100 protein-coding genes, 6 tRNA genes, 3 rRNA genes, 1 other RNA gene, 4 pseudogenes and 1 other annotated feature (2 of these 115 only partly in view) are annotated in these 115,343 nt (G+C 52.3%); of the genes and pseudogenes, 58 read left to right on the top strand and 56 right to left on the bottom strand.

The genetic code is table 11. The annotated features are described in order from the left end of the window. A protein-coding gene (grcA, locus tag IV493_RS03825; protein ID WP_195857759.1) for an autonomous glycyl radical cofactor GrcA crosses the window boundary here: on the bottom strand, nt 1-206 show its 5' portion. Its footprint begins 178 nt before the window's first position; only the first 206 of its 384 coding nucleotides appear in the window; its start codon is at nt 204-206; its stop codon lies off the left edge, out of view. Nucleotides 207-448: 242 nt separating this feature from the next. Here grcA and ung point away from each other — a divergent pair, with 242 nt between their 5' ends. After that, complete coding sequence (gene ung, locus IV493_RS03820; RefSeq protein ID WP_033783913.1) at nt 449-1,129, top strand: uracil-DNA glycosylase; 681 nt, start codon at nt 449-451, stop codon at nt 1,127-1,129. Between the two features lie 57 nt (nt 1,130-1,186). Here the strand turns inward: ung and grpE are convergent, their stop codons facing one another. Then, the gene (gene grpE, locus IV493_RS03815; protein WP_003848585.1) at nt 1,187-1,768 is read right to left on the bottom strand and encodes a nucleotide exchange factor GrpE; all 582 of its coding nucleotides are present in this window, start codon (nt 1,766-1,768) and stop codon (nt 1,187-1,189) included. Nucleotides 1,769-1,890: 122 nt separating this feature from the next. On the opposite strand from grpE, the gene nadK reads away from it, so the two are divergent. The 3 genes from nadK to bamE all read left to right on the top strand — a co-directional run bounded on the left by nadK (nt 1,891) and on the right by bamE (nt 5,049). Next, nucleotides 1,891-2,769, top strand: coding sequence for an NAD(+) kinase (gene nadK, locus IV493_RS03810; protein WP_195857758.1), 879 nt, complete (start codon nt 1,891-1,893; stop codon nt 2,767-2,769). A gap of 84 nt (nt 2,770-2,853) precedes the next feature. Next, the gene (recN, locus tag IV493_RS03805) at nt 2,854-4,515 is read left to right on the top strand and encodes a DNA repair protein RecN (RefSeq protein WP_195857757.1); all 1,662 of its coding nucleotides are present in this window, start codon (nt 2,854-2,856) and stop codon (nt 4,513-4,515) included. A gap of 186 nt (nt 4,516-4,701) precedes the next feature. After that, nucleotides 4,702-5,049, top strand: coding sequence for an outer membrane protein assembly factor BamE (bamE, locus tag IV493_RS03800; RefSeq protein ID WP_013358772.1), 348 nt, complete (start codon nt 4,702-4,704; stop codon nt 5,047-5,049). Between the two features lie 91 nt (nt 5,050-5,140). Here the strand turns inward: bamE and IV493_RS03795 are convergent, their stop codons facing one another. After that, nucleotides 5,141-5,434 carry an RnfH family protein gene (locus IV493_RS03795; protein WP_013358773.1) on the bottom strand — a complete coding sequence of 98 codons (294 nt, stop codon included), beginning with the start codon at nt 5,432-5,434 and terminating at the stop codon, nt 5,141-5,143. Continuing rightward, nucleotides 5,427-5,861, bottom strand: a complete 435-nt coding sequence (locus IV493_RS03790; RefSeq protein ID WP_013358774.1) for a type II toxin-antitoxin system RatA family toxin — start codon at nt 5,859-5,861, stop codon at nt 5,427-5,429. The genes IV493_RS03795 and IV493_RS03790 overlap by 8 nt, the downstream gene beginning before the upstream one ends. Before the next feature lie 158 nt (nt 5,862-6,019). Here IV493_RS03790 and smpB point away from each other — a divergent pair, with 158 nt between their 5' ends. The 10 genes and pseudogenes from smpB to IV493_RS03740 all read left to right on the top strand — a co-directional run bounded on the left by smpB (nt 6,020) and on the right by IV493_RS03740 (nt 15,813). After that, nucleotides 6,020-6,502: an SsrA-binding protein SmpB gene (gene smpB / locus IV493_RS03785; protein ID WP_010257694.1), complete on the top strand. Its 483-nt coding sequence runs from the start codon at nt 6,020-6,022 to the stop codon at nt 6,500-6,502. A 43-nt stretch (nt 6,503-6,545) separates the two neighbouring features. Then, nucleotides 6,546-6,907: a transfer-messenger RNA gene (gene ssrA / locus IV493_RS03780) on the top strand. Nucleotides 6,908-6,989: 82 nt separating this feature from the next. Continuing rightward, nucleotides 6,990-8,690: a site-specific integrase gene (locus IV493_RS03775; protein WP_195857756.1), complete on the top strand. Its 1,701-nt coding sequence runs from the start codon at nt 6,990-6,992 to the stop codon at nt 8,688-8,690. A 2-nt stretch (nt 8,691-8,692) separates the two neighbouring features. After that, on the top strand, nt 8,693-9,772 hold the full coding sequence (locus tag IV493_RS03770; RefSeq protein ID WP_195857755.1) for a hypothetical protein: 1,080 nt from the start codon (nt 8,693-8,695) through the stop codon (nt 9,770-9,772). A gap of 514 nt (nt 9,773-10,286) precedes the next feature. Then, the gene (locus IV493_RS03765) at nt 10,287-10,850 is read left to right on the top strand and encodes a recombinase family protein (protein ID WP_139965856.1); all 564 of its coding nucleotides are present in this window, start codon (nt 10,287-10,289) and stop codon (nt 10,848-10,850) included. 13 nt (nt 10,851-10,863) lie between these two features. After that, entirely contained in the window at nt 10,864-11,220 is a 357-nt protein-coding gene (locus tag IV493_RS03760) for a hypothetical protein (protein WP_195857754.1), read from the top strand. A 132-nt stretch (nt 11,221-11,352) separates the two neighbouring features. Continuing rightward, the gene (locus IV493_RS03755) at nt 11,353-12,363 is read left to right on the top strand and encodes a DNA cytosine methyltransferase (RefSeq protein WP_139965854.1); all 1,011 of its coding nucleotides are present in this window, start codon (nt 11,353-11,355) and stop codon (nt 12,361-12,363) included. 151 nt (nt 12,364-12,514) lie between these two features. Beyond that, a complete protein-coding gene (locus tag IV493_RS03750) occupies nt 12,515-13,198 on the top strand; it encodes an HNH endonuclease (RefSeq protein ID WP_139965853.1) in 684 nt (227 codons plus the stop codon). A 514-nt stretch (nt 13,199-13,712) separates the two neighbouring features. Then, nucleotides 13,713-14,258 carry a hypothetical protein gene (locus tag IV493_RS03745; RefSeq protein WP_195857753.1) on the top strand — a complete coding sequence of 182 codons (546 nt, stop codon included), beginning with the start codon at nt 13,713-13,715 and terminating at the stop codon, nt 14,256-14,258. 304 nt (nt 14,259-14,562) lie between these two features. Then, nucleotides 14,563-15,813: pseudogene (locus tag IV493_RS03740) on the top strand (integrase domain-containing protein). A 73-nt stretch (nt 15,814-15,886) separates the two neighbouring features. Here the strand turns inward: IV493_RS03740 and IV493_RS03735 are convergent. Continuing rightward, entirely contained in the window at nt 15,887-16,336 is a 450-nt protein-coding gene (locus IV493_RS03735) for a hypothetical protein (RefSeq protein WP_195857752.1), read from the bottom strand. Nucleotides 16,337-16,494: 158 nt separating this feature from the next. Here IV493_RS03735 and IV493_RS18515 point away from each other — a divergent pair, with 158 nt between their 5' ends. Both IV493_RS18515 and IV493_RS03725 read left to right on the top strand, forming a co-directional pair. After that, complete coding sequence (locus tag IV493_RS18515; RefSeq protein ID WP_230299983.1) at nt 16,495-16,893, top strand: hypothetical protein; 399 nt, start codon at nt 16,495-16,497, stop codon at nt 16,891-16,893. 11 nt (nt 16,894-16,904) lie between these two features. Then, nucleotides 16,905-18,026, top strand: a complete 1,122-nt coding sequence (locus IV493_RS03725; protein ID WP_195857751.1) for a hypothetical protein — start codon at nt 16,905-16,907, stop codon at nt 18,024-18,026. 281 nt (nt 18,027-18,307) lie between these two features. Here IV493_RS03725 and IV493_RS18510 read toward each other — a convergent pair whose 3' ends face one another. Beyond that, nucleotides 18,308-18,505 (bottom strand): hypothetical protein, encoded by a 198-nt coding sequence (locus tag IV493_RS18510; RefSeq protein WP_230300003.1) that lies wholly within the window; start codon nt 18,503-18,505, stop codon nt 18,308-18,310. Nucleotides 18,506-18,696: 191 nt separating this feature from the next. On the opposite strand from IV493_RS18510, the gene IV493_RS18505 reads away from it, so the two are divergent. Continuing rightward, nucleotides 18,697-19,110: a hypothetical protein gene (locus IV493_RS18505; protein ID WP_230299982.1), complete on the top strand. Its 414-nt coding sequence runs from the start codon at nt 18,697-18,699 to the stop codon at nt 19,108-19,110. A 72-nt stretch (nt 19,111-19,182) separates the two neighbouring features. On the opposite strand, the gene IV493_RS03715 is transcribed toward IV493_RS18505, so the two are convergent. The 4 genes from IV493_RS03715 to IV493_RS03700 are packed head-to-tail and all read right to left on the bottom strand — an operon-like array spanning nt 19,183 to nt 30,921. Beyond that, nucleotides 19,183-25,023, bottom strand: a complete 5,841-nt coding sequence (locus tag IV493_RS03715) for a DEAD/DEAH box helicase (RefSeq protein WP_195857750.1) — start codon at nt 25,021-25,023, stop codon at nt 19,183-19,185. 19 nt (nt 25,024-25,042) lie between these two features. After that, nucleotides 25,043-27,133: a hypothetical protein gene (locus IV493_RS03710; protein ID WP_195857749.1), complete on the bottom strand. Its 2,091-nt coding sequence runs from the start codon at nt 27,131-27,133 to the stop codon at nt 25,043-25,045. A gap of 15 nt (nt 27,134-27,148) precedes the next feature. Continuing rightward, on the bottom strand, nt 27,149-29,707 hold the full coding sequence (locus IV493_RS03705) for a hypothetical protein (RefSeq protein ID WP_195857748.1): 2,559 nt from the start codon (nt 29,705-29,707) through the stop codon (nt 27,149-27,151). Beyond that, complete coding sequence (locus IV493_RS03700) at nt 29,704-30,921, bottom strand: DNA cytosine methyltransferase (RefSeq protein WP_195857747.1); 1,218 nt, start codon at nt 30,919-30,921, stop codon at nt 29,704-29,706. Before IV493_RS03700 ends, IV493_RS03705 begins: the two co-directional genes overlap by 4 nt. 280 nt (nt 30,922-31,201) lie before the next feature. Between IV493_RS03700 and IV493_RS03695 the strand changes: the two genes are divergently transcribed. Further along, nucleotides 31,202-32,209, top strand: a complete 1,008-nt coding sequence (locus IV493_RS03695; RefSeq protein ID WP_195857746.1) for a DUF4917 family protein — start codon at nt 31,202-31,204, stop codon at nt 32,207-32,209. A 107-nt stretch (nt 32,210-32,316) separates the two neighbouring features. Here the strand turns inward: IV493_RS03695 and IV493_RS03690 are convergent. Further along, nucleotides 32,317-32,492, bottom strand: a pseudogene (locus IV493_RS03690) (IS256 family transposase); the annotation flags it as partial. 101 nt (nt 32,493-32,593) lie between these two features. After that, nucleotides 32,594-33,714, bottom strand: a pseudogene (locus tag IV493_RS03685) (IS3 family transposase). A 304-nt stretch (nt 33,715-34,018) separates the two neighbouring features. On the opposite strand from IV493_RS03685, the gene IV493_RS03680 reads away from it, so the two are divergent. From IV493_RS03680 to oxlT, 5 genes are all read left to right on the top strand, one after another. Continuing rightward, nucleotides 34,019-34,741, top strand: a complete 723-nt coding sequence (locus IV493_RS03680; RefSeq protein ID WP_230299981.1) for a hypothetical protein — start codon at nt 34,019-34,021, stop codon at nt 34,739-34,741. Between the two features lie 2 nt (nt 34,742-34,743). Continuing rightward, nucleotides 34,744-35,217: a hypothetical protein gene (locus IV493_RS03675; protein ID WP_095706784.1), complete on the top strand. Its 474-nt coding sequence runs from the start codon at nt 34,744-34,746 to the stop codon at nt 35,215-35,217. 486 nt (nt 35,218-35,703) lie between these two features. Beyond that, nucleotides 35,704-36,525: an RNase A-like domain-containing protein gene (locus IV493_RS03670; RefSeq protein ID WP_147789544.1), complete on the top strand. Its 822-nt coding sequence runs from the start codon at nt 35,704-35,706 to the stop codon at nt 36,523-36,525. 7 nt (nt 36,526-36,532) lie between these two features. Continuing rightward, a complete protein-coding gene (locus IV493_RS03665) occupies nt 36,533-36,829 on the top strand; it encodes a contact-dependent growth inhibition system immunity protein (protein ID WP_095706782.1) in 297 nt (98 codons plus the stop codon). Nucleotides 36,830-37,283: 454 nt separating this feature from the next. Further along, a complete protein-coding gene (oxlT, locus tag IV493_RS03660) occupies nt 37,284-38,558 on the top strand; it encodes an oxalate/formate MFS antiporter (RefSeq protein WP_195857745.1) in 1,275 nt (424 codons plus the stop codon). 461 nt (nt 38,559-39,019) lie between these two features. Here the strand turns inward: oxlT and IV493_RS03655 are convergent, their stop codons facing one another. Next, entirely contained in the window at nt 39,020-39,208 is a 189-nt protein-coding gene (locus IV493_RS03655; protein ID WP_195857744.1) for a hypothetical protein, read from the bottom strand. A gap of 178 nt (nt 39,209-39,386) precedes the next feature. On the opposite strand from IV493_RS03655, the gene IV493_RS03650 reads away from it, so the two are divergent. The 7 genes from IV493_RS03650 (at nt 39,387) to IV493_RS03620 (ending at nt 45,537) form a co-directional block, all read left to right on the top strand. Then, a complete protein-coding gene (locus tag IV493_RS03650) occupies nt 39,387-40,823 on the top strand; it encodes a circularly permuted type 2 ATP-grasp protein (RefSeq protein WP_195858146.1) in 1,437 nt (478 codons plus the stop codon). Continuing rightward, nucleotides 40,817-41,743: an alpha-E domain-containing protein gene (locus IV493_RS03645; RefSeq protein ID WP_195857743.1), complete on the top strand. Its 927-nt coding sequence runs from the start codon at nt 40,817-40,819 to the stop codon at nt 41,741-41,743. The genes IV493_RS03650 and IV493_RS03645 overlap by 7 nt, the downstream gene beginning before the upstream one ends. Further along, nucleotides 41,740-42,522, top strand: a complete 783-nt coding sequence (locus IV493_RS03640; RefSeq protein WP_195857742.1) for a transglutaminase family protein — start codon at nt 41,740-41,742, stop codon at nt 42,520-42,522. The genes IV493_RS03645 and IV493_RS03640 overlap by 4 nt, the downstream gene beginning before the upstream one ends. 73 nt (nt 42,523-42,595) lie before the next feature. After that, nucleotides 42,596-43,324 (top strand): proteasome-type protease, encoded by a 729-nt coding sequence (locus IV493_RS03635; protein ID WP_195857741.1) that lies wholly within the window; start codon nt 42,596-42,598, stop codon nt 43,322-43,324. A 113-nt stretch (nt 43,325-43,437) separates the two neighbouring features. Then, nucleotides 43,438-43,683, top strand: coding sequence for a YmjA family protein (locus IV493_RS03630; protein WP_195857740.1), 246 nt, complete (start codon nt 43,438-43,440; stop codon nt 43,681-43,683). Between the two features lie 194 nt (nt 43,684-43,877). Continuing rightward, nucleotides 43,878-44,366: a cold-shock protein gene (locus tag IV493_RS03625; protein WP_013358783.1), complete on the top strand. Its 489-nt coding sequence runs from the start codon at nt 43,878-43,880 to the stop codon at nt 44,364-44,366. Between the two features lie 316 nt (nt 44,367-44,682). After that, nucleotides 44,683-45,537, top strand: coding sequence for a PA4780 family RIO1-like protein kinase (locus IV493_RS03620; protein WP_013358784.1), 855 nt, complete (start codon nt 44,683-44,685; stop codon nt 45,535-45,537). A 56-nt stretch (nt 45,538-45,593) separates the two neighbouring features. Here IV493_RS03620 and IV493_RS18655 read toward each other — a convergent pair whose 3' ends face one another. Continuing rightward, entirely contained in the window at nt 45,594-45,641 is a 48-nt protein-coding gene (locus IV493_RS18655; RefSeq protein ID WP_370584677.1) for a hypothetical protein, read from the bottom strand. A 49-nt stretch (nt 45,642-45,690) separates the two neighbouring features. Then, nucleotides 45,691-48,393 carry a magnesium-translocating P-type ATPase gene (gene mgtA, locus IV493_RS03615; protein ID WP_195857739.1) on the bottom strand — a complete coding sequence of 901 codons (2,703 nt, stop codon included), beginning with the start codon at nt 48,391-48,393 and terminating at the stop codon, nt 45,691-45,693. Between the two features lie 658 nt (nt 48,394-49,051). Here mgtA and IV493_RS03610 point away from each other — a divergent pair. The 6 genes from IV493_RS03610 to speG all read left to right on the top strand — a co-directional run bounded on the left by IV493_RS03610 (nt 49,052) and on the right by speG (nt 54,774). Further along, nucleotides 49,052-50,620, top strand: a complete 1,569-nt coding sequence (locus tag IV493_RS03610; RefSeq protein WP_061063182.1) for an ABC transporter substrate-binding protein — start codon at nt 49,052-49,054, stop codon at nt 50,618-50,620. Next, entirely contained in the window at nt 50,620-51,672 is a 1,053-nt protein-coding gene (locus tag IV493_RS03605) for an ABC transporter permease (RefSeq protein WP_195857738.1), read from the top strand. The genes IV493_RS03610 and IV493_RS03605 overlap by 1 nt, the downstream gene beginning before the upstream one ends. Further along, nucleotides 51,669-52,526, top strand: a complete 858-nt coding sequence (locus tag IV493_RS03600; RefSeq protein ID WP_033733571.1) for an ABC transporter permease — start codon at nt 51,669-51,671, stop codon at nt 52,524-52,526. Before IV493_RS03605 ends, IV493_RS03600 begins: the two co-directional genes overlap by 4 nt. Then, nucleotides 52,516-53,346, top strand: a complete 831-nt coding sequence (locus IV493_RS03595; protein ID WP_195857737.1) for an ABC transporter ATP-binding protein — start codon at nt 52,516-52,518, stop codon at nt 53,344-53,346. Before IV493_RS03600 ends, IV493_RS03595 begins: the two co-directional genes overlap by 11 nt. Then, the gene (locus IV493_RS03590; RefSeq protein ID WP_195857736.1) at nt 53,339-54,016 is read left to right on the top strand and encodes an ABC transporter ATP-binding protein; all 678 of its coding nucleotides are present in this window, start codon (nt 53,339-53,341) and stop codon (nt 54,014-54,016) included. The genes IV493_RS03595 and IV493_RS03590 overlap by 8 nt, the downstream gene beginning before the upstream one ends. A 212-nt stretch (nt 54,017-54,228) precedes the next feature. Further along, nucleotides 54,229-54,774 carry a spermidine N1-acetyltransferase gene (gene speG, locus IV493_RS03585; protein ID WP_003850356.1) on the top strand — a complete coding sequence of 182 codons (546 nt, stop codon included), beginning with the start codon at nt 54,229-54,231 and terminating at the stop codon, nt 54,772-54,774. On the opposite strand, the gene IV493_RS03580 is transcribed toward speG, so the two are convergent. The 4 genes from IV493_RS03580 to IV493_RS03565 form a co-directional block, all read right to left on the bottom strand. After that, nucleotides 54,775-55,194 (bottom strand): hypothetical protein, encoded by a 420-nt coding sequence (locus IV493_RS03580; RefSeq protein WP_003850357.1) that lies wholly within the window; start codon nt 55,192-55,194, stop codon nt 54,775-54,777. 85 nt (nt 55,195-55,279) lie between these two features. Further along, nucleotides 55,280-56,215 carry a homocysteine S-methyltransferase gene (gene mmuM / locus IV493_RS03575; protein WP_195857735.1) on the bottom strand — a complete coding sequence of 312 codons (936 nt, stop codon included), beginning with the start codon at nt 56,213-56,215 and terminating at the stop codon, nt 55,280-55,282. Further along, nucleotides 56,205-57,614 carry an S-methylmethionine permease gene (mmuP, locus tag IV493_RS03570; RefSeq protein ID WP_033783938.1) on the bottom strand — a complete coding sequence of 470 codons (1,410 nt, stop codon included), beginning with the start codon at nt 57,612-57,614 and terminating at the stop codon, nt 56,205-56,207. Before mmuP ends, mmuM begins: the two co-directional genes overlap by 11 nt. A gap of 136 nt (nt 57,615-57,750) precedes the next feature. Further along, nucleotides 57,751-58,086, bottom strand: coding sequence for a DUF2002 family protein (locus IV493_RS03565; protein WP_003850360.1), 336 nt, complete (start codon nt 58,084-58,086; stop codon nt 57,751-57,753). A 154-nt stretch (nt 58,087-58,240) separates the two neighbouring features. Here IV493_RS03565 and IV493_RS03560 point away from each other — a divergent pair, with 154 nt between their 5' ends. The 9 genes from IV493_RS03560 to emrB all read left to right on the top strand — a co-directional run bounded on the left by IV493_RS03560 (nt 58,241) and on the right by emrB (nt 67,784). Further along, the gene (locus tag IV493_RS03560; RefSeq protein WP_033733577.1) at nt 58,241-58,558 is read left to right on the top strand and encodes a DUF883 family protein; all 318 of its coding nucleotides are present in this window, start codon (nt 58,241-58,243) and stop codon (nt 58,556-58,558) included. Nucleotides 58,559-58,856: 298 nt separating this feature from the next. Next, nucleotides 58,857-59,099, top strand: a complete 243-nt coding sequence (nrdH, locus tag IV493_RS03555) for a glutaredoxin-like protein NrdH (RefSeq protein ID WP_033783939.1) — start codon at nt 58,857-58,859, stop codon at nt 59,097-59,099. A 4-nt stretch (nt 59,100-59,103) separates the two neighbouring features. Beyond that, nucleotides 59,104-59,517, top strand: a complete 414-nt coding sequence (gene nrdI, locus IV493_RS03550) for a class Ib ribonucleoside-diphosphate reductase assembly flavoprotein NrdI (RefSeq protein WP_013358795.1) — start codon at nt 59,104-59,106, stop codon at nt 59,515-59,517. A gap of 26 nt (nt 59,518-59,543) precedes the next feature. Then, nucleotides 59,544-61,625, top strand: coding sequence for a class 1b ribonucleoside-diphosphate reductase subunit alpha (gene nrdE, locus IV493_RS03545; RefSeq protein WP_370584676.1), 2,082 nt, complete (start codon nt 59,544-59,546; stop codon nt 61,623-61,625). An 8-nt stretch (nt 61,626-61,633) separates the two neighbouring features. Next, complete coding sequence (nrdF, locus tag IV493_RS03540; RefSeq protein WP_195857733.1) at nt 61,634-62,593, top strand: class 1b ribonucleoside-diphosphate reductase subunit beta; 960 nt, start codon at nt 61,634-61,636, stop codon at nt 62,591-62,593. A gap of 294 nt (nt 62,594-62,887) precedes the next feature. Continuing rightward, nucleotides 62,888-64,075 carry an MFS transporter gene (locus IV493_RS03535; protein ID WP_041457253.1) on the top strand — a complete coding sequence of 396 codons (1,188 nt, stop codon included), beginning with the start codon at nt 62,888-62,890 and terminating at the stop codon, nt 64,073-64,075. Nucleotides 64,076-64,378: 303 nt separating this feature from the next. Next, nucleotides 64,379-64,909 (top strand): transcriptional repressor MprA, encoded by a 531-nt coding sequence (gene mprA / locus IV493_RS03530; RefSeq protein WP_003850381.1) that lies wholly within the window; start codon nt 64,379-64,381, stop codon nt 64,907-64,909. Nucleotides 64,910-65,059: 150 nt separating this feature from the next. Then, on the top strand, nt 65,060-66,232 hold the full coding sequence (gene emrA / locus IV493_RS03525; RefSeq protein ID WP_195857732.1) for a multidrug efflux MFS transporter periplasmic adaptor subunit EmrA: 1,173 nt from the start codon (nt 65,060-65,062) through the stop codon (nt 66,230-66,232). Nucleotides 66,233-66,248: 16 nt separating this feature from the next. Then, nucleotides 66,249-67,784: a multidrug efflux MFS transporter permease subunit EmrB gene (gene emrB, locus IV493_RS03520; RefSeq protein WP_013358800.1), complete on the top strand. Its 1,536-nt coding sequence runs from the start codon at nt 66,249-66,251 to the stop codon at nt 67,782-67,784. Between the two features lie 165 nt (nt 67,785-67,949). On the opposite strand, the gene IV493_RS03515 is transcribed toward emrB, so the two are convergent. After that, complete coding sequence (locus IV493_RS03515; RefSeq protein WP_013358801.1) at nt 67,950-69,134, bottom strand: tRNA/rRNA methyltransferase; 1,185 nt, start codon at nt 69,132-69,134, stop codon at nt 67,950-67,952. Nucleotides 69,135-69,293: 159 nt separating this feature from the next. On the opposite strand from IV493_RS03515, the gene trxC reads away from it, so the two are divergent. From trxC to IV493_RS18495, 5 genes and pseudogenes are all read left to right on the top strand, one after another. Beyond that, nucleotides 69,294-69,713 (top strand): thioredoxin TrxC, encoded by a 420-nt coding sequence (trxC, locus tag IV493_RS03510; RefSeq protein ID WP_013358802.1) that lies wholly within the window; start codon nt 69,294-69,296, stop codon nt 69,711-69,713. Nucleotides 69,714-69,794: 81 nt separating this feature from the next. Continuing rightward, nucleotides 69,795-70,472: a tRNA-uridine aminocarboxypropyltransferase gene (locus IV493_RS03505; protein ID WP_013358803.1), complete on the top strand. Its 678-nt coding sequence runs from the start codon at nt 69,795-69,797 to the stop codon at nt 70,470-70,472. 139 nt (nt 70,473-70,611) lie between these two features. After that, nucleotides 70,612-73,269, top strand: a complete 2,658-nt coding sequence (locus tag IV493_RS03500; RefSeq protein ID WP_013358804.1) for a bifunctional acetate--CoA ligase family protein/GNAT family N-acetyltransferase — start codon at nt 70,612-70,614, stop codon at nt 73,267-73,269. A gap of 117 nt (nt 73,270-73,386) precedes the next feature. Further along, nucleotides 73,387-74,742 carry a CDP-diacylglycerol--serine O-phosphatidyltransferase gene (gene pssA / locus IV493_RS03495; RefSeq protein ID WP_013358805.1) on the top strand — a complete coding sequence of 452 codons (1,356 nt, stop codon included), beginning with the start codon at nt 73,387-73,389 and terminating at the stop codon, nt 74,740-74,742. Nucleotides 74,743-74,812: 70 nt separating this feature from the next. Then, nucleotides 74,813-75,039: pseudogene (locus IV493_RS18495) on the top strand (YfiM family protein). Between the two features lie 5 nt (nt 75,040-75,044). Here IV493_RS18495 and IV493_RS03490 read toward each other — a convergent pair. The 9 genes from IV493_RS03490 to rluD all read right to left on the bottom strand — a co-directional run bounded on the left by IV493_RS03490 (nt 75,045) and on the right by rluD (nt 86,723). Next, nucleotides 75,045-76,334 carry an MFS family transporter gene (locus IV493_RS03490; protein WP_195857731.1) on the bottom strand — a complete coding sequence of 430 codons (1,290 nt, stop codon included), beginning with the start codon at nt 76,332-76,334 and terminating at the stop codon, nt 75,045-75,047. A 277-nt stretch (nt 76,335-76,611) separates the two neighbouring features. Next, nucleotides 76,612-76,727, bottom strand: a 5S ribosomal RNA gene (gene rrf, locus IV493_RS03485). A gap of 92 nt (nt 76,728-76,819) precedes the next feature. Further along, a 23S ribosomal RNA gene (locus IV493_RS03480) occupies nt 76,820-79,728 on the bottom strand. A 207-nt stretch (nt 79,729-79,935) separates the two neighbouring features. After that, nucleotides 79,936-80,011, bottom strand: a tRNA-Ala gene (locus tag IV493_RS03475). 141 nt (nt 80,012-80,152) lie between these two features. Then, nucleotides 80,153-80,229: transfer RNA gene (locus IV493_RS03470), tRNA-Ile, on the bottom strand. A gap of 73 nt (nt 80,230-80,302) precedes the next feature. Continuing rightward, a 16S ribosomal RNA gene (locus IV493_RS03465) occupies nt 80,303-81,844 on the bottom strand. Together the 16S, 23S and 5S rRNA genes with 2 tRNA genes alongside form the textbook arrangement of a ribosomal RNA operon. Before the next feature lie 473 nt (nt 81,845-82,317). Next, a complete protein-coding gene (gene clpB, locus IV493_RS03460) occupies nt 82,318-84,903 on the bottom strand; it encodes an ATP-dependent chaperone ClpB (RefSeq protein ID WP_179291149.1) in 2,586 nt (861 codons plus the stop codon). Nucleotides 84,904-85,017: 114 nt separating this feature from the next. Beyond that, complete coding sequence (gene yfiH, locus IV493_RS03455; RefSeq protein ID WP_013358809.1) at nt 85,018-85,746, bottom strand: purine nucleoside phosphorylase YfiH; 729 nt, start codon at nt 85,744-85,746, stop codon at nt 85,018-85,020. After that, the gene (rluD, locus tag IV493_RS03450; RefSeq protein ID WP_013358810.1) at nt 85,746-86,723 is read right to left on the bottom strand and encodes a 23S rRNA pseudouridine(1911/1915/1917) synthase RluD; all 978 of its coding nucleotides are present in this window, start codon (nt 86,721-86,723) and stop codon (nt 85,746-85,748) included. Before rluD ends, yfiH begins: the two co-directional genes overlap by 1 nt. A 129-nt stretch (nt 86,724-86,852) precedes the next feature. On the opposite strand from rluD, the gene bamD reads away from it, so the two are divergent. The 4 genes from bamD (at nt 86,853) to pheA (ending at nt 89,600) form a co-directional block, all read left to right on the top strand. Further along, nucleotides 86,853-87,584, top strand: coding sequence for an outer membrane protein assembly factor BamD (bamD, locus tag IV493_RS03445; RefSeq protein ID WP_009086788.1), 732 nt, complete (start codon nt 86,853-86,855; stop codon nt 87,582-87,584). A 281-nt stretch (nt 87,585-87,865) separates the two neighbouring features. Next, the gene (gene raiA / locus IV493_RS03440; protein WP_013358812.1) at nt 87,866-88,201 is read left to right on the top strand and encodes a ribosome-associated translation inhibitor RaiA; all 336 of its coding nucleotides are present in this window, start codon (nt 87,866-87,868) and stop codon (nt 88,199-88,201) included. A gap of 88 nt (nt 88,202-88,289) precedes the next feature. Next, nucleotides 88,290-88,414 (top strand) — a sequence feature (Phe leader region). Beyond that, nucleotides 88,291-88,338 carry a pheA operon leader peptide PheL gene (gene pheL / locus IV493_RS03435; RefSeq protein WP_187507180.1) on the top strand — a complete coding sequence of 16 codons (48 nt, stop codon included), beginning with the start codon at nt 88,291-88,293 and terminating at the stop codon, nt 88,336-88,338. Its footprint overlaps the feature before it by 48 nt. 22 nt (nt 88,415-88,436) lie before the next feature. Further along, a complete protein-coding gene (gene pheA / locus IV493_RS03430; RefSeq protein WP_013358813.1) occupies nt 88,437-89,600 on the top strand; it encodes a bifunctional chorismate mutase/prephenate dehydratase in 1,164 nt (387 codons plus the stop codon). A 41-nt stretch (nt 89,601-89,641) separates the two neighbouring features. Here pheA and tyrA read toward each other — a convergent pair whose 3' ends face one another. After that, entirely contained in the window at nt 89,642-90,763 is a 1,122-nt protein-coding gene (gene tyrA / locus IV493_RS03425; RefSeq protein ID WP_013358814.1) for a bifunctional chorismate mutase/prephenate dehydrogenase, read from the bottom strand. A gap of 5 nt (nt 90,764-90,768) precedes the next feature. After that, complete coding sequence (locus IV493_RS03420) at nt 90,769-91,848, bottom strand: 3-deoxy-7-phosphoheptulonate synthase (protein ID WP_013358815.1); 1,080 nt, start codon at nt 91,846-91,848, stop codon at nt 90,769-90,771. 288 nt (nt 91,849-92,136) lie between these two features. On the opposite strand from IV493_RS03420, the gene IV493_RS03415 reads away from it, so the two are divergent. Then, on the top strand, nt 92,137-92,673 hold the full coding sequence (locus IV493_RS03415) for a GNAT family N-acetyltransferase (protein WP_195857730.1): 537 nt from the start codon (nt 92,137-92,139) through the stop codon (nt 92,671-92,673). Nucleotides 92,674-92,769: 96 nt separating this feature from the next. On the opposite strand, the gene rplS is transcribed toward IV493_RS03415, so the two are convergent. From rplS to ffh, 5 genes are all read right to left on the bottom strand, one after another. Further along, nucleotides 92,770-93,117 carry a 50S ribosomal protein L19 gene (rplS, locus tag IV493_RS03410; RefSeq protein WP_003849035.1) on the bottom strand — a complete coding sequence of 116 codons (348 nt, stop codon included), beginning with the start codon at nt 93,115-93,117 and terminating at the stop codon, nt 92,770-92,772. Between the two features lie 42 nt (nt 93,118-93,159). Beyond that, nucleotides 93,160-93,924: a tRNA (guanosine(37)-N1)-methyltransferase TrmD gene (trmD, locus tag IV493_RS03405; RefSeq protein WP_013358817.1), complete on the bottom strand. Its 765-nt coding sequence runs from the start codon at nt 93,922-93,924 to the stop codon at nt 93,160-93,162. A gap of 35 nt (nt 93,925-93,959) precedes the next feature. Then, nucleotides 93,960-94,508: a ribosome maturation factor RimM gene (rimM, locus tag IV493_RS03400; RefSeq protein ID WP_013358818.1), complete on the bottom strand. Its 549-nt coding sequence runs from the start codon at nt 94,506-94,508 to the stop codon at nt 93,960-93,962. Between the two features lie 18 nt (nt 94,509-94,526). Continuing rightward, nucleotides 94,527-94,775, bottom strand: coding sequence for a 30S ribosomal protein S16 (rpsP, locus tag IV493_RS03395; protein WP_003849041.1), 249 nt, complete (start codon nt 94,773-94,775; stop codon nt 94,527-94,529). A 141-nt stretch (nt 94,776-94,916) separates the two neighbouring features. Further along, a complete protein-coding gene (gene ffh / locus IV493_RS03390) occupies nt 94,917-96,278 on the bottom strand; it encodes a signal recognition particle protein (protein WP_195857729.1) in 1,362 nt (453 codons plus the stop codon). Nucleotides 96,279-96,443: 165 nt separating this feature from the next. Between ffh and IV493_RS03385 the strand changes: the two genes are divergently transcribed. Both IV493_RS03385 and IV493_RS03380 read left to right on the top strand, forming a co-directional pair. Beyond that, nucleotides 96,444-97,244 carry an inner membrane protein YpjD gene (locus IV493_RS03385; protein ID WP_013358820.1) on the top strand — a complete coding sequence of 267 codons (801 nt, stop codon included), beginning with the start codon at nt 96,444-96,446 and terminating at the stop codon, nt 97,242-97,244. 15 nt (nt 97,245-97,259) lie between these two features. Next, on the top strand, nt 97,260-98,546 hold the full coding sequence (locus IV493_RS03380; RefSeq protein WP_013358821.1) for an HlyC/CorC family transporter: 1,287 nt from the start codon (nt 97,260-97,262) through the stop codon (nt 98,544-98,546). Between the two features lie 61 nt (nt 98,547-98,607). On the opposite strand, the gene luxS is transcribed toward IV493_RS03380, so the two are convergent. From luxS to tam, 14 genes are all read right to left on the bottom strand, one after another. Beyond that, on the bottom strand, nt 98,608-99,123 hold the full coding sequence (gene luxS, locus IV493_RS03375; RefSeq protein ID WP_195857728.1) for an S-ribosylhomocysteine lyase: 516 nt from the start codon (nt 99,121-99,123) through the stop codon (nt 98,608-98,610). Between the two features lie 150 nt (nt 99,124-99,273). Then, entirely contained in the window at nt 99,274-100,881 is a 1,608-nt protein-coding gene (gshA, locus tag IV493_RS03370) for a glutamate--cysteine ligase (protein ID WP_033783951.1), read from the bottom strand. A 31-nt stretch (nt 100,882-100,912) separates the two neighbouring features. Continuing rightward, nucleotides 100,913-101,341 carry a YqaA family protein gene (locus IV493_RS03365; protein ID WP_033783952.1) on the bottom strand — a complete coding sequence of 143 codons (429 nt, stop codon included), beginning with the start codon at nt 101,339-101,341 and terminating at the stop codon, nt 100,913-100,915. Beyond that, nucleotides 101,338-101,904: a fructose-1-phosphate/6-phosphogluconate phosphatase gene (gene yqaB, locus IV493_RS03360; protein WP_013358824.1), complete on the bottom strand. Its 567-nt coding sequence runs from the start codon at nt 101,902-101,904 to the stop codon at nt 101,338-101,340. The genes IV493_RS03365 and yqaB overlap by 4 nt, the downstream gene beginning before the upstream one ends. Before the next feature lie 457 nt (nt 101,905-102,361). Then, nucleotides 102,362-102,438 (bottom strand) — tRNA-Arg (locus tag IV493_RS03355). A gap of 85 nt (nt 102,439-102,523) precedes the next feature. Then, nucleotides 102,524-102,600, bottom strand: a tRNA-Arg gene (locus IV493_RS03350). A gap of 211 nt (nt 102,601-102,811) precedes the next feature. After that, a tRNA-Arg gene (locus IV493_RS03345) sits at nt 102,812-102,888 on the bottom strand. 8 nt (nt 102,889-102,896) lie between these two features. Continuing rightward, nucleotides 102,897-102,989: transfer RNA gene (locus IV493_RS03340), tRNA-Ser, on the bottom strand. A gap of 282 nt (nt 102,990-103,271) precedes the next feature. Continuing rightward, nucleotides 103,272-103,457, bottom strand: a complete 186-nt coding sequence (gene csrA, locus IV493_RS03335) for a carbon storage regulator CsrA (protein WP_008927091.1) — start codon at nt 103,455-103,457, stop codon at nt 103,272-103,274. A gap of 250 nt (nt 103,458-103,707) precedes the next feature. After that, nucleotides 103,708-106,335: an alanine--tRNA ligase gene (alaS, locus tag IV493_RS03330; RefSeq protein ID WP_095706760.1), complete on the bottom strand. Its 2,628-nt coding sequence runs from the start codon at nt 106,333-106,335 to the stop codon at nt 103,708-103,710. Nucleotides 106,336-106,468: 133 nt separating this feature from the next. Beyond that, nucleotides 106,469-106,987, bottom strand: coding sequence for a regulatory protein RecX (locus IV493_RS03325; RefSeq protein ID WP_013358827.1), 519 nt, complete (start codon nt 106,985-106,987; stop codon nt 106,469-106,471). 121 nt (nt 106,988-107,108) lie between these two features. Beyond that, complete coding sequence (gene recA / locus IV493_RS03320; RefSeq protein ID WP_013358828.1) at nt 107,109-108,179, bottom strand: recombinase RecA; 1,071 nt, start codon at nt 108,177-108,179, stop codon at nt 107,109-107,111. Nucleotides 108,180-108,274: 95 nt separating this feature from the next. After that, complete coding sequence (gene pncC / locus IV493_RS03315) at nt 108,275-108,769, bottom strand: nicotinamide-nucleotide amidase (protein ID WP_095706759.1); 495 nt, start codon at nt 108,767-108,769, stop codon at nt 108,275-108,277. Nucleotides 108,770-108,874: 105 nt separating this feature from the next. Next, the gene (tam, locus tag IV493_RS03310; protein WP_095707694.1) at nt 108,875-109,651 is read right to left on the bottom strand and encodes a trans-aconitate 2-methyltransferase; all 777 of its coding nucleotides are present in this window, start codon (nt 109,649-109,651) and stop codon (nt 108,875-108,877) included. Nucleotides 109,652-109,816: 165 nt separating this feature from the next. Here tam and IV493_RS03305 point away from each other — a divergent pair, with 165 nt between their 5' ends. Then, nucleotides 109,817-110,704, top strand: coding sequence for a dihydrodipicolinate synthase family protein (locus tag IV493_RS03305; protein ID WP_195857727.1), 888 nt, complete (start codon nt 109,817-109,819; stop codon nt 110,702-110,704). 33 nt (nt 110,705-110,737) lie between these two features. Here the strand turns inward: IV493_RS03305 and IV493_RS03300 are convergent, their stop codons facing one another. The 6 genes from IV493_RS03300 to IV493_RS03275 all read right to left on the bottom strand — a co-directional run. Next, nucleotides 110,738-111,073, bottom strand: a complete 336-nt coding sequence (locus tag IV493_RS03300) for a zinc ribbon domain-containing protein YjdM (protein ID WP_013358832.1) — start codon at nt 111,071-111,073, stop codon at nt 110,738-110,740. A gap of 80 nt (nt 111,074-111,153) precedes the next feature. After that, nucleotides 111,154-112,236, bottom strand: a complete 1,083-nt coding sequence (mltB, locus tag IV493_RS03295) for a lytic murein transglycosylase B (RefSeq protein ID WP_033733598.1) — start codon at nt 112,234-112,236, stop codon at nt 111,154-111,156. A gap of 150 nt (nt 112,237-112,386) precedes the next feature. Next, entirely contained in the window at nt 112,387-113,064 is a 678-nt protein-coding gene (gene narI, locus IV493_RS03290) for a respiratory nitrate reductase subunit gamma (protein ID WP_013358834.1), read from the bottom strand. Further along, nucleotides 113,061-113,789, bottom strand: a complete 729-nt coding sequence (gene narJ / locus IV493_RS03285) for a nitrate reductase molybdenum cofactor assembly chaperone (RefSeq protein ID WP_195857726.1) — start codon at nt 113,787-113,789, stop codon at nt 113,061-113,063. The genes narI and narJ overlap by 4 nt, the downstream gene beginning before the upstream one ends. Further along, the gene (narH, locus tag IV493_RS03280) at nt 113,786-115,330 is read right to left on the bottom strand and encodes a nitrate reductase subunit beta (protein ID WP_013358836.1); all 1,545 of its coding nucleotides are present in this window, start codon (nt 115,328-115,330) and stop codon (nt 113,786-113,788) included. Before narH ends, narJ begins: the two co-directional genes overlap by 4 nt. Further along, a protein-coding gene (locus IV493_RS03275; RefSeq protein ID WP_095706756.1) for a nitrate reductase subunit alpha crosses the window boundary here: on the bottom strand, nt 115,327-115,343 show its final stretch. The gene runs 3,745 nt beyond the window's last position; 17 of the gene's 3,762 nt are visible here — the last part of the coding sequence; its start codon lies off the right edge, out of view; the stop codon is at nt 115,327-115,329. The genes narH and IV493_RS03275 overlap by 4 nt, the downstream gene beginning before the upstream one ends.

Below are 115,343 nucleotides of genomic sequence, written 5' to 3'. Positions count from 1 at the left end.
CCTTCAACGCGGACCTGAGGTTTGATTTCAACCGGCACTTCACGGTAAGCGAATTCGCCCAGTTCGCTGATGGCGACAACCTGATCTTCTTCATAGCCCGCTTTTGCACACAGGCAACGCGCTTCAGTTTTCTCTTCATCCAGCAGCCAGAAAGAGTTCAGAAGTTGTGAATTGTTAGTTTGAGTGATCTGGATACCAGTGATCATGATTGCGTCTCCCAGATAATACGTGAATAAATCAAATTTGAGGCCCCGGTATACCATCGTTCATTCGACACAGCCTTGACCTGTATCAATATTAATCAGCCATTCAGCGCGCTTTTTAGCTAACCCATTGATCTCAAAATGCCTGCCAGCTAAAAATAATTTTTATTTTTCAAATTATTTTTGCCTTCAGGTCATCGGCAGGAACGGCTAAGCTTACTCCACTAACGTTAAGGGAGTTAAACATGGCTGAAAAGCTGACCTGGCACGACGTGCTGGCTGAAGAGAAAGAGAAACCCTATTTTATTGAGACGCTGAAGCAGGTCGCCGATGAACGTGCCGCGGGCATAACCGTCTATCCACCGCAGAAAGATGTGTTCAATGCGTTTCGCCTGACGGAACTGGGTGACGTCAACGTCGTGATTCTGGGGCAGGATCCCTATCACGGTCCAAATCAGGCGCACGGGCTGGCTTTCTCGGTGCTGCCGGGCGTTCAGGTACCGCCCTCACTGCAGAATATCTATAAAGAGCTGATGCAGGATATTCCCGGCTTCCAAAAACCCGATCACGGCTTTCTTGAGAGCTGGGCAAAACAGGGGGTGATGTTGCTGAACACGGTGTTAACGGTTGAGGCGGGTAAAGCCCATTCCCATGCTCGTTTTGGCTGGGAGACCTTTACGGACAACGTGATTGCGGCGATTAACCAGCACTGTGAAGGGGTGATTTTCCTGCTATGGGGCTCACATGCGCAGAAGAAAGGCAGCATTATCGATCGCAAGCGCCATCATGTGCTGCAGGCGCCGCACCCCTCGCCGCTCTCCGCGCACCGTGGATTTTTCGGCAGCAAACACTTCTCAACGACCAATGAACTGCTGAGCGCTGCCGGTAAAAAGCCGGTGGACTGGACACCGGTCTTACCTGAATAGCGCCCAAACGCACACGGCCGCGTCAGTGCGCGGCCGTGTAACAGGATTCAGGTTGAATCAGCTTTTAGCTTTAGAAACCGCAACCATCGCCGGGCGCAGCAGGCGGCCATTCAGCGTATAGCCACGCTGCATCACCAGCATGACATGGTTTGGTTCAAATTCTTCAGACTCCATCATCGACATCGCCTGATGGACTTCAGGGTTGAATGGCACGCCGGTTTCGCCGACCACTTCGACACCGAACTTACGCACGGCACCGAGCAGGCCCTTCAGTGTCAGTTCAATCCCTTCGATCATGGATGCCAGCTGTGGATCCTCTTTATTGGCCACTTCCAGCGCACGTTCCAGGCTGTCGATGACCGGGAGCAGTTCGTTGGCAAACTTCTCCAGCGCAAACTTGTGCGCCTTCTCAACGTCCATCTCAGCACGACGACGAATGTTCTCTACCTCAGCCTGCGCACGCAATTGGGCATCGCGTACACCGGTCTGCGACTGCGCTAATTCAGCTTCGAGCTGAGCAATACGCTCATCACGCGGATCCACCTCTGCTGCTGTCTCCGCTTCCTGAGGTTGCTGCTGATCCTGCTGAATTTCGTCTGAGACTTGCTCGTTTGGGGTGTTCTGTTCTTTACTACTCATGAATTTCTCCGCGTTTTGCACATTCATTTCGCTGGTTGGCTTATTATGGGGATTGGTATGACGGATTCAAGGGAACCTATCACATTGCCTTGCCGTTTTGGCTTATAAGGAACACCGACCAGATGAACAAACACTTTAACTGCATTGGTATCGTGGGTCATCCGCGCCATCCCACCGCGTTAACCACGCATGAGATGCTCTGGCGCTGGCTGACAGCCAAAGGTTATCAAGTGATCGTTGAGAAGCAGATTGCGCAGGAGCTGTCGCTTCACGACGTGCAGACCGGCACGCTGGCGGAGATTGGTCAGCAGGCTGATTTAGCTGTCGTCGTGGGCGGTGACGGTAACATGCTGGGCGCAGCGCGAGTGCTGGCGCGCTATGATATCAAAGTGATTGGCATTAACCGCGGTAACCTCGGTTTTCTCACCGACCTTGACCCGGACAATGCGCAGCAACAGCTGGATGAGGTGCTTCAGGGTAACTATTTCGTCGAGAGCCGCTTTCTGCTGGAAGCGCAGGTGTGCAAATCTGACTGCTCACCACGCATTGGCTCCGCCATCAACGAAGTGGTGCTGCATCCCGGTAAAGTCGCGCACATGATCGAATTTGAAGTCTACATTGATGAAGTGTTCGCCTTTTCCCAGCGCTCTGATGGGCTGATTATTTCGACCCCCACCGGCTCTACCGCCTATTCCCTCTCTGCGGGTGGACCGATTCTGACGCCATCACTCGAAGCGATTGTGCTGGTGCCAATGTTCCCGCATACGCTGTCAGCGCGGCCACTGGTCATTAACAGCAGCAGTACCATTCGTCTGCGCTTTTCTTCACGTCGTAGCGACCTGGAAATCAGCTGTGACAGCCAGATTGCGCTGCCAATTCAGGAAGGTGAGGATGTACTGATTCGGCGCAGTGCCGGTCATCTTGATTTAATTCACCCTAAAAACTACAACTATTTCAATACGCTGAGTTCAAAACTGGGCTGGTCAAAAAAATTGTTCTGAAAACCGGCCTCACCTCTTTACTGGATAAAAAACCAGTTTATACTGTATGAAAAACCATATGTGTTTATTCGTACAGGTGAACCTATGCTGGCCCAACTGACCATCAGTAATTTCGCTATCGTTCGTGAGCTCGACATTGATTTCCAACGCGGCATGACGGCAATCACTGGTGAAACCGGTGCCGGTAAGTCTATCGCGATTGATGCACTGGGATTATGTCTGGGCGGTCGTGCCGATGCCGACATGGTGCGTCAGGGTGCCAGCCGGGCCGACCTCTGCGCCCGCTTCCAGCTTAAGTCCTCCCCTTCTGCTCAGCGCTGGCTGATGGATAATCAACTCGACGACGGCAATGAGTGCCTGCTGCGCCGGGTGATCAGTGCTGATGGTCGTTCCCGTGGTTTTATCAATGGCACGGCGGTACCACTTTCTCAGTTGCGCGATCTCGGCCAGCTGCTGATCCAGATCCACGGTCAGCATGCCCACCAGCTTCTGCTCAAACCCGATCATCAGAAGCATCTGCTGGATGCCTATGCCGGTCACGACGATCTCCTGCAGCAAATGCGCGGCAGTTATCACACCTGGCACCAGAGCTGTCGCACACTCGCGCTGCATCAGCAGCAAGCGCAGGAGCGCGAATCACGTCGCGAGCTGTTGCAGTATCAACTGAAAGAGCTGAACGAGTTCGCGCCGCAGCAGGGCGAATATGAGCAGATTGACGAAGAGTACAAGCGCCTGGCCAACAGCGGACAGCTGCTGTCGACCAGCCAGCAGGCGCTGCAGCTGTTAGCAGACAGCGATGACAATAATCTCAACAGTCTGCTCTACACCGCGCGTGAGATGATTTCCGAACTGACCTCGCTGGATGAGAAACTGAACGGCGTTCATAACCTGCTGGAAGAGGCGGCGATTCAGCTGAGCGAAGCCAGCGACGAACTGCGTCACTACTGCGACAGCCTTGATCTGGACCCCAATCGCCTGTACGAACTGGAAAAGCGTATTTCTCGCCAGATTGCGCTGGCGCGTAAGCATCACGTCACGCCAGAAGCGCTGCCTGAACTGCATCAGCAGCTGCTGGCGGAAGCAGAGCTACTCTCACAGCACGAAAGCGATCAGGAAAGCCTGCAATCGCTGGTGGGTGAACATTACCAGGCGGCACTGCAAAGTGCAGAGCAGCTGCATCAGCAGCGCAGCCACTTTGCTGATGAACTGCAGCAGCTGATTACGCAGAGTATGCATCTGCTCTCAATGCCACACGGCCAGTTTAAAATCGCGCTGACCTTTAATCCGGATCAGCTGACGGCAGATGGCGCGAGCCGCGTCGATTTCCAGGTGACCACCAACCCAGGTCAGCCACTGCAGCCGTTAGGCAAAGTCGCTTCGGGCGGTGAACTGTCTCGTATCGCGCTGGCGATTCAGGTGATCACCGCGAAGAAAATGGAAACGCCGGCGATGATTTTCGATGAAGTCGATGTCGGGATCAGCGGCCCGACCGCTGCCGTCGTCGGTAAACTGCTGCGTCAGTTGGGTGAATCGACCCAGGTCATGTGTGTCACCCACCTGCCGCAGGTTGCCGGTTGCGGACATCAGCACTTCTATGTCAGCAAAGAGACCGATGGCGCGATGACCGAAACCCATATGCAGCCGCTGGACAAGCGAGCGCGTCTGCAGGAACTGGCGCGACTGCTGGGCGGCAGCGAGGTGACACGCAATACCCTGGCCAACGCAAAAGAACTTTTAGCCGCATAGCAGCGCACTTTTTTAACGTACCGTGGTCATATGCTTGCTCTGTAGAGGTTTCCAACGGCGAAAAGGTTTATTATCATCGGCACTTATGTTGTCAGAGTAATAAAGTCTGCCGCAGGCAGAGTTCAGATTTTGATGGCAAGAAAGCCGCCTGTTAAAGGCGTTTGGCCCCGGAAAAGGAATGTATAGATGCGCTGTAAAACGCTGACTGCCGCGGCAGTGGTAATGTTGATGATGACCGCCGGATGTTCCACCTTAGAGCGCGTGGTCTATCGTCCTGATATCAACCAGGGTAACTATCTGGTTGCCAACGATGTGGCCAAGATCCATACCGGTATGACACAGCAGCAGGTGGCTTACACGCTCGGTACGCCGATGATGAAAGATCCGTTTGGCAGCAACGTCTGGTATTACGTTTTCCGTCAGGAGCCAGGCCATGAGAGCGTGAAGCAGCAGACGCTGACGCTGACCTTTGATGGCAACGGTGTTCTGACCAACATCGATAACAAGCAGAATCTGTCTAAGAACAACGACTGATTTAACGACAGACCGTTTTAAAGACAGCAAAAAAGGCGCATTGAGCGCCTTTTTTATGCCTGTTATCCGCTGATTCCGGCGATATAACGACTTATTTTTTGCTTTCTGCCGCTCGCTCTGCGCGCTGACGACGCAGCTCTTTTGGATCGGCAATCAGCGGACGATAGATCTCGATACGATCGCCCTCCTGAACCACATCATCCAGCTTCACTGGTCGACTGTAGACGCCGACTTTGTTGCTGGCGAGATCAATTTCCCGACGCAGTTCCAGCAGGCCTGACTTCAGGATGGCCTGCTCTACCGTGCTGCCCTGCTCCACTTTCACGTAAAGCTGATACTGCTTTTCAGGCAAGGCATAGACCACCTCGACGGAGATATCAGGCACGATAAACCTCTTTGGCACGCTGAGTGAAGGCCTGCACCATGCTGTTGGCCAGCTCTTTGAAGATACGTCCAAAGGCCATCTCTACCAGCATGTTGGTGAATTCGAACTCCAGGCTTAATTCAACCTTGCAGGCATCATCGCCCAGCGAGACGAACGTCCAGCCGCCAGTCAGTTTGCGGAACGGCCCATCAACCAGTTGCATATGGATGCTCTGGTTATCCGTCAGGGTATTGCGGGTGGTAAACGTTTTGCTGATGCCCGCTTTCGACACATCCACGGATGCCGTCATTTGATTATCAGACGCATCCAGCACGCGGCTTCCGGTACAACCCGGCAGGAATTGCGGATAGGCATCCACGTCATTTACAAGTTGGTACATCTGCCCGGCACTAAACGGGACCAGCGCCGAACGACTAATCTGAGCCATAATGGTTCCTGTTCATCACAAAACCGCTGAATAATAGCATTTTCAGCGATTAAACAAAAATGTCCCCGAGGGAGGGTGTGCTAGAATATCCCGTTTCCTGCTGCCCCGCTGGACTGGGGATGCGATAACCGACTAAGTGATGTAAAATACGCCGCACTATGACAAAGAAAAAAGCACACAAACCCGGTTCTGCCACTGTTGCCATGAACAAACGCGCCCGCCACGAGTACTTCATTGAAGAGGAGTATGAAGCGGGATTGTCGTTACAAGGATGGGAAGTTAAGTCACTTCGTGCCGGTAAAGCCAACATCAGCGACAGCTATATTCTGCTGCGCGATGGCGAAGCCTTTCTGTTCGGTTCAACCTTTCAACCCTTAGCCGTTGCCTCCAGCCACGTAGTCTGTGACCCGACGCGCAGCCGTAAGCTGCTGCTGAAGCAACGTGAACTCGACTCCCTGTATGGCCGCGTTAACCGCGAAGGCTACACCATCGTGGCACTGTCGCTGTACTGGAAGAATGCCTGGTGCAAACTGAAGATTGGTGTTGCACGCGGTAAGAAAGAGCACGACAAGCGCGACGATATCAAAGACCGCGAATGGCAGTTAGACAAAGCACGTATCATGAAGAATTCAAAGCGTTAAGCACTGGATTTTCATTTGATTTGTTGCTAGTATTTGAAGTTCTGGGGCTGATTCTGGACTCGACGGGATTGTGAAGCCTTAGGAGCATGCCGAGGGGCGGTTTGCCTCGTAAAAAGCCGCAAAAAAATAGTCGCAAACGACGAAAACTACGCTTTAGCAGCTTAATAACCTGCTCTTAGCCTTCTCTCCCTAGCTTCCGCTCTTAAGACGGGGATCAAGAGAAGTCAAACCCAAAAGAGATCGCGTGGATGCCTTGCCTGGGGTTGAAGCGTTAAATCCAATCAGGATAGTCTGTTAGTGGCGTGTCTGTTCGCAGCTAACCGGCGAATGTAAAAACTGACTAAGCATGTAGTGCCGACGGTGTAGTAATTTCGGACGCGGGTTCAACTCCCGCCAGCTCCACCAAACCTAACGGTCTGACTCTCTTAGAGATTCAGGCCGTTTTTCTTTGGGCGTGTGGCACAACTGTGACTCAGGAGTGTACCATATGCCATCTAGCAGCATCCCTAACTACCTCTACAAGAGAAACCACGTCTGGTGGTTCAGGAAGCGTTTCGTCGCCAACGGCAACGTTATTGAATACAGGCTCAGTCTTCAGACATCAAGGCTCGATCAAGCCCGTGTATTCGCCCTGCGTTTACAGACACTTTGTCTGCAAATGGTCGATTCTTTGCGGGGTCCAAAGAACGAGAAAAATTCAACTATGGATAAGACTGTTCAGGAACAGATCAAAGCGAGTCTAAGGGCAAAAGTTGCTGAATGGACTGCTGAAGAGACTGAGCGATGGTTTTCAGGCACCAAACGCAGCGAGGGCGACCTAAATCGCTATATTGAAACGCTTGATATGCTTCTTTCTGATTTGAAAGAGCGAATTGCTTACGATGACAAGCCATTCCAACATCAGGCTGAAGCAAACACGATTTTGGATGAACTACCACATCTAAAAGCTTCATTAAATCAATCAGATTTGCAGTTTATCGCTCGCCAGGTTTCTCAAGCGAAAGTTAAATCTCTCCAGGAAACCCGAGCTATTATCTTAGGCGGTGTGAGTGAAATGACTGCACCTTTCCTATCAACTGATATTGCTCCATATAGTGTTCAGGAAGATTCGCCTACCTTATCGGAACTATTCGAAAAGTACAACGAAGAGAATATCGCGAAAAAACTAGCCAGACGAACCGAGAAAAAGTACGACTGGTACAGAGCTCTTATTATCAGCTTTTTTGGCGATGTACCCGTTCACACCATCACAGGAGCAATGGGACGGCAATTCTATGAAAGCTTGTCAAAGCTACCAAAAGGCTTACAGAAAAACTTACTTCTTCCAGCGATGTTGAGTGAGTTAATCGCTAAAAACCATTCTGAATCTATTTGTCTTGCTACAGCCAGCGGACATCACGGGAAAATCAATCAATTTTTTGATTGGGTTGTAGACAAAAAATATATCTCTGTAAGTCCGTTCCCCAGTAAAGGCATTCCTATGCCAAAGAAAAATCATAAAGATGACAGACAAGCCATTACGGAAGCCGAAGCCAAGCGAGTTTTCAGCCATCCTTTGTTTGTTAGCCACAAAGGTGTAAAAACCAAGTTAGTCCAACACCCTCACCACTACTTTTTACCTCTCATCTGTCTTTTCACAGGAATGCGGGCTGGAGAGGTAGCCCAGCTGTATATTGACGATATTGAATATGCTGGAAACGTTGCATGTATTCATGTTGGTAAGCGACACAATGACCAGTGGCTTAAAACGCCTAATGCCAAACGTTATATCCCTGTGCATGACGATCTCATTCAGTTAGGTTTTCTGAAGTTTATCGCAGATCTGAAGGAGCGAGTAGGAGAAGGCTCTCGCCTTTTTCCAAACATTCCTTTAATTACAGACAGTTATTCAGCAAAACCCAGTGAGTGGTTTATCAGTAACTTCAGAGATAAACAAAATGAGCCTACGCATGTAACTCTCCATGGATTCAGGCATATGTTTAGGGACAAGTTAGTCAATTTAACTGATTCAGATGAAAGAATTTGCAGACTGATGGGCCACAAGACAAGCAACTATGGTAGTTCGCTCCTTGCTGACCAGCAGGTAATGCAAGCTCTAGTGAACTCTGTTGATGTAAAGAGTATTGTCTCTATGGTTAAACCTTACACATCGCTTGCAATGTTTCACCAGTTAAACGGGAGGGCGTAATTATGAGTTACACGCTCTCAGGAATCAGCCCTCCAGTAGACAGATCGCTCCCCCGCCACGGCATGTTTCGCCAAACGGATGATGTTAAATGGAAAGTTAATCTTTATATGCTCTTTAAAAACCTTCCTGATACCAAAGGCAGGAGGTCTCATTGGTATACAACAAGTCAAAGCATGGTGCAGAAGCTTCCTGATGAGTATCGCAAGGAAATTCGAGAAATCTGTTCGATAGATGCGTCTGAGATTGGGCCTTACACTTGGATTTCCATTGAAGCAGCACTTGTATTACTGACATATGGCTCCAGAATGACGAAACACAGTGCAGTCCTAGAGTGGGTCGAGCGTTACACTGGCGTCAAACTGCCAAAAGATGTAGGTCGAAGCCGCCGAGAGGCTGTATTTGCTCATTTGCTACGCATTTTTCTCGAAAAAGAGCTTTCTGAGACAACAAATGGGGAATACAAGCTTGAATATCAGTACAGGCTCTGCGGCGGTAAGTACTTTGCTGATTTTTCCGTTAAGCATTACTGGGATGGAGAAGCTAACTCAGAGAAATTTGATTGGTATATCATTGAGTTTGATGAAGAAGAGCACGAACTTCCAGCAAGCAAGCTGAGAGATCAAAAACGCGACATGGAAATTCGGGATACCTACCCTCTGGCAACATTAATCAGGGTAAAACACGATCAAGTGGAAAATTGGTTCAAACTTGTCTCACTAAGCCATCGGTTGATCGGTTTTGAATCTGCCTGTTTGGCGGGGATCGTCACTGCTTGCTCAACCATAAAAGACCAAGAAGTATGCATTGACAGCACTACTGCAAAATCTGCCTTCGACTTCCACGAAAATGAATTTGCTGATGTGTTACTTTTTCCAAATCAGCCGCTAAGAGGGTTAAAGTTGGCTCTGGAACGATGCGCCATCGATTGCAGGTACGTCAGAACTAACAAAAGCAGGCAACTCAGAGTTTCACTGGCATCGCTCATCGCCGTTATGCATCGCTGGTGGCCTACTAAAGCTGTTGATTCAGCTATGCGTAACATCTGTAGCACTGAAACGTATTGTGACGTATCACATATTTGATTGATATATATGGGGTTACAGCTAGTTGATACGTTGTAACCCCTTAAACGACCCTACATACTCCCTTTATAGCATTAGTATAACTACCACCTTTCAGTTTCTGATTGGAAGAATTACCTTCAAGATCCTCGCAGCGCTAACCTTTTTGGCATTTCCATTCGCTCATAAAAAGTGTCACTCCTATTCACCATTAAAGATGGTATGCCTTGGTATAAGCAAGGTGTCACCAACACAGGAGAACGCTATGTTTATGCTTAAAGTACTAACGGCTGCGATGACTACAGCACTGGTTGCATTCGCAACATCACTGTTGCAAGCCATCATCAGTAAATTCACCCCACCGGATTATTCCGGCCTTTAATTTCTACCTATACCCCTACCAATAACCATGCTCTAAAGATCTGCCAATACCGCAACGGTAGGAAGCCCCATTCGGCCCTACCACAGGGTCGTTATGGGCTTTTGGCAGCTGATTGCAGCATAGCATGGTCTATTGGCAGGGTAAGGAGTTCTCATGGCTACAGTCGGTTACGCCCGCGTATCTACTACCGGACAAAGTCTTGATACACAACTCGAAGCCCTCGTTGGCTGCGAAAAGATATTCAGGGAAAAAATCAGTGGTGCTAAAGATGATCGTCCAGAGCTCCAAGCGCTGCTTGAGTTTGTACGCGAGGGTGATTCCGTTCAGGTGACCAAACTGGATAGGCTCGCACGCAACACACGCCACCTCTTGGAGGTCTCTGAATACCTTCAAAGGAAAAATGTTGCTTTGAATATCCTTAACATAGGCATTAATACAGCTACGCCTACGGGTAAATTGATGCTCACCATGATTGGAGCTATCGCCACCTTTGAAAGAGAAATGATGCTAGAACGTCAGGCAGAAGGGATCGCCTTAGCTAAACAGAAAGGTAAATACAAGGGTCGTAAGGCAACCGCATTAGCTAAGAGCAACGACGTTATTGAGCTTTTAACGCAAGGAGTTAGTAAACCCGAAGTATCTCGGCAGCTAGGGATAGGCATCACAAGCATCTACCGGATAGTCCGAAAGCTTCGTCCTGACTTGCTGAACATTTGATAAGGATATGATTTTGAAAAATAAAAACTTCTTAATATTCGCGATGCTATTGCTAGTATCCGAAACAAAAGCCCAGGACCTTCCTAAAGAAGTAAATCTCAGGTGTGACGATAAAGAGGAGGTAATGATCCATTTTGGTAATGAAGGAGACAAAGGGTGGGTTTATATGCGTATCGGGCAGCCGGGCTCCAAAACGGTGATTCTTCCAATGGTGCATTACGACTTTCCAAAAGAAAGACTTGTGCGGATGTTATTTGATGATAGAGAAGGTATATCACGAAAGATGCTTATTGCTGAAGGTGCCTACTACAAAGCAGACAGCATTACGAACAAACTAATGAGCTGTAACGTGATGAAAGCAAGCTACTAATTCCGCTATCAAGGCTTCAGAAAAACCTGTGGCCTTCCCCTCACAAAACCACTGTCTATATATCCATATAAATATACTTGCCATATCATTCGTGACTGGTATTCTTCTGCCTATCGAAATGAGGATCAACATATGTACACATCTTTAGAGCTTTGTGCTGGCGCTGGCGGGCAAGCTCTCGGTTTGCATCAAGCCGGATTCAAGCATCTTGTCTTAATTGACAATGACGCACCTGCATGTGCAACACTTCGTCTTAATAATCAAGATCATGGCTTGGGCTGGGGAGAGGTCATTGAAGCTGATCTTCAAGATTTTGCTCAAACTGAAGCCTCTAAATTTGCAGGCAAAATTGACTTAGTTGCCGGTGGAGTGCCATGCCCCCCCTTCTCCAAAGCAGGTAAACAACTCGGAAAGGATGATGAACGTGACCTCTTCCCGATTGCAATCGACATCGTAGCTAAAACAAGACCTAAAGCGGTACTGATAGAGAACGTGGCTGGATTGCTGGACTCAAAGTTTGCTGAGTATAGAAACTTTATCGATGAGCAGTTCTCAAAACTCGGTTACCAGACCACTTGGAATTTACTTCATGCTAGCAACTACGGTGTACCGCAGCTCAGACCTCGCGTCAATTTAGTTGCTATGCTCCCTGAATATTTTCAACATTTCCAATGGCCGACGCCGCTACCAAGTTCCGCACCAACTGTTGGCGAAGCCTTGTATGATCTAATGGCTATGAATGGTTGGAAAGGGGTTGATGAATGGAAGAGTAAAGCTAACAGTATTGCTCCGACATTGGTTGGTGGCTCTAAAAAACATGGGGGACCAGATCTAGGTCCCACTCGTGCTAAGCGTCAGTGGCAAGCACTTCATGTTAATGGCCATAGGATAGGAGATACACCGCCGGAAAAAGACTACAGTGGTGTAAGGGAAGGATATGAAAATATGCCACTCTTGACGGTCAGAATGGCAGCTAGAATCCAAGGATTTCCAGACTGGTGGCAATTCTTCGGAAAGAAAACAACAACTTACCGTCAGGTAGGGAATGCTTTTCCTCCACCAGTAGCTAAAGCTGTTGGTGAGCAAATTCACAAAGCACTATCGATTGCGGATCAAAATAACCATAAGGCGAAAGTTGCTTAGTGTGGCATGTGAAGCCGAACAAGTATCACTGTAAGAAAAGAAATCAGCATTTTGCATAAGCCTCTAATGATAGAGGAGATCGTAGTTTCATACTAAGGTAGCTTAAAGCTGCCTTTTTTTATATTGTTATCCACAAAAAGAGGATGGTGATATGAACTTTAGCGATTTTGTAGCAATTATTAACATACGGCAAGCTGAGCTAAGGGCTAAAGGCCTTAAGTCGAATATAACCGCAGCACAATGGAAGATGCTTGAATACCTTTTTAGTCAAGGAAATGATTTTCCTCGCGATTGGGTTCCTCGTGATGTGCTCCATGACTTAGTCAAGCAAAGTGATTATAGAAGGAGAATCACTGAATTAGGGGATGAAATCGGGGTTGATATACAACGTCAGGCAGGGACAAATGCTTACCGCTTGAACTCAGTGAACCTAAATCCAGCCAATCCGCGAACGTACCTTACTAAAACTCAAAAAAACATACTGCTTTTAAGACAAAACTTCACATGTCAAGTCTGCTCTATCCATGATGAAAATAACAGCACTGGTACTTTACAAGCGGACCATAAGATCCCTTTAGCTAGAGGCGGCGGTCATACCCTTGAAAACTGGCAGACGCTTTGCCACGTATGTAATGTTGGAAAACGAAATGCATGTCAGGATTGCACTAGAAGTTGCCATGACTGTGCATGGGCATTCCCTGAGGTTCATGGCATTAGGATTATGACTCCCTTGAGCCCTAATGATATTCAAAAGATTATTGCTCTCGGTGTCCCAAAGCATGACATAGCAGACTGGCTCGTAAAATTAGCCAAACAAGAAATTAACAATAATTAGCTTATAATGTAGCCTTTTTAAGGTATGAATTCAGCTTCCACATTGGAAGTTGAATTCAATAAACAGCAAATAATATAGTGACGATGATCACAACTTTTATAAATACAGAAAAATCCCCTATTCAAATCATCTAAAGTAGCAAACTCAACCGAGCACTCATTAGCATTAGTTATTAATCGTGAGGTTCTTTATGGCTACTTGCCAAGATACACACCGCTACAACTCTCTTTTCAGCGCCCTTCCAGAAGACCAAAGTTATCCTTTTCGCCATAAGTGTGCAGGTTGTGCATATGAGCTAGGGTTTAGTGCTGGCATAACCAACCGATCGCCAAACGAGTCCGCTGCAATTAATTCGATCCTAAAGAGCCAAGCAGCTGAAGTTCGTCATAGAAGCCCAAGGGTTGCTTATTATCAAGGTTTCACTGATGGATTGAATGAGTATTACAACCAAAATCCACGCGGCTAAAACCATGCTGGATAAATATTATAATTATCAGTTATTAAGGAGTTTTGAATGATTGTTTATGCTTCTGAATTCTCTGAAATACCTCAGGCACTTCGCAGTAATCCAGCTATTAAAGAACGTATGTTAGCGCTCATTTCCGGCAACAAAGTTTCAGGCAAAGTTACAGAAGGTGGTGACCGTTTAATGAAGTTGAGACTGACCTTATCTCGACTTACTAATGATCAACTTTCACTCGATGAAGCAATAAGAGAAGTCGAGCATCAACTACCACGACACACGTCGATCCATTCAGACAGCAATCAAGTATTCTCTAGTAACTGGGCTGAACGACTAATTAGAACTCAATATAGCCGCTTTTATAATCAAGCTGTACTCGAAGACCAGATAGCTAAAGGTAAGAGCGAGTGCTATGTACCCCTATCCTCACAAGAGGATGCAGTATCTCAATGCTCGCAAACTCTAGCTGGACGTTCTCACGACATAAGCTATTTACTGAAGCTTCTAGTCACTTCTTATGAAGAAGGCAAGTGGGACAAAACTCCTAAAATTCCAGATCACCCTCACTGCACTCACGTTGTTAAGCCTATATCTTGATTAAGAATTTAGAAATGTGCCATACTGCTGTGACAATGATTTCCGCTACATAGCTCAAAGAATCAGTCAGTTAGTATTTGGTGTAGCTCTCAGCCAGCTCCACCAAATTCTTGGTCGATTGGTTACCAGACCCATTCGATGAAGTCCTAAAAGCCCGCAAGGCGTAAGCCCTGCGGGCTTTTTTGTGCCCTCAATTTGTCCCTCGAAGTCCGAACTCAACTAATTAAATCCGAACCTTTTAGGCCCTTGATAGGCCCAACAAAACTATCTATTGTCTTTGTTGGGCCCAAAAGCGTGGAAGCTAATAAGGGCAAGAAAAACCAAGCCTCTAACCGATACCGAAATCAAAGCAGCTAAATCCAAAGATGCCGATGACCTTCTTTATGATGGTGACGGCCTAACGTTATTGGTTAAGCACAGCGGCAGCAAACTTTAGCAGTTTCGCTACTACCGCCCTTTTACGAAACAACGGACAAAACAGAGCTTTGGCTCCTATCCGTCAGTCACACTTTCTGATGCTCGTAAGCTCAGGGCTGAGTCATGGGCATTACTAGCCAAGGATATTGATCCTCAAGAACACCAAGAGGAAAAAGTACGAAATTCCTTAGAAGCTAAAGCGAATACCTTCATGATGGTTGCGGAACGTTGGCTAGGTGTGAAAAAGAACAGCGTGACAGAAGACTATGCGAAAGATATCTGGCGCTCTCTTAAGAGGGATATTTTCCCGGCAATTGGAGATGTCAGTGTTACAGATATAAAAGCTCATACTCTGGTTAAGGCCGTTCAACCAGTTCAGGCAAGAGGGGCACTAGAAACCGCCCGCCGCCTATGTCAGCGTATTAATGAAGTCATGATTTTTGCCCAGAATACGGGCCTGATAGATGCTGTTCCCAGCATTAACATTGGCAAAGCGTTCGAGAAGCCTCAGAAAAAGAACATGCCCAGCATTCGACCAAATCACTTACCTCAGCTGATGCAGACGATGCGCACCGCCAGCATTAGCCTTCCAACACGATGTCTGTTCATGTGGCAACTTCTCACCATAACCAGCCCTGCCGAAGCGGCTGAAGCCCGTTGAGAAGAGGTAGACATGGAAGCGCGAGAGTGGAAAATCCCTGCGTCACGGATGAAAATGAACCTTGACCATACCGTCCCACTGTCAGATGAAGCAATTGCTGTTTTAGAGATGATGAAACCGATAAGTGACAACCGGGAATTCATTTTTCCAAGTCGTTTGAAGCCTACTCAGTCAATGAATAGCCAAACGGTAAATGCTTCGCTTAAAAGAGCGGGATTCGGCGGTATCCTTGTATCACATGGGTTGCGTTCAATTGCCAGCATCGCGCTCAATGAGCAAGGTTTCCCTCCTGATATCATTGAGGCAGCACTTGCTCATGTGGACAAAAATGAAGTACGTCGCGCGTACAACCGAAGCGATTATCTCGAGCAACGTCGTCCGATGATGCAGTGGTGGGCAAATTTCGTGACTGCGGCAGACCGAGGAGGTATTATTGAAGGCGGGTATAAAGGCGTCAAACTAATTGCTATGGCCTAATTACATCGTGTCCAAACGTTGGGCACGATGCAGGCTCATCGGCCGCTACGTGCCAAGAGCGGACTCCAGCCATTTATTCTCTTACTTTTGACAAGATTGCTCTGTACTGTTCAATGGCTCTCCAGATGTCATCCTGTGTATCTCCATCCCAATCAGGAACTGTAGACAACTCGGATTTGAACTGCATAATTAAGATATGCGCATCTGCGACTTCACCCTTTCGACATTTTAATGCGATACGAGATATCGACTCAGAAGATAGACTTGAGTAGGGCGAAAAAGCGGTACGCTCAGCGGCAATTAGTTTTTGTAATTTTCTCATGTAATCTATACATCCTAGACAGTTGGAAGGTGATGCATGGTAATTTTTACTGACCATAGAAACCAATGAAATAGCCGACTTTAATATGTACGGTCCTCGCTCAAAGCTGCCTTTATGCACGCCTGCTACAGCTGAGTGCCAAAAACGGAAATAGCTAACAACAGCCTGTGTGAAGCAACTGGGAGCAGGTCCGTAGGCCATACTGCTAACCTGACTCTTGGCACGGCCTACAGAATAACACATCCTCTATTCTGCTCCCGAACGATACGGTTCTCGCTGCCGACTTACACTAAAAAAATGATAGTCAGGAATGAAAAAGGTGTATTATTAAATGAATACTCTAAAAGGACTTATCCAACATGCTCCAGCCTAAGCCAGTATATACATACAAAAACGACCATAGAATTCCTAAATGGAATCCGCAAAAAAAGAGTAAGTGGCTTGTCAGTATTGTAGAGGAAGAGGCTATTTTCAAATTTGGATATGATGCTAAATGGTTTCATGGCAATGATGTATGGTCTTTGAAATATGTAAGTGGTGACTTATGTGTGATAGGTGAAGATCACAGACACTTTCATAAAGAAAAAGGAAAAATTTATAAACTGATTGTGGCCAAATTCGTTGTAGATCAGAACTGTTGGCATGGTTATCCAGTCAATACCCTTACTGACCCACCTGACTCTTCGTTGTTAACGGTATGGGCACAGACCCCCGGAATACCTAAAAAAAAGATAATGAAATTAAATACGATTAAGTGAAGGAATTAAAGATGGCTGACCTAAAAGTAAATATAGCTGGAGACTTCATTGAGTCCTATATCTATTCCGGAGTTCTTTTTACCGTGGACACCAATGGAATACTGTGCTCTTATAGTTGGAAACACTTAATCGAAAAATATTTTCACAGATATCCTGAGCACATTCAATGGAAAAAAAAGATTTTAGACTCTAGGGAAGGGAAGAATTATTTTCTAAATGAAGATATAACCATAACTATAGATAAAAATTTCTTAGAAAATAATCAAAAAGGAACATGTACAAATTTGCAGGCCTGGTGTACAGATTTGGATGTCAAAGATAATATAATGTATATATCATCTGAAAAAGGATTAGAAACAATTCCTTTCATGAACGAATGGAACAATGGCGCTGTGGAGAATTTGGTACGAATGAAGACAGTGTGGAGTGGTTCCAAGGTTTTCGGCATCAGCACAGGGAGTTGGGGTAGAACTATATTAGCCACCGGTGTTAAAGGTGCACTAGAAATAGTAAATAAAGAAGTTGAGCAAGTAAAAAATATCGGAATTTTTAAAAATATCGAAAAGATAATTAATGAAGATATTATTTTAGATTGTGAATGGAATTCAAATTCAACATTAGCCATCCTCGATGGTCTATCAAAAAAAATAGCTTATAAGTATCATGACATAGGTAGTGATAGTTTCTTTAAAGATAACGAAAAGGCTGAGGAAAAATTAAGGAACTTGAGTTTACAATCAAAAGAGAAAAAAATAAAAAACGCAATGGAAGCATTGCAAAAAAATAGCACCGAAGATATATCATGTGATTTTATACAGACTTGGTTTGAGTCAGGAAACTTGTATGCTATAGACAGAAATAAACATAAACACGTTTTTAATGGGTATAAGTGGGTTGAAGAAAGTGCTGATAGTCTCTTTAACGAAACTTCAATAGCTAAGTTAAAAAATATTGCTGCGGGTAGTTTCTTTGAAACCGAAGATGACGAACTCTTTAAAATTTATAAAGGCAAAAAATTGACTCTACCAGAAAACTTCACTTCGTGGAGAGTATTCCCTAGATCTAAAAATTATCAGGATAGAGTTCATATAGTTTATGATGATTTTCTACAAATAAGAATATTCGATTTGTAAAATCATTATTAGTTTCACTAGGTAGTCTAGTGAAACTAATAGCTATAGAGCATATTTTTCGTATGTTAGATATCCTAGTGTGTAATTGGATTTTTTAGAATTCCGGCGCAGTACATTGATTTAACAGTCTTCTTGGATTTTATGAACGGCTGGTTAACCTGCTCCTTGTTAATTCGCACAGAACGCTGTTAACAATCAACAATGTCCGTTGATCGCTCATAGCTGACGTTGAAACATCAGAGTCAGCTCTGTGCCAGGAGCGGACATTTGTGACCAGTTAATCATGCCAGCAAGATCTTAACGAAGGCATCCCAGCGGCCTTCGATGTTATCTTTGTTGATAGGGAGCAGCGTTTTGCGCATCGTTATCCCATCAATGGCCGCGAGATCTGCGTCTTTTTTTACCAGATCTGGCGCGAACCAGAGTTTAAGTGTATGCGGATCGATGGCGCACAGTCCCGCGTCAAAGAGCTTGTGGATATCAGTGCGCAGCAGCAGACCGTTTTTAAAACTAGCGCCACCTTACGAGCGTGGGACTTAAGATGCGCGGCTTCGCAGCGTAACGCAATGGCATTCGTGTAGACGCAACGGCCACCGCAGTTAAGCATCACATCTTCACGGAATTTCCCCTGATCACCACGGCGGCGGCCATAGAATGGTACATCTTCTCTGTGTTCGCGTTCTTCAGCCAGCGACCGTTCGGCTGGCGGTTCTTCGACCACCACGGGTTCAGGGGCGACCGCTTTCGGTTCTTCCCAGGTTCCCAGGAACATGGCAACGCGCTGGGGCATTTTGACACGATTCAAAATCCCAAGGTGTGCTTTTTCCCAGGCAAGGAATTCTTCCAAGCGACTCGCTGGGCAACCATGTTTAAGCGCCGGATGGGGGGATTCATTTTTGACTGGAGCGGGCGCGAGAGAAGATATAGTCGTGCTGCAACTGCCTGTGCTGTAGCTGCTACGGCCACCCACATGGCGTTTAACCGAATTTCCTTCAACCAGGATTTGCTTGTCCTGGTCGATCTGGCGCTGGAAGTGACCTGCTCCCCGTTGATTAAAAACCTGCGATGCCATGTGATTATATAAATGCGCTTTCGTATCGAAAGCGCATCTAATAAAACCACATCAATCAACAACTGTCAGAACTATTGCTGTATTTTAACTAAGCTTAAGATTAGCAAGCGTACGCAATGGTCGTCTTTCCAGCTCGAATGTATCAATAAACTTAAGTGAAGATCCCCCCTTAGCTAGCCCCATGAAATCAATCAGAGCATCTCGCTCAGGTTCCTTCGAATTCCATAGGGGATGCGTAACGACTGCACGCCAGAGTTCTTTTCCATCCTGAATCTCGATAAGAACAGGTAACGAATACTCTTTTAACAATTTGATTGTTGCTGGTCGTAGAGCCTCGACGTCTTCCGCTAACTGAAATGCTCTTTCTCGCCATCCTGTCATCTCCGGCTGGTTCCAGTCTGCGGCATTCAAACCACATGCGAATTCGGGCATAACCATCGCCCGTAAATAGGCCAAACCTAACCGCCAGTCCAGTAAACCGTGATACTGGCGATTACCATAGCGCTGTATGCACTTGTAGCACGCGGTTTGGCATTGAATCGAGTGATCTTTGTTTAAAAAATCAACCATCGGCCATTTGTCATTCTCTTCGAGAATCTCATGTAATAGTTTGACTATCAGAGGGAAGTCGTTAGCAGTAGCTGGTTCGGCAAGCCGCCTGCATAGTCCTGAACCGTTGATTAACGCATCGGCGATTTGCAGTCTAGGTTTGCCAAGGTGCAGCCGGGGTTCAAGCATTTCAAATTCATCTGGCGAAACATCTAGATAGAGCGCTGCCTTATGCGTCAAGATCTGGGTCGCGCTAATAGCCGCGGCGCGCGAAGGCAAATTCATGTACCCGCCGTATCTGGCAACCATATTTAGATTAAGGCGAGTATCGAATTTCGTTATTTCAAGATGAAGTGACTCTGTCTCTTTGCTAGATACAAGCCCAAAACTTTTTTTCTCGCCGCGATACTGCCAGCGTGGGTTATCGTGCGATTTTAGCCAGTCTGAATCGATAGCCTGCTCGCCGTTAACTGACGGGCAATATGTAGAAAAGGGCATTGGCGCTTTTTGGTCGTTTACCAAGTCAACATTAAATCGTTCGCCTTCCTTTTCTCCATTAATAGGACCATCATTGAGACGTAGAATGGTCACTTCGCCGCGTTGCACCGTGAAGGAACCGCATTTTGTCGGAACGCCTTCATGCAATACTGTTGCTGTGGTTTTCAACGACATGCGGATAAAGCTATCCATATCGTCCTTAGGTTTGAAATCCGTACGAAAAGCAGCTGGTGTGATATAAAGCTTGAATTCGTTAGGGCTAATCGGCGTGCAGCAATCCTCGCAATTAATGTCGTTGTCAGGTTTATGTAGCTCTAGCTTGGCTGAACCACATGCCGGGCAAACTGCTACATGGCTGCATGACTCCTGCCACGAACCTACCGTCGAAAGATCCGATATTCGGTTATTCTGGACCTGCGGTTCTTGGTAATTACCGGTGAAGCCTATTACCTCATGCTTTTTCTTATCCTTGATCAATACTGAGCCAGGGGCATACTCGAAAACTGCGAGATCAAGATCGCGATCCATCGTCGACCATTCGTATTCTTCTTGCGCGTTTAGACCTTTTGTTTTCCGCAATCCCAAATAAAGGTTGCGCACCCGAGTCGGCATTCCGTACATTGGCAATTTTCCATGCTCGGCTAGGAAGCGTGCAAGCCCCATATCCTCTTCAGGGACATAAATTTTCAGTTCAGAGATTTCATCAATTATGTTCTCCGCATTTAATATTAAATTAAGACGTTTTTTTTGTTCTGGATCGAACGTTGCTGCTTTAATAAAGCGATTATGAATATTCTGAGTTTCTTTCAACGCTCCTAGCAATCGCTCAGCCCAATTAGTTTCATCGCCATGATAGTAATCATGAGTAGAAATATATTCGCCATGAATATCAGGCGGAACGAGTTTATCTCCGGGGAAATTTATTCCCTTTTTATGATCCTCTTCACGTAAAAGATTAAATGCAGCTCTAAGCCATACTTTCCGCATAAGTCTTAATGGAATGGCATCGTGATCTACTGCCAAAAAAGGCGGCGGTGGTGGATCTCCGGTGATCGCATGAGGATGAGCGAAATAGTAAGCATCATGAGTTCGTCCGCGGCAAAATGTGATAACGAAAGAAAAAGCCTGACCACGTCGCCCAGCGCGGCCGACGCGCTGCTGGTAGTTAAACCGCTGAGGAGGCATGTTGGCTTGATAAACCGACTGAAGTGAACCGATATCAATTCCAACTTCCATTGTCGTGGTAACGGCAAGCATATCGATTTCCGCATCTAATTTTTCGAGTTCACTCATTTCATCAACAAAAATGCCCTTAAATTTACGTAGGCGATCGGAGAAATCATCTGTCTGCCCCGTCAATTCCTCGACGTTCAACCTGAAACGTTTAACTCCGTCTTGCTCACCACGAACAATGCGTTTACCAAGAAAATTTTCCTTCCATAGCTTTTCGACAACTCCGCTGGGTTCAACTTCAAGTAGGGTTAAGCAGCGAGTACAATTATTAAAACCCAAATGTAAGTGAATTCGCCCACATTTTCTACATTGCCAATAACTATCGCCTGGCTTACTAACTTTGAGGAACAATTTACCTATCTTAATTCGCCCAGCCTTATGCTCAAGCTGAGAGAATTGATTTAAAATACGCGTCAAACCTTCTTGATACCCTCTATCACCGAATAATACTCTGGCAACGCGCTTAACTTTTTCTTTTTCAACATGACTGCCTTCATACCAATCACGGGTACGTGTAGAGTCAAAATATTTATTATCTGTAACGCGATATGCCCCTGAAAACACCCTTAACCATGCATCTAACTCTGGTAAGTCATCTTTATCTGATATACATGGATATGCTAGACCTGTTTCCTCTAGCGCGAAGAAGGTATTAGCAAAAATAACATCATCTATCAGCTCAAATTGATCGCCGGCGACTTTTGTTTTTATCTTCATTTTTTCATGAGAAGATAGTCCATCGCTATATTTAACGACCGCATCTTCTTTAGTAAAATTAGCATACCAAACATTGCTATCCTCATCATCTGAACTGGAACGATACTTATATGGTGATATTCCCAACCCAACCAGCTCAGATGTAATCCTTCCGATTGAATCACCTTCAGACTCTAATAGCCTATCTATTTTTATGCGTTTATACTTACAAAGATTAGCAATGCCTTCTTGATTTTTTTTTATAGCATATAGTCGGCCGTACTCATTATCATCATTAGCCAGCATGGCTTTGGTCATCTTATCTTTAAGAATATCTTCTGATATATAATTCTTTTCTGCTTCTTTAAGCATCGTTCTGGCCGCTGCGACCAATATTTCCCTGCGTAGATCGCGCAAGTGCAATCGTTCAATTTCTAGCGCCATAGATGCCGCATCCTGCCGACTATCTGAAAAAACAATACTCTTTGCTTCCGCACCGATTGCATGTAGCAATTCAAATAATTCTGTCGCCACAAGCTGGGATGACTTAGTCACACCAGTACGAAATGCGCGAATGGGCGTTCTGGTACGATTGCTGGCAGGCCGGCTGGAGTAGTCAATGCCACAGTTAGGACAGCAAAAAGGCTGCGCGGAGGGTCTCTTTGTCGGCTCGCCTTTTTTACCCGGAATTGTTTTTTGGAAATACAGATATCCGTGAACCGCGTCAGTATTTGTCTGAAATATTTCCTGCCCGATCGTCACAATGCCTGTAACAGGATTAAGTACCGCCTTATCCCAGACATCCCAACCTTTTTCGCAGCCTAGCGGGCTTAAATGAGTAGTATCGACAGGCCAGAAAACCGCAAATTCATCCAACGTCATATCGTCGTAATATTCAGCGCCGGGACGTTCTGGAAGATTTTCCAGATTAGTCGCCGAAGGTAATAATTCGATTGTCTTACCGCCCTTCTGTCCCTTCTGACCGCCGATCAGTAATTCTCCACATGCCTCGCAGTACAACATCTCGAATAAACGGCGGCCTCGTTTCTCCCCTAGGCCTGCTGGAGCGTGCGACAAACCACGCTCCAAACAAAAATCGGAGAATTTCGCCTTTTGCTCTCCCGGCAATACGGAGGCGAAGAAACCCTCAATATTTCTGACGAATGTATGCACGCGAAAAGCTGGTGTGACGTTGGCAGGTTTATCGCATTCTATCTCCGATTCTGGCAGCGCACGCACCAGCATTAATCCGCGTAATGCTAATTCCAATTCACCTTGATTACTTGGGTCTTCCTTCAGAAAAACCTTATCAATGATTATTCCCGGCGGCATCGCTCGCGGCAACTCGCTGCCATCTTCTATACAAGCATTGGTCAGCAACGCTGCTGCTTTCTCGGCTGCTTGTTTAATGCCTTGCATGCTATTTTGCGCTTTCACGTCTAGAGCTATGAAGACATTAGACAAAGCCTGACTAAGCGCGTCCGTCATTTTCAGATTGCGTACGACATTTTCCTGCCCCTCGAGGGCAACACGCATCAATGCAGCGAAAGGCCGCACAGCGATTTTTCCTTCTGGTTTCAATGGTACATAAGGTATTCCCTTAATGACGCAGTTACGCCAGAAATCAGGGTCATCACGACCGGGATCGATAGAATCGCGGCAAGTACCGAAGGGCGAAAATAGATCGCGTAGGTATTTACGAGATTGCTCTCCATCCACGCCATCCATCGGCAGCGATGCTGAAGACGCGAGTAAACGCAGTTTGTAGCGATGTTTCGGGTCGTCAAGCCCGAGTCTTACAATTAGCGACTTAATCAACATCGCGGTTTCAGTTCCAGCAGAACCACGTAATAAATGCAACTCGTCAAATACCAGATAGAAGTATGCGTCGTTGTTATTCATTAACCATTCGCGCGTAGCGTCAAATATACCGTCTTCGACTTCGCGCGAAAGCATTGCCCCGAGCATTGAGGCGTTAGTGACGAGGAGGTCAGGCGGAGCAGCCTGCATATCCCAGCGAGACATCATTTCCCCGCCGTCTGTCGAAGGAAATATATATCGAGTCTTTTCCACAGTGTTTTCTTTTTCATCGAACGCGCGTGCAGCCTGCTGATCGCTATCAATCTGTTTCAATGCCTTACGTAACTTTTCAAGATTACGAGCACGGCGACTTTTTTCCGATTTGACTCCGGAAAGACGTGGATGGCTGGCATAACCTGTAATCGGTGTTGCGCTGGTATATTGCCCAAAGAATATCTTGTTTCCTGAGAAATGCTGCTCCATAACCTCACGCGCCCCTTCGGAATCCAGCGTTTTACGCAAACGCGCCATTTGATCTTCAACCAGAGCGTTCATCGGGTAAAGCACCATCGCCCTGAGGGCCGCCGGGCGTTTTTCTCCTTCTCGACGAGAAGTCCAGTTTGTTTTTTCGCCAGTCCACCACCGATTTTGCAGATAGCCTTCGCGAGGCGTGGCCCAGCTGACAGCCTCATTCGATAATGCAGCCAATATAGGCAACATAAAACTTTCGGTTTTTCCCGAACCTGTACCAGATGTCACGATGCCGGGTCTACCGGGAAGAATACCGCGCTCCAGCATTTGCGTCTGGTGGCTATACGGTGCATGGACTGAACGACGCGACCAGACTTCGTCACCTAGTTTCGAATCAAATAGACCGGATAACGCTAGTTCAACGAACGCCTTACGGCCTTTGGGAGACAAGCTATTGAGCGGTCCACCGTCCATCTCGGCCAGAGTTTCAAGCGTTTTATCAGAAGACTCATATCGCAAAACAGGTTCAATGTAAGGCTCCGCTGCAAATTCTCCGCTTCTATTCAAAAGATTGCGTCTTGAGGCCGCGACTGAAGGATCGGCAATTCGAAAGCTAGTTTCTATATATGAAATGAAGAAGTCCTGAATACGGCGAAAACCGCCAATAGGGTCTAACATGATTTCCTTCTCCTATAATTTATTGGGCACACATCTCGTCATTATTTAAATTTGCATATAAATCGACTAAATATTTTTGATGCATCGCTTTGTTTTCAGTATCAAGCGGCACCACTTCATGTGCCGTTCTCATCGCCCGTAGCGTATTTGCTAGATCCAAACGTCCGGCTGACATTTCATCCGCGATAGCGAGCTTGTCAGGGAAAGAACCTTGCGATTTTGGACCGGGGTCCAGTTCGCTATGATTTTCTGAAGAAAGATATAAAGGAGATAGCGCAATCGCATTCCGAATGACGACATCTTCCATTCGTAGGCGAAGATGTTGTTCCTTAATTTCCTCCGTTTCTTCACAATCTTCGTTTTCAATGGTGCCGCAAATCAGAAAGCGTCGGTGCAAATCACCTCGGTACAATCGATCTTTCAGCGCTGGCAACCAGAAACGCGCGGCGGAACATTCGACACGTTCAATCACGGCGAGGATCGTTCGGGGACAAGATGCCTCACTCAACAATAACCCTTGGTAAAGCGGTGTCGCCATATTATTTCCCGCACGAACCCATAGATCCTCGCAGGAAATTATCGTTGGATCGGCGATCTGTCGAATTGAGCGGCCTGAAGAAATCAGCGATTCAGCAATAGCAAGGAAGTCTTGTGTTTCCGGACCAAATAACAACGGACATTCACCGGCCAACATCAACGCAAGAAATTGCGTCATCAATACTTTTCCGCTGAGTGTCAGCAATTTGTTCTCTCTAACGAGCTGACCGAATTCTTCGCATGATACTACTTTCGCTTGCGTCGGAAGACATACTTTGGGGAATACTGAATAAGCCATATGACGAAACTTTTCAGCAATCGCAATATCCATCTTTTCGAGTTCAATTTTTGCCTGAGCAGTACGTTCCTCGGTCTCTCTTAAAGATGTTAAACATGCTTCATGATCGTAGGTTAAGGAAGCCAATATATGATGCTGATTTTCGTTCTGGGCGCATAACTCATTGTTGGCGTCTTTCAGACGGCTAATTTCGCTTTCGAGATACTCTTTTTCCTGATTGAGCGTTTTTTCTATATCCGCTTTATTTTCTGCAAAATCAGTCTGTAATTTTTCTTTTTGGAACTGCCATAATTGTGCAATCTCCTCCTCGATTTCGCTTTTCCTTGCCTTATCAAATACGGCCATTTCCATTTCAATAACTTCACGACGTCGCAGCCGTTCAGCCGAAAATTCATTTTCGAGCGCCTTTTGCTGTTGGGCGCGCAACGTGACTCGCTCTTCTTCCGCGATGCTTTGTATCTGATGCTCGAGAAGGCGGGTGATGTGCTGGTCCTTCAATACAGCTTCGGTAAATTGACGAGTCAGAGAATCCTCCTCTTCCAGTTTCTTAGCCAACTCTCCTGCCCGAAGCATTTGAGCAGCAGCCAGAAGAGCATCGACGCCGGAAGATAATTTTCCGTTTTGCTCGTCTGTATGCACTCGAAGCCATGAAGAGATCTCGACCGTCAAATCAGCGCAGGAAAGAAGTTGAATGACGTATTCGATGTACTGCTTATCCGGAGTCCAGTCATGGATCTGGGTAGGCAACGCATCGACATCGGGCATATAAAACAATTTTCCGTTATCAGATATGCCTGATACGGAAATCACGCCACCTTCACGGAAATCATATTCATAGACGTTCTGACTCTTGGAAATGATCAGACAGCCTGTTTTCGACTCAGCCAGATTTGCCAGAATCAAGCCATCCAGCCCAAAACGAATAGCCCACATCCCCTGTTCACCATCTGTAGCTATGCCATCAAAGCTCAATTGGCGACGCGCTTCCAGCAGCGATTGGCCGGAAGATAAATCATAATAAGGATAAATACGGCGAGCACGTTTCGCCTGCGCTCTGTTGCGAGTACCTGGCCCAACATGAAAAGCGGCCCATTCGCCCTTACGGAGCGGCAAAGCATCAGAGTCGTTAAACTCAACCTCACCCGTACGAGGAAATAGTTTCTTAGGGTTCTCGATCGTACGCCAGCCATCAGGTGTTTCCTGCGCAATAGCTGTAAGGTAAGACTGATAATTTCTGCGATCATATTGACCCAGATACCAAGGAATGTTGCTCATTTTTAATTTTCCTTATTATCCCAGCGTCAGTGTTAACCGACCGTTTCTCCATATCGGACGTATTCTTCCGCCAGAATGGCGACTAACTGAAACTACTCGGCTTGAATCGTCCTCGCCATTTGACGAGAGAGAATAAAAACATCCCGGAAGTATCGACTCTAGCCAGAGGAAAGATATGTCATCGACAGGATAGGTGTAACCGGAGTCCATCGGACCTCCGTTTCTGAGCGCGTGACGCCGTATTCCCGTAGCCAATACGTCGGGCAGGCCACAATCATCGATAAGACACTGCAGATAATTTTTAGCGACGCGTTCAAACATGGGTTCCCTGTTATATGCGCCAGCGGCGATAATAGCTGCGGTTCGGGAAAGATAATGTGTTGTTTTTCTTCCGGAAACAACCCGATAGATATCATGATCTCGCCCTCCGGGATGAGTATGCAGTGACAGCGACACAGATTCTTTATCCTGGATACCATGTTGCTGAAATCGCCCTGAATGCCAGTCCCAGACCGCAGCTAGATCATGTAATTCAGCAGCGCGTTCTGTCGTGGCTAGTGAAAGCGGTATTGTATCGGATGACGATGAGGCTTCGATTAGCGGCCATCCTAGACGCTGAGATAACGCAACAGGATCAGCAAGTACAGCGCAAAACACAGGGGGCGACCAAAGGCTAACGCCGCAACGACGAAAACTTTTTCCGCCCAACCCAGCGACCACTTTTTGAAAATCATCCACCAGTCTGGCGCAGACTGCGCCTTCCACAACAATTAGAGAATTTTCTCCGTTACGAATATGAAGCAATGAAGATTTAACCAGCGTCCATGCCCGGCCTTTCCATCCGGGACGCAGGCGTGGCTCGATCAGACCCGCATTTTGTAAACAACGAATCAAATGCCATACGTTGATCTTCCCATCTACATGCCTTAGAAGCGCTATTAACTCGGCCTCTTCCCAGCCGCTTGCTCCGCTGGCGTATATCGCCTCCAGAAGATGATCGCAACATACTTCGCTATCTTCCCATTGAAACTGCTCTTCGAAATTAAATGTCGGCGCCTTTAGTGAAGACGTCGACCAGTCGCAATACGGCTCAAACCGGTATCTTGCACTTTCGCCTAAAGTCGGGTGCGGTACAGCGTAGGTGAAAAATCGCGCGCGACGCCGCCACGGCGGAGTTTTTTCTCCCGTCTCAAGCGCTGGCTCGATGGAAAGTTCACAGTTAAGAGGTACAGAAGAAATCAAACGGCCATCAATTACAGAAACGTTGATTCCTGCTTCATCATTCCCGGATGAATATATTTTGTAGCGTAGCGTATCTGACTCAATAAAAGGCAAAAATGCGGGTAATCCCAGCCATCCGCCGGGGAGGCGTATTCCACCGTATAGCTGAGGGCGCGTGACGTCATCACCCTGAGTGCCCCATGAGGGTCTTAGTAAGCGAAATATATCCATCGCCGAAACCAGGTTCACAGGCTGGACCGTTAAAATCCAATCGTCCTCTACAATATAACCGTTGAGACGCTTACTTATCTGTACGGAATATTTACTGGATAAGGCAATATGAAACCGTTGCGAGTTTACGTCAGGAGACGGTTTCGCTCTCCAGCGCCCGTGCCCGATCTCATCAAAAAATAGTAAGCCGGCCTGCGACGCCTTCCCCAGATTTTCGCTGCTACTGGCACCACGGTCTTTAAGAGCTTTGGATAACACAGGATGAAAAACGGTTTCGCCTGTATCGCCCACACTACTGAAATAACATCGTGAACCGTCAAAGTCGACATACATATCAATAATGATTTGATGATTCGGTGCGCCGGATGATATTTCGAACGCCCGTTGACGCAGGCGCCAGAAAGGCATATCGAATAGTGCGCGGTGCCCTAGTAACCACGCGTCTCTGAATTCGGCGTAAGCCTCCTTCAGCGCATAAGAAACGCCAGGTCTTTGAATAACAATCTGAAAATACTTGATTAACTGGCGCGGATCAGCGGCCGCTTGCGGATAACGTTCCAGGCACTCGCTCATCAGGCGTAGATCGGCTTTATTAGGGAATGCCAACCGCAAGGTGTGACCGATTTGAACCCAACCATCCCGCGGCGGCAGGACAAGATGCCTGTAAGACTCACCTTCCTGAATTCGTTGGTTAAGCCATTCGGCTAATGCCTCCCACATCTGGTTGACGCCAGATAAATTCTGAAAACTATGCGAGGTCTGCAGCCAGTTCTGTAGCTTCAGACGAAAGTCATTGCGCTCTTCCTGTGCGTCGAATTGGCTGCTAATAAGCAACGTCATGACCAGATAAGTAAAAAATCCGGGCGTATCACGAGTCGACTTTTCTATCATGCCGTATTCAAGGCGCTGTGGCAGATCCCGTATTTTTGACATACAGGTTCGAAACGCTTCTTCAATTTCATTCGCATTAGCACTGCTGTCGGCGAATGCTGCCGCAAGCGTCGACGGCGTAACTTCAAACCAGCGAATATCCTGCGCGTCGCCGCCGGCACCGAACCGGAGAAAATAGTCAATCAGTTTACTTTCCCAACCATCGGGCGTAACGAGAGACGTCCAGTTCATTCAGGTATATCCTCCGTCCGCTGACTATTGATTCGGACTGCCATCACCAGTGGCTCTAGAAGACGTTCTGCCAGAAAACGAACGGGAGGAACGGCAAGGCCGTCACCTATCACTTTGAATGCTGACTGATACGCAGCCGGGAGGATGAAATCATCCGGCAACCCCATTAACGCCGCCGCTTCTTTGACCGACAACAAACGCGTTTTCACTTGGCTGCCTTTTACAACGATAATACGAGGACGAGAAGCTCCGCCTTTTGGCGTTCTCAGGCAACCAAGAACTGTCGAGAACGTTATTTCGGTCCGTTGCCGGTTGACGCCTTTTTCTTTGCGCATGCGTAAATAAAGGCTGCCTGCAATTGTCTCGCCGGATGCCTGCGCGTTCGCCAGACGCGCCAGATTAGCCGGTGCCATCATACTGATAAGCCGTTGTGTTTCCTCGGCAGAATGCCATAGCGCGTTTTCATGCTCAAAATCGATTAAGTCGTCCAGTTCCCTCATTCTGGCGTTTGGTAAATCGCCAGGCGACCACCAGATCCAGTCATTGCGAGCTTCCTTCGCCAGCGCATCGCAGGCGCGTAGGAGCGAAGGTGAATGCCATTGCAACAAAGGTTCTTCTGAAACCAAATATTCAGGAATGGAAACATGACGACTAATCGCAACAACAAATACGCGGGGGCGGGACTGCGGTAGAAAGTGCTTTGCATCGATGATTATTGCGCCATACCGATAGCCAGTTTTGCTTAGCTGATGGCATATCGCGGCGAAATGGCTCCCCTTATCCAGCGTCAGCAATCCAAGAACATTTTCAAGAACAAGAATCGGCGGCTTACGGTTTTCCTCCCCGAGCCTGCTTATTAAATCGAGGAATGGCCATATTGCACCGGAACGCGTGGTTTCATCGGCACTGGAATCTCTTTCGCCAATTCCCAAGCCATTACCGGCCAAAGACAAATCTTGGCAAGGAAATGACGCCCAGCTTAAATCAGCGTGGAGCGGCAATTCATAGGAGGTAACCTCTCGAACATCACGCATGTCGAGATGTTCGTCCCCCCAGTTATCGATGTAAGTCGATGCTTTTATCGGGTCCATGTCGTTGGCAAAAAGGCATCGCCACTGTTTTCCCAGCCCAGCCCTAGCCATACCGCCGCCCGCGAAAAACTCATAGAAAGTAAACCCTGCCTCGTGAGGTTCTGTTAAATGATTGTCACTCATGACCTGACCATAAAATAGTATTGCTGAATCGGGGCATCGTTCAATTTCCTGAAGGGGGTATTCTTAACTAGATAGTTTATAAAATCAGGAAGATAATATCTATATGGATAATTGTATCGGTCATGCGAAAACGCATTCAAGCAACTGAAAAATAAAATATTTTCTTAAAACCATCAAGCAAGACTGTTGAACCGGCAATGTTGAAAATGGAAACAGTCAGCATCTGTGCTGTAAATTGTTTTTTATTTAGAAAAATTCACTATTGGAGCAGATAACTAAGATGTCGTTTACCATTCTCCCCTGGTCTGAGCTGGCGCCACGATATGATGGGACAATTTTGCTGGGTAACGGCGCAAGCATCGCCGTCAGTCCTCGTTTTGCATATGGCTCTCTTCTTGAACACGTCACCCAAAAAGAGAGTCTGGAGGCAGATGTACGAAAACTTTTTGACTTTTTCCAAACTAAAGATTTCGAACTCATTCTGCGTATTATTTGGCAGGCGTCAAACGTCAACAAATCATTAGAAATTGAAGATGCCCGCACTCATGAGGCCTACCTCAGAATACGTGAATGCCTTATTCAAGCTGTGCGAGATGTGCATCCTGAGCATGATGAAGTTGACGAACAGCTGCCATATATTTACGAGTTTCTGAAAAGATTTAACACAGTCATTTCGCTTAACTACGATCTGATAGTCTATTGGACAATGACATATGGTCTGGGTCTCAACGATCATCATCGGTTTAAGGACTGCTTTCTTGCCAGAGGCCTTTTTGAGCAGGACTGGCAACGGTTAAGAGGAATGCTTGGAAATGAACAATCTAATACACTTGTTTTTTATCCACATGGCAGCCTCATATTGTGCCGTAATCGTATTGAACAAGAGAGTAAAATTCATATTAAGAATGCAGGTTTACTTGAATCAATTCTGAGGCGGTGGCAAAGCGAGGAAGTTGTTCCGCTGTTTGTTAGTGAAGGAACGCATGAACAAAAAGTAAACTCGATTCAGAGCAGTTTTTATCTTTCAACGGTTTACCGGGAAGTACTTACCGAACAGCGTGAAAATCTTGTGATTCTAGGCTGGGGAATGGGAGAGCATGATGTGCATCTACTAAAACGAATGGCAGGTGCAGGCATAAAAAAAGTCGCAGTATCTGTATTCAGAAGAGACCAAGCGTATTGCAATAGAGCCAACCAATTAATCAAAGATAATCTTGGGAAAAACATTTTGATAGAGTTTTTTGACAGTGAAAGTCCCGGATGCTGGAATCAGCAACCAGAAGTTTGATGCAGGGACTGTAATTGATAATAGTATAGAGGCATGGCTAAGATGGCGCGTTACAAGGCTGCTTTTTAAGCGGCCCCTGTAAATTACTCTATGCAATAGCCACCATATTAAAGGTGAGCACTCAGGCGATCACCGAACTCGATAATAAACGATTCATTGCCAGCCGCCAGTTGTGGATCGACATAATCCATTTCTTCGACTCATCCTTGATAGCCAGATAAATCACCTCATAGATCGAGTAGTCTACAGGGAACATCTTGCGCTTTTTAATAGCTGCATGTAATCACCAACACAGTGAGCTAAGGTTCGCGTTAACTCATACAGCTAACCTGCCAGCAACTCCACATATTTGCAGTGACCTGCCCTCAGTATTAGATACAACCTTCAGTTAGTAATGTCGGTTGGTTTTTCTTCTTGTTTCCCATTTCGCCAGCATGCTGCAAATTCAGACGGCGTCTGGTAATTCAGCGATGAATGCGGTCTGGACTCGTTATAGTCCTGCCGCCAGTCATTAATGATTTTCCGGGCATGTAGAATATCGCTGAACCAGTGCTCATTCAGGCATTCATCCCGGAAGCGGCCATTGAAACTCTCAATAAATCCGTTCTGCGTTGGCTTGCCCGGCTGGATTAAGCGCAACTCAACACCATGTTCAAAGGCCCATTGATCTAGCGCACGGCAGGTAAACTCCGGGCCCTGATCGGTTCTTATCGTTGCCGGATAGCCACGAAACAGCGCTATGCCGTCCAGAATACGCACGACCTGAACGCCTGAAATACCGAAAGCGGCGGTGATCGTCAGGCACTCCTTCGTGAAATCATCCACGCAGGTCAGACACTTAATCCGGCGGCCGCTGGCAAGTGCATCCATGACAAAATCCATCGACCATGTCAGGTTCGGCGCATCCGGGCGGAGAAGCGGAAGCCGCTCAGTCGCCAGACCCTTACGACGTCGCCTGCGTTTTACACCCAGACCGTTAAGGTGATAGATGCGGAAAACCCGCTTGTGATTGACGTGAAGGCCCTCCCGACGCAACAACTGCCAGATGCGCCGGTAACCAAACCGGCGACGTTCAAGTGCCAGCTCTGTGATGCGTAGAGACAGCTGCGCGTCAGCAGCCGGACGCTGAGCCGAGTAACGGCAGGTCGACAGGGGCCAGCCTGCCAGCCTGCAGGCTCGACGTTGCGACAGACCTTCGGCCTCACACATGACTTCTACGGCTTCCCGCTTCTGGTCTGTCGTCAGAACTTTCGGCCAAGAGCCACCTGAAGCGCCTCCTAAGCCAGCATGGCTTCTGCAAGCAGCTTCTTGAGGCGGGCGTTCTCTTCCTCAAGCGACTTCAGGCGCTTAACCTCGGGCACCTCCATACCGCCATACTTCTTGCGCCAGGTGTAAAAGGTGGAGTCAGAAATGACGTGCTTACGGCAGAGTTAACGGGCAGAAACCCCGGCTTCAGCCTCGCGAAGAATACTGATGATCTGTTCGTCGGAAAAACGCTTCTTCATGGGGATGTCCTTATGTGGCTTATGAAGACATTACTAACATCGCGGTGTATTAATCAACGGGGAGCAGGTCAGCAGGGTAACCCTGCACATGTCGGAGCCAGATGAACTCTATATGGGGAATGTCAATATCAGTCCGCATCAGGCCAGACGTTACCTCTACTACGACAGACTGCCTGAATGGATGCCAGCAGCCTCAAGAATCCGCTCAGCATGTAAAGTCGGCGGATAGCATAATGAGGCAATTTTCAATTTCATTAACACATTTTTTATATTCATGGAGTTACTCATCTGACAGGGACTGAAAGTGGATACGGCCTTACTTGGTGCTCTGGACTCAGACGGCAAAACGAAATTTGAAAGTGCGGTGAACGCACTACAAGGCGATGTTTCTGCGGCAGCGGCAAGGCTCTCTGTCGATCCCAGACTGCGTCCTGAGTACTCTAAGCACATTAAAGAAATGGCCGAGGATCTCAGAGCAAAAGCGAATAGTGGCATTATCAGCTGGGACAAAGCTGCAATGGAGGCACAGGAAACCAGAAATCTGATAATGGATATGATGCGCACCCGGAGTACGCCACCTGGCAGGGCAATGGCAGAAAGGATCAAGACTTCAGGCGTAACGCTTAATGAATTAGTCGCCAAAAAAACTGCCGCTATGTTCGGGCCAAAGGCTAATTTTTACAGCTTATCTGAAACGCAAAAAAATCAGGTTTATGCCGGGATTGTAGAGTCAGCGGGTAAATCAAATCCTCAGTTCAACCTGAGAATGATGAAATTATCACGTGCAGCTAAAGGCTTGATAGTTCTTTCTATCGGGATATCAATGTATGAAATATATATGTCAGACAACAAAGCCTCAGAAACCGGCAGGCAGGTTGCTATTAACGGAGCTGGTATTGCGGGCGGTTGGGCTGGCGGTGCCGTTGCTGGTTTAATGTGTGGACCTGGCGCCCCCGTATGCGTGCTATCAGGCGGATTCGTCGGCGGTGCTTTAGCGGCGTGGGAAATGGGCAACTGGTGGAAATAGAAATGGAAGAAGTCACTACACTATCGCTGTCGGAAGTTAATGAGGCAACAGATACCGCCCAGGCTCGTTCCGAAGTTTTGATTGACGGCATCTCAACGGGAATTATCATCCCTGGAAAAGTGCTTGAGGGTGCGATAATAATTGATGAGCGCCGCTATCTTTTATTCATAACAGATGACGTTCTTTTTGAAGAAATGCTGACGCTCCTGCTGTTAGATCTCTCTCAGGGAATTTTAGAGAAACTGACTATTGGGGGTATCTATACTTCAGGTCATTTCGAGGCTTTGAAAGTTTCACCTCATTCTGCGAGCTTCCGCTTCATCGGTGATACCACGTGGACAGTAAAAGTATCAGCATCTCCAACGTTTAAACTCCCCTTTTCCGATCCTCCCGGAGTAAGCCGCACAATGGGATTGAGAAAATACATTGATATCAATGCTAACCCTGCACCAGCCAAAGCAGATGGTAGTCGATAGGGCAACCTGAAGACCCTTTTCCCTATTAGTTGATCAGGCGATAAGGCAGCGAACAAAACGGCATAAATGTAAGCTTAGGAATATTAGTTAAATGTGCGAATGCTGCCCGCATTATTGCTTAGCCAGTTAATCTCGCTACGTACTTAACCCGGTTAAGGACAACACTGTCAAACGTCGGAGAAAGCTTTTCACGACATATACGCAAGTTAATGAAACATAGCAGCTACGGGCTCACTTTTCGCAGGGCTGACTGCCAATTAGGATCTGCAAGTTCGGTAAACGCCGCACCGTGTGATCCAATTTACTTTTTGCCGCTGCCACATCATTTCAGCATTTTCTCCTGTTTATCCAGCGCCAGCTCCTTTCAACCACCTGTGAGAAATGAATAGCTTTCACTAACTTAATTTATGGCACTGAAATGGTTGGCTGCACCTGAAAAAAGCATACAATTATGCTGTTTGCCTTTTAAACACATAAGGTCACATTATGGATGATGGCATAAAGATCGCGATGTCCCCTGTTCAGCTTGCTGCCGCACTCTCTGATAAGACAGTGACAGAGGCGGAAACGATGAGTAACCGCCTTCTCGGAGGGCTAGGGCTTGTCATGGGTTCACTTGAGCTTGCAGGCGCCACCGCTCTGTGTATCGCACCTGAACCTACCGGATTAACAAAAGCAGGATGTGTAGTTGTCGGCGCACATAGTCTCGATAGCATTCACGCAGCTGCAAATCAGCTCATTGTGGGTAGAGACACTCGCACAGCAACATACGAGGCAGCAACAGCAATTGCTAAATCCTTTGGAGCAGATGAAGATACGGCGATGAAAATCGGCCTGACTGTCGATATCGCTGTTCCACTAGGATTTGCACTTGGCATCGGCGCAAGTCGTGTAGCAGCAGTAAGAGCTGGCCGTATTAAACTTACTGAGCATGAGTCAGTAACAGGTTTGAAACCCGGCGGGCATACGCTTTCCACACATGTTGGCAAAAGCGATGCAGAACTATTATCCCGCTTTGAAGCCAATAAGCGTTTGCAGTATTCCACTACCTTTACCAACGTGCAGATAGCCGAAGAAGCCATATCGAAAGCGATTTTTGCTAATCGGGACGTTATAAAATCGGTCCTTGGCGGAGGCAGACAGGGAGCCAGGTTAACTATTCGAAATGCATCTGGCAAAGCAATTGGCTACGGTTTCCGGCGCGGGAGTAACCAGCGAATAGTCATGACAAATGTGAGAATTGTTATCGAGTTTCAGCAATATAACGGCAAACCCTATTACATTCTCACAGCATTCCCGGATCTATAGGTACAAAATGCAAAAATTCCACTTCCTTGACCAACTTATTTTCGGTTATTTCAACCAGGACGCGGACATCATCAATGATGGCGAGGATACGGTCGAAGGCATAGTACGGCTATTCAAAAAGTCAGTACCAGACTGGATGCTCAAAGATCTCGCCGAAGAAGTTGATGATTTTATCTCCGCCTATGGTGACGGTGTCGAAGAGGAGTTCAGGAAACGATACGGGTTTGATTTTTCGCCTGAACTTTGGGAAACCACTGCTCATGAATTCCTGATGACAGTACGTCAGGTCTCGTCAGAGAAATGAGGTTTCCGGGAGGATATTTTCCTGGTTGATAGTTACCAGAACCATCATCGAAGTCCTGAGAGCCCGCAAGGTGAAAGCTTTGCGGGCTTTTTTGTGTCCTCAATTCGAACATTTCAAACGCCTGGTCATCTTTTTCCAATAACGCCTTTCGCTGCATCACCTCGAATATCAGAATGTACCCGATGGCCTTTCTGACTGGCAATCAACCATCTCCTACGCACCATCTCAGCGCACTCATTTTTTACACCTCATCACATTTATTCCGCCCGTAATTCCATTAATAATTGAATTTAATCATTTTTTTAAATTGGCACACATCCTGCTTTATCGCTTTACGTACATATCCGCGTATCGGGATGGTTTCGGAGAAGGAGCATTTGAAGGCAATGGTTTGAATAGGTGCGACGACAAAAAAGTGGTTAAGCAGAGCAAAGCGTAATTATGGAGACAGACAATGGCCTTAATGAGCGAACCGGTAGTAATAGCGAAACACAGCAAGTGGGTACAGCTTCTGCTTGGATTACTTTGCATGGCAGCCATTTCCAGCCCGCAATATGTCTGGACGCTGTTAACCAAACCGATGATTGCCAAACTCGGCGTCGGGCTGGCGGAACTGCAGGTCACATTCTCGCTGCTGATTATTCTGCAGACCTTTTTCTCACCTTTTCAGGGTCGGCTGGTCGAGCGCTTTGGACCACGTCTGCTGATCTCCATCGGTACACTGATGGCGGGTTTCAGCTGGGTGATCGCCGCCCGGGTCAACAGCCTCACCTCACTGTATCTGGCCTACGGCTGCCTTGGCGGACTGGGGACGGGTATTGTTTACATCGGCGTGGTGGGGCTGGTGATGAAGTGGTTTCCACAGCAGCGCGGCTTTGCCGCCGGAACCGTGGCGGCGGGCTACGGCATGGGGGCAATTTTCACCACCTTCCCGATTTCTATTTCTCTTAATAGCTACGGGCTGGAACAGACGATGACGACATTTGGCCTCATCTTCGCCGCTGTGGGTCTTCTCGCCAGCCAGAACCTGAGACTGCCAGAAACCAGCAGGATGATCCCGGCCAGCAAAACACCGTCTCCCGTGCTGAGCCAGTACCAGTTTAAATCCGGGGAAATGCTGCGCCAGCCGTTGTTCTGGCTGATGTTCATGATGATGACCATGATGTCGACTTCAGGGCTGATGGTGACTTCGCAGATGGCGATTTTTGCCGAAGACTTCGGCATCAGCAAGGCGGTGATTTTCGGCATGGCCGCCCTGCCGCTGGCGCTGACTATCGACCGTTTCACTAACGGATTAACGCGTCCCCTATTTGGTTTTATTTCTGACCGCTACGGCCGTGAAAATACCATGTTTATTGCCTTCGCGCTGGAAGGCGTAGCGATGACGCTGTGGCTTGCCTGCCGCGAAGATCCGTTGCTCTTCGTACTGCTTTCAGGCGTCGTGTTCTTTGGCTGGGGCGAAATCTTCTCGCTGTTCCCCTCCACACTGACTGACACCTTTGGCAGTGAAAATGCTTCAGCGAACTATGGCTGGCTCTATATCTCGCAGGGTATCGGCGCAATCTTTGGCGGTCCGCTGGCGGCGCTGATGTATCAGCACACTCATAACTGGCACCTGGTCTTTGGCTGCGCGATTACCTTCGACTTCATCACCGCCGGTCTGGCGTTGTGGGTTCTCAAGCCCTGGCGTGCGCGATTTATGCAGGCGCAAGATACTCTTTCACGCTGATTATCCGGTAGTGAATAAAGCGCTTAAAACAGCGTCCCCCGACTGCGTGTATTGCCATTGAAAATACTTCGCCTGTCAGAACTCCGGGCGCATCGTTAAGACCCTGTTCGATAGCGGAGACAGTGGTCACCAGCTGATCTTCATTCTCTTCTCTCCGTGAATTAAAACGCCCCGGCAGTCGGGGCAAAGTCCTTTTGACTCGATCCAGTAAGTGCCGGTCGGTTCGACGGCGAGGAACGGGTTATAGTTTTTTTGCGTTTGCTACGCATCGGGAGCGGCAAACTTCTGCGGATAAAACCCCCTGGCGAAGAACTGCACGGCCAGCACGTTACAGGAGGAATGGAACCAGATGCCAAAACTGCGATCGGCTTCAACCGCTTTCAGCGTGCTGATGCCTTTACGCGCCAGTGCGGCTTCAGGCTGGCACTCGCCTGTTCTGCAGTAGTCTGCGCGCCCAGCACTTAACCGGCGGGTAGCGGATCGCCCGCTTTCGGCGTCCTGGCGCCGCTGACCAGATAGACATCCGGCTGCGCGTCGATAACTTTGTCCAGATTCACCAGCCCGAGCACGCCCGGCAGATCGATTAAATCCCGCATATTAACGTTACCGTCTGAGCGACAGCATTCATGGGCTAAAGACGCCTTAGCCATGACCGTTTTTTCACCACGCCACACTAAGCGCCATATTAAGACATTGCTGCTCTGCGCCTGCACCAAAAAAGTGCTTTAACCCTTGCACTATCACGGCTTTGCACCGTTCCGCTTCTTCTGAGGCTGGCACACTTTATGCTTGGATAGATTGACAGCCTTTAACGTCTGCGAGGTGACGATGCTGAATATCAATCTCTCCGCTTCACCCTTTTTTGATGAGATGCTTCTGGCTGAAGGTGAACACCGTGACCACTACGCCGCCTACTGGCAATGGCTGCAGCAGGCCGATCACCAGGCGGTACAGCGCAAGCGGGAAGAAGCCGCCCTTTTGTTTCACCGGGTAGGAATTACCTTCAATGTCTACGATGACGACAATGGCGCTGAACGGTTGATCCCGTTCGACAGCGTGCCACGTATTATTCCGGCCGCCGAATGGGCCATGCTTGATGCCGGCATTCGCCAGCGTGTGCAGGCGCTCAATGCCTTTCTCTACGATATCTACCATGAACAACATATTCTGAAAGCGGGCGTCATTCCGGCAGAACAGGTTCTGGCTAACGAACAGTATCAGCCCTGTATGCAGGGTGTTGATCTCCACCGTAACATCTATGCACACATTATCGGCGTGGATATGGTGCGCAACAGTGATGGCGAATATTACGTCCTGGAAGATAACCTGCGTACCCCCTCCGGCGTCTCCTATATGCTGGAGAACCGTAAGATGATGATGCGGCTCTATCCGGAACTGTTTGCCCAGCAACGCATTGCGCCCGTAGAACGCTATCCGTCACATCTGCTGCAAACGCTGCGCGAAAGCTCACCCGTCAACGATCCCACCGTGGTGGTATTAACCCCAGGCCGCTTTAACAGCGCTTACTTCGAACACAGTTTTCTGGCCCAGCAAATGGGCGTTGAGCTGGTGGAAAGCGCCGATCTGTTCGTGAAGGATGGCATGCTGTTTATGCGCACGACCGCCGGGCCATGCAGAGTGCATGTGATCTATCGTCGGGTTGACGACGCCTTCCTCGACCCGCTGGCGTTCCGCCCGGACTCCATGCTCGGCGTACCGGGACTGCTATCGGTTTACCGGGCTGGCAATGTTGTCCTGGCCAATGCCATCGGCACGGGTGTGGCTGATGACAAATCTATCTACCCCTACGTACCGGATATGGTGCGCTTTTATTTGCAGGAAGAACCGATCCTCAACAACGTCCCAACCTGGCAGTGCAGGCATAAAAATGAGCTGACGTATGTGCTGGCCAACCTCGAAAAAATGGTGGTGAAGGAAGTTCACGGCGCTGGGGGTTACGGCATGTTGATTGGCCCCGCCGCGAGCAAAGCTGAGCTCGCCCACTTCCGTGATCTGTTGCTGGCGCGTCCGCAGAATTACATCGCGCAAAACACGCTGGCGTTGTCCACCTGCCCCACGTTTGTCAACGACGGCCTGGCACCACGTCACATCGATCTCCGGCCCTTTGCGCTCAGTGGCGCGGAGATCCGACTGGTTCCCGGCGGGCTTACCCGCGTCGCGTTGACGGAAGGATCGCTGGTCGTCAATTCATCTCAGGGCGGCGGAACCAAGGACACCTGGGTACTGGAGGATGATCTATGCTGAGCCGGACAGCCAGTGAACTCTATTGGATGGCCCGCTATCTGGAGCGGGCAGAAAATATCGCCCGGGTGCTGGACGTCACCAACAAGCTGTCGATGATGCCAATCCGTAACGGGGGTACGCATGATCTGCTGGTACCGCTCAACCTGACCAGCACCAGCGGGCTGTATGCTGAAACCTACCCGACACTGACGATGCCCAATCTGGTCAGTTTTTTCGCCCTGGATAACCGGAATCACAGCAGCATTTTCAGTTGCCTGCAGATGGGCTGGAACAACGCGCATGCGGTGCGTGGCAGCCTGTCATCCGAAGTCTGGGAGTGTATCAATGCCACCTGGCTCGGGATGAAATCGATACGCCGTCAGGGCATCGGCTCAGACGGTGCCGACGCCTTCTTTGACTGGGTGAAAGAGCGCTCTCATCTGTTCCGCGGTGCCATGTTCGGTACCCTGCTCCGCAGCGATGCGATGCACTTTATCCGCCTGGGGACGCTGCTGGAACGGGCTGATGGCACCGCCCGTCTGCTGGAGGTGAAGAACCGACTGATGGACATTGATGACGACCCGGTGCGCGAATATTACCGCATGGACACACTGCTGCAGGCAGTAAGTGCGCGCGAAGCCTACCATAGTATTTATAAGCAGCCCCTGAGCCGGGAGACCATCGCCGAACTGATGATCCTGCGTAACGAGCTGCCGCGTTCGTTGCTGGCGTGTATCAACGATATGGTTCAGCAACTGGAGCTGATTGGTGGCCGTGCAAACCCGCCACGCCGCCTCGCGCACATCCTGCACGCCGAGCTGCGCTTCAGTTCCATGAAAGACCTGAACAGAATCGGGCTGAACAACTGGCTGGAAGCCTTTCTCGCCCAGGTCAACGAGATCGCCGAAAGTATTCATCACACGTATCTGGAGGCGCAATGAAACTTAGCATTGAGCACAACACGCACTATCGCTACGACCAGGCAGTGCAACGGAGTATCCAGTACCTGCGTCTGACGCCTCAGGAATCGCCTCATCAACGCATACTTTCCTGGCAACTGACCTTGCCGGAGAAGGCGGTCTGCACCACGGATGCCTTCGGCAACATCATGCATGTTCTGACACTCGATGAACCGCATGAGTCCATCACCATTCAGGCACATGGCGTGGTAGAGATTGAACACGGCATTGAAGATCAGGCTCAGGGACATCTGTCGCCGCTGGTTTTCCTGCGCCACAGTCCGCTGACCCAGCCCGATGCGGCGATTCAGGCGTTTGCCCTGCGTTATCATCAGCCTCAGGCGATACTGGCCGCCCTGGAAAACCTGATGGGAGACCTGCTGCTCAGGATGCCTTACACCCCAGGTTCTACCCTTGTGACCGACAGTGCCGCGGAGGCTTTCGCCGCCAGTACCGGCGTCTGCCAGGATCATACGCATGTCTTTCTGAGCTGCTGTCGTAGCCTGAATATACCGGCCCGCTACGTCAGCGGTTACCTGCACAGCAAAGATTCTACCCATGTCGCGACCCATGCCTGGGCCGAAGTCTGGGTGGAAGACCGCTGGCACTGCTTTGACGTCACCAACAATACTCGCATGCCTGATCAACATCTTAAGCTTGCCGTCGGCATTGATTACCTGGATGCCTGTCCGGTACGTGGTTTACGCATTGGTGGGGGCTACGAGGATATGTGCGCGATTGCTGCCGTACAAATGATGTAAATCGCGACTTGCTGATGGTGAAAACTTCATGCACGCTGATGGCGTGCAAATCTTTTTTTGAAGGAAGTGTGGTATGACCTATTGTGTGGCCATGCGCCTGTCATCCGGGCTGGTCTTTGCATCCGATTCACGTACCAATGCTGGCGTGGATCATATTTCCACCTTCCGTAAACTGCACGTGTTTCATCAGGACGGCGATCGTACGCTGGTGCTTCAGACTGCCGGTAATCTGGCGACCACGCAAAGTATCATCAGCTTGCTGCGACACCGCAGCAGGAATGCCGATTGTCCCAATCTGCTGAATGTCTCCAGCCTCTATGAGGCCGCGTCGCTGATAGGTGAAACGGTTCGTGAGGTGATCCAGCGTGACAGTGAGGCGCAACAGAATGGCAGCACGACAGACTTCAGTTGCAACCTGCTGCTCGGCGGGCAAATCAACGGGGATGATATTGGCCTGTTCCATATTTATCCTCAGGGTAATTTCATCGAAGCCACCCGCGATACGCCCTATTTCCAGATTGGTGAAAGCAAGTACGGCAAACCGATTATTGACCGGGTGCTGCACTACGACATGTCTCTGGAGCAGGCGATGCAATGCGCGCTGATTTCACTGGATTCGACCCTGCGCAGCAATCTGTCCGTTGGTCTGCCGATCGACGTGATGATCTACCCGTGTGACAGCTACAGCGATGCCCGGCAATACCGCATTACCGAAGACCATCCGTACTTCAGTACTATCCGTAAAGGCTGGGGTGAGGGATTAGTCAACACCTTCAGACAGCTTCCGCCGCTGGTTCTCTAGTCAGAACCGGGCATCCTGTTCCCCTTTACAGCCCCAACCCAAACACGAAATAATACCTCCACAAGCCGGGTCAGAATCCGGTCGCTACTTACTCTCAACTCTGCGGACCCCTTATGAATAACGAAATTTCTCTCAAATATTATGATGTCGCAGACGAGTACGCGACGGAGGCGGCTAAGCCGGTCAGCGAAGCAGAGCGTACTCCGCTGGCGCATTACTTCCAGCTGCTGATTACCCGTCTGATGAACAACGAAGAGATCAGTGAAGAGTCTCAGCAGGATATGGCGCGCGAAGCGGGTATCGATGAGCACCGTATTGATGATATCGCTGAGTTCCTGAACCGCTGGGGCAACGAGTAAGAGATACGCACCGGCAGACGAGCGTTGCGCCGTCGGCCGGTTAACCTTTCTGACTACCGCATTCACCTCCGCGTCGGGCATCCGCCCCAGCCTCTTGCCCGGCCGTAAATTATCATCCAGACTTATATAGTCTGCGCAGGCATTGTGTTTTACACTGCGCGCTGTAAAAAACTGAGTAGATTAAGCAGGCAAAAATGGCGATGAACGGAACGATCACAACCTGGTTTGAAGATAAAGGTTTTGGCTTTATCAAAGATGAAAACGGTGATAACCGCTATTTTCATGTGATTAAAGTCGCCAATCCTGATCTGATTAAGAAAGATGCGGCGGTGACATTTGAACCCACCACCAACAACAAAGGCTTATCCGCCTATGCGGTGAAGGTCGCGCCGACCAGCAAATATATCTATATCGCAGGTGAGCGGCTGAAGATCACTTCGATTAAGTCTTACCTGGTTTACAACGAAGACGTCCCGGTTGATGCTGGTGTCGATAAAGAGAACGCGGTGCTTTCAGTGGGCCTGTTGCTGAATAATATCCGTCCGAAGTCTGACCCGAACGCCAGTGAGATGCGCTCGCTGAAAAAGCTGGCGGTGACCACTTTCCAGGGAACGACGCTGATCTTCTCCGAAGATGAGATCGACATCGAAAGCACGGTTAAAGTGCTTAAAGGTCTGAAGTAATCCCGCAGGCAGGCCGGGATTCTGTGAGCAGGATTTCGGCCTTTATGCCCGCATCCGCCTGCCATTCAGGCACATCTCTCTGACATGATGCTGCCCGGTGCCGTGAAAAAGCGAATCTCTGGCAGATAAAACCGCCCTGCTCTCCCGCCTAATCCGTTGTTTATGATAAAACAAAGGTCAAAAGCGCAACGCATCAAGGTTCATCCCCACAACGCATCTTTCCAGGGTAGAATCAGATACTTTGTTCAGTCATTGCCAATGTTTTCCATCATCGCAAAGTGATACGAAAAGCGGGTGAAATAAGGTATAAAGCCGCATGAAAATCCCAAACAGAATCCAGCCCCTGGTCGATGACGGCCTCATTGACGATGTGCTGCAGCGGCTGAAAAGCGGCAAAGAAGCAGACGTCTATACCGTGCTTTGCGGCGGTAAAGTGCAGTGCGCCAAAGTTTATAAAGAAGCGACCCAGCGTAGCTTCAAGCAGGCGGTGCAGTATCAGGAAGGACGTAAAACCCGCAACAGCCGTAACGCCCGCGCCATGCAGAAAGGCACGAAGTTTGGCCGTAAGCAGCAGGAGGAGTCCTGGCAGACTGCCGAAGTAGACGCCCTGTTCCGCCTGGCTAATGCCGGTGTTCGCGTGCCCCAGCCTTATCTTTGCATTGACGGCGTGTTACTGATGGAGCTGGTGACCGACGCCAATGGCTCTGTCGCGCCGCGCCTCAGCGACGTCACGCTCTCCGAAGAGGAGGCGATTACCGACTTCCACACCATGATTCGCAACATCGTGCGTATGCTCTGTGCCGGTATCGTCCATGGTGACTTATCCGAGTTCAACGTGCTGCTGGACGATCAGGGCCCGGTGATTATTGACCTGCCACAGGCGGTCGATGCGGCAGCCAATAACCATGCTGAGTCGATGTTCGAACGTGACGTCGACAACATTACCTCCTACTACGGTCAGTTCGCTCCGGCGCTGCTGAAGACGCGCTATGCCAAAGAGATCTGGCAGCTTTATGAAGATGGCAAGCTGACCCCGGAAACACCGCTGACCGGACAGTTTGTTGAAGAGGAGCGCGTGGTGGATATGGATTCGCTGATGGATGAGATCATCACCGCAGAAGATGAATACTACGAGCGCCAGCGCGCCAGCCGTGAGCGCGACGAAGATTAGAAAAAAGGCAGCGAGTTACCTCGCTGCCTCTGTACTATCGCACCATCACAATCCTTTCATCTAACGATGACCGTCAGCGCAATCAGAGTTAAGCCGATGATCATCACGCCGACAAATACCGTATCAAGCCTGCCTTTTTTCATCTTTGCCTCCCTAGAACCACTGACCAAACCGACGGATATAGAAACGTTTCATGCCCTGCGCCACCAGACAGTAGCTGAACAGCGTCAGCACCAGCCACGGGAAATATTGCCATGGCAGCGGCACCAGACCGACCATCGCACCCAGCGGAGAGAATGGAATCAGGATGCCCAGCGCCATTACCGCCAGCGTGGTCAGCATCACCGGTAAGGTGGCACGACTCTGGATAAACGGAATCCTCCGGGTACGCAGCATATGTACCACCAGCGTCTGTGACAGCAGTCCCTCGATAAACCAGCCAGACTGGAACAGCGATTGCACGCCTGCATGGTTAGCGCTGAAAACGAACCACATCAGCGCAAAGGTGGTCACGTCAAAAATTGATGACGTCGGACCCATCCAAAGCATGAAGCGTTTAATGTTGCCGGCATCCCATTTACGCGGCTTATTCAGAAACTCACGGTCAACCTTATCCCACGGCAGCGCCAGCTGGGAGACGTCATACATCAGGTTCTGAATCAGCAGATGAATCGACAGCATCGGCAGAAACGGAATAAAGGCACTGGCCACCAGCAGCGAGAACACGTTGCCGAAGTTGGAGCTGGCTGTCATGTTGAGATACTTGATGATGTTGCCAAAGGTCTCACGTCCTTTGAGTACCCCCTCATTCAGCACCTGAAGATCTTTCTCCAGCAGGATGATGTCCGATGAGGCTTTCGCCACATCCGCCGCGCTGTCCACAGAAATACCGGTGTCAGCCGCCCGCAGGGCAGGCGCGTCATTGATACCATCGCCGAGGAATCCGACAGTGTGACCGTTCTGCTGCATCAGCCGCACCAGACGTGATTTCTGCAACGGCGTCAGCTGGGCAAACAGGGTGCAGCGCTCCGCTTCCAGTGCCAGTTCATCGTCGTTCATTGCCTCAATCTGATCGCCGGTCAGCATGGCCGGATCGGTCAGCCCGACATCGGCACAGACCCGCAGCGTCACCAGCGGATTGTCACCGGTTAGCACTTTCACCGTTACACCACTGTCGCGCAGGGCTTTAATCGCCTTACCGGCACTGGCTTTTGGTGGATCGCGGAAGGTCAGCATGCCCTGAATAACCAAATCGCGCTCATCACTGTCGCTGAGCGGCGCGTGCAGCTCGCCATCACGGGTTGCCACCAGCAGCACGCGATAACCCTGCTGATGATAGCGTTCGGTCTGCGCCAGCAACGCCGCACGCTGTGCCGCATCCAGTGCAACGACCGCATCACCCTGCCGCACGGCAACGCTGACTGCCAGCATCTCTTCAACTGCGCCTTTGCAGATCAGATGCGAGCGATGCTGAGTCAGATCTTCCACCAGCACCGACACCCGACGGCGGGTAAAATCAAACGGCAGCTCATCAACCAGCTGATACTGGCTGCGCTGAGTCTGTGAAATGACTTTATCGCCTGCGCAGAGCACGGCGCGATCCATCAGGTTTTTTGCGCCACTCTGGCTGCCACTGTTAAGCCAGGCCAGCAGCAGGACCTGCTCATCTTCACTGCCCTGCGCATCCAGATGATGCGCCAGCAGGATAGTGTCCTGGGTCAGCGTGCCGGTTTTATCGGTGCAGAGCACATCCATCGCGCCAAGGTTCTGAATGGCATTGAGCTTTTTGACGATCACTTTGCGCCGGGACATCGCAATGGCGCCTTTGGCCAGATTAGCGCTGACAATCATCGGCAGCATTTCCGGGGTCAGCCCGACCGCGACCGCCAGAGCAAACAGCGTGGCATCCATCCAGTCCCCTTTGGTGAAGCCGTTAATCAGCAGCACCACCGGAACCATCACCAGCATAAAGCGGATCAGCAGTTTACTGACGCTGTTCACCCCACGGTCAAACGCAGTCTGTGGACGACTTCCGGTCAGCGATGAGGCCAGTGAACCAAACCAGGTTTCGCCTCCGGTCGCAACGACGACGGCGCTGGCTGTGCCGCTGGCCACGCTGGTGCCCATCAGGCAGATGTTCGGTGACGCCAGCAGCTCCTGGGCAGTCTGCTCTTCAGCATCAATACCCGCATCGCTGCTGTGTTTTTCAACCGGCAGCGACTCGCCAGTCAGCACCGCTTCACTGATAAACAGATTACGTGAGCTCAGCAGGCGCACATCGGCAGGCACCTGATCGCCGGTGCTGAGCAGAATAATGTCGCCCGGCACCAGCTCACTCATATCCACATCCTGACGCTGCGCGGTTTCACTGCCCGATTCCCGCCGCAGCACGGTGACCTGGCTGCGAACCAGTGACTGCAGCGCCTGCGCGGCACGGTTGGTCCGAAACTCCTGCCAGAAGCGCAGCAGCCCGCTCAGCATCACCATGGTGCAGATGATGATGACGCCGGAGAGATCGGTCTCCTGACCGGCGCGCAGCGGCAATATATAGTCGGTAAAGAAGCTCACCAGCGCCAGGACCAGCAGGACGTAGATAAACGGGTTATTAAACGCCATCAGCAGCTGAATCAGCGCCGGTGGTGCTTTCTCATGTGCCACTTCATTACGGCCATACAGAGCCAGTCGTTTTGCCGCTTCAGCCTGAGTCAGACCCTGACGCTGACTGCGCAGGTTTGCCAGCGTCATCTCAACGTGCTGGCCTGCCTGCTGTGCGACAGCAAATATTTTTTTACTTTTTTTATCGTTACGGTTGCCGGATGAGGTGATCTCAACCTGTTCCAGTTTCATGTCGCTCATTTCGACATCTCCCTGATTTAAAGCAATAGTTGTCCTGCACGCAAAATAAGGTGCATGGATAAAACCTGGCGTGGCCGGGTTATTTAATAAGGTGACCTTTGGGAATAATGACGTTATTCCGCCTGCGTGAAAAATAATGACGCGCGCAGGGTGACGTAACGCCTGTTAAGCGCTGCGTTTTAAAGGTCTGATATCGGCGTTCGGGCGCAGCCTGAGCTACGCCAGTCGGGGTGGAGGAAAAAGGGCTAAGATAAACAGCAGCATAACGTGCACTCCTGTAGCTGACAGGATTAAAAACAAGGAGCGCGATCGTTAATTAAAGCGGGGATCGCTGCTCGCCGGTTGGCAAGCAGCAGAGAAAATTCAGCTTGCCAGAATTAAAATTAATCTAGGGTGACTGTCCAACTGAATTCTCCTGAAGTTATTTGCCGCTATTATAGAGAGAGGAATATTGGGGTAAAGCGATTCAGAAATAAATAACCGCTTCGTTGAGGATTTGTTTCTGCTCAGGTTGCCGCTTCGGTAACAACATGGCGATCTTCTTATAACCACAACCTAACACTTATAACCTTTTGGCATATGTTTAGCCTATATTAGACTATTCTTCGCATCGGCCCTTTCGTAAACTCGCGTAACTTTTTAGAGGCAAGGAAATTTCATGAAAACTATAATTCCATCACTGCTGGCGCTGACGCTGGCTGCCGCCTTCACAGCACAGGCCGCAACACCAAAAGATACGCTGGTGATTGCCCAATCTACCGACGACGCCGACAGCTTCGACCCGGCCAAGGGGTTTGAACTGACCAGCGTTCAGGCTTTTACGAATATCTATCAGCGTCTGGTACAGTCTGACCCGCAGAATCCGGTGGACCTGAAACCGACACTGGCCACTTCGTGGCAGCCCGGCAGTGATAACCGCAGCCTGACCTTTGAACTGCGCAAAGATGCGAAATTCTCCACCGGTAACCCGCTGCGTCCGGAAGATGTGATCTTCTCGCTGGGCCGCGTGGTGAAACTGAACCTCGATCCCTCTTTCATCCTGACGCAGCTCGGCTGGACCAAAGATAACGTCGATGGCTTCCTGAAGAAAGTTGACGACAATCATGTGCAGATCAGCTGGACCGCCAACGTCAGCCCGACTTACGTACTGAGCCTGCTCTCTGCGCCGGTATCGTCCATTGTCGATGAAAAAACCGCGATGGCGAATGCGAAGAACGGCGACTTCGGTAACGCCTGGCTGGCAACCCACTCGGCGGGCAGCGGTCCGTATCAGATCCGCAAAGTGGTGATGCATCAGGTGGTGCTGCTCAGCGCCAACCCGACCTCACCGGCGGGCGCGCCAAAAATGAAGAACATCCTGATCAAGAACGTACCGGAACCGGCGGCGCGTCGTCTGCTACTGGAACAGGGTGATGCCGATATCGCCCGTAACCTGGGTGCCGATCAGATTGCTGCGCTAAACGGCAAACCTGGCGTGAAGACAGAAGCGATTCCAATGGCGTCGCTCTACTACATCCAGTTCAACATCGGCGCGAACGACACGATGAAGAACCCGGCCTTCTGGGAAGCGGCACGCTACCTGTGGGATTACAAAGGTATTGCTAATGAGCTGCTGAAAGGTCAGTTCGACGTGCATCAGAGCTTCCTGCCAAAGGGCTTCCTGGGCGCAATCAACGACACGCCATACAGCTACGACCCGGAAAAAGCCAAAGCGATTCTGAAGAAAGCGGGCCTGAACAACGTCACCTTCAAGCTTTCCACCAGCAACCAGCCGCCTTATCTGGATATTGCGCAGGCGCTGCAGGGCAGTTTCGCCAAAGCGGGCGTGAAAGTGGAAGTGGTGCCGGGCCTGAGCTCCGAAGTCTCAACCAACGTGAAAGCGCATAAATATGAAGCGACGCTGAATGCCTGGGGCTCCGACTACTTCGATCCCAACACTAACGCCGCCTCATTTGCTTACAACCCGGAAGATGGCAGTAAAACCATCGCTTACCGTTCAGACTGGCATATTCCTGAGCTGAACAAGCAGGTGATTGCGGCGACGGCGGAAAGCGATCCGAAGAAACGCATCGCGCTGTATGAAGCGATGCAGCGTGAAGTGATGAAGAACTCCCCTTACGTGATTGGCATGCAGGCGAAGAACCTTATTGCTCTGCGCGACAACCTGAAAGGCTATGTCCAGGGCATTAACCCTGACATGGTGTATTACTCGCAGGTCACTAAGTAATGGCACAGTATGTTTCTTCAGCCGGGTTCGCCCGGCTTTTTTGGCAGCGTGGCGGACGGCTGATCGGTAGCGTGTTGTCGCTGCTGGTCACGCTGCTTGGCCTGCTCGCCTTCACCTTTATGCTGTCGCATCTCTCGCCGATTGATCCGGTGCAGCAGATCGCTGGCGATCACGCCAGTGAAGCAACCTATCAACAGGTGCGTCACGACCTGGGGCTCGACCAGCCGGTACTGATGCAGTTCTGGCGCTACATCGAACATCTGGCGCAGGGCGATCTGGGCGTCTCCCGTCTGACCAATCAGTCAGTGAGTGGCGACCTGATGACCACCTTCCCCGCCACCATTGAGCTGGCGACCTGCGCGATGATCTTCGCGGTGGTGTTCGGCGTCACGCTGGCACTGCTGGCCGCCTGGAAACCGGGCAGCTGGATCGACAACCTCGCCCGCTTTATCTCGCTGCTGGGCTACTCGGTGCCGGTGTTCTGGCTCGGCCTGCTGGGCCTGCTGCTCTTTTATGCGGTGCTGCACTGGTCCGCCGGACCGGGACGGCTGGATGATATCTGGGTTTATACCCTGGAGCCGAAGACCGGCTTTGTGCTGATCGACAGCTGGCTGTCCGGTGAACCTGAGATGTTCCGCAACGCGATTGCGCACCTCTGGCTGCCGGTGGTGATCCTCGGCCTGCTGGCGATGGCGGGCATTACCCGCCTGCTGCGTGCTGCGCTGCTGGAAGAGAGCAGCAAAGAGTATGTGGTGCTGGCGCGTGCCAAAGGCGCGGGTCGGGTGCGCATCCTGCTGCGCCATATCTTCCCTAACGTGCTGGGCACGCTGGTTACGGTGATCGCCCTCTCCTACGCTACCCTGCTGGAAGGTTCGGTGCTGACCGAAACCGTCTTCGCCTGGCCGGGTGTGGGTCGCTACATGACCAATGCGCTGTTCTCCGGCGATGTGCCGGCGATTCTGGGCTCCACCCTGTTGATCGGCAGCTGCTTTATTCTGATTAACGCCCTGGCGGATGTTTTAACCTGGTTAACCGATCCGAGAACCCGATGACGCAACAACTTTCTGAACTCGAAACGCTGCGACCACGCCGTCGCCGTCAACGCGTGACCTCGTTAACCGTTGGGCTGACGCTGGTGGCGATTCTTATCCTGATGGCGCTGCTGGCACCGCTGATTGCGCCATTCGATCCGAATATGCAGACCATGTCGAGCCGCCTGCTGGCACCGTCGGCGCAGCACTGGTTTGGCACCGACGGCTTTGGCCGCGATCTGCTGTCGCGCGTGATTTACGGCGCACGTCCTACGCTGCTGCTGGTGTCGCTGATTCTGGTGCTGACCATTCCGGCCGGGCTGCTGATCGGCATCACCGCCGGTTACGTTGGCGGCTGGACTGAACGCCTGCTGATGCGCATTACCGATATCTTCCTGTCGCTGCCGAACCTGGTGATCGCACTGGCGCTGGTGGCGATTCTCGGCCCTGGCCTGATGAATGGGGCGCTGGCACTGGCGCTGACCAGCTGGCCGCCGTTTGCCCGTCAGGCGCGCGCTGAAACGCTGGCACTGCGCCGCAGCGACTACCTTGCCGCTGCGCGGATGCAGGGGATTACGGGCTTTCGCCTGATGTTTGGTCATATCCTGCCGCTCTGTATGCCGACAGCGGTCGTCCGCGCCGCGCTGAGCCTGGGCGGGATTATCCTGGCCGCGGCCGGTCTTGGCTTCCTCGGCATGGGCGTTCAGCCGCCGACGGCGGAATGGGGTTCAATGGTCGCCGAAGGCAGTAAAGTGATCTTCGATCAGTGGTGGGTTGCTGCCGCACCGGGCGCAGCTATTCTGTTTGCCAGCCTGGCCTTTAACCTGACAGGCGATGGCCTGCGCGACCGACTGGATACCCGTCATGCAAAATAATCTGCTCCATGCCGAAGGGCTGACCATTCGCAGCGATGATACGCTGCTGGTCGATAACATCAGTTTTTCCGTGGGCCGCGAGCGTGTGGCGCTGGTCGGTGAGTCCGGTTCCGGCAAGTCACTCACTGCCCGCAGCCTGATGGGCTTGCTCTCGCCCGCGCTGCATCTGCAGGCCAGCCAGCTGCAGGTGGCCGGTGAGAATGTGTTGACGCTGAGTGAGCGCCACTGGAACCAGCTGCGCGGTAACCGTGTGGCGATGGTAATGCAGGACCCAAAGTATGCCCTTAATCCGACGCGTACGATTGGCTGGCAGGTAGAAGAGCCGCTGATCCTGCATCGCCGTCTGAGTCGTGCCGAGCGCAAAGAGAAGGTGTGCGAAATGCTGGATGCGGTCGGCCTGCCCGATCCGCGTCGTCTGATGCAGCAGTATCCGCATCAGCTCTCTGGCGGTATGGGCCAGCGTGTGATGCTGGCGATCGCGCTGATCACCGATCCGGACTTCCTGATCGCCGATGAACCGACCTCCGCGCTGGATCACGCCATGCGCGATCAGGTGCTGGCGCTGATCCGCGGCCTGGTGGAGGCGCGCAACATGGGTCTGCTCCTGATCAGCCATGATTTGCAGCAGGTCTCGGAACATTGCGAGCGGGTGATGGTGATGTACAAAGGCCGGTTGCTGGATACGCTGCCCGCCGCCGATCTGCCGCGCGCGACCCATCCCTATACCCGCACGCTGTGGGCCTGCCGCCCGGGCAAAGCGACTCACGGACAGGCTTTACCGGTGCTGGATCGCGCCGCGCTGGAGGCGAATTATGATTGAGTTACACAATCTCAGCGTCGCCCACAAACAGGGTTACGAACTGCGCACCGTGGTGCATGAGGTCAACCTGAAGGTTAACGCTGGCGAGTGTTTTGGTCTGGTAGGACCTTCAGGCTGCGGCAAGTCGTCGCTGCTGTGGGTGCTGGCAGGTCTCAATCCACACTGGCAGGGCCAGATGCAGCTTGCCGGTCACGAGGTTCAGCCGGGCAAAGCCTTTACCGGCGCACTGCGTCAGGAAGTGCAGATGGTGTTTCAGGATCCTTATGCCTCACTGCATCCGCGTCACCGCCTGCGTCGCACGCTGGCGGAGCCGCTGAAGCTGCTGAAACGCGACAATATTAACGATCGTATCGATCAGGGCTTCCGTCACGTCGGACTCGATCCTGCGCTGGCAGATCGCTATCCGCATCAGCTCTCCGGCGGTCAGCGTCAGCGCGTCGCTATCGTGCGTGCCCTGCTGCTGCAGCCGAAGATCCTGCTGCTGGATGAGCCGACGTCGGCGCTGGATATGTCAGTGCAGGCCGAGATCCTTAATCTGCTCAACGATCTGAAACGACAGGATGGTCTGACGATGGTGCTGGTCAGCCACGATCCCGACGTTATTGATCACATGTGCGATCGCGCCGTGCGCATGGCGCAGGGTAGCATCATCGAACAGATCTCTGCCTGAACTCAGGCCGGACGGCATTCATCTGCCGTCCGGCGCTATTGTTTTCTCCCGCCTGTCTTAACACGCCTCTATGCCCGCCGTTAACCTCTCTTCTCCCCTGCCGGAACGGCGCACTGTTCGCTAAAACCAGCAACCGTATGCGACTGCGCAAATCGCAGCACCAGGCTGATGCGGTATACTCGCCGCAGTTTCTTTAAAAAAGGAGTCAGGTAATGACGGTAAAACTGCGTCCGCTGGAGCGGGAAGATCTGCACTTTGTCCATCAGCTGGATAACAACGCCAGCGTGATGCGCTACTGGTTCGAGGAGCCTTATGAGGCGTTTGTAGAGCTGTCCGATCTCTATAACAAGCACATTCACGATCAGACCGAACGCCGCTTTGTGGTGGAGCACAGCGGGCAGAAAGCGGGATTAGTGGAACTGGTCGAGATTAACCATGTGCACCGCCGCGCTGAGTTTCAGATCATTATCGATCCGGCCCATCAGGGCAAAGGGCTGGCCACGCAGGCGGCAAAGCTGGCGATGGATTACGGCTTTTCGGTGCTGAATCTTTATAAGCTCTACCTGATTGTCGATCAGGAGAACGAAAAAGCGATCCACATCTACACCAAGCTCGGCTTCGAGATCGAAGGCGTGCTTAAGCATGAGTTTTTCATTAATGGGGAGTACCGCAACACCATCCGCATGTGCATTTTCCAGCATCAGTATCTGGAACGCCATAAAACGCCAGGCGGAATGGTGAAGCCGACCGCACAGTAATCAGCCGCGCGCGCCAACCGGGTTCATAAAGGGACGCGGATGCTCCGGCTTGAGGTCGTACATGCCGCCATAGAAGGGATCGACCAGCAGCCAGCCGGGGAATCCACCCAGCGGAATGTTGCCCAGCAGATACCAGAGGTTAGCGCGCGCCTCAATCGGCACCGTGACCGGCACGTAGCCCGGGCTTTCCAGCATCAGCAGGTAGTGCTTTTTGCCGAAGTAGCGACCGGTCGATTTAGCCAGCTCAACGGTCTGCGGCGTGAAACCCTGCGCCACTGCATAGCCACGCTCATCCTGCACGGTAAAGCGCGCGCCCTGCGGCAGAGAGTCGATGCGCACCATCTGGGTTTCAGTGCCGACAATGGTGGCACAGCCGCTAAGCAGCAGCGCGGCGGCCAGAGCCAGAATTCGCTGTTTCATGAAGGGGTCCACAGAGTGATCAATGATCAGAGTGTAGACCGCCCTTTCAGACTCAATCGGGCTATCATCGCCCGATTCAGCCAGCTTATTGCGGTTGACAAGCGCGGGCGATAGCCGCGATGTCGTTGGGAGAGGTACGGCAGCAGCCGCCAATCAGCTTCGCGCCCGCCTGTTGCCACTCGTCCAGCTTGTCATGCAGCGTGCAGCCCGAGGGCGCTGAATGCCAGGTTTTGCTGTCGGCATCATACTGTTCGCCGGAGTTGGGATAGACCACCAGCGGTTTGTCGGTCAGCTTCTGCAACTGGTGTAGCGCAGGCGTCACGCTCTCAAGTGCCACGCAGTTGATTCCAATGGCCACCACCTGTGGCTGCTGATTCAGCCAGCTCACCACCTCTGACAGCGGCGTGCCGTCGCTGATGTGTCCGGCATCACGCAGGGTAAACGTAAGCCAGGCGCGGCTTTCAGGAAATTCAGCCAGCAGCTTCACCAGCGCCTGCGCTTCAGCAAAGGAAGGCAGGGTTTCACAGGCCAGCAGATCGGCACCCGCCGCCAGCAGCGCCTGCACGCGCGGGCGGTGAAACGCCATCATCTCCGCTTCAGGCAACGCGTAGTCGCCGCGATATTCCGAACCATCCGCCAGGAAGGCACCATACGGCCCCACCGATCCCGCCACCAGCAGCGTTTTCGCATCGGGCCGTACCGCCAGATAATCGTGACGGGCGCGGCGCGCCAGTTCGACGCTCTGGGCGATCAACGCCAGTGACTGCGCCTCATCGAGACCGCGTGTGGCAAAGCCCTGCGGCGTCGCCTGGTAGCTGGCAGTGATGGCACAGCGCGCCCCGGCAACAAAATAGTCGTAGTGAACCTGGTAGATCAGCTCAGGATTTTCCATCAGCACTTTTGCTGACCAGAGCGCATCGGCCAGATGGCAGCCGCGGGCTTCCAGCTCGGTGGCCAGCGCGCCATCCAGAATCAGCAATGGCGACTCCGTTAAAGCCTGCGCGACAGGGTTATGCGACATCTTTGGCCTCCTCAGGCTTCGGGGATGATTTGTGGGTCAGATGGTAAGCGGCATAGCAGAACAGCACAAACGGGATGCCACACCACAGCGCGATACGCTGGGTCGGATCAAACGCCAGCCCGAGACAGGCCAGCAGGCAGAGCAGAAAGCCCAGAACCGGCGTCAGCGGATAGAGCGGCGCACGGTAGCCCAGCTCTGCCAGCGATTTGCCCTGCTGAAGATGACGGCGACGGAAAACAAAATGCGAGGCGCAGATACTGAGCCAGACCGCGACCACCGCAAAGCCGGAGATGGCCGACAGCGCCACAAATACCGTGTCCGGTGCGACCACGCTGGAGACCAGCGCCAGTAAGCCACCGATCATGCTGACGGTGATGGCCAGCAGAGGCACGCCGCGCTTGTTGACGCTGGCAAAGGCGCGCGGCAGTGTATTTTCATTAGCCAGCGACCAGAGCATGCGCCCGGAGGCATACAGGCCCGAGTTGGCCGCAGAGAGGATAGCGGTCAGGATCACAAAGTTAATGATGTCAGCCGCATAAGGAATGCCGATCTTTTCAAACACCAGCACAAACGGGCTTTTCACAATCCCCGCCTGATCCATCGGGATCAGCGCCGCCAGCACAAATACGGTGCCGATAAAGAAAATAATCAGTCGGGCCACCGTCGTGCGGATCGCCAGCGGCAACACTTTCTCCGGCTGCTGAGTTTCACCGGCAGCAATCCCGATCAGCTCGGTGCCGGAAAAGGCGAAGTTCACCGCTACCATCGTCATCAGAATCGGCAGTACGCCATTCGGCAGCCAGCCGTGCGCGGTGAGATTACTCAGGCCCGGCGCGGGCGTGCCATCTTTCATCGGGATAAAGCCAAACATCGCCGCGCCGCCCAGCACGATAAAGGCGACAATCGTGACGACTTTTATCAGTGAGAACCAGAACTCTCCTTCCGCGAAGAAGCGGGTTGAGATGACGTTGAGCAGATAGATGGCGCAGCAGAAGACCAGGCACCAGATCCACACCGGGATCTGCGGGAACCAGTACTGCATACAGAAACCCGCCGCCGTCAGGCTGGAGCCAAGCGCCACCGTCCAGGTCAGCCAGTAGAGCCAGGCCACGGTGTAGCCGGTTGCCGGGCTGAGATAACGCGCGGCGTAGACGTGGAACGCGCCGGTTTCCGGCATCGCTACGGAGAGTTCGCCCAGGCAGACCATCACCAGCCAGACCACCAGCGCGCCAATCAGATAGGCGAGCAGCGTTCCCGCCGCGCCGGTGGTTGAAATGATATAGCCGGTGTTAAAAAACAGGCCGGTGCCGATCACGCCGCCCAGCGATAACATCACCAGATGGCGCACTTTCATGGTGCGTTTAAATTGTTCCTGCGAGGGAGTTGGCTGTTCGCTCATCACTTTTATCCGTATGGACGTCTAAACATCTATAAGGGACAAATTTATACGCGTCACAGCCGGTAATTGCAACGGCAGGGTAAACAGGGAGGATGGTCAGGTGGTTCAGTGCCCCGTCGCGGCGGGGCCTGATGCGTTAGCCGAAAACGCTTTGAATATAGCGTTCCAGCGCCATGCGGGAACTGAATCCGTGCGGGATGCCGTAATGTTCCTGTGAATCACCCGCCAGGTAGAGAGGGAATTGGGTGTAGTGATCGCAGGTCTTCATTTCTGAAGCAGGTTCAGCGAACGGCTGGCTTTTCTCTTTCAGCGTCGGGTGAATCACTAAAGCCATGCGCCCCATGCGCGCTTCGCGATTCACATAAACGTAGTTTTCACCACGGCGATAGCCATAGGCCCGTGGGGTAATTTCATCGACTTCGAAACCCGCTTTTTCCAGTACGCGCGCTACCTCATCTGGTCGTAAATACATGCTCGATCCTCTCCTCTTTCAAAAGCTTCGCAACCTTACATCAGCATGACAGAGTGGGCATTCGGAATTTTCCCTAAAGAACACTCCCGCGTCTCGTTTATCAAAAAGGTCGTCTACACTAGTATTACGTTTTTAAATCAAAGGGAGCTAAAAAATGTTTAATCGCACTGTAAAAAACGATGACATTGATATCAATCAGGATGTGAATGAGCTGGCCGATTCACTGGAAGCGCTGTTGAAATCTTATGGCAGTGACGCCAAAGACGAAGTGGATTCTGCCCGCAGCCAGGCAGAAAAACTGCTGAAGCAGACCCGCTCTAAACTGAACGGTGGCAGCAACCGCGTATCTCAGGTTGCACGTGATGCCGGTGCACAGGTTGATACCTACGTGCATGACAAACCATGGCACGGTGTCGGTGTCGGTGCCGCGTTTGGTATCGTAGTGGGTATACTGCTGGCTTCACGCCGCTAAGTACAAAAAAATCCCCTGAGCCCTGCCCCGTGCGGGGCTTTTTTTTGCCCTTTTTCCGGCCTGTGACATTTACAAAAGAATTTTCCCGGCGGCAGGGCGCATCCCTGCTGGCTTTGCCTCTGTTGCGCAAATGCAAATCATAAAACCCTATATCTGGCGGGCTTGACCCCCCAAACCACTACATCTAGTATTTACCTCATCAGCACGACACCAGATGCCCGCCCGAATGAAGCCCGCAACAGGCTGCATCAGCTTTATTTCCGGTCATCAGAACCGCATACAGAGGGAAATACGAATCATGCGCATTATTATTTACACCAAAGATAACTGTGTCCAGTGTACGGCGACCAAAAATGCGATGGACCGTCAGGGTCTCGCCTATCAGCTGATCAATCTCGACAGCCAGCCGGATGCTATCGATAACCTGAAAACACTGGGTTACCGCCAGGTACCGGTCGTGATGGCAGATAACGATCACTGGAGCGGCTTCCGCCCGGACAAGATCGCCACTCTGCGCCAGCTTGCCGCTGTCGGAGGCTAACCGCATGTTCCCGCTGGTCTATTTTTCCAGCCAGTCGGAAAACACCCACCGGTTTGTGACACGCCTCGGCCTGCCCGCCCGGCGCATCCCGCTGGATGCCCGGGAGGCGCTGCATATCGACCAGCCCTATATTCTGGTGGTGCCCAGCTATGGCGGTGGCAGCAGTCGCGGTGCGGTGCCCCGTCAGGTGATTCAATTTCTTAATGATGAAGCGAACCGGCGCGGTATTCGTGGCGTGATCGCGGCCGGCAACCGTAACTTCGGTGCCGGTTACTGCCTGGCGGGCAGCATCATTGCAAAAAAATGTCAGGTTCCCTGCCTCTACCGCTTCGAGCTGATGGGTACGCCTGACGATATTGCGAAAGTTAAAGCGGGAGTAACCCAATTTTGGCAACAACAGATACCCTCAACGGCGTGACGCTCGATTATCACGCCCTTAATGCCATGCTGAACCTCTATGACGCGGATGGCCGCATCCAGTTCGACAAGGATCGCGAAGCGACACGTCAGTTTTATCTGCAGCATGTGCAGCCCAATACGGTTTCCTTCGCCAGCAACGCTGAGCGTTTACGCTATCTGGTGGCAGAGAACTATTACGAAGCGGACATGCTGAACCAGTACGATTTTGATTTCCTGCTTGCGCTGCATGAGGTGGCGGAGAACCGGGGATTTGAGTTCAAAACCTTTCTCGGTGCCTGGAAGTACTACACCAGCTATACGCTGAAGACCTTTGATGGCAAACGCTATCTGGAAACCTTCGAGCAGCGCGCCTGTATGGTGGCGCTGACGCTGGCCCAGGGCGATGAAACGCTGGCGCGGGCGCTGCTGGAGGAGATCCTCAGCGGCCGTTTCCAGCCTGCCACACCCACCTTTCTGAACTGCGGCAAACAGCAGCGCGGTGAGCTGGTCTCCTGCTTCCTGCTGCGTATCGAAGACAACATGGAATCGATTGGTCGCGCCGTGAACTCGGCACTGCAGCTGTCAAAACGGGGCGGCGGCGTCGCCTTTTTACTGTCCAATCTGCGAGAGTCCGGCGCGCCGATCAAGCGCATAGAAAATCAGTCGTCGGGCGTGATTCCGGTGATGAAAATGCTGGAAGATGCCTTCTCTTATGCGAATCAGCTTGGCGCACGTCAGGGCGCTGGCGCGGTGTGGCTCAATGCGCACCATCCCGATATTTTCCGCTTTCTGGATACCAAACGCGAAAACGCCGACGAAAAGATCCGCATCAAAACCCTGTCGCTGGGCGTGGTGATACCCGATATCACTTTCCAGCTGGCGAAAGAGAACAAACCGATGGCGCTGTTCTCGCCCTACGACGTGGAGCGGATCTACGGCCAAGCCTTTGGTGATATCAGCATCAGTGAGAAGTATGACGAGATGCTGGCGGACGATCGCATCCGCAAAACCTATATTCAGCCGCGTGATTTTTTCCAGACGCTGGCCGAAATTCAGTTTGAGTCGGGCTATCCCTACATCATGTATGAGGACAGTGTGAACCGCAGCAACCCGATTGCCGGTCGCATCAATATGAGCAACCTCTGCTCTGAGATCCTGCAGGTCAACAGCGCCAGCGAGTACAACGACGATCTCAGCTATCGCCGCGTCGGCAAAGATATCTCGTGTAATCTCGGCTCACTGAATATTGCGCACGCCATGGATTCGCGCGATCTGGCGCGCACCGTGGATGTGGCCGTTCGCGCCCTGACGTCGGTGTCGATGATGAGCGAGATCGGCTCGGTGCCTTCCATCGCCGAAGGCAATCGCCGCTCGCACGCCATTGGCCTGGGTCAGATGAACCTGCACGGCTATCTGGCGCGTGAAGGCATCGCCTACGGTTCGCCGGAAGCGCTGGATTTCACCAATCTCTACTTCTATTGCATCACCTACTATGCGCTGCGTACCTCTAATCAGCTGGCGCAGGAGCATCAGCAGACTTTCGACGGCTTTGCGGATTCGGACTACGCCAGCGGCGTTTATTTCGATAAGTATCTGCAGCGCGCGTGGCTGCCGCGTACTGAACGGGCAGCTCAACTGTTTGCCGATGCCGGACTGACGCTGCCCACGCAGGCAGACTGGCAGGCGCTGCGTGATGCGGTGATGCAGCACGGGTTGTTTAATCAGAACCTGCAGGCGATCCCGCCGACCGGTTCGATCTCCTACATCAACCACGCCACCTCCAGCATCCATCCGATTGTCTCCCCTATCGAGATCCGCAAAGAGGGCAAAACCGGCCGCGTCTACTATCCCGCGCCATTTATGACCAATGAGAATCTTCACCTCTATCAGGATGCGTATCAGATTGGGCCGGAAGCAATTATTGATACCTACGCAGAAGCAACGCAGCACGTCGATCAGGGACTGTCGCTGACGCTGTTCTTCCGCGATGACGTCACCACCCGTGACATCAACAAAGCGCAGATTTACGCGTGGAAAAAAGGCATCAAAACGCTCTATTACATTCGACTGCGTCAGATGGCGCTTCAGGGCACGGAGGTTCAGGGCTGCGTTTCCTGCTCCCTGTAATGAACACGATGAAACTCAAACAGATTCAGGCCATTAACTGGAACCGCATTCAGGATGATAAAGATCTTGAGGTGTGGAATCGTCTCACCAGCAACTTCTGGCTGCCGGAAAAGGTGCCACTCTCCAACGATCTGCCCGGCTGGCAGACGCTGGATAAACAGCAGCAGCAACTGACCATCCGGGTCTTTACCGGCCTGACGCTGCTCGACACCATCCAGAATGTGATCGGCGCGCCGGGACTGATGGAGGATGCGATTACCCCACACGAAGAGGCTGTGCTGTCGAATATCAGCTTTATGGAAGCGGTACATGCCCGCTCCTACAGTTCGATCTTCTCAACCCTGTGCAACACGCAGGATGTGGATGCCGCCTACCAGTGGAGCGAAGAGAATGGGCCGCTGCAGAACAAGGCTCGCATTATCCTGGAGCACTACCGGGCAGATGATCCGCTGAAGAAGAAGATCGCCAGCGTCTTCCTGGAGTCGTTCCTGTTCTATTCCGGCTTCTGGCTGCCGATGTACTGGTCAAGCCGGGGCAAGCTGACCAACACTGCAGACCTGATTCGCCTGATTATCCGCGATGAAGCGGTGCACGGTTACTATATCGGCTACAAATATCAACAGGCGCTGGCCAGCGCTGACGATCTGCGTCGCGAAGAGCTGCAGCAGTTTGCCTATGATCTGCTGCTGGCGCTGTATGAGAATGAAGTAGCCTATACCGAAGCGCTCTATGGTGATGTCGGCTGGGTGGAAGAGGTAAAAACCTTCCTGCACTACAACGCCAACAAAGCATTAATGAATCTGGGCTATGAGGCGCTGTTCCCGGCAGAGCTGACAGCCGTGAATCCGGCCATTCTGTCGGCACTGTCGCCCAACGCCGACGAGAACCACGACTTCTTCTCCGGTTCAGGCTCCTCCTATGTGATGGGGAAAGCAGTCGAGACCGAAGACGAAGACTGGAATTTCTGATAGTCGGGCAGGTCGTCCTGATCTGAAAGCGTTTCTTCATTCAGACGGCACCAAAACTCAAAGCGACGGGAGCATACGCCTGTAGCAAAGCATAGCGGGCCATGGATGGCATCTTTTGCGTCTTTGCGAAAGGCGTATGCTTCCTGAGCCTGTTCGCATAACGTCACCCGTAAATCCTCTACCGTGGTTTAAACCTCTTGTTATGACTGGTATGGCCTGTTAATAAACATGCGTGTGAAATAGTTTTTTGAGTTATTATTAACCTCAAATGATTATTAGCGACCGATGCTGTTTATGAATGCGACTCGCCAGGGTCTGACGCCTGCTTTAGTAATGCTGATGTCAGTAGCTACCGGCCTCTGTGTAGCCAGTAATTACTACGTTCAGCCACTGCTCAATACCATCGCCCAACAGTTTGATCTCTCTGTGAGCCTTGCCGGGTTTATTGTCACCACGGCGCAACTCGGCTACGCCTGCGGTCTGCTGTTGCTGGTGCCGCTGGGCGATCGCTTTGAACGACGCAGCCTGATTGTGACGATGATCCTGCTGGCTGCGACGGGCATGGTGATTATCGCCCTGTCGCACACGTTCCTCTTTTTACTGCTGGGCACGGTCATGACCGGCCTGTTTTCGGTCGCCGCACAAATTCTGGTGCCGCTGGCCGCCACGCTGGCTGAGCCGGAGCGACGCGGTAAAATTGTCGGAACGGTAATGAGCGGTCTGCTGCTGGGAATTCTGCTGGCGCGTACCGTGGCAGGCGGCCTGGCACAGCTTGGCGGCTGGCGCACCGTCTACTGGACCGCCAGCCTGCTGATGGTGATTATGGCGCTGGCACTGTGGCGCTCGCTGCCACGCGTGAAACAATCCGTGCCCATGAGCTATCCGCAACTGCTGGCGTCCATCTTTCGGCTGTATGCAGGTAATCGGGTGATCCGCACTCGTGCCTGGACCGGCTGTCTCTCCTTTGCCAATTTCAGCCTGCTCTGGACCTCGATGGCGTTTCTGCTCTCCGGCGCGCCCTATCACTTCTCAGAAGGCAAAATTGGCTTGCTGGGTCTGGTCGGTGCCGCGGGTGCGCTGGCCGCACGCCAGGCGGGCTCCCTGGCGGATAAAGGCAAAGCGAAACTGACGACCCGACTGGGCCTGCTGCTGATGCTGCTGTCGTGGGCCGCCATTGCGTGGGGTGCAGAGCAGCTTGTGCCGCTGATCGTCGGCATCCTGCTGCTGGATCTGGCAGTACAGGCTGTTCATATCACCAATCAGAGCGTGATTTATGCGCAGATGCCGGAGGCGCGTAATCGTCTGAATGCCGGTTACATGACCAGCTACTTTATCGGTGGTGCGGCGGGCTCGCTGCTCTCCGCTACCGCTTACCATCTTGCGGGCTGGTATGGTGTCTGTATCGCTGGTGCGTTACTGACTTTAGTGAATCTGCTGATCTGGGCGGGCGGATCGCGCTTTGAGCCGGAAAAAATTAACTGAAGGCTGTCCGGACAGTGCATTGGTCTGGTCACAAATGGTTAGGTTTGTTATGGTTAGTAACAAACCTATTCACTTCAGTTATTTTTCCTCGCGATATTATTAAATTTGCCCCCTTTTTGATAACGTCCCGGCACTGCGGCTGCCGCCGGGCGTACGGGTTTTTGACCCAGGGCCAGGGAATGGCCTGGAATACCTTTGATGGTGCAGCGTGCGAGTCTGTCAGCGACCACCTGCCAAAAAGTGACTACGCTTAGCCTGTCACCATAGTTATTATACAAGTTGCAATTAGTGAGGTTTTTTTTAATGGAAAGTTCGTTTACTCCCATTGAGCAGATGCTAAACATCCGTGCCAATCGCCATAAGGATTTTCCGTTGCAGGAAATTATTCTGACGCGTCTCTGTATGCATATGCAGGGTAAACTGCTGGACAACCGCAATAAGATGCTGAAAGCACAGGGTATTAATGAGACCCTGTTTATGGCGTTGATTACACTGGATGCGCAGGAAAATCACAGCATTCAGCCTTCTGAGCTCAGCTCTGCCCTTGGCTCTTCACGCACCAATGCCACGCGCATTGCTGATGAGCTGGAAAAGCGCGGCTGGATTGAGCGTCGCGAAAGCGATCACGATCGTCGTTGTCTGCACCTGCATCTGACCGATAAAGGGATGGAGTTCCTGCGTCAGTTGCTGCCACCTCAGCATCAGAGCCTGCAGTACCTCTGGTCGTCGCTGTCAGTCGATGAGAAGTCTCAGCTCGAAGGCATTACCCGTAAGTTGCTTAATCGTCTTGATAAAATGGATGAAGATCAGCTGATCGCCTCGCTGTCCCGCTAATAGCAATAAGTGCGACACAATCACCTGTCGAAATCGTTATTTTAATTTCCTTTTTTATCTGGCCAGCGCTCAGTCGCTGGCTTTTTCGACTCGGGCGCTGGCAGAAAAGGATTTCTGCCGCCCGACTAAATGGAAAACGTGGAGAAAGTCATGAGTGCAACGGCAGAAGCACAAAGCCCGCAACCGTCAGCCAGCAAAAAGAAGAAGCGCAAAAGCGTGCTCATTGTGCTGGCGCTGATCTTTGTGCTGATTGGTATTGCCTGGGGCGTTTACTGGTTCCTGGTGCTGCGCCATTTTCAGGAAACCGATGACGCCTACGTTGCAGGTAATCAGGTGCAGGTGATGGCCCAGGTCTCCGGTAGCGTGAATAAAGTCTGGTTTGAAGATACCGATTTCGTCAAAAAAGGCGATGTGCTGGTGTCACTCGATAAGACCGATTCCGAGCAGGCGTTTGAAAAAGCGCAGACGGCACTGGCCACCAGCGTGCGTCAGACGCATCAGCTGATGATTAATGGCAAACAGTATCAGGCCAGCATTACGCTGCAGCAGACCGCGCTGGCGCAGGCAGAAGCCGACCTGAAACGTCGTGAGCCATTAGGTGCGGCTAACCTGATTGGCCGTGAAGAGTTGCAGCACGCCCGTGACGCCGTGGCAACGGCCAAAGCGCAGTTGGACGTAGCCATTCAGCAATACAATGCGAATCAGGCGATGATCCTCAACACCTCGCTGGAGAATCAGCCTGCCGTGCAACAGAGCGCGGCTGAGCTGCGTGACGCCTGGCTGGCGCTGCAGCGCACCGAAATTCGCAGCCCGATGGATGGCTTTGTCTCCCGTCGCAGCGTACAGGTCGGTTCGCAAATCTCTACCAGCACCCCGCTGCTGGCTGTCGTACCTGCCACCAATCTGTGGGTCGATGCGAATTTCAAAGAGACGCAGCTGGCAGGCGTTCGTATCGGTCAGCCTGCCACCGTGGTCGCCGACATCTACGGTGACGAAGTGGTTTATCAGGGTAAAGTCGTGGGGCTGGATATGGGCACCGGCAGCGCCTTCTCTCTGCTGCCCGCACAGAATGCCACCGGTAACTGGATTAAGGTGGTGCAGCGTCTGCCGGTTCGTATCGAACTGAATCAGGACGATATCGCCAGGCATCCGCTGCGCATCGGCCTCTCCACGCTGGTTAAAATCGATACCACCAGCAAAGAGGGTAGCGCGCTCGCCACCAGCGCCCGTCAGCAGGCCGCTTACAGCAGCAACGCGCTGGCGATTGACCTTGCGCCGGTCAATCAGCTGATCACCGATATCGTCCGCGCCAACGCCGGATGAGAACGCGGAGTCTGTAATGGCACAAAAACCGCTTGAAGGGATGCCGCTGGTCCTGATGACCATTGCGCTGTCGCTGGCGACGTTCATGCAGGTTCTGGACTCGACCATCGCCAACGTGGCTATCCCTACCATTGCCGGGAACCTGGGGGCGTCGAACTCTCAGGGCACCTGGGTGATCACTTCGTTTGGCGTCGCCAATGCGATCTCGATCCCCCTGACCGGCTGGCTGGCAAAACGCATCGGTGAAGTGAAGCTCTTCACCTGGTCGACCATTCTGTTTGCTATCGCCTCATGGGCATGTGGCATGTCAGATAGTCTGGAGATGCTGATCTTTTTCCGCATCATTCAGGGGATCGTCGCGGGTCCGTTGATTCCGCTGTCGCAAAGTCTTCTGCTCAACAACTATCCTCCGGCCAAGCGGAGTGTTGCGCTGTCGCTGTGGGCGATGACGGTGATTGTTGCGCCGATCTGTGGCCCGATACTGGGTGGCTGGATCAGCGATAACTACCACTGGGGCTGGATCTTCTTTATCAACGTGCCCATTGGTGTGGCAGTAGTCATACTGACGCTGCAGACCCTGCGTGGCCGGGAAACCAAAACAGAAATCCGGCCGATCGATATGGTCGGTCTGGTGCTGCTGGTGGTGGGGATCGGCTGTCTGCAGGTGATGCTGGACCGTGGAAAGGAGCTTGACTGGTTTAACTCGTCCGAGATTATCGTGCTCGGGGTCGTGGCGGTTATTGCGCTGTCAGTGCTGCTGGTGTGGGAGCTGACGGACGATCACCCTATCATCGACCTGTCGCTGTTTAAATCGCGCAACTTCACCATTGGCTGCCTGTCGATCAGTCTGGCTTATATGCTTTACTTCGGCTCGATAGTCCTGTTGCCGCAACTGCTGCAGGAGGTCTACGGCTACACCGCAACCTGGGCGGGTCTGGCATCTGCGCCGGTGGGGATTTTGCCGGTAATCCTGTCGCCGATTATTGGTCGCTTTGCGCATAAGCTCGACATGCGACGGCTGGTCACGTTCAGCTTCATTATGTATGCCGTCTGCTTCTACTGGCGCGCGTATACGTTTGAACCGGGCATGGACTTTGGTGCCTCAGCCTGGCCGCAGTTTATCCAGGGCTTTGCCGTAGCCTGCTTCTTTATGCCGCTGACCACCATTACGCTGTCGGGACTGCCGCCGGAGCGCATGGCCGCCGCCTCCAGCCTGTCGAACTTTATGCGAACCTTTGCCGGTTCAGTGGGAACATCGATTACCACCACCATGTGGACGAATCGCGAGTCGATGCATCATAGCTATCTGACGGAGTCGATTACCCCGTATAACGTCAATTCACAGCAGATGTATAGCCAGCTGGAGAGCATGGGGATGACGCAGCAGCAGGCGTCAGCTTATATCGCGCAGCAGATTACCAATCAGGGACTGATTATTTCAGCGAATGAGATCTTCTGGGCATCGGCGGGAGTATTTTTGATCCTGCTGGTGCTGATCTGGTTTGCCCGTCCGCCGTTTGGGGCAGGCGGTGGTGGTGGTGGCGCGCACTGATGTCACACAGCAAAACGGGCCTTTCGGCCCGTTTTTCATTTCTGACATGTTCACAGAGGGATGGCGTTTTTTGCGTCTTTCCGAGCTGACCCTGTTCCCTGCGCAGGCTCGATCTTAACGCTGACCCGTACCTGCCAAAAAAAACGGGCCTTTCGGCCCGTTTTTTTATGCGTTCTGACGCCACCATTCGGCGAGCAGTACGCCGGTTGCGACAGAGACGTTGAGGCTTTCCACGTTACCGGTGCCGCCAATCGACAGGCTCATATCACCCTGTTTGAACGCGGTGTCAGAAAGACCTTCACGCTCCTGGCCTAACACCAGCACCATTTTCTCCGGCAGCTGAGCCTGCGCCAGCGGCGTGCCCTGATGGCTGGAGGTGGTCACGATGGTGTAACCTGCTTTACGGAACGCTTCCAGACCTTCGCTGAAGGTTGCGCCGCTGATCGCCTGCACATGCTCAGCGCCGCCTTCTGCGGTACGCACGGCTGCACCTGACTCCAGCAGTGAAGCGTCATTCACCAGCAAACCTTTTACGCCAAAGTGCGCGCAGCTGCGCATAATTGCGCCGAGGTTATGCGGGTTGCTGACATCTTCCAGTGCCAGTACGCAATCTTTCGTATTTGCCTGGCTCAGCCATTCAGACACCGCCATGCCCATACGCTTTTTGATCAGGAAGCAGACGCCGCCATGATGCTCTGTACCTGATGCTTTGGTGATCTCAGCATCTTCTACCACGTGATAGGCTTTGCGGTTAGCCGCCAGCCAGCGCAGTGCTTCGCGGAAACGCGGTGTGACTTCCTGCACGAACCAGGCGCGAACAATCGCTTCCGGACGGCTCTGGAACAGCGCCTGACAGGCGTTCTCGCCATAGACGCGGGTCTCTTCATTACGCTGACGGCGGATCTGCTCAGGATCGACGAAGCTCTTGCCGCTGATGCCGCCGTGATCCGGCTTATCGCTCTCAGGCGATGACGCACGATCGGCGGATGGTGCGCGTGACACGGTGCGCCACGGGGAATCGCTGCTGCCATAGGCGCCGCGGCTGTCATCATCACGATCGTTGCGGCGACCTGCGCCATCGTCTGAACGGCGTGGTGCGCCACGTCCGCCTTCATCACGACGCGGTGAACTGCTGCGACCGGTGTCATCACTACGACGACCAGCGGAGCGACCGCCTTCCTGAGTGCGTTCAGTGCGGGGGCCAGATGAACGACGATTATCATCCTGGCGGGCAGCAGAGTGACCACCTTTGCCTGTACGAGGATTCGGCGCGCGCGCGCTTTTATCGTCCTCGCCACGCACGTACATCACCTTAACTTTGCCGCTCTTGCCTTTATATTCGTCGTTCATGTCTTCCTCCTGCATTTAGAGCGCGCAGATTACCTGATGTGCTGGCGCTTAGCTATCAACTATTGAACCTATAGAGCAATCCAGATTGAGCGAAAAACCGCCCCCTTTCATAATGGACAACTATTACCAGACTGACACTTTTCAACATCAGAGGTTCCTATGAATACGGTATGCGCTTCATGTCAGGCAACCAATCGCGTTCCTGACGAACGCCTTGCCGACGTGGCGAAATGTGGTCGCTGCGGAAATGAGCTGTTCGATGGCGAAGTGGTGAATGCCACCAGCGCCAACTTTGACAAATATCTGCAGGATGATCTGCCGGTAGTGATCGATTTCTGGGCGCCCTGGTGCGGCCCCTGCGTCAATTTTGCGCCGGTGTTCAAGGATGTTGCCAGTGAACGCAGCGGCAAGGTCCGCTTTATTAAAGTGAATACCGAAGCGGAGCCCGCCCTGAGCGCCCGTTTCAACATTCGCAGCATCCCGACCATCATGCTGTTTAAAAATGGCGAGCGGGTCGACATGCTGAACGGTGCTATGCCCAAAGCGCCGTTTAACGAATGGCTTGACGAATCACTCTAAACTTCAAAGGCCAGCCAGTCTGGCCTTTTCCTTTTCATCTGCGCTTCGATTACACTGACGTTTTTCCTGCCCTGAATACTCATGTCTGATAATGCCGTTTTGCGCTTGCGCACCCAACGCCTGGCCCGTGCCACCCGTCCTTTCCTCGCGCGCGGAAATCGGGTCATTCGCTGCCAGGGCTGCCTGCTGCCAGAGGCCAACTGCCTCTGCAGCCAGATCGTGCCGCAGTCTGCCCGTAGTCGCTTCTGCCTGGTGATGTTTGATACCGAGCCAATGAAGCCGAGTAACACCGGTCGTCTGATTGCCGATATTCTGCCGGATACCCAGGCATTTGGCTGGTCACGCACCGAACCGGATCCGCTGCTGCTGGCGGCCGTGCGCAATCCCGATTATCAGCCACTGGTCGTCTTCCCGGCTTCCTATGCCGATCCTGGTCGCGAGGTGCTGACAACGCCGCCCATCAGCGGCAAGCCGCCGCTGTTTATTATGCTGGATGGCACCTGGACCGAAGCGCGCAAGATGTTTCGCAAAAGTCCCTGGCTCGATGCCCTGCCGGTGATGTCGCTGGATGTCAGCACGCCTTCGCGCTATACGCTGCGTGAGGCCCACGGTGAAGGTCAGCACTGTACCGCTGAAGTGGCAGCGGCGCTGCTGGCACAGGCGGGCGATCGGCGGGCGGCAGAGGCGCTATCTCACCATTTCGATCGGTTCCGCACGGCTTACCTGGCAGGAAAGCCGCATCACGCCGGACAGGCTTAACCGCATCCCTCTCTGGCTGGCAGGCATGAGCCTGCCCTGACAGTTTCCAGGATCCGGATGCTCAGCCTGCGATCTGCCCGGAGGCACGGCCAGCAAAAAGCGTTTACAATCACGCAAATCCCGATCTCTGGAGGGCGAGATGAGCCAACGCGGACTGGAAGCGCTGTTACGACCTAAATCAATTGCGGTGATTGGTGCCTCGGTCACGCCCGGGCGTGCCGGCTATTTTATGATGCGTAACCTGCTGGCAGGCGGTTTTAGCGGACCGGTGCTGCCGGTGACGCCAAAATATAAAGCGGTCAGCGGCGTACTGGCCTGGCCCACTATCGACAGCTTACCTTTCGCGCCTGACCTGGCGGTGATCTGCACCCACTCAAAACGTAACCTCGAATTGCTGCAACAGCTCGGCGAGAAAGGCTGCAAGGCCTGTATTATTCTCTCTGCGCCTGCCAGCCAGTCGGCGGAACTTAAAGCCTGCGCCAGCCAGTGGCAGATACGTCTGCTGGGACCGAACAGTCTTGGTCTGCTGGCCCCCTGGCAGGGACTCAATGCCAGCTTCTCGCCGGTACCCATAGAGAAAGGCCGTATCGCGTTTATCTCCCAGTCCGCCGCCGTGTCGAATACCATTCTCGACTGGGCGCAGCAGCGTAATCTCGGTTTTTCGTGGTTTATCGCGCTGGGTGACAGCCTGGACACCGATGTTGATGACCTGCTCGACTTCCTGGCTCGCGACGGTAAAACCAGTGCCATCCTCCTTTATCTGGAGCACCTCAGTGACGCACGTCGCTTTGTTTCCGCCTCACGCAGCGCCTCCCGTAATAAACCGATTCTGGTGATCAAGAGTGGTCGCAGCCGTGAAGCGCAGGCGCTGCTTGGCACCCACAGTGGTCTGGACGCGGCCTGGGATGCGGCCATTCAGCGCGCCGGATTGCTGCGGGTACAGGATACCCATGAGCTGTTTTCCGCCGTTGAATCGCTGAGTCATATGCGGCCACTGCGCGGTGACAGGCTGATGATCATCAGTAATGGTGCGGCGCCCGCCGCGCTGGCGCTGGATGAGCTTTACGCCCGCAACGGGAAACTGGCGCAGCTCAGCGATGAAACGCGTCAGCAGCTTGAGGCTATTTTGCCTGCTGGTGCGGGTCGCGGTAATCCGCTGGATTTAAAAGATGACGCCACCGCTGAGCGCTACGCTGCCTGTGTGGAGATCCTCCTCGACAGCCATGAACTTGATGCCTTAATGATCATTCATGCGCCAAGCGCGGTCGCGCCCGCGACTGAAACAGCCGCTCATCTGATCGATACCGTGGCCCGCCACCCGCGCGGCAAGCTGGTGACGCTGCTGACCAACTGGAGCGGCGAGTTCTCTTCACAGGCTGCGCGTCGTGCCTTTACGCAGGCGGGTATACCGACCTGGCGCACGCCGGAAGGCACTGTCACCGCTTTTATGCATCAGGTTGAGTACCGGCGTAATCAGAAGCAGCTGCGCGAAACGCCTGCCCTGCCCGCCACGCTTAACCAGGATAGTGCACATGCTCACCAGCTGCTGTCACAGGCGCTGGCGCGCGGCATTACCTCACTGGATACTCACGAAGTGCAGCCAGTGCTGCAGGCTTATGGGCTGGCCACGCTGCCAACCTGGATCGCCAGTGACAGTGCGGCAGCGGTAGCCATTGCCGACCAGATTGGCTACCCGGTGGCGCTGAAGCTGCGTTCACCCGATATCGCCCATAAGTCAGAGGTTCAGGGTGTGATGCTCTACCTGCGCAATGCCAGTGAAGTGGAGCATGCCGCCGAAGCTATTTTTGATCGGGTAAAGCAGACGCTGCCGCAGGCACGTATTGAGGGGCTGCTGGTTCAGAGCATGGCAAGCCGTGCGGGCGCGCAGGAACTGCGGGTTGTGGTCGACCAGGATGCACTGTTTGGCCCAATTATTATGCTGGGTGAAGGCGGAGTTGAATGGCAGGCTGATAAACAGGCTGCCGTTGCCCTCCCCCCGCTGAATATGACGCTGGCACGCTATCTGGTAATCCAGGCGATCAAGAGCGGAAAAATCCGCAGCCGCAGCGCCCTGAATCCGCTGGATATCCCCGGCCTGAGTCAGCTGCTGGTGCAGGTCTCTGATCTGGTCGTGGATTGCCCGGAGATCCAGCGACTGGATATTCATCCGCTGCTGGCGGCGGGCAATGACTTTACCCTGCTGGACGTCACTCTGACGCTGGCCCCGTTCCACGGCGATAACGAAACACGACTGGCCATTCGCCCTTATCCGCAGCATCTGGAAGAGCAGGTAGAGTTAAAAGATGGGCAATTCTGCCTGTTCCGCCCGATTCTGCCAGAGGATGAGCCTTTACTGCGCGATTTTATCAGTCAGGTCACCAAAGAGGATCTCTACTACCGCTACTTCAGTGAGATCAACGAGTTCACGCATGATGACCTCGCCAATATGACTCAGATCGATTATGACCGCGAGATGGCGATTGTGGCGGTCCGTCAGCATCAGGGGCGCCCCGAAATCATTGGCGTCACCCGCGCCATCTCTGACGCTGATAACATTGATGCGGAGTTTTCAGTGCTGGTCCGTTCGGACCTGAAAGGGTTAGGTATGGGCCGTCGTCTGCTGGAAAAGATGATCCGCTATACCCGACATCACGGCTTGCAACAATTAAACGGTATCACCATGCCTCATAACCGCGGCATGATTACCCTGGCCCGAAAACTCAATTTTCATGTTGATATTCAACTGGATGACGGTATTGTCAGCCTGAAATTGTCTTTACAGAATGAGATCAGCTAACCTTGTAGAGAAAGGTAAAAAACGTTCGAATCGACGAAGTTGATGTTATTATTTATGGTTATAACCCTGATTTGATGGCAAAAGGCCATGCAATGAACAGAGAAGAAGTGCACTGTGATGTTGTCTAAATTTAAACGTAATAAACACCAACAACACCTCGCAGAGCTGCCGAAACTGTCACAATCCATTGCGGATATGTCGACACTTTACTCGCCGGCCGAATTTCGTCAGACGTTGCTGGAGAAGATTGCGGCAGCGCATACCCGCATCTGTATCGTTGCGCTCTATCTGGAAAACGATGACGCCGGACGTGCCGTCATGGATGCGCTTTATCATGCGAAGCAGGCGCGACCGGAGCTGGATATCTCAATTCTGGTAGACTGGCATCGTGCGCAGCGTGGGCGAATTGGCGCAGCGCGAGGCGTAACCAATGCCGACTGGTATTGCGAAATGGCGACGCGTTATGCCGATATTGCCATCCCGGTGTATGGTATTCCGGTTAATACCCGCGAAGCCCTGGGTGTACTCCATCTTAAAGGTTTCATTATTGATGATACGCTGCTCTACAGCGGCGCCAGCATCAATGATGTTTACCTGCATCAGCATGACAAGTATCGCTACGATCGCTACCAGGTTATCCGCAATTCGCAGCTGACCGATACCATGTATGACTGGATCACGCTCAATCTGAAGCCAGCAGAAGCGGTTAACCGGCTCGATTTTGCTGAGCGCCCTTCCAGCCCTGAAATTAAAAATGAGACGCGCCAGTTCCGTCAGGATCTGCGTGGCTTCAATTATCAGTTTGAAGGGAATGCCGGCAACGATGAACTGGCGGTCACGCCGCTGGTCGGTCTGGGTAAGCATAGCCTGCTTAATAAAACCATTTTTCACCTGATGCCCTGTGCAGAACAGAAGCTGATTATCTGTACACCCTACTTCAACCTGCCCGCCTTGCTGGTGCGTAATATCATTAACCTGCTGCGCCAGGGAAAACAGGTCGAGATTATCGTCGGTGATAAAACAGCCAATGATTTCTATATCGCGCCCGATCAACCGTTCAAAATTATCGGCGCGCTGCCATACCTGTATGAAATCAATCTGCGCCGTTTCCTTAGCCGGTTGCACTACTACGTTACGACCGGCCAGTTGGTCGTAAGACTGTGGAAGGATGGCGAGAACAGTTATCACCTTAAAGGGATGTGGGTCGATGATGAATGGCAGCTGATTACCGGCAATAACCTCAATCCACGTGCATGGCGGCTCGACCTGGAAAATGCGGTGCTGATCCACGATCCTCATCAGCAATTAGCAGCGCAGCGTGAAAAAGAGCTGACGCTAATCCGTCAGCACACCACGGTAGTGACGCATTTCCGTGAGCTTGAAAGTATTGCTGATTATCCGGCCAAGGTGCGGAAACTGATTCGTCGTCTGCGCCGGATACGTATCGATCGTCTGATCAGCCGTATTCTTTAATCCCTGCGGCCATGAAGGTATCCATTATGCGAAGCGTGCTGCTTTGCTGTTGTGTAGTGGATGTGCCCATATGGCGGAAGATCAATGGACCGGACGGGATAAAGCAGAACACGTTGTCGCTTCCGCAGTTCTGGCAGGCAAAGCAGGTCTGTCGGCATTCTTTTTTCGTTAAGTCCTGGGGCGGGAAAAGAGCTGTATGACAGCCGCCCGAATGGCAGCGGCTAGAGCTGGAAAGATTTCGCCTGGGATGCCGCCGGTGCAGCCAGCGGCATTGCCCTATGGAATCTGAGTCAGTAGCTGTTTTAAAGCTTAATCCCCTTACCACGCTTGTGCAGCAACAGCGACACCAGAAACGCCACCGCACCCATCGCTGAGACATACCAGAAAAAGGTGGTCTCAATCCCCTGCTTCTTCATCAGCAACGCGACATACTCTGCCGAACCACCGAAGATGGCATTCGCAACAGCGTAGGAGAGCCCGACACCCAGTGCGCGCACCTGCGGCGGAAACATTTCGGCTTTAAGGATTCCGCTGATAGCCGTGTAGAAGCTGGTAATCAGCAATGCCAGCATAATTAACAGGAAAGCCACGCCGGGACTCTGCACATTTTGCAGCAGCGTCAGAACTGGCACGGTACAGATAGCCGCGCCCGCACCAAAGATCATCATCGAGGTGCGACGACCGATTTTATCTGACAATGCACCAATAATCGGCTGAATCAGCATAAAGACCAGCAGCGCACCAGTCATCAGCCCGCTGGCCGTTTTAGGATCCATACCCGATGTGTTAACCAGATACTTCTGCATGTAGGTGGTGAAGGTATAAAAACTCAGGGAACCGCCTGCGGTGAAACCCAGCACCATCAGGAAAGGACGGATATGGTTGCGCAACAATCCAATTACGCTTCCCGCATCGCGGTGTTCGCGGCTGGTCTTGTCTGACGTTTCTTCCAGAGAGCGCCGTAACCATAATGCGACAACCGCGAGCAGTGCGCCGAGGAAGAAGGGGATTCGCCAGCCCCAGCTGCGTAGCTCTGCGTCAGTGAGCAGAAATTGCAGCACCACCACGGTCAGTACCGCCGCTAACTGGCCACCGATCAGCGTGACATACTGAAATGAGGCGTAGAATCCTTTGCGCCCTTCCAGTGCCACTTCGCTCATGTAGGTGGCGCTGGTCCCATATTCCCCACCCACCGATAATCCCTGAAACATACGCGCCAGCAGCAGAATGACGGGAGCCGCCACGCCGATCGTTGCGTAACCCGGCAGGCAGGCAATAACCAGCGACCCGAAACACATCATGCAGACTGAAACCAGCATCGAATTTTTTCGGCCATGTTTGTCGCCGATATAGCCAAACAGCCAGCCACCAATCGGACGCATCAGAAATCCTGCCGCAAAAACGCCAGCCGTCTGTAATAACTGCGTGGTGGTATCGCCCTGCGGGAAGAAGATGTGCGCAAAGTAGAGCGAGAAGAATGAATAGACATAGAAGTCGAACCATTCAACCAGGTTGCCCGATGACGCGCCGACGATAGCCCAGATGCGTTTCCTTGTATCATCCGGCTGAATTTTATTATTTGTTGTTGTCATGCCTTACCTCTGTTCCTTGCTGATCAACAGCGTTTAAAGGATTGAGTAAAGCATTTAAGTCTACTGAAGGTAAAGGCGGGGTAATCTGAGATTAATATTGTGAGCCATATCGCCAATTAGCGAAAAATCAGCGAGTTGCTGGCGATTCTTGAGAGAAGCATGGGGGTTACGAGGGCTGCTGGAAGTGGAACTGCGGTCACTATTTCTACTTAATATCGCAAAATCTTGACGTAAAAAAGCCCCGCACTCGCGTGCGGGGCTTCTTCACTTATTTAATGCCTGGCAGTTCCCTACTCTCGCATGGGGAGACCCCACACTACCATCGGCGCTACGGCGTTTCACTTCTGAGTTCGGCATGGGGTCAGGTGGGACCACCGCGCTAAAGCCGCCAGGCAAATTCTGTCTCCGCGCCGCCACAGGGGGCCGCGCAGAATATCCGGTACAAGGCTGAAAATCGTGTCTCTCAAAAACGCCTCTGGCGTTGTAAGGTTAAGCCTCACGGGTCATTAGTACCGGTTAGCTCAACGCATCGCTGCGCTTACACACCCGGCCTATCAACGTCGTAGTCTTCAACGTCCCTTCAGGACCCTCAAGGGGTCAGGGAGAACTCATCTCGGGGCAAGTTTCGTGCTTAGATGCTTTCAGCACTTATCTTTTCCGCACTTAGCTACCGGGCAATGCCATTGGCATGACAACCCGAATACCAGTGGTGCGTTCACTCCGGTCCTCTCGTACTAGGAGCAACCCCCCTCAATTCTCCAGCGCCCACGGCAGATAGGGACCGAACTGTCTCACGACGTTCTAAACCCAGCTCGCGTACCACTTTAAACGGCGAACAGCCGTACCCTTGGGACCTACTTCAGCCCCAGGATGTGATGAGCCGACATCGAGGTGCCAAACACCGCCGTCGATATGAACTCTTGGGCGGTATCAGCCTGTTATCCCCGGAGTACCTTTTATCCGTTGAGCGATGGCCCTTCCATTCAGAACCACCGGATCACTATGACCTGCTTTCGCACCTGCTCGAGCCGTCACTCTCGCAGTCAAGCCAGCTTATGCCATTGCACTAACCTCACGATGTCCGACCGTGATTAGCTGACCTTCGTGCTCCTCCGTTACTCTTTAGGAGGAGACCGCCCCAGTCAAACTACCCACCAGACACTGTCCGCAGCCCGGATCACGGGCCTACGTTAGAACATCAAACATTAAAGGGTGGTATTTCAAGGTTGGCTCCACGCAGACTGGCGTCCGCGCTTCAAAGCCTCCCACCTATCCTACACATCAAGGCTCAATGTTCAGTGTCAAGCTGTAGTAAAGGTTCACGGGGTCTTTCCGTCTTGCCGCGGGTACACTGCATCTTCACAGCGAGTTCAATTTCACTGAGTCTCGGGTGGAGACAGCCTGGCCATCATTACGCCATTCGTGCAGGTCGGAACTTACCCGACAAGGAATTTCGCTACCTTAGGACCGTTATAGTTACGGCCGCCGTTTACCGGGGCTTCGATCAAGAGCTTCTCCTTGCGGATAACCCCATCAATTAACCTTCCGGCACCGGGCAGGCGTCACACCGTATACGTCCACTTTCGTGTTTGCACAGTGCTGTGTTTTTAATAAACAGTTGCAGCCAGCTGGTATCTTCGACTGGCTTCGGCTCGGGGAGCAAGTCCCTCCACCTACGCGCCAGCGTGCCTTCTCCCGAAGTTACGGCACCATTTTGCCTAGTTCCTTCACCCGAGTTCTCTCAAGCGCCTTGGTATTCTCTACCTGACCACCTGTGTCGGTTTGGGGTACGATTCTGTGTTACCTGATGCTTAGAGGCTTTTCCTGGAAGCAGGGCATTTATCACTTCAGCACCGTAGTGCCTCGTCGTCACGCCTCAGCGTTAATAAGGGACCGGATTTACCTGGACCCTCCGCCTACACGCTTAAACCGGGACAACCGTCGCCCGGCTGATATAGCCTTCTCCGTCCCCCCTTCGCAGTAACACCGAGTACAGGAATATTAACCTGTTTCCCATCGACTACGCCTTTCGGCCTCGCCTTAGGGGTCGACTCACCCTGCTCCGATTAACGTTGAACAGGAACCCTTGGTCTTCCGGCGAGCGGGCTTTTCACCCGCTTTATCGTTACTTATGTCAGCATTCGCACTTCTGATACCTCCAGCATGCCTCACAGCACACCTTCGACGGCTTACAGAACGCTCCCCTACCCAACAACGCCTAAGCGTCGCTGCCGCAGCTTCGGTGCATGGTTTAGCCCCGTTACATCTTCCGCGCAGGCCGACTCGACCAGTGAGCTATTACGCTTTCTTTAAATGATGGCTGCTTCTAAGCCAACATCCTGGCTGTCTGTGCCTTCCCACATCGTTTCCCACTTAACCATGACTTTGGGACCTTAGCTGGCGGTCTGGGTTGTTTCCCTCTTCACGACGGACGTTAGCACCCGCCGTGTGTCTCCCGTGATAACATTCCTCGGTATTCGCAGTTTGCATCGGGTTGGTAAGCCGGGATGGCCCCCTAGCCGAAACAGTGCTCTACCCCCGAGGATGAGTTCACGAGGCGCTACCTAAATAGCTTTCGGGGAGAACCAGCTATCTCCCGGTTTGATTGGCCTTTCACCCCCAGCCACAGGTCATCCGCTAATTTTTCAACATTAGTCGGTTCGGTCCTCCAGTTAGTGTTACCCAACCTTCAACCTGCCCATGGCTAGATCACCGGGTTTCGGGTCTATACCCTGCAACTTAACGCCCAGTTAAGACTCGGTTTCCCTGCGGCTCCCCTATACGGTTAACCTTGCTACAGAATATAAGTCGCTGACCCATTATACAAAAGGTACGCAGTCACCCCCATAAAGAAGGCTCCCACTGCTTGTACGTACACGGTTTCAGGTTCTGTTTCACTCCCCTCGCCGGGGTTCTTTTCGCCTTTCCCTCACGGTACTGGTTCACTATCGGTCAGTCAGGAGTATTTAGCCTTGGAGGATGGTCCCCCCATATTCAGACAGGATACCACGTGTCCCGCCTTACTCATCGAGCTCACAGCACGTGTGCTTTTGTGTACGGGAGTATCACCCTGTACCCTGCGACTTTCCAGACGCTTCCACTAACACACATGCTGATTCAGGCTCTGGGCTGCTCCCCGTTCGCTCGCCGCTACTGGGGGAATCTCGGTTGATTTCTTTTCCTCGGGGTACTTAGATGTTTCAGTTCCCCCGGTTCGCCTTGCAGCACTATGTATTCATGCTGCAATGATGCACAGAGTGCACCGGGTTTCCCCATTCGGACATCGACGGCTGTAGCGGTTCATATCACCTTACCGTCGCTTTACGCAGATTAGCACGTCCTTCATCGCCTCTGACTGCCTGGGCATCCACCGTGTACGCTTAGTCGCTTAACCTCACAACCCACAGGCGTTTTACAACGCTGCGAGCTGCAAGCATTTGAGAGACTCGAACATGTCGTATTTTTCATTCTTATTACGGAGAATGAAAACGACACGTCGTTTCAATTTTCAGCTTGTTCCGGATTGTTAAAGAGCATAATACTTCGCAGCACACCGTTGCCGGTACGCTCTGAAGTATTCAGAAAAACAGTTAAAACGGTATGGTGGAGCTAAGCGGGATCGAACCGCTGACCTCCTGCGTGCAAGGCAGGCGCTCTCCCAGCTGAGCTATAGCCCCATACAGTTACTGCAGAGACCACTACTACCAGGAGTAACATTCTTCATGTAAAGAATGCGATTTTTTCTCAGGCAAGGCGTGTCGATGCGAAGCATAGTGAACTATGCGAGCCGTCGACACAACGCAGCATGAGGACAAATCTGGTAGGCCTGAGTGGACTTGAACCACCGACCTCACCCTTATCAGGGGTGCGCTCTAACCACCTGAGCTACAAGCCTGTAGAGGTTTTTTCTGCTCGTTACTTTTTATCAGACAATCTGTGTGAGCACTGCGCGGGAAGGTATCTTCAGGTAAGGAGGTGATCCAACCGCAGGTTCCCCTACGGTTACCTTGTTACGACTTCACCCCAGTCATGAATCACAAAGTGGTAAGCGCCCTCCCGAAGGTTAAGCTACCTACTTCTTTTGCAACCCACTCCCATGGTGTGACGGGCGGTGTGTACAAGGCCCGGGAACGTATTCACCGTGGCATTCTGATCCACGATTACTAGCGATTCCGACTTCACGGAGTCGAGTTGCAGACTCCGATCCGGACTACGACGCACTTTGTGAGGTCCGCTTGCTCTCGCGAGGTCGCTTCTCTTTGTATGCGCCATTGTAGCACGTGTGTAGCCCTACTCGTAAGGGCCATGATGACTTGACGTCATCCCCACCTTCCTCCGGTTTATCACCGGCAGTCTCCTTTGAGTTCCCGACCGAATCGCTGGCAACAAAGGATAAGGGTTGCGCTCGTTGCGGGACTTAACCCAACATTTCACAACACGAGCTGACGACAGCCATGCAGCACCTGTCTCACGGTTCCCGAAGGCACTAAGGCATCTCTGCCGAATTCCGTGGATGTCAAGAGTAGGTAAGGTTCTTCGCGTTGCATCGAATTAAACCACATGCTCCACCGCTTGTGCGGGCCCCCGTCAATTCATTTGAGTTTTAACCTTGCGGCCGTACTCCCCAGGCGGTCGACTTAACGCGTTAGCTCCGGAAGCCACTCCTCAAGGGAACAACCTCCAAGTCGACATCGTTTACGGCGTGGACTACCAGGGTATCTAATCCTGTTTGCTCCCCACGCTTTCGCACCTGAGCGTCAGTCTTTGTCCAGGGGGCCGCCTTCGCCACCGGTATTCCTCCAGATCTCTACGCATTTCACCGCTACACCTGGAATTCTACCCCCCTCTACAAGACTCAAGCCTGCCAGTTTCAAATGCAGTTCCCAGGTTAAGCCCGGGGATTTCACATCTGACTTAACAGACCGCCTGCGTGCGCTTTACGCCCAGTAATTCCGATTAACGCTTGCACCCTCCGTATTACCGCGGCTGCTGGCACGGAGTTAGCCGGTGCTTCTTCTGCGGGTAACGTCAATCGACGCGGTTATTAACCGCACCGCCTTCCTCCCCGCTGAAAGTACTTTACAACCCGAAGGCCTTCTTCATACACGCGGCATGGCTGCATCAGGCTTGCGCCCATTGTGCAATATTCCCCACTGCTGCCTCCCGTAGGAGTCTGGACCGTGTCTCAGTTCCAGTGTGGCTGGTCATCCTCTCAGACCAGCTAGGGATCGTCGCCTAGGTGGGCCATTACCCCGCCTACTAGCTAATCCCATCTGGGCTCATCCGATAGTGAGAGGCCCGAAGGTCCCCCTCTTTGGTCTTGCGACGTTATGCGGTATTAGCCACCGTTTCCAGTGGTTATCCCCCTCTATCGGGCAGATCCCCAGACATTACTCACCCGTCCGCCACTCGTCACCCAAGGAGCAAGCTCCTCTGTGCTACCGTCCGACTTGCATGTGTTAGGCCTGCCGCCAGCGTTCAATCTGAGCCATGATCAAACTCTTCAATTTAAGTTTGATTTGCTTAAACAAGTTAAGCGGTGCTCATCTGTAAAACGTCATAATGAATTTCATTATGTGTTCACTCGTGAGGCTTTGATATTTTTTACGTCCTAAGACGCTGATATCAATCCTGCGAGTGCCCACACAGATTGTCTGATAAATTGTTAAAGAGCAGTGCGAACAGTGCGTTAGCGTCCTGTCGCGAGGTGGCGTATATTACGCTTTCCTCCTGCAGAGTCAACCTCTTTCTCAGAAGTTTTTCTCCGGCGGCGCAGTCTCCTGTGCCTCTCAACCCGTTTCCCGTTGCCGGTGTTCCGTGTCGATGGAGGCGCATTATAGGGAACGGCTCAGATAGCGCAAGTGCAAATGATAACTTTTTTACTGACCGTTCAATTTGCACTCAAAAGGTATGCTAAATAAGCAAAAACCCCGCAAAAGGGCAAAAAAAAACGGGCCAGTGGCCCGTTTTTCAACTCACATTATTACTGATGTGCAGTAATGACGTCGTTTTCCACATCCATTTCGATGGTTTTGCCTGGCACCAGCGAACCGGCAAGGATCTGCTGAGCCAGCGGGTTCTCAATCTGCTGCTGTATCGCACGTTTGAGAGGTCGTGCACCATAGACCGGATCATATCCGTTCTCGGCCAGCAGTTTGATCGCATCCTCTGAGATGTGCAGCTGATAACCACGTTCATCCAGACGTTTGTACAACCGCTGCAGCTGAATCTGCGCAATCGACGCGATATGTTTTTCAGCCAGCGGATGGAAGACGACCACTTCATCAATACGGTTGACGAATTCCGGACGGAAATGCTGTCCGACCACACCCATCACAATATCTTTCATTTCCGGGTAGCTCAGGTTGCCAAACCGTTCCTGGATTAAATCCGATCCCAGGTTAGAGGTCATGATCACCACGCTGTTACGGAAGTCGACCGTACGACCTTGCCCATCCGTCAGACGCCCATCATCCAGCACCTGCAGAAGAATGTTGAAGACATCAGGATGCGCCTTCTCGACTTCATCCAGCAGAATGACCGAATAAGGACGACGACGTACCGCTTCGGTCAGATAACCGCCCTCTTCATAGCCGACATAGCCCGGAGGTGCGCCCACCAGCCGCGACACCGAATGTTTTTCCATAAATTCGGACATGTCGATACGCACCATCGCATCGTCACTGTCGAACAGGAAGTTAGCCAGCGATTTACACAGTTCGGTCTTACCTACCCCGGTAGGTCCCAGGAACAGGAAGGAACCAATTGGCCGGTTAGGATCAGAGAGACCTGCGCGACTACGGCGGATGGCATTGGATACCGCTTCAACCGCTTCATCCTGTCCGATGACCCGGCCGTGCAGATCCTGTTCCATGCGCAGTAACTTATCGCGCTCACCTTCCATCATTCGCGCCACCGGGATACCGGTCCAGCGCGCCAGCACATCCGCAATCTCCACATCCGTTACGCGGTTGCGCAGTAACTTCATGGTTTTGCCTTCCGCCTGGGTCGCTGCGGCTAGCTGTTTTTCCAGTTCCGGAATTTTACCGTACTGCAGTTCTGACATCTGAGCGAGATCGCCCTGACGACGAGCCTGCTCTAAGTTCAGACGCGCCTGCTCAAGTTCAGCTTTAATATTCTGCGTGCCCGACAGCGAAGCTTTCTCAGTCTTCCACTCATCTTCCAGCTCGGCATATTCGCGCTCTTTCTGGTTCAGCTCAGTTTCCAGCATCTCCAGACGCTTGATACTGGCATCGTCCGCCTCTTTCTTCAGCGCCTGCTGCTCCAGCTTCAGCTGAATGATGCGGCGCTCAAGACGATCCAGTGACTCCGGCTTCGAGTCCATCTGCATACGAATGCTGGATGCCGCCTCATCAATCAGGTCAATCGCTTTATCCGGCAACTGGCGATCAGCAATGTAACGATGAGACAGCGTCGCCGCTGCGACAATCGCCGGGTCAGTAATCTGCACATGGTGATGCAGTTCGTAACGCTCTTTCAGGCCACGCAGAATAGCGATGGTGTCTTCCACACTCGGCTCAGCCACAAAGACTTTCTGGAAACGACGCTCCAGCGCAGCATCTTTTTCAATGTACTGACGGTACTCATCAAGTGTGGTGGCGCCCACGCAGTGCAGTTCACCACGCGCCAGCGCAGGCTTAAGCATGTTACCGGCGTCCATTGCACCGTCCGCTTTACCGGCGCCTACCATGGTATGAAGTTCGTCAATAAACAGAATGACGTTGCCTTCCTGCTTCGACAGGTCACTCAGCACGCCTTTCAGACGCTCTTCGAATTCACCGCGATATTTCGCCCCGGCCACAAGCGCACCCATATCCAGCGCCAGTACCCTGCGGCCTTTCAGACCTTCAGGGACTTCGCCGTTAATGATGCGCTGCGCCAGCCCTTCGACAATCGCGGTTTTACCCACGCCAGGCTCACCAATCAGCACCGGGTTATTTTTAGTACGGCGCTGCAGAACCTGAATGGTGCGTCGAATCTCTTCGTCGCGGCCGATGACCGGATCGAGTTTGCCCTTCTCGGCACGCTCGGTCAGATCAATAGTGTATTTCTTCAATGCCTGGCGCTGATCTTCAGCCCCCTGATCGTTCACGTTGTCTCCTCCCCGCATCTGTTCAATCGCACTGGTGATTTTTTCGCGCGTTGCGCCCGCTGCTTTAAGCAGATCGGCCAGTGAACCACGAGATTCAAGGGCGGCCAGAACAAATAATTCGGATGAAATAAAGTTATCGTTGCGCTTCTGCGCCAGCTTGTCACACAGGTTTAATACCCGGACGAGGTCAGATGAGGGTTGTACATCCCCTTCGCTGCCTTCAACTTGTGGCAGGCGATCGATGGCCTGCTCAACCTGAACGCGTAAGGGGGTAACGTTGACACCCGCAGAAGTCAGTAAAGGTGAAACCGATCCGCCTTCCTGTTTGAGCAACGCGCTCATCAGGTGCAGAGGTTCAATGAATTGGTTGTCGTGTCCCAGAGCCAGGGACTGCGCGTCGGCGAGAGCCAGCTGAAATTTGTTAGTAAGACGATCCAGACGCATAATTCCTCCCATTACAGGTCAAAATGCTACTGGAGATTAAATGAGGTCATCCCTCAAAAATTTCAAGGTTAATGACCTGAGATTTGAGTAAAAAATACGCTAACTGGACCGTCTTATGGCGTAAGGTTATAACAGCCAGATCAAAGTTGCCATACGCCCGGTGATCCCATCGCGGCGGAAGGAGAAGAAATCGTCGCGCTGCGTAAAGGTACAACGGCTGTCGGCACTGATTGATTTCACGCCCGCAGCCTGCAGTCGCCTACGCGCCAGCAGCCAGATATCAGCGTAAAATTTCTCGCCTGAGGGGCGGAAAGCCTGCACGGCGCGAGGATCCTGAGCCATAAAGGCCTCGCGTACTTCTGCACCGACCTCAAATGCATCGGGCCCGATTGCCGGACCCAGCCAGGCATGGATCTGGTCCGGCGGGGAACGAAACTGCGCCAGCGTATTTTCCAGTACACCCGCACACAGTCCGCGCCAGCCTGCATGTGCTGCCGCCACTTCCGTCCCATCCTGCGAACAGAACAGAACCGGGAGGCAGTCAGCGGTCATGATGGCGCAGACGACGCCGGGCTGATCGGTGATACAGGCATCGGCACGTAATGGCGTACCTTCTCCTGCAGCCAGACGCCCAACCTCCGTGCCATGAACCTGATCCAGCCACTGCGGCATCGCAGGCAAGCCCGCCTCTTCCACCAGCAACTGCCGGTTACGCGTTACCGTATCCGGATTATCCCCTACGTGACCGCCGAGATTCAGTGCATCCCAGGGCGATGTGCTGATGCCACCCTGTCGCTGCGTCGAGCAGGCCCGAACGCGTGACGGAGCGGGCCATTGAGGCGTAATCAGATTCATCACCAGTTCATCTGGTCTTTAAATTCTTCGGTGTCTGCTTTTAACGCCGCGATCAGATCAACCATATCCTGCGGAAGCGCCGCATGGAATTCCATTTCAATCCCGCTGATAGGGTGATACAGACGCAGCATGGTAGCGTGCAGAGCCTGACGATCAAAACCGCGCAGCGTAGTGATAAATGCCTCTGATGCGCCTTTTGGCGGACGCGGACGGCCACCATAAAGCGGATCGCCCACCAGCGGATGGCTGATGTGAGACATATGCACACGGATCTGGTGAGTACGACCCGTTTCCAGACGCAGACGCAGACGGGTATGCGCGCGGAAGTGCTCCATGATGCGGTAATGCGTCACCGCCGGCTTACCCATCGGATGAACCGCCATGTGGGTGCGTTTGGTTGAGTGACGGCTGATAGGCTGCTCAACCGTGCCGCCCGCTGTCATATTACCAATCGCGACCGCTTCATATTCACGAGTGATTTCGCGACGTTGCAGCGAGTCCACCAGATGCGTCTGAGCCGGTACAGTTTTCGCCACCACCATTAGACCGGTGGTGTCTTTATCCAGGCGGTGTACGATGCCCGCGCGTGGCACATCCATAATCGCCGGATAGTGATGAAGTAAGGCGTTGAGTACCGTGCCATCCGGATTACCGGCGCCAGGGTGAACCACAAAGTCGCGTGGTTTGTTGATGACGATGATGTCTTCATCTTCATAAACGATGTCGAGTGGCAGATTTTGCGGTTCCCAGCGCTGTGCCTCTTCGATCTCAGCGTCAATCGCGACCAGCTCGCCGCCCAGCACTTTTTCTTTAGGTGTATCGACCATGACGCCGTTTACTGTTACGCGACGGTCGAGGATCCACTCTTTTATGCGGGAACGTGAATAATCAGGGAACAATTCCGCCAAAGTCTGATCTAAGCGTTGTCCGAGTTGTGATTCGGATACCGTTGCGGTGAGTTGAACTTGTTGTGCCATATACAGCTTCTTCGTTAACGTTGGGTTTTCACGGCGATGCCGTTTAATATAATGTGCTATCGTACCTGGTCATTACCGGGAGCTATACGGACAGCTTCCGCCATAACATTTGAGGATAATCACTTCGTCATGACGCGTATGAAACATCTGGTGGCTGCTGCCACACTGAGCCTGGCACTTGTTGGTTGTTCCGGCTCAAATGACGCGGTACCGGACAGCCCGCCTTCTGAAATCTATGCTACAGCGCAGCAAAAGCTGCAGGACGGTAACTTTAAAGCCGCGATTAAGCAACTGGAAGCGCTGGATAATCGTTATCCGTTCGGTCCTTATTCGCAGCAGGTGCAGCTGGATTTAATCTACGCGTACTATAAAAATGCCGATCTGCCCCTGGCTCAGGCTGCCATTGCCCGCTTTATGCGTCTTAACCCCACACATCCGAACATTGACTATGTCATCTATATGAAAGGTCTGACGGATATGGCGCTGGATGACTCAGCACTGCAGGGCTTCTTTGGTATCGATCGTTCTGACCGCGATCCGACGCACGCTCGTGATGCCTTCCGCGACTTCTCCCAGCTGCTGCGCAGTTACCCGAACAGCCAGTATGCGGCTGATGCTCAGAAACGCCTGGTCTATCTGAAAGACCGCCTGGCGAAATATGAGCTGTCAGTGGCGCAATTCTATACTAAGCGTGAGGCGTATGTCGCGGTTGTTAACCGTGTCGAAGGTATGATGCGCGATTATCCGGATACTCAGGCAACACACGATGCGCTGCCGCTGATGGAAAATGCTTACCGCAATCTGCAGCTCAACGCTGAAGCAGACAAAGTGGCCAAAATCATTGCAGCGAACAACAGCTGATAGCCCGATAGTTTTTCAGTCATAAAAAAAGCAGCCTGCGATGGCTGCTTTTTTTTGCTCAAAGAACAGTCAGAAGTGGATCTGATGCCAGCGAGCTAACTCATCAAGCATGCCGTGTTAATCGTTTCGCTTCAAGCCATTTCAGCCAGTTTCTCAGCCTTTCTCACAGAATGTCGTGACTGACAAAAAGTGACATTTTTTCGTGATCGAAATCGCACATTCAACGCTTTTTCACGCTATGCTGAAAAGACCAAGACGGAAATGACAGAGAGGTAAGAACGATGATTCTGAACATTACCAGTAAACAAATGGAAATTACTCCGGCAATCCGAAGCCATGTTGAAGACCGTCTCGCCAAGCTCGAAAAATGGCAAACTGACCTGATTAACCCGCATATTGTCCTGTCCAAAGAGCCCAAAGAATTCGTGGCTGACGCCACCATTAACACACCTAACGGGACTCTGGTGGCCAGCGCCAAGCATGATGATATGTACACCGCGATCAACGATTTGATTGCGAAGCTCGAACGTCAGCTGAATAAAGTTCAGCATAAGTCTGAAGCACGCCGCGCCAGTGCCAGCGTAAAAGATATTATCCCCGCCGACGAAGAGTCCTGAGTTTGTTAACGCGCCTTCGGGCGCGTTTTTTATTGACAGCTTTTAAGCAGTACGGTTACTCTCAGGTCACTCTCTTTTCGGACATTCCCATGAAACTTGATCTGTTTTTCTTCGCTTTCTTTTTTACCTTCCCCTGAACGGGAGGCCATTCGTCGTGTGAAAATGAAAGCGAAGACGAACAACGAAGCCTCCCAACCGGGAGGCTTTTTTATTGGATAGCATACAGGTGAGCCCTATGAATCCCGACAATCCATTGCTGGCGCTACGCGACAAGATCAGCGCAGTGGATAAAAAACTTCTGACGCTGCTGGCCGAGCGTCGTCTGCTGGCAGTTGAAGTCGCGCAAGCGAAACTGGCAACGCATCGCCCGATTCGCGATGTGGAGCGCGAACGTGCGCTGCTGGAGAATCTGATTGTGCTGGGTAAAGCGCACAAACTGGATGCGCACTACATCACCCGCCTGTTCCAGCTGGTCATCGAAGATTCCGTGCTGACTCAGCAGGCACTGCTGCAGAAAAACCTCAACCATCCCCATGCGCATGCCGCCCGCATCGCTTTCCTTGGTCCGAAAGGCTCTTACTCACATCTTGCCGCACGCAACTACGCATCGCGCCATTTCGATAGCATGGTGGAATGTGGCTGCCTGAAGTTTCACGACATCATCAAACAGGTCGAGAATGGCGTGGCTGATTACGCCGTAATGCCGATTGAGAATACCAGTTCGGGCTCTATTAACGACGTCTACGATCTGCTGCAACAGACCAGCCTCTCTATCGTGGGCGAATTAACCTTACCTATCGACCACTGCGTACTGGTAAATGGTCCCACCGATCTGCAGCAGATTGAGACGGTGTACAGCCATCCTCAACCCTTCCAGCAGTGCAGCCAGTTCATTAACCGCTTCCCGCACTGGAAAATCGAATATACCGAGAGTACCGCAGCAGCGATGGAGAAAGTGGCTGCGCTCAACTCACCTAAGGTGGCAGCGCTGGGTAGTGAAGCAGGCGGCGAGCTCTATCAGTTGCAGGTGCTGGAACGTAATCTGGCCAATCAGCAGCAGAACCATACCCGCTTTATCGTGCTGGCCCGCAAACCAATTGAGGTGTCGGACCAGGTCCCGGCGAAAACCACGCTGATCATGGCAACCGGCCAGCAGGCAGGTGCGCTGGTCGATGCGCTGCTGGTTCTGCGTCAGCACAATCTGATTATGAGCAAGCTGGAGTCCCGCCCGATTAATGGCAATCCTTGGGAAGAGATGTTTTACATTGATGTGCAGGGCAATCTGCAGTCAGAGCGGATGCAGCAGGCGCTTCAGGAACTGCAAACCATGACACGCTCGCTGAAGGTGCTGGGCTGCTATCCCAGCGAGAATGTGGTGCCAGTTGACCCTGGCGAATAAAAAGAAAAGAAAAAAGGCATCCGATTGGATGCCTTCTTCATTTATGGACGGCTGTCATTGGCCGAACGCAACAGACTGCGGCTTTCAACCAGGAAGCGTTTCGCGTGATCGCCAAACCACTGCTCTACCCGGTTAAAGCTGGCAATAAACGCCTGCTTGTCACCCTGCTCCAGCAGGGCTATTGCTTCGCCAAACCGCTGGTAATAGCGTTTGATCAGCGCCAGATTGCTCTCTGAGGACATGATGATATCCGCATAAAGCTGCGGATCCTGCGCGAACAATCGTCCCACCATCGCCAGTTCCAGCCGGTAAATCGGCGACGAGAGCGCCAATAGCTGATCGAGATTGACGTTCTCTTCAGCTAAATGCAGGCCATAGGCAAAGGTGGCAAAGTGACGGAGCGCCTGAATGAAGGCCATGTTCTGGTCATGCTCAACCGCGCTGATACGGTGCAGACGCGCACCCCAGACCTGAATCTGCTCCAGGAACCACTGGTAGGCTTCCGGCTGTCGGCCATCACACCAGACCACCACCTGTTTTGCCAGACTGCCGCTGTCCGGGCCAAACATCGGATGCAGACCCAGCACCGGGCCGTTATGAGCGGCCAGCATCGCCTGCAGAGGGCGGTTTTTCACTGACGCCAGATCGACCAGGATACAATCTTCAGGCAGTGGCGGCAGCTGAGCAATGACCTGCTCGGTCAGATGGATCGGAACACTGATGATCACCATACCGGCATCACTAAGCAGTGACTCAGCCTGTGGCCAGTCCTCTTTATCCAGCGTTTTGACCGTGTAGCCTGACAGCCCGAGCATTTTTTCAAACAACCGGCCCATCTGGCCCTTGCCACCGACGATCACCACCGGGCGCAGTTCAGGACAGAGGGTTTTAAAGCCTTTGTCATTTTCGCTGGTATAGGATTCGCGCATCACACGACGCAGCACATCCTCTATCAAATCCGGTGGTACACCGAGCGCCTCAGCCTCTTTGCGACGGGAAGCCAGCATAGACGCTTCCCGTTCAGGGACATAGATAGGCAGTCCGTAACGGCTCTTAACCTCCCCGACTTCCGCTACCAGCTCCAGCCGTTTAGCCAGCAGATCCAGCAGCGCTTTATCAACACTGTCAATTTGATCGCGTAACGCGGTCAGTTCAGCCACCATTGCTCTTACACCTCTTGTGACAGACGCGCCGACAGCACTCCCTGCAGATCCTGATGCATCTCACGCAGCAACGTTTCGGTCACTTCCCAGTTGATGCAGGCATCAGTTACGGAAACGCCATACTTCATTTCGCTGCGTGGCTGTTCAGAAGACTGGTTACCCTCATTGATATGGCTTTCCAGCATCAGACCAATGATTGAACGGTTACCGTCTTTGATCTGCGCGATAGCGGATTCCGCTACGCCAGGCTGACGGCTGTAGTCTTTGTTCGAATTGCCATGGCTGCAATCTATCATTAAGGCTGGACGCAGTCCCGCTTTGAGCATCTCTTTTTCACACTGCGCGACATCTTCAGGACCGTAGTTCGGCGCTTTGCCACCACGCAGAATCACGTGACCATCCGGATTGCCCTGCGTCTGCAGCAGGCAGACCTGACCAGCCTGATTGATCCCGACAAAACGGTGCGGCATTGCAGCAGCACGCATGGCGTTGATTGCCGTTCCCAGACTGCCATCGGTGCCGTTTTTAAAGCCGACCGGCATAGACAGGCCCGAGGCCATTTCACGGTGCGTCTGAGATTCTGTCGTCCGTGCGCCAATGGCAGACCAGCTGAACAGGTCGCCCAGGTATTGCGGGCTATTCGGATCCAATGCTTCAGTCGCCAGCGGCAGGCCCATTTCAACCAGGTTCACCAGCAGCTGACGCGCAATGTGCAGACCCGCTTCCATATCAAACGAGTTATCCATGTAAGGATCATTAATCAGCCCTTTCCAGCCGACAGTCGTACGAGGCTTTTCAAAATAGACGCGCATCACGATATAAAGCTGATCTTTCAGCTCTTCAGAAAGGGTTTGCAGACGACGAGCATATTCAAGCGCCACTTCGGTATCGTGAATCGAGCAGGGTCCGCATACCACCAGCAGACGCGGATCGCGGCCGGCAATAATGTCAGAGATAGTCTGGCGGGACGCCGCGACCTGCTCCTGCTGTTCAGTAGTCAGTGGAAACTTCGCTTTCAGCTCTTCAGGCGTAATGAGTACCTGTTCACCGGCGATATGCACATTGTTCAGCGCGTCTTTTTGCATGATGGCGATCCTTTAGCTCGTATTAGCTGATTGTGGCTCCTCATTGAGGAATGCAAATACTGTATCACAGGCAATACATAGCGCAATATTATATGTACACATTTATTACCACAGATCAAACACTGCTAAGCCCACCAATTAAATAACCTTTAAATTCATAATTTTAAATAGGACATACACAAAACAGCAAGTCACCATAATGTAATTATATGTTTACACATGCGTATGTTGCGTTTCTGCTCCCCACAGGCAGAATGAAAGAATGATTCTGTTAAAACTGAGAGAGTTATGCGCCCATCGCTACAGAAAATTTATCTGCGACCGTTTGAGCTCAGTGACATAGCGACATTTACTGCTGCGGTTAATGCCTCTCTGGACAGCCTGATCCCCTGGATGGTCTGGGCGCATCACGATTATCAGCCTCACGAAGCAGAAAGCTGGATCCGCTTTACTCACTGGCAGCGGATGAAGGAGGAAGCAGAAGAGTTTGCGATTGTCGATCAGCATGACCGGCTGCTGGGAGGCGCAGGCATACGCTTTGCCCGTCATCCGGGTGACACCAGCGCAATTGGCTACTGGGTTCGTGGTGATGCACAGCGTCACGGGATCGCGAGCCGCGCGGTAACAAAGCTGCTGCCGCTGGGATTTTCACGCCCGGAGACACGGGTGATTGAAATTCTGGCCGCTGAGGATAACCTGGCCAGTCGGGGCGTAGCGGAGAAGTGCGGCGGCCAGTTTATTGGCTGTCGCTATGGCCTGATCGTATTAGAGGCGGGGCCGGTGAATACCGCGATTTATCATTTTCAGCGGCCGGATGCTGGTTAACTGCTGCCATCTGGTTGTCATCAGGACAAAAAAAGGGGCTGGCAGATGCCAACCCCTTGTTTGCTATTAACTTTTAGATGTCGCGTTAGCGATACCTTAGTTAAGACGCTCTTTAATACGAGCAGACTTACCAGTACGCTCACGCAGGTAGTACAGTTTGGCTTTACGCACAGCGCCACGACGTTTAACAGCGATGCTGTCAATGACAGGTGAATGAGTCTGGAATACACGCTCAACGCCTTCGCCGTTAGAAATTTTGCGAACAGTGAATGCAGAGTGCAGACCGCGGTTACGAATAGCGATAACCACGCCCTCGAATGCCTGCAGACGTTTTTTAGAACCTTCAACGACCCATACTTTCACTTCCACAGAATCACCCGGGCGGAAGGAAGGTACGTCCTGTTTCATCTGCTCTTGTTCAATTTGCTTGATAATGTTGCTCATAATTAAATCTCATATCCTGGGTAAACTGATAGTCGGGGAAGATCACTCTTCCACATCATCGTTTTGTTGCTGCTGAGATTCCCGCTGGAACTCATTCAGCAACCTTGCTTGCTCTTCAGTCAGAGCCAGGTTTTCCAGAAGTTCAGGTCTTCTCAGCCAGGTACGGCCTAGCGACTGCTTCAGACGCCAGCGGCGAATATCAGCATGGTTACCTGACAGTAATACTGCCGGGACCTCCACGCCGTCTAACACTTCAGGTCGGGTATAGTGCGGACAATCCAGCAAGCCATCAGAGAACGAATCCTCATCGGCTGACGCCTGCTTGCCGAGTACGCCTGGAATAAACCGGGCAACTGCGTCAATCATCGTCATTGCTGGCAGTTCCCCGCCGCTGAGAACGTAATCACCGATTGACCATTCTTCGTCAATTTCGGAATGAATTACGCGCTCATCAATCCCTTCATAACGGCCACAGACCAGAATTAACTTGTCCCGTGCCGCCAGTTCGCAAACGCCCTGTTGGTCCAGTTTGCGACCCTGAGGTGAAAGATATATCACTCTGGCGCCATCACCTGCCGCTGCTTTCGCTGCGGAGATGGCATCCCGTAAGGGTTGTACCATCATCAGCATTCCCGGTCCGCCGCCGTAAGGACGATCATCCACGGTACGGTGCCGGTCGTGCGTGAAGTCACGAGGACTCCAGCTCTGAATGCTGAGCAGACCGTTTTTTACAGCCCGGCCAGTTACCCCGTAATCGGTAATAGCGCGAAACATTTCTGGAAACAGGCTGATAACACCAATCCACATTGTATTCGCCGTTATGTTACCGTTCGATTCGGAGATCAAAAACCAGGATCCCAATCTACCTCAATGACGCCAGTAGAGAGATCGACTTTCCTGATAACCTGTTCATCAAGAAACGGAATTAACCGCTCCTGAGCACCGAATGCATCTTTCAGGTTTGCCTTAACGACGAGTACGTCGTTCGAGCCGGTTTCCATCATATCGATGACTTTACCCATCTCGTAGCCTTCGAGGTTAACTACCTGGCAGCCCATAAGGTCTTTCCAGTAGTAGTCGCCCTCTTCAAGCGATGGCAACTGCGTCGAGTCAACCTGAATTTCGCAATTGGTTAACTGAGCCGCCGCATCCCGATCGTCAATGCCTTTGACTTTGATGATCAGGTCCTGATTGTGGTGCTTCCAACCTTCCAGTTCGACCTGCTGCCATTTACCGGCGCGCTGGATGAACCAGGGTTGGTAGTTGAAGATGCTTTCAGCGTCTTCAGTGGAGGAAAACACTTTGAGCCAGCCGCGAATACCGTAGGCGGCTCCCATCTTACCCAATACAATCGGGTTAACAGGAGGCTGTGCGGCAAGTTGTCTGCTCATGCTCACCACCGTGACAGATTAAGCTGCTTTCTTAGCTTCTTTGACCAGCGCGTTAACGCGATCAGAGAGTGTTGCGCCCTGGCCAACCCAGTGCTCGATACGGTCCAGATCCAGACGCAGACCTTCAGCCTGACCAGATGCGATCGGGTTGAAGAAACCAACGCGCTCGATGAAACGACCGTTGCGTGCATTGCGGCTGTCAGTAACGACGACCTGATAGAACGGACGCTTTTTAGCGCCGTGACGTGCCAAACGAATTGTTACCATAACATCCTCTTCAGTTAATAAAACACCCGGCCCCCATCGAGGAACGGGGTCCGGGTGCTGTATAAAAAGCCCGAAAATTTTACTCATTTTGGCGAAAAAAGCAACCTAAACCGTGCCTTTCCGGGCTTTTTTGTGGAACGCTTAGCGGCCGGGGAATCCTGGCGGCATCATACCCTTCATGCCGCGCATCATTTTCGCCATACCGCCCTTCTTCATTTTCTTCATCATACGCTGCATGTCGTCGAACTGCTTCAATAAGCGGTTAACGTCCTGCACCTGCATTCCGGAGCCGGTTGCAATGCGGCGCTTGCGCGAGCCTTTGATGATTTCTGGTTTCTCACGCTCTTTGCGCGTCATCGAGTTGATGATGGCTTCCATGCGTACCAGCACTTTGTCATCCATCTGCGATTTCACATTGTCAGGCAACTGTCCCATACCCGGCAGTTTACCCATCAGGCTGGCCATGCCGCCCATGTTGCGCATCTGCTTCAGCTGCTCAAGGAAGTCATTGAGATCAAAACCGTCGCCGGTTTTCAGCTTCTTGGCCAGTTTCTCCGCCTGGTCGCGGTCAACCTTGCTTTCGATATCTTCGATCAGTGACAGCACGTCACCCATGCCGAGGATACGTGACGCAATACGGTCAGGATAGAACGGTTCAAGCGCTTCGGTTTTTTCACCGACACCCATGAATTTAATCGGCTTGCCAGTGATATGGCGAATCGACAGCGCTGCACCACCGCGGGCATCGCCGTCGACCTTGGTCAGGATAACCCCGGTCAGCGGCAGCGCTTCATTAAAGGCTTTCGCCGTGTTTGCGGCATCCTGACCAGTCATGGCATCGACCACAAACAGTGTTTCTACCGGTTTAATCGCGGTATGAACCTGTTTGATTTCGTCCATCATCGCTTCGTCAACGTGCAGACGACCGGCGGTATCCACCAGCAGCACATCGTAGAACTTCAGGCGGGCTTCACGCAGCGCATTGTTAACGATATCGACCGGCTTCTGACTGAGATCGGACGGACAGAAATCCACGCCAACCTGCTGTGCCAGGGTTTCCAGCTGTTTGATTGCCGCCGGACGATAGACGTCGGCAGAAACCACTAAGACTTTCTTCTTATGTTTCTCACGCAGGAACTTACCCAGCTTAGCGACGCTGGTAGTTTTACCGGCACCCTGCAGGCCCGCCATCAGTACTACGGCTGGTGGCTGAGCTGCCAGGTCGAGTGCATTGTTCTCTGCACCCATCGCCGCAACCAACTCGTTACGAACGATTTTGATGAACTCCTGACCTGGCGTCAGGCTTTTATTCACATCATGGCCGACCGCGCTCTCTTTCACACGGTTGATGAAGTCACGCACCACCGGCAGTGCAACGTCAGCTTCAAGCAGCGCCATGCGCACTTCACGCAGGGTCTCTTTGATGTTCTCTTCAGTCAGCCTTCCGCGGCCGCTGATATTTCGCAGGGTTTGCGACAAACGATCGGTTAAATTATCAAACATGGTCTCTCACTAAAAAAAAGATCGCGAGGTGCCTGATCGGCAGAATGCGGCGGATTATAACACGAAGCCTCGGCGATCTCTGCAATTGCCCCTCAGATCGTTTGGAGCCTGCTTCGGCTGGCGCTATACTGCCTTTTTCCTTATCTGACTGACCTGAAAGGATCTATGTTCGTTTTCGCGATAGTGGCGCTATTCGCCTACTCCTTAAGTCTTGCCCTTATCATTCCCAGCCTGTTGAAACGTAACGGCGGCTGGCGGCGAATGGCGATGTTCTCTGCCTGTGTGGCGCTGGTGACACACGCGGTCGCCCTGCAGCAACGCATATTTGCGGTTGATAGCGGACAGAATTTAAGCCTGCTCAACATTGGCTCGCTGGTGAGCCTGTTGATCTGCGCCATCATGACCATTGTGGCGTCACGCAACCGTGGCTGGCTGCTGCTGCCGATTGTCTACAGCTTCGCGCTGATTAATCTGGCCTTCGCCACCTTCGTCCCCAATGCGTTCATTACCCATCTGGAAACCACGCCAGGCATGATGATCCATATCGGCCTGTCGCTGTTCGCCTATGCGACGCTGATTATTGCCGCGCTCTATGCGCTGCAGCTGGCGTGGATTGATTACCAGCTGAAAAACAAGCGACTGGCATTTACCCAGGATATGCCGCCGCTGCTGACCATCGAACGCAAGATGTTTCACATTACCCAGGTGGGCGTCGTGCTGCTGACGCTGGTGCTCTGCACCGGTCTGTTTTATATGCAGGATCTCTTCAGCGCAGAAAACGTCGATAAAGCCGTTCTCTCCATCATTGCGTGGTTTGTTTATATCGTTTTGCTCTGGGGGCACTATCATGAAGGCTGGCGTGGTCGCCGCGTCGTCTGGTTTAACTGCAGCGGTGCGGTGCTGTTAACCATGGCTTACTTCGGCAGTCGCATCCTGCAGCATCTGCTTGTCCCTACCTCTCGTTAAAAAGGAAGTTCTGCGTTGGAGAATGTTTCAACCACCACGCTGATTATTATTCTCTGCGTCATGGTCCTGGTTTCCGCCTGGTTTGCCGGGTCGGAAACCGGAATGATGACGCTTAACCGCTATAAGCTGCGCCATCAGGCAAAAAACGGTAATCGCGCCGCACGCCGGGTGGAAAAGCTACTGCGTCGTCCTGACCGGCTGCTCAGTCTGGTTTTAATCGGTAACAACCTGGTCAATATTCTGGCCTCCGCCCTTGCCACCATCGTAGGCATGCGTATTCACGGTGATGAAGGCGTCGCGATTGCGACCGGCATCCTGACCTTTGTGGTGCTGGTCTTTGCCGAAGTGCTGCCGAAAACCGTGGCGGCGCTCTATCCCGAGCGCGTCGCCTTTCCCAGCAGCCTGCTGCTGGTCCCGCTGCAATACATCATGCTGCCGCTGGTCTGGCTGCTCAACACCATTACCCGGCTGCTGATGAGAATAGCGGGTATCCGCGCTGACGGTGCCATTAACTCTGCGCTGAGCAAAGAGGAGTTACGTACCATCGTCTATGAGTCGCGTAGCCTGATGTCACGCCGGAACCAGGACATGCTGCTCTCTGTGCTCGACCTGGAGAAAGTCAGCGTTGACGACATCATGGTGCCGCGTAATGAGATCGTCGGCATCAACATCAACGATGACTGGAAGTCGGTCGTACGTCAGCTGAGTCACTCGCCACACGGCCGCATCGTGCTGTTCCGGGATTCGCTGGATGACTGCGTCGGCATGCTGCGGGTACGCGAAGCCTGGCGCATGATGACGGAGAAAAAAGAGTTCACCAAAGAGACACTGCTGCGTGCCGCCGATGAGATCTACTACATCCCGGAAGGTACACCGCTGAACACTCAGCTGGTGAAGTTTCAGCGCAATAAAGAGAAAGCGGGCGTAGTGGTGGATGAATATGGCGATATCAAAGGGCTGGTGACAATTGAGGACATTCTGGAGGAGATTGTTGGTGACTTTACCACCTCCATGTCACCGTCGCTGGCAGAGGAAGTAATGCCGCAGAATGATGGCTCGGTACTGATTGAGGGCAGTGCTAACGTGCGTGAAATCAACAAGGCATTTAACTGGCAGTTGCCAGAGCAGGAAGCCCGCACCATCAACGGCATGCTGCTGGAAGCGCTGGAAGAGATCCCCGCCATCGCCACCCGGGTTCAGATCGGCCATTACAACGTCGATATTCTGGACGTGCAGGACAACATGATCAAACAGGTGCGCATCACGCCAAAGACGCCGCTGAAAAAATCGGTCGGTTCCTGAAGCCATAAAAAAACGCCGCAATCGAATCGATGCGGCGTTTTTTTTAGCAGAGAAGTCCTGACTAGATGTGCAGTTCTTTCAGCTTTTCAGCAGGCAGTTTCAGATCGTCGTTGCGGTTAACGCCGATCTCATGCGCCAGCACATTGCGGGCGATCTGCTGCGCTTCGTCCAGTGAGTGCAGTTTGTAGCTGCCACACTGGTATTCATTAAGCTCAGGGATCTGGTTCTGATCTTTCACTTTCAGAACATCTTCCATCGCCCCTTTCCACGCTTTCGCAACGCGCTGCTCGTCTGGCGTACCAATCAGGCTCATGTAGAAGCCGGTGCGGCAACCCATCGGCGAGATATCGACGATTTCCACACCGTCACCATTCAGGTGGTTACGCATGAATCCGGCAAAGAGATGCTCCAGCGTATGAATGCCACGCTCAGTGAGGATATCAATGTTCGGGCGGCAAAAACGCAGGTCAAAGACGGTAATCGTATCGCCATGCGGAGTCTTCATGGTTTTTGCAACGCGTACTGCCGGTGCGCCCATGATGGTGTGATCAACGGTAAAACTGTCCAGTAGTGGCATACGTCACCTCCTGTTCTGAGAATTTTTTTTAAAACGATGAAACTTTTCTGTTCGCCCAACGTCTGAATATATGAAAGACGCGCATTTGTTATCATCATCCCTGACAACAGAGATGTTAATTTGGCCACATTGATGTGGCCTTTTTCTTTTCTACCCTTCCCGGCTCGCCAGATACGCTTCAAAATCCAGCTTATCATTCGCTTCCAGCTCTTGCTGTGCAGCAACAGATTCCTGCGCCTGACGCGTGAAATCGTCTTCTGTCAGCACTTCCAGCGGCTCTTCGCAGAGCAGATGGCGGTACTGTTCAGCCAGCGCCACGCCCGTTCCGGTGACACCATTGTCCTTCATTGCCTGAAGGATGCGCGCCGAGTAGGTTAGCTCAGGATCGTCGAATGATGCTACCAGTTGATCGCAAACCTGCTGATATTCCGTGCTGTCCTGATTATTGCTGTCTAAGACTTCAGCAACGCGACGCAGATCGGCAAACAGGGTCTTGCCTACTTCCACCAGCGAATGCTCCGCATCTCCACAGCCCACAGCAATTTTCTGATCCGGTTTACGCCCTTCCAGCACCACCCGGTTCCAGTTTTTGCGGGTACACTGCAACTCATCGGCACTCATTTCCGGCGCATCCGCCAGGGTACACCAGATCAGGAACAGGTCGAGGAAGCGAACCTGATTCTCATCAACGCCGATGGCAGAGAACGGGTTGATATCCAGCGAGCGCACTTCAATGTATTCAATGCCGCCACGCAGCAGCGCATCTGAAGGTGCTTCACCCGAGCGTGTCACACGCTTAGGGCGGATTGGCGCATAAAGCTCATTCTCAATCTGCAATACGTTAGTATTGAGCTGCAGCCAGTTACCGTCAGCATCTTTGGTGCCCATCGCCGCATACTCTTCAGATGGCGTTCTGATCGCATTCTTCAGCGCAGTGACATAGCCTTCCAGAGAGTTAAACGTGATGCCCAGTGAGCTCTGCGATTTATTGGTGTAGCCTAAATCGCTCAGACGCAGCGAGGTGGCGTACGGCAGCCACATGGTATCTTTGTCATTGGTTTCGAACGGCAGCGCACTTTCACGGCCCTGCAGGAAGCTGGAGCTGATAGCCGGCGATGCGCCAAACAGATACGGGATCACCCAGCCGAAGCGATAGTAGTTGCGGATCAGCCGCAGGTAGCCCGCTGAGATAGTCTCTTTGCCGCTTTCCTGATCTTTCACGTCAGCCCACTCCTGCCAGAATGAAAGCGGCAGCGAGAAGTTATAGTGAATGCCGGAGATGGTCTGCATCAACGCGCCGTAACGGTTTTTCAGGCCTTCGCGGTAGAGCGTCTTCATCTTGCCGATATTGGAGGTGCCATATTGCGCCAGCTCGATATTGTCCGCGTCGTCAATCTCGCACGGCATACTGAAGGGCCACATGCGTTCATCACCCAGTTCACGGGCAACGTGACGGTGGATATCGCGCAGGAAAGCCAGCATATGATCGATGCTGTGATCCACTGGCGTAATAAATTCCAGCAGTGTTTCGGCAAAGTCAGTGGTGATCCAGTCATGCTTCAGCGCCGAGCCCAGAGATTCAGGGTGGCCGGTTTTTGCCAGATCGCCATTTTCCTGTACACGCAGCGTTTCACGCTCGATGCCACGGCCAATACCTTTCAGGGCATTGGGATGCGCTTCCAGCCAGGAGAGCGCTTTAGATACGTCCGGGATCACATTACCCCCCCGCTGTGATAATAATTTATTTTTGTTCAGCATAATGTTAACCGTAGCCTCGAATCTGTGCGAATCAATGCCACCATTGCATACCCTGTAATGTGGCAGTCGCGATAACGATATAACGCAGTGTTTTGCCGACGGCGAGAAACAGCATCGCAGGTAGCCAGGCGAAACGTAACCAGCCTGCGAGAACGCAGAGCAGATCACCTACCACCGGCAGCCAGCTGAATAACAGTGCTGCAGGTCCCAGTCGGTGCAACCACGTCATTGCTGTGTCATGCCATCGCCCCTGACGTTTTAGCGGCAGCAAGCGACCAATAAGAATGTTGGTTAAGCCGCCCAAGGTGTTTCCCAGGGATGCGGCCAAAAGCAACCCGTAAACTGATGTCTTTTTTGCTATCAATAGTGCTATCAGCAGTGCTTCGGAACTTCCCGGCAGGAGCGTCGCACTCAGAAAACTGCTGCCGAACATCGAGGCATAGGCGAGAACGTCACTCACAGTAAGCGGACATCCACCACGTCCATGCCCGCCGCCTTCGCGGCCTGAATCCCAAAGTCCGCATCCTCGAACACCACACAACGTGCCGGCGCCACACCCAGCAGCTCAGCGCAGCGTAAGAAGGTTTCAGGCTCAGGTTTATGACGCTGAACGTCGTCAGCGCCGACAACTGCTGAGAAGAGCTCACGCACGCCCAGCTGCGTCAGTAACGCCTCTGCCATGCTGTGTTCGCTTCCGGTACCCACCGCCATCGGACGACGCCCGTGATACGCTTTTACCACCTCCATTAATGGCAGTGGCCTGACGTTTTCCAGCAGCATCGCTTTCACAGCAGCCGTTTTTTCTGCAGCAAGAAGATGAGGGTCGAGTGACGACTGATTGGATTCAATGATGAACTGCGCCAGCCGCCAGGCGGGAGCGCCATTGAAGTCGATAATACGCGCTTCATCCAGCGTTAATCCATAACGCGCCAGTACCTGACGCCACGCTTTTCGATGTGTCGGCTCAGTATCAAGAATCGTGCCGTCCATATCGAAAATCAGGGCGTCATATTGATCGTACATTGTCACTCCGGACATTCACCAAATGAGACATTACTTTAGCCTAATGTGGACAGGTTGTCGCCAGGGGGGATGAACAGCAAATGCTTTGAAAGCATTAGCAATTTTTGTTTTCAGATAAAGGTGATCGTGCGCGGCCAGGGATAACCGTACGAATTTGCAGCGATTTTTAACATTATTTTGGCAGACAGGCGGCGGCGGACGGGCGTGAGCAGCAAAACAGAGAGTGCTGACACGTGAAACAGGCGCTGTAATTCGCTTAAGTCAGAATGATGAATCAGTGAGGCGGGTTAAGCAGAAAAACAGTATGGGTAAAGCCAGAGAGAAACTGCAGGGGGTTATAAGGAAACTAGCTTAACTTTGGGTCATGGGCGGTAAATGATGCAAAAGAGTGGTGTCAGGCACAATCTTAGCGATAATCACGCCACGATAAATTGAGGGATTTTTGAAAACTAAAAGATGGTGCATCCAGGAGGATTCGAACCTCCGACCGCTCGGTTCGTAGCCGAGTACTCTATCCAGCTGAGCTATGGATGCATTGGGGTCTATCTTTTGGGGTCTGTCTTTCGAGGTACAACTTTTTATGGACTTACAGAAACCAACCTGAGGATGTTACAAAGAATGGTGCATCCAGGAGGATTCGAACCTCCGACCGCTCGGTTCGTAGCCGAGTACTCTATCCAGCTGAGCTATGGATGCATAAATCTGATTCTTGTACAACGCAGGGTGCTAACTACTCACCATGAAAGGAATTGCTAATTCACTTTGTTTTTCGATGGTGCATCCAGGAGGATTACTCAGCTTACGCTTCGCCCTGCGGGCCGTTGCTGATGCAACGTTATCCTCCTTAGTGCGGCCTGAACGCTAATGCGTCATGTCACACCGAGGCACTTCTCCATATTCGAAAATATGGTGCATCCAGGAGGATTCGAACCTCCGACCGCTCGGTTCGTAGCCGAGTACTCTATCCAGCTGAGCTATGGATGCATCGAAAATGGCGGTGAGGGAGGGATTCGAACCCTCGATACAGCTTTTGACCGTATACTCCCTTAGCAGGGGAGCGCCTTCAGCCTCTCGGCCACCTCACCTTACGCTTTCTTTCGAACCGTGCTTCTGAACTTGTTTCTGCTCATCGGCACTGCGTGGCGCACATATTACTTTCCCGGACTTTTAAGTCAAACAATTTTTCCGAAACTTTGTTTGATTGAGCAAATCACACACAATTGGGACAAAATGGCGACAAAAAGAGTGAATTATCAACAATGAAAGATGATGTCGTTAACGAAACAGGTAAGAGAAAGCAGAAAAGAAAAGGCAGGATTTTTACAGAAAGCGGTAGCGCCTCGCACAGGTGCGAGACGCTGAATCCGTTAAACGCTGGTTTGTTGCGTTTTTTCAGCCTGGATGCGTTGATAGATCTCTTCGCGATGCACAGACACTTCTTTCGGCGCGTTAACCCCTATGCGAACCTGGTTACCCTTAACACCCAGCACCGTTACAGTTACCTCATCACCGATCATGAGGGTTTCACCAACTCGACGAGTTAGAATAAGCATTCTTTGCTCCTTGAAAGATTAAAAGAGTCGGGCTTGTACAGGCTCCCGGCATTATCCATCATTTAACGCTGCACATTGACTATGAGAAATACACCAATGCACATCGATGCGCCAATACATTCTGCTGATAGTTAGTTTAGCCGAAATACACTACATCAACCTGACTTTGTCATTTGTTGCTTTAGCATCGTATTAAAAAGCGCCGGAACCGGGGTTCTGACGCTTCAGACAATGCCTTGTTCTGTTTACATTACAGGCGGCTGTTAACCCAGCTCTCGACCCCTGCCAGAGCGCCTTTCAGCGCGTCAGCATCAGTACCACCAGCTTGTGCCATATCAGGACGACCACCGCCCTTCCCGCCAACCTGCTGTGCCAGACCGGCAATCAACTCACCCGCTTTAACACGGTCAGTCAGATCTTTGGTCACACCCGCAATCAGCGACACCTTACCTTCAGCAACTGTCGCCAGCACAATAATCGCCGATCCCAGCTGATTCTTAAGATCATCAACCATGGTACGCAACATTTTAGGCTCGACGTTGTTGAGCTCACTGACCAGCAGTTTCACACCCTTAACGTCGATGGCATTACTGCTCAGTGAGGCGCTCTCCTGCGCGGCCTGCTGATCGCGCAGTTGCTGCAACTCTTTCTCGAGAGCACGCACGTGATCGACCAGACCACGCACTTTCTCGTTCAGGTTGCTGCTGTTTGCTTTAACCAGCTGCGCAAGATCCTGCAGCTGGCTGCTCTGCGCATTGACCTGCGCCAGCGCGCCTTCACCGGTAATCGCTTCGATACGACGGATACCGGCTGCCGTTCCTGATTCAGCCTGAATACGGAACAGGCCGATATCACCGGTGCGCGCAGCATGCGTACCCCCGCACAGCTCAACCGAGAAATCACCCATGGTCAGAACGCGTACGCGCTGATCATATTTCTCGCCAAACAGTGCCATTGCACCCTTAGACTTCGCCGCTTCAAGATCCATCACTTCAGTTTCAACCGGCAGGTTGCGACGAATCTGCGCATTGACAATATCTTCGACCTGACGAATCTCATGAGGTTTCATCGCTTCGAAATGCGAGAAGTCGAAACGCAGGTATTTGTCATTAACCAGCGAGCCTTTCTGCGCCACGTGCTCACCTAAAACCTGACGCAATGCGGCATGCAATAAGTGGGTCGCAGAGTGGTTAAGACGAATGCGCGCACGACGTGCCGCATCAACCTGGGCCTCAAGGCGATCTCCAATACGCAACTGCCCTGCGGTCAGCTTACCGACATGACCGATTGCCTGACCATATTTTTGTGTATCCTGGACGCTAAATTCAGCATTCTTCCCTTTCAGCAGACCGGTATCGCCGACCTGACCACCGGATTCCCCATAGAATGGGGTTTCATCCAGCACGACTACGGCATCCTGACCTGCGGTCACTTCATCAACCGCCTCGCCCGCAACGTAGAGCGCTTTCACCGTGGCAGCCAAATCAAGCTGGTCGTAACCTTTGAAGGAAGAGGCGGCATCAATGCGGATAACGTTGCTGTAGTCAGCGCCGAAGCCACTTGCTTCACGTGCACGCTGACGCTGCTGTTCCATCGCCTGCTCAAAGCCCGCTTCATCAATTTTCAGATTGCGTTCGCGGCAGACGTCAGCCGTTAAATCAGCCGGGAAGCCAAAGGTATCGTAAAGACGGAAGACGATTTCGCCATCCAGCGTGTCGCCCTGCAGTTTTTCCAGCTCTTCGTCCAGCAGCGCCAGTCCACGCTCCAGCGTTCTGGCAAACTGATCCTCTTCGCTTTTCAGCACCTGCTCAACCTGAGCCTGCTGGCGCTGTAACTCTTCGCCCGCAGCACCCATGACTTCAACCAGTGGCGCAACCAGCTTATAGAAGAAGGCCTCTTTGGCGCCCAGCATGTTGCCATGACGTACGGCGCGACGAATGATACGACGCAGCACATAGCCACGGTTCTCATTCGATGGAATCACACCATCGGCAATCAGGAAAGCACAGGAGCGGATATGGTCGGCAATCACGCGTAGCGATTTATTACTCAGATCGGTTGCGCCGGTAACCTGTGCCACAGCCTGAATCAGTTTCTGGAACAGGTCGATTTCATAGTTGGAGTTGACGTGTTGCAGAACGGCAGAAATACGCTCAAGGCCCATTCCGGTATCAACCGACGGTTTTGGCAGCGGCAGCATAGTGCCGTCAGCCTGACGGTTGAACTGCATAAAGACGATGTTCCAGATCTCAATATAACGATCACCATCTTCTTCCGGGCTGCCTGGCGGGCCACCCCAGATGTGATCGCCATGATCGTAGAAAATTTCACTGCATGGACCACAAGGACCGGTATCGCCCATCTGCCAGAAGTTATCTGACGCGTACGCGCTGCCCTTGTTGTCGCCGATGCGAATAATGCGCTCGCGTGGCACGCCGATTTCATCCGCCCAGATATTGTAGGCTTCATCATCGGTTTCATATACCGTCACCCACAGACGCTCTTTCGGCAGGCTGAACCACTGCTCGCTCGTCAGCAGTTCCCAGGCAAAACCAATCGCCTCTCTCTTGAAGTAGTCACCAAAGCTGAAGTTACCCAGCATTTCAAAGAACGTGTGGTGACGCGCGGTGTAGCCGACGTTTTCAAGATCGTTGTGTTTACCGCCTGCGCGAACGCAGCGCTGTGACGTGGTCGCACGTGTGTAATCACGTTTGTCCTGACCGAGGAACACATCTTTAAACTGGTTCATCCCGGCGTTGGTAAACAACAACGTTGGATCGTTATTCGGTACGAGGGAGCTGCTGGTTACAACCTCATGTCCCTTGCTATGAAAAAAGTCGAGAAACGCTTGACGGATCTCAGCAGTGCTCTTGCTCATAAATGTCCTGGAATCACGCTAACGAACGTTCCCTCTGATCGGCGCGGCCACATTCTCGTGGTGCCTGATTAGCGGAACAAAAAGTGGGAATAAGATAAATTTTCTTCAGTGGGAAGTAAAATTACATCGGCTTTTAGTCATCAAAATTTCTGAAAATAGACTGGATATCGTCGGTCTGAAAGCCCTTTGACTGCAGATAGCGTAGTACTTTCGCTTTCTCTTTCCACTCTGTGGGCAGCGGATGTCCGAATTTTCGTTCAGCCAGCTGTGCAGCGCAGGCTGCCCAGTCAACATCCGTCTCTTCCATCGCAATATCAATAGCTTCACGATCGATGCCTTTCTGGGCCAGTTCAAGCCGTACGCGCTGCGACCCAAAACCTTTACGGCTTCGGCTCTGAATAAACCGATCGGTGAAACGCTCGTCATTTAACCAGCCGCTTTCCTGACACCAGTCCAGTACCTGCTCCAGCAGCGCTTCAGTGATAATTTCAGGCTCTTTTTTCTGCGCCCACGCGGCGCGCTGAGCTGACTGTTGCAGCTTACGGGATAACTCTGCACGGCTGTGATCGCGCTGACCCAGAATGCGCATCGCACGGTCAAGCAGACGAGAATAAGAGACAACATTGGGTTGGGGCTGAGAGGATTCAGTCATACTGCGCACCTTCTACAAACAGAGGGAGATTATGGCGACAGAACAGGACAGAGGGAAGGCAGGAAAGGTATCAGGGGGGATAAAACAGCGGGAGAGGCTTTTGCCCCTCCCGCATCATAAATCAGAAGTCTTCGTTCGCTTCACTTGCCGCGTCTTCTTTCTCAGCAGACTTATCTGCTGCTGCGAGTTTCTCATCCGCGCCGTTGAGCAACATCTCACGTAACTTCAGATCAATTTCGTTTGCCACAGCAGCATTCTCTTTCAGGAAGTTGCCGGCATTCGATTTACCCTGACCAATCTTGTCGCCATTGTAGCTGTACCATGCACCCGCTTTTTCAATCAGCTTGTGCTTCACGCCCAGATCGACCAGCTCACCAAAGGTATTGATACCTTCGCCGTACATAATCTGGAATTCAGCCTGTTTAAATGGCGCAGCGATTTTGTTTTTCACTACCTTAACGCGGGTCTCACTGCCCACCACGTTATCGCCCTCTTTGATGGCACCGATACGGCGGATATCAAGACGGACAGACGCATAGAACTTCAGCGCGTTACCACCGGTCGTGGTTTCCGGGTTACCAAACATCACACCAATTTTCATACGGATCTGGTTGATGAAGATCAGCAGCGTATTGGACTGCTTAAGGTTACCGGCCAGTTTACGCATCGCCTGGCTCATCATACGTGCCGCGAGGCCCATATGTGAGTCACCGATTTCACCTTCGATTTCCGCTTTCGGCGTCAGCGCCGCAACGGAGTCAACGATGATGACATCAACGGCACCAGAGCGCGCCAGGGCATCACAGATTTCCAGCGCCTGCTCACCGGTGTCGGGCTGAGAACAGAGCAGGTTTTCAATATCTACGCCCAGTTTCTTGGCGTAAACCGGATCAAGCGCATGCTCAGCATCGATAAAGGCACAGGTTTTGCCTTTACGCTGTGCAGATGCGATAACCTGCAGGGTCAGCGTGGTTTTACCGGAAGACTCTGGTCCGTAGATCTCAACGATACGGCCCATTGGCAGACCGCCTGCGCCTAATGCGATGTCCAGCGAGAGCGAACCGGTAGAGATGGTTTCCACATCCATTGAGCGGTCTTCACCCAAGCGCATGATGGAGCCTTTACCAAATTGTTTCTCAATCTGGCCCAGCGCGGCAGCTAAAGCCTTCTGTTTGTTTTCATCAATCGCCATTTCAACTCCTAATCAAGCCGGGTAAACACGCACTCAGGGTGCCTGCACTCTTTCTGTTGCCGACAATTATACTGTATAATCATACAGTATCAAGTTTAATTTGTCAGAAATTCGCCATACAGTTTCTGCAGGGCCCATGCCACCGACTGGCGGCGGACGGCATCACGATCGCCGCTAAAATGCTGCTGAAAAGTCAATACGTTATCCTGCGGCCCGGCAAAGCCAAACCACACCGTGCCGACCGGTTTTTCTTCACTGCCGCCATCCGGGCCGGCAATGCCGCTGACGGAGATCGCGTAGTCAGCATGGGCCCCCTTGCGGGCACCCAGCGCCATCTCACGCACCACCGCATCACTCACCGCGCCATACTGCGCCAGCGAGTCGGCCTTCACATCCACCAGCTGCTGTTTCGCCTCATTACTGTAGGTGACAAAACCGCGTTCGAACCAGGCGGAGCTGCCGCTGATATCGGTAAAGACTTTGGCAATCCAGCCGCCAGTGCAGGATTCCGCACAGGTTACGGTGGCATTACGCTGCTTCAGCTTCTCACCTATCTGCGCGCTTAACGCCTGCAATTGCTGATCGTCCATTTCGACTCTCCCTTTGGTCGTGGGTTGAAGGTGGTGCAGAAAAACCACTTTTTCAAGGGCTCTTATCATTATTGCCCTGATTTTGCGACCTGCTTTCCAGCGCCCTCACCTTTTTTTCACTGCAACCATAAAAAGTCGCGGGAAGGCGAGCAGAACCTGACCATCGGCCTGAGCCGGATAAGCGGTAAGTAAGCGCTGATGATAATCAGACAGAAAAGCCGTCTGTTCAGACTCATTCAGCATCGCCAGGAAAGGTCGCAGGCCAGTCGCCTGCAGCCAGCTGATAATCGCCTGTGCGTCGGCCATCACGTGATAATAGGTGGTTCGCCAGATATCCACCTCACAGCCGGCCTGGGTCAGCAGAGCATAATATTCGCCCGTAGAAAGCAGCTGTGTACGTTCAGCGGCACTGGCATTAATGCGTGACGACCAGCGATTGTCAGCCGCCACCTCGCGCATCAGCTGGTGCGACGGCTCATTGAGGTTATCAGGCATCTGGATCGCCAGCACGCCACCGGGTGCCAGCTGGCTGACCAGATGAGGAAACAGCGTGACGTGATTATCCAGCCATTGCAGAGACGCGTTGGCATAAATCACCTGCTGCGGCGCATCCGCCTGCCATGTGCGGATATCTGCCTGGATAAAGCGGCAGTGCGGCAGGCGTTCACCCGCCTGAGTTAGCATCGCCGCAGAACTGTCGAGTCCGGTAATCTGCGCCAGCGGCCAGGCATCGGCGAGCAGCTCGGTGCTGTTGCCGGGTCCGCAGCCCAGATCGGTCACCTGCTCAACCTGTTCCAGGCTGATGCGCGCCAGCAGCTCGCGGGCCGGACGGGTTCGTTCCGCTTCAAATTTGCGATACAGCACGGGATCCCACTCTTTCATCATCACCTCTCGTTCAGTTGTCAGAAGCATCCGCTTACTGAGACGAACGAAAAACGAAAAAGTGCGACCCGTTGCTCACTTTTGAATCATGCGCTGGCAGAGACTGACTGGAGCCATTAAGTTAAAACACTGTTTCATTTTTAACATTTGCTTCAGGAGTCAGCTATGCGTGAAAAATCGGCCTTTGCCGGTGTCTGGTGCCCTACCGTCACCCCGTTCAATGCACAGGGCGGCCTTGATATCGACGCGCTCGGGCGACACTTCTCCCGCCTTAATGACTCCGGTATCGACACCCTGCTGGTGATGGGCAGCATTGGCGAGTTTGCCTCCCTGACGCAACAGGAACGTTTACAGCTGATTCAGGAAGCCAGGCCCCTGTCACCGCTGAAGATGGTAGCGAACGTCTCGGCAACCTGCATCCCCGACATGCTGGCGCTGGCTGAAGCCGCGTGGAGAAACGATTTTGATGCGGTAATGGTCTTGCCGCCCTACTACTACGGCCAGACGCAACAGCAGATGATGTACTACTTCGAAGCGCTCGACGCGCAACTGGGTGGCAAGTGGTTTGCCTACAACTTCCCGGCTCGCACCGGCTGCGATCTGACGCCCACGCTGATAGCCGCTCTGGCGGCAAAGCTGCCCAACTTTATCGGCATCAAAGATACGGTGGATTGCCTGTCGCATAACCGGGTGATGATCGAAGAGACCCGCAAGGTACGCAGTGATTTTGCCGTGCTATCAGGGTATGACGAATACCTGCTTCCCAATCTGCTGGCGGGAGGTGCCGGGGTGATTTCAGGCCTGAATAATATTGTGCCGGAATACTTTGCCGAGATGATGGCGGCATGGCGAACAGGCAATCTGCCTGAGCTGACGCGGCTGCAGCAGCAGATCGGCCGGCTGATGGCGATTTACAGTATTGGCGATGATTTTGTGACCACGATTAAAACGGCCGTAGCGCGACGTTATGACTCAATGAGCAGTAACTCGCGTAATTACGGTGGTGATCTGAACGCGGAACAGTGCGCCGCAATTGATCGGCTGTTCAATTAAAAGAAAGGCGGGCGCATCCCTGCGCCCCGGATCTCAGTTCTTTTTCACGAACTCAGATTTTAATTTCATCGGGCCAAAACCGTCGATTTTACAGTCGATGTTGTGGTCCCCTTCAACCAGGCGAATGCTTTTCACTTTGGTGCCGATCTTCAGCGATGAGGAACTGCCCTTCACCTTAAGATCTTTGATCACCGTGACGCTGTCGCCATCGGCCAGCAGATTACCGTTGGCATCACGCACTTCCAGCGATCCGTTGCTGCTGTCACCCTCTCCCTCGGTCCAGATATGACCGCAGGAGGGGCAGTTGAGGTTTTCGCCATCTTGCCAGGTGTAATCGGCGTGACAGGCTGGGCAGGCAGGTAAAGACATAACGACTCCAGAGATATCAGTGGCTGTGTGGCCTGAAAAAGGGCGTCATCATATAACCTTACAGTTAACAAGGATAGCCTTTATAACAGGCCGCCCTGCCGTGCCTTGCTCACCGCCTCGCCCAGCTGCCATACCGCCATCGCATAATGGGTACTGTGGTTGTAGCGGGTAATCACATAGAAATTGGGTAAGCCGTACCAGTACTGATAGCTGGTGCCTAAATCAAGACGCAGCAGACTGACCTGATTATTACCGTCCAGCGAGCCCTGCGGTGACAGGCCTGACGCCGCCAGCATGCTCACGCTGTAACTGGTTTTGAAGCCATCTTCCAGCATCGGTGCCTGACCGCTGGCCGGGACCGCCACATTTTCACCGCTGCGCCAGCCATGCTTCTGGAAGTAGTGCGCCACGCTGCCGATCGCATCCACCGGATCCCACAGGTTTGCATGGCCGTCGCCATTGAAATCAACCGCGTAATCATTGTAAGAGGAAGGCATAAACTGGCCATAGCCCATCGCTCCGGCGAAAGAACCTTTCAGCGCCAGCGGGTCATCCTGCTCTTTACGCGACATCAGCAGGAAGGTTTCCAGCTCGCTGCTGAAGTACGCCGCACGGCGCGGATAGTTAAACGATAAGGTTGCCAGCGCATCCAGAATCCGCGTTTTCCCCATCACGCGGCCCCAGCGGGTTTCTACGCCAATAATGCCGACAATGATCTCCGGCGGCACGCCATAGACCTGCTGCGCGCGTTGCAGCGCATCCTGATACTGGTTCCAGAACGCCACGCCGTTTTGCACGTTATCCGGCGTAATGAACTTGTTCCGATAGCGGATCCAGGCCCCGTTAGGGCCCGGCGCTGGCGTATAGCTCGGTGCCTGACGATCCATCAGCCGCAGCACATAATCCAGTCGCTTAGCCTGACCAATGATGTTGTGCAGTTGCTCACGGTCGAAGTCATGCTTCTCAACCATCTTATCGATAAACTGCTCTGCGGCCGGGTTACCGGCAAAGTCGCCGAACATCGCCTGTCCGCTGTGCGACGGCTGCAGTAAAAAACCGCCCTGCGGCGCAGCCAGCATCTTCTGCTGGGACGGAACGTCAGGTTTGCTGCTGCAGGAGGCCAGAAGCGGGATGAACGCAAGGAGGGCTAGCTTAAGACGCATCGGTTATCCATAAACGAGGGGTAAATTCAGATGCGGTAATAGTAGTCGTTCAGCGCATTGACATACAGTCCGGAATCTTAAAAAAACGTCAACGCAGCCGTGGGGTGAAAAGGGCTGCGGGGCAGTATCTCCCCCGCAGCCATCCGGCGTTTAGCGGCGGTTTCTCACCAGCTGATAACGGCGGGTCAGATACTCAACCGGCGCACTCCAGATATGCACCAGACGGCAGAACGGGAACAGCAGGAATAGCGTCATGCCCAGTACCATATGCATGCGATAGATAAACGCGACGCCCTCAAGATGCTGCGATGCACCACCGTGGAAGGTCACCACCGCCTGCGCCCAGCCCACCAGCTTCATCATTTCACTGCCGTCCATATGCTGGGCGGAGAAAGGAATAGTCAGCAGACCCAGCGTGGCCTGAGCCACCAGCAGCGTCAGGATCAAAATGTCGCCGACGCTGCTCGTCGCCCGCACCCGAGGATTGGTCAGACGGCGTTTCAGCAGCAGCGCGCCGCCCGCCAGCGTCATCGCACCAAACAGGCCACCGGCAATCATCGCCAGCTTCTGCTTCACGTCGATCGGCAGGAACGATTCATACATCCAGTGCGGGGTGAGCATCCCGACGATATGACCGAAGAAGATCCCGATGATGCCGATGTGGAACAGGTTAGAGGCAAGCCGCATTCCTTTTTTGTCCAGCATCTGACTGGAACCGGCCCGCCAGCTGTACTGCCCATAGTCATAGCGCAGCCAGCTCCCGACCAGAAAAACCGTTCCGGCCAGGTAAGGGTAAATATCGAAGAAGAAAGTGTTAATAAAATTCATGCTGATTCTCCTGTGGTGCGCGCCGCCGCCGCGGCGATATCCAGATACTGCGGCGCGACCGCATCGGCGAAGCGACGCTGATGCATCGCCTGCTGCGCCGAGGCGCAGCCCTGTTCGCCGAGAAATTTAATCTGCTCCTCTTCCCAGACCGCATCGAGCGCGGCTGGGGTATCATCGCGCGCTTCCTGCGCCACCTGTGGCTTGAGGGCCGCAGGATCGACCGCGCTGCCGGACAGCGTCAGTAACACCGTGAACAGGTCAGCATAAGAGCTCTGACGCGCTTCCAGCCGCGCGGCCAGCAACGCCAGGATCGGCACGATGTCGTCCAGCCCCTGACGCGCCGCCTCATCGCTTTTACAGGCGAGATATTCCAGGTAGAGCGGCAGATAATCGGGCAGCTCTTTGCTGTCCAGCTCGAGACCGTCGGCCCGGTACTGTTCCAGCAGATCAACCATCGCCTGACCGCGATCGCGGGACTCTCCGTGCACATGTTCAAACAGCAGCAGCGAGGTGGCGCGGCCGCGATCAAACAGTTCACAGTAGTCAGCCTGTACGTCCAGCAAGGGCCGGGTGCAGAGCTGATTAATAAAGCGCACCAGCCGTGCGCTCTGCTGCAGGTTGAATTCGCTGGCCTCTTCCAGAGCCGCGATCAGATCGGGATAGTGGGTAAACAGCGCCTCGTCCGGATAGTCCAGCAGGCGCGACACAATACGCAGCGTGATCATGAGGCATCCTCCGGACGCGTGGTCTTCCTGCTGACGTCGATGGCATCAATTCGGCGGCTGTTGAACAGGTTAAATTTGCTGTCGCTGCCGTGGCAGCCATCGCCAAAGCTGAAGCCACAGCCTTTGCTTTCCGGGAAGGCTTCACGCGCCAGTTCACGATGACTTGAAGGCACCACAAAGCGATCTTCATAGTTGGCGATCGCCAGATAGCGGTACATCTCCTGCGCCTGTGCTTCGGTCAGACCGACCTGCTCCAGCGCCCGGATATCATGCTCACCCTCTACGCTTTCTGCGCGCTTGTAATGGCGCATCGCCAGCATACGTTTCAGTGCCAGCAGCACTGGCGCGGTGTCGCCAGCGGTCAGCAGGTTCGCCAGGTACTCCACCGGAATGCGCAGGCTTTCCACATCCGGCAGCACGCCGGTGTGCGCCAGCGCCCCGCCATCTACTGCCGACTGAATCGGTGACAGTGGCGGCACATACCAGACCATCGGCAGCGTGCGGTATTCAGGGTGAAGCGGCAGCGCCAGCTTCCACTCCATCGCCATTTTATAAACCGGTGAACGTTGCGCGGCGTCGATCACGCTCTGCGCGACGCCATCTTTCAGTGCCTGGGCGATCACGGCAGGATCGTGGGGATCAAGGAAGATATCCAGCTGGCGCTGATAGAGATCTTTCTCGCTTTCCGCTGCGGCCGCCTGTTCAATGCGATCCGCGTCATAGAGCAGCACGCCAAGATAACGGATACGGCCGACACAGGTTTCCGAGCAGACGGTGGGCTGGCCCGCTTCGATGCGTGGATAACAGAAAATGCATTTTTCTGACTTGCCGCTTTTCCAGTTGAAGTAGATCTTCTTGTACGGACAGCCGGTGAGACACATCCGCCAGCCGCGACATTTATCCTGGTCGATCAGCACGATGCCATCTTCACCGCGCTTGTAGATCGCGCCGCTCGGACAGGTCGCCACGCACGCCGGGTTGAGGCAGTGCTCACACAGGCGTGGCAGGTACATCATGAAGGTGTGCTCAAACTGGCCGTAAATCTCCTTCTGGACGTTGTCGAAGTTCTTATCCTGTGAGCGTTTAGCAAACTCGCCGCCGAGGATCTCTTCCCAGTTCGGGCCGTTTTCGATCTTTTTCATCCGCTGACCGGTGATCAGCGAGCGCGGACGCGCAATCGGCTGATGTTTACCGGCAGGCGCGTTGTGCAGATGCTGATAATCGAAATCGAACGGCTCGTAGTATTCATCCAGCGCAGGCACATCCGGGTTGGCGAAGATCTTCGACAGCAGGCCGACGCGACTGCCCATACGCGGCTCCAGCTTGCCGTTGATCTTACGGATCCAGCCGCCCTTCCACTTCTGCTGATCTTCCCAGGCGTGCGGATAGCCGACGCCAGGCTTGCTTTCGACGTTGTTAAACCAGGCGTATTCCATGCCCTCGCGGCTGGTCCAGACGTTTTTACAGGTCACCGAGCAGGTGTGGCAGCCGATACATTTGTCGAGGTTCAGCACCATGCCGACCTGTGAACGAATTTTCATGGTTTTACCTCCT

Origin of the sequence: Pantoea sp. SM3640 (genome assembly GCF_015654165.1) — a bacterium.
GTDB classification, from domain to species: Bacteria; Pseudomonadota; Gammaproteobacteria; order Enterobacterales; family Enterobacteriaceae; genus Pantoea; species Pantoea vagans.
Note: the sequence above shows the minus strand (reverse complement) of the source record. Positions and strands in the feature narration are given on the sequence as shown.

What these genes read in the sequence shown, in the direction of transcription:
- ung (WP_033783913.1), top strand. Translation starts at nt 449, where the DNA reads ATGGCTGAAAAGCTGACCTGGCACGACGTGCTGGCTGAAGAGAAAGAG.
- grpE (WP_003848585.1), bottom strand. Translation starts at nt 1,768, where the DNA reads ATGAGTAGTAAAGAACAGAACACCCCAAACGAGCAAGTCTCAGACGAA.
- nadK (WP_195857758.1), top strand. Translation starts at nt 1,891, where the DNA reads ATGAACAAACACTTTAACTGCATTGGTATCGTGGGTCATCCGCGCCAT.
- recN (WP_195857757.1), top strand. Translation starts at nt 2,854, where the DNA reads ATGCTGGCCCAACTGACCATCAGTAATTTCGCTATCGTTCGTGAGCTC.
- bamE (WP_013358772.1), top strand. Translation starts at nt 4,702, where the DNA reads ATGCGCTGTAAAACGCTGACTGCCGCGGCAGTGGTAATGTTGATGATG.
- IV493_RS03790 (WP_013358774.1), bottom strand. Translation starts at nt 5,861, where the DNA reads ATGGCTCAGATTAGTCGTTCGGCGCTGGTCCCGTTTAGTGCCGGGCAG.
- smpB (WP_010257694.1), top strand. Translation starts at nt 6,020, where the DNA reads ATGACAAAGAAAAAAGCACACAAACCCGGTTCTGCCACTGTTGCCATG.
- IV493_RS03775 (WP_195857756.1), top strand. Translation starts at nt 6,990, where the DNA reads ATGCCATCTAGCAGCATCCCTAACTACCTCTACAAGAGAAACCACGTC.
- IV493_RS03770 (WP_195857755.1), top strand. Translation starts at nt 8,693, where the DNA reads ATGAGTTACACGCTCTCAGGAATCAGCCCTCCAGTAGACAGATCGCTC.
- IV493_RS03765 (WP_139965856.1), top strand. Translation starts at nt 10,287, where the DNA reads ATGGCTACAGTCGGTTACGCCCGCGTATCTACTACCGGACAAAGTCTT.
- IV493_RS03755 (WP_139965854.1), top strand. Translation starts at nt 11,353, where the DNA reads ATGTACACATCTTTAGAGCTTTGTGCTGGCGCTGGCGGGCAAGCTCTC.
- IV493_RS03750 (WP_139965853.1), top strand. Translation starts at nt 12,515, where the DNA reads ATGAACTTTAGCGATTTTGTAGCAATTATTAACATACGGCAAGCTGAG.
- IV493_RS03745 (WP_195857753.1), top strand. Translation starts at nt 13,713, where the DNA reads ATGATTGTTTATGCTTCTGAATTCTCTGAAATACCTCAGGCACTTCGC.
- IV493_RS03735 (WP_195857752.1), bottom strand. Translation starts at nt 16,336, where the DNA reads ATGGCCTACGGACCTGCTCCCAGTTGCTTCACACAGGCTGTTGTTAGC.
- IV493_RS18515 (WP_230299983.1), top strand. Translation starts at nt 16,495, where the DNA reads ATGCTCCAGCCTAAGCCAGTATATACATACAAAAACGACCATAGAATT.
- IV493_RS03725 (WP_195857751.1), top strand. Translation starts at nt 16,905, where the DNA reads ATGGCTGACCTAAAAGTAAATATAGCTGGAGACTTCATTGAGTCCTAT.
- IV493_RS03715 (WP_195857750.1), bottom strand. Translation starts at nt 25,023, where the DNA reads ATGTTAGACCCTATTGGCGGTTTTCGCCGTATTCAGGACTTCTTCATT.
- IV493_RS03710 (WP_195857749.1), bottom strand. Translation starts at nt 27,133, where the DNA reads ATGAGCAACATTCCTTGGTATCTGGGTCAATATGATCGCAGAAATTAT.
- IV493_RS03705 (WP_195857748.1), bottom strand. Translation starts at nt 29,707, where the DNA reads ATGAACTGGACGTCTCTCGTTACGCCCGATGGTTGGGAAAGTAAACTG.
- IV493_RS03700 (WP_195857747.1), bottom strand. Translation starts at nt 30,921, where the DNA reads ATGAGTGACAATCATTTAACAGAACCTCACGAGGCAGGGTTTACTTTC.
- IV493_RS03695 (WP_195857746.1), top strand. Translation starts at nt 31,202, where the DNA reads ATGTCGTTTACCATTCTCCCCTGGTCTGAGCTGGCGCCACGATATGAT.
- IV493_RS03675 (WP_095706784.1), top strand. Translation starts at nt 34,744, where the DNA reads ATGGAAGAAGTCACTACACTATCGCTGTCGGAAGTTAATGAGGCAACA.
- IV493_RS03670 (WP_147789544.1), top strand. Translation starts at nt 35,704, where the DNA reads ATGGATGATGGCATAAAGATCGCGATGTCCCCTGTTCAGCTTGCTGCC.
- IV493_RS03665 (WP_095706782.1), top strand. Translation starts at nt 36,533, where the DNA reads ATGCAAAAATTCCACTTCCTTGACCAACTTATTTTCGGTTATTTCAAC.
- oxlT (WP_195857745.1), top strand. Translation starts at nt 37,284, where the DNA reads ATGGCCTTAATGAGCGAACCGGTAGTAATAGCGAAACACAGCAAGTGG.
- IV493_RS03655 (WP_195857744.1), bottom strand. Translation starts at nt 39,208, where the DNA reads ATGGCTAAGGCGTCTTTAGCCCATGAATGCTGTCGCTCAGACGGTAAC.
- IV493_RS03650 (WP_195858146.1), top strand. Translation starts at nt 39,387, where the DNA reads ATGCTGAATATCAATCTCTCCGCTTCACCCTTTTTTGATGAGATGCTT.
- IV493_RS03645 (WP_195857743.1), top strand. Translation starts at nt 40,817, where the DNA reads ATGCTGAGCCGGACAGCCAGTGAACTCTATTGGATGGCCCGCTATCTG.
- IV493_RS03640 (WP_195857742.1), top strand. Translation starts at nt 41,740, where the DNA reads ATGAAACTTAGCATTGAGCACAACACGCACTATCGCTACGACCAGGCA.
- IV493_RS03635 (WP_195857741.1), top strand. Translation starts at nt 42,596, where the DNA reads ATGACCTATTGTGTGGCCATGCGCCTGTCATCCGGGCTGGTCTTTGCA.
- IV493_RS03630 (WP_195857740.1), top strand. Translation starts at nt 43,438, where the DNA reads ATGAATAACGAAATTTCTCTCAAATATTATGATGTCGCAGACGAGTAC.
- IV493_RS03625 (WP_013358783.1), top strand. Translation starts at nt 43,878, where the DNA reads ATGGCGATGAACGGAACGATCACAACCTGGTTTGAAGATAAAGGTTTT.
- IV493_RS03620 (WP_013358784.1), top strand. Translation starts at nt 44,683, where the DNA reads ATGAAAATCCCAAACAGAATCCAGCCCCTGGTCGATGACGGCCTCATT.
- mgtA (WP_195857739.1), bottom strand. Translation starts at nt 48,393, where the DNA reads ATGAGCGACATGAAACTGGAACAGGTTGAGATCACCTCATCCGGCAAC.
- IV493_RS03610 (WP_061063182.1), top strand. Translation starts at nt 49,052, where the DNA reads ATGAAAACTATAATTCCATCACTGCTGGCGCTGACGCTGGCTGCCGCC.
- IV493_RS03605 (WP_195857738.1), top strand. Translation starts at nt 50,620, where the DNA reads ATGGCACAGTATGTTTCTTCAGCCGGGTTCGCCCGGCTTTTTTGGCAG.
- IV493_RS03600 (WP_033733571.1), top strand. Translation starts at nt 51,669, where the DNA reads ATGACGCAACAACTTTCTGAACTCGAAACGCTGCGACCACGCCGTCGC.
- IV493_RS03595 (WP_195857737.1), top strand. Translation starts at nt 52,516, where the DNA reads ATGCAAAATAATCTGCTCCATGCCGAAGGGCTGACCATTCGCAGCGAT.
- IV493_RS03590 (WP_195857736.1), top strand. Translation starts at nt 53,339, where the DNA reads ATGATTGAGTTACACAATCTCAGCGTCGCCCACAAACAGGGTTACGAA.
- speG (WP_003850356.1), top strand. Translation starts at nt 54,229, where the DNA reads ATGACGGTAAAACTGCGTCCGCTGGAGCGGGAAGATCTGCACTTTGTC.
- IV493_RS03580 (WP_003850357.1), bottom strand. Translation starts at nt 55,194, where the DNA reads ATGAAACAGCGAATTCTGGCTCTGGCCGCCGCGCTGCTGCTTAGCGGC.
- mmuM (WP_195857735.1), bottom strand. Translation starts at nt 56,215, where the DNA reads ATGTCGCATAACCCTGTCGCGCAGGCTTTAACGGAGTCGCCATTGCTG.
- mmuP (WP_033783938.1), bottom strand. Translation starts at nt 57,614, where the DNA reads ATGAGCGAACAGCCAACTCCCTCGCAGGAACAATTTAAACGCACCATG.
- IV493_RS03565 (WP_003850360.1), bottom strand. Translation starts at nt 58,086, where the DNA reads ATGTATTTACGACCAGATGAGGTAGCGCGCGTACTGGAAAAAGCGGGT.
- IV493_RS03560 (WP_033733577.1), top strand. Translation starts at nt 58,241, where the DNA reads ATGTTTAATCGCACTGTAAAAAACGATGACATTGATATCAATCAGGAT.
- nrdH (WP_033783939.1), top strand. Translation starts at nt 58,857, where the DNA reads ATGCGCATTATTATTTACACCAAAGATAACTGTGTCCAGTGTACGGCG.
- nrdI (WP_013358795.1), top strand. Translation starts at nt 59,104, where the DNA reads ATGTTCCCGCTGGTCTATTTTTCCAGCCAGTCGGAAAACACCCACCGG.
- nrdE (WP_370584676.1), top strand. Translation starts at nt 59,544, where the DNA reads ATGCTGAACCTCTATGACGCGGATGGCCGCATCCAGTTCGACAAGGAT.
- nrdF (WP_195857733.1), top strand. Translation starts at nt 61,634, where the DNA reads ATGAAACTCAAACAGATTCAGGCCATTAACTGGAACCGCATTCAGGAT.
- IV493_RS03535 (WP_041457253.1), top strand. Translation starts at nt 62,888, where the DNA reads ATGAATGCGACTCGCCAGGGTCTGACGCCTGCTTTAGTAATGCTGATG.
- mprA (WP_003850381.1), top strand. Translation starts at nt 64,379, where the DNA reads ATGGAAAGTTCGTTTACTCCCATTGAGCAGATGCTAAACATCCGTGCC.
- emrA (WP_195857732.1), top strand. Translation starts at nt 65,060, where the DNA reads ATGAGTGCAACGGCAGAAGCACAAAGCCCGCAACCGTCAGCCAGCAAA.
- emrB (WP_013358800.1), top strand. Translation starts at nt 66,249, where the DNA reads ATGGCACAAAAACCGCTTGAAGGGATGCCGCTGGTCCTGATGACCATT.
- IV493_RS03515 (WP_013358801.1), bottom strand. Translation starts at nt 69,134, where the DNA reads ATGAACGACGAATATAAAGGCAAGAGCGGCAAAGTTAAGGTGATGTAC.
- trxC (WP_013358802.1), top strand. Translation starts at nt 69,294, where the DNA reads ATGAATACGGTATGCGCTTCATGTCAGGCAACCAATCGCGTTCCTGAC.
- IV493_RS03505 (WP_013358803.1), top strand. Translation starts at nt 69,795, where the DNA reads ATGTCTGATAATGCCGTTTTGCGCTTGCGCACCCAACGCCTGGCCCGT.
- IV493_RS03500 (WP_013358804.1), top strand. Translation starts at nt 70,612, where the DNA reads ATGAGCCAACGCGGACTGGAAGCGCTGTTACGACCTAAATCAATTGCG.
- pssA (WP_013358805.1), top strand. Translation starts at nt 73,387, where the DNA reads ATGTTGTCTAAATTTAAACGTAATAAACACCAACAACACCTCGCAGAG.
- IV493_RS03490 (WP_195857731.1), bottom strand. Translation starts at nt 76,334, where the DNA reads ATGACAACAACAAATAATAAAATTCAGCCGGATGATACAAGGAAACGC.
- clpB (WP_179291149.1), bottom strand. Translation starts at nt 84,903, where the DNA reads ATGGGAGGAATTATGCGTCTGGATCGTCTTACTAACAAATTTCAGCTG.
- yfiH (WP_013358809.1), bottom strand. Translation starts at nt 85,746, where the DNA reads ATGAATCTGATTACGCCTCAATGGCCCGCTCCGTCACGCGTTCGGGCC.
- rluD (WP_013358810.1), bottom strand. Translation starts at nt 86,723, where the DNA reads ATGGCACAACAAGTTCAACTCACCGCAACGGTATCCGAATCACAACTC.
- bamD (WP_009086788.1), top strand. Translation starts at nt 86,853, where the DNA reads ATGACGCGTATGAAACATCTGGTGGCTGCTGCCACACTGAGCCTGGCA.
- raiA (WP_013358812.1), top strand. Translation starts at nt 87,866, where the DNA reads ATGATTCTGAACATTACCAGTAAACAAATGGAAATTACTCCGGCAATC.
- pheA (WP_013358813.1), top strand. Translation starts at nt 88,437, where the DNA reads ATGAATCCCGACAATCCATTGCTGGCGCTACGCGACAAGATCAGCGCA.
- tyrA (WP_013358814.1), bottom strand. Translation starts at nt 90,763, where the DNA reads ATGGTGGCTGAACTGACCGCGTTACGCGATCAAATTGACAGTGTTGAT.
- IV493_RS03420 (WP_013358815.1), bottom strand. Translation starts at nt 91,848, where the DNA reads ATGCAAAAAGACGCGCTGAACAATGTGCATATCGCCGGTGAACAGGTA.
- IV493_RS03415 (WP_195857730.1), top strand. Translation starts at nt 92,137, where the DNA reads ATGCGCCCATCGCTACAGAAAATTTATCTGCGACCGTTTGAGCTCAGT.
- rplS (WP_003849035.1), bottom strand. Translation starts at nt 93,117, where the DNA reads ATGAGCAACATTATCAAGCAAATTGAACAAGAGCAGATGAAACAGGAC.
- trmD (WP_013358817.1), bottom strand. Translation starts at nt 93,924, where the DNA reads ATGTGGATTGGTGTTATCAGCCTGTTTCCAGAAATGTTTCGCGCTATT.
- rimM (WP_013358818.1), bottom strand. Translation starts at nt 94,508, where the DNA reads ATGAGCAGACAACTTGCCGCACAGCCTCCTGTTAACCCGATTGTATTG.
- rpsP (WP_003849041.1), bottom strand. Translation starts at nt 94,775, where the DNA reads ATGGTAACAATTCGTTTGGCACGTCACGGCGCTAAAAAGCGTCCGTTC.
- ffh (WP_195857729.1), bottom strand. Translation starts at nt 96,278, where the DNA reads ATGTTTGATAATTTAACCGATCGTTTGTCGCAAACCCTGCGAAATATC.
- IV493_RS03385 (WP_013358820.1), top strand. Translation starts at nt 96,444, where the DNA reads ATGTTCGTTTTCGCGATAGTGGCGCTATTCGCCTACTCCTTAAGTCTT.
- luxS (WP_195857728.1), bottom strand. Translation starts at nt 99,123, where the DNA reads ATGCCACTACTGGACAGTTTTACCGTTGATCACACCATCATGGGCGCA.
- gshA (WP_033783951.1), bottom strand. Translation starts at nt 100,881, where the DNA reads ATGCTGAACAAAAATAAATTATTATCACAGCGGGGGGGTAATGTGATC.
- yqaB (WP_013358824.1), bottom strand. Translation starts at nt 101,904, where the DNA reads ATGTACGATCAATATGACGCCCTGATTTTCGATATGGACGGCACGATT.
- csrA (WP_008927091.1), bottom strand. Translation starts at nt 103,457, where the DNA reads ATGCTTATTCTAACTCGTCGAGTTGGTGAAACCCTCATGATCGGTGAT.
- alaS (WP_095706760.1), bottom strand. Translation starts at nt 106,335, where the DNA reads ATGAGCAAGAGCACTGCTGAGATCCGTCAAGCGTTTCTCGACTTTTTT.
- IV493_RS03325 (WP_013358827.1), bottom strand. Translation starts at nt 106,987, where the DNA reads ATGACTGAATCCTCTCAGCCCCAACCCAATGTTGTCTCTTATTCTCGT.
- recA (WP_013358828.1), bottom strand. Translation starts at nt 108,179, where the DNA reads ATGGCGATTGATGAAAACAAACAGAAGGCTTTAGCTGCCGCGCTGGGC.
- pncC (WP_095706759.1), bottom strand. Translation starts at nt 108,769, where the DNA reads ATGGACGATCAGCAATTGCAGGCGTTAAGCGCGCAGATAGGTGAGAAG.
- tam (WP_095707694.1), bottom strand. Translation starts at nt 109,651, where the DNA reads ATGAAAGAGTGGGATCCCGTGCTGTATCGCAAATTTGAAGCGGAACGA.
- IV493_RS03305 (WP_195857727.1), top strand. Translation starts at nt 109,817, where the DNA reads ATGCGTGAAAAATCGGCCTTTGCCGGTGTCTGGTGCCCTACCGTCACC.
- IV493_RS03300 (WP_013358832.1), bottom strand. Translation starts at nt 111,073, where the DNA reads ATGTCTTTACCTGCCTGCCCAGCCTGTCACGCCGATTACACCTGGCAA.
- mltB (WP_033733598.1), bottom strand. Translation starts at nt 112,236, where the DNA reads ATGCGTCTTAAGCTAGCCCTCCTTGCGTTCATCCCGCTTCTGGCCTCC.
- narI (WP_013358834.1), bottom strand. Translation starts at nt 113,064, where the DNA reads ATGAATTTTATTAACACTTTCTTCTTCGATATTTACCCTTACCTGGCC.
- narJ (WP_195857726.1), bottom strand. Translation starts at nt 113,789, where the DNA reads ATGATCACGCTGCGTATTGTGTCGCGCCTGCTGGACTATCCGGACGAG.
- narH (WP_013358836.1), bottom strand. Translation starts at nt 115,330, where the DNA reads ATGAAAATTCGTTCACAGGTCGGCATGGTGCTGAACCTCGACAAATGT.